This is a genomic window from Maribacter dokdonensis DSW-8 (assembly GCF_001447995.1).
GTDB lineage: Bacteria > Bacteroidota > Bacteroidia > Flavobacteriales > Flavobacteriaceae > Maribacter > Maribacter dokdonensis.
Genome location: NZ_LDPE01000001.1, coordinates 1,730,144 through 1,845,486 on the forward strand (window position 1 = coordinate 1,730,144; position 115,343 = coordinate 1,845,486).

The 115,343-nt window shown below is 36.0% G+C and carries 92 protein-coding genes and 2 tRNA genes (2 of these 94 running past the window's edge); 47 read left to right on the forward strand and 47 right to left on the reverse strand.

The annotated features are described in order from the left end of the window. Positions 1-9, forward strand: partial view of a DUF1569 domain-containing protein gene (locus I600_RS07605; RefSeq protein ID WP_058103846.1) — the 3' portion only. 435 nt of this gene lie to the left of the window's left edge; the window shows 9 of its 444 coding nt (coding positions 436-444); its start codon lies off the left edge, out of view; the stop codon is at positions 7-9. 100 nt (positions 10-109) lie between these two features. Here I600_RS07605 and I600_RS07610 read toward each other — a convergent pair whose 3' ends face one another. Continuing rightward, on the reverse strand, positions 110-1,465 hold the full coding sequence (locus tag I600_RS07610; protein WP_058103847.1) for a UDP-N-acetylmuramate--L-alanine ligase: 1,356 nt from the start codon (positions 1,463-1,465) through the stop codon (positions 110-112). Positions 1,466-1,718: 253 nt separating this feature from the next. On the opposite strand from I600_RS07610, the gene I600_RS07615 reads away from it, so the two are divergent. From I600_RS07615 to I600_RS07665, 11 genes are all read left to right on the forward strand, one after another. Beyond that, positions 1,719-4,571 (forward strand): gliding motility-associated C-terminal domain-containing protein, encoded by a 2,853-nt coding sequence (locus I600_RS07615; protein WP_058103848.1) that lies wholly within the window; start codon positions 1,719-1,721, stop codon positions 4,569-4,571. A gap of 3 nt (positions 4,572-4,574) precedes the next feature. After that, on the forward strand, positions 4,575-5,528 hold the full coding sequence (locus tag I600_RS07620; protein ID WP_082642910.1) for a PorP/SprF family type IX secretion system membrane protein: 954 nt from the start codon (positions 4,575-4,577) through the stop codon (positions 5,526-5,528). A gap of 1 nt (position 5,529) precedes the next feature. After that, positions 5,530-7,704, forward strand: a complete 2,175-nt coding sequence (locus I600_RS07625; protein WP_167342535.1) for an OmpA family protein — start codon at positions 5,530-5,532, stop codon at positions 7,702-7,704. A gap of 87 nt (positions 7,705-7,791) precedes the next feature. Further along, entirely contained in the window at positions 7,792-8,109 is a 318-nt protein-coding gene (locus I600_RS07630) for a cupin domain-containing protein (RefSeq protein WP_058103851.1), read from the forward strand. A 24-nt stretch (positions 8,110-8,133) separates the two neighbouring features. Continuing rightward, positions 8,134-8,919 (forward strand): SDR family oxidoreductase, encoded by a 786-nt coding sequence (locus I600_RS07635; RefSeq protein WP_058103852.1) that lies wholly within the window; start codon positions 8,134-8,136, stop codon positions 8,917-8,919. A 170-nt stretch (positions 8,920-9,089) separates the two neighbouring features. Beyond that, on the forward strand, positions 9,090-10,274 hold the full coding sequence (locus I600_RS07640) for a YHYH protein (RefSeq protein ID WP_058103853.1): 1,185 nt from the start codon (positions 9,090-9,092) through the stop codon (positions 10,272-10,274). 106 nt (positions 10,275-10,380) lie between these two features. Beyond that, the gene (locus I600_RS07645; RefSeq protein ID WP_058103854.1) at positions 10,381-10,857 is read left to right on the forward strand and encodes a Crp/Fnr family transcriptional regulator; all 477 of its coding nucleotides are present in this window, start codon (positions 10,381-10,383) and stop codon (positions 10,855-10,857) included. Positions 10,858-10,907: 50 nt separating this feature from the next. Then, a complete protein-coding gene (locus tag I600_RS07650) occupies positions 10,908-11,342 on the forward strand; it encodes a DoxX family protein (protein WP_201796619.1) in 435 nt (144 codons plus the stop codon). A gap of 214 nt (positions 11,343-11,556) precedes the next feature. Then, a complete protein-coding gene (locus I600_RS07655) occupies positions 11,557-12,123 on the forward strand; it encodes a Crp/Fnr family transcriptional regulator (RefSeq protein ID WP_058103856.1) in 567 nt (188 codons plus the stop codon). A gap of 63 nt (positions 12,124-12,186) precedes the next feature. Further along, positions 12,187-12,639: a DoxX family protein gene (locus tag I600_RS07660; protein WP_058103857.1), complete on the forward strand. Its 453-nt coding sequence runs from the start codon at positions 12,187-12,189 to the stop codon at positions 12,637-12,639. Between the two features lie 149 nt (positions 12,640-12,788). After that, on the forward strand, positions 12,789-13,379 hold the full coding sequence (locus I600_RS07665; protein WP_157490853.1) for a hypothetical protein: 591 nt from the start codon (positions 12,789-12,791) through the stop codon (positions 13,377-13,379). Between the two features lie 5 nt (positions 13,380-13,384). Here I600_RS07665 and I600_RS07670 read toward each other — a convergent pair whose 3' ends face one another. From I600_RS07670 to I600_RS07680, 3 genes are read right to left on the reverse strand one after another with little or no spacing between them, the layout of a single operon-like run. Next, on the reverse strand, positions 13,385-14,122 hold the full coding sequence (locus I600_RS07670) for an MIP/aquaporin family protein (RefSeq protein ID WP_058103859.1): 738 nt from the start codon (positions 14,120-14,122) through the stop codon (positions 13,385-13,387). 28 nt (positions 14,123-14,150) lie between these two features. Next, on the reverse strand, positions 14,151-15,647 hold the full coding sequence (gene glpK / locus I600_RS07675; RefSeq protein ID WP_058103860.1) for a glycerol kinase GlpK: 1,497 nt from the start codon (positions 15,645-15,647) through the stop codon (positions 14,151-14,153). Between the two features lie 57 nt (positions 15,648-15,704). After that, a complete protein-coding gene (locus tag I600_RS07680; protein ID WP_058103861.1) occupies positions 15,705-17,264 on the reverse strand; it encodes a glycerol-3-phosphate dehydrogenase/oxidase in 1,560 nt (519 codons plus the stop codon). A 308-nt stretch (positions 17,265-17,572) separates the two neighbouring features. Here I600_RS07680 and I600_RS07685 point away from each other — a divergent pair, with 308 nt between their 5' ends. Together I600_RS07685 and I600_RS07690 are read left to right on the forward strand one after the other, a co-directional pair. Next, positions 17,573-18,334 carry a DeoR/GlpR family DNA-binding transcription regulator gene (locus tag I600_RS07685; protein WP_058103862.1) on the forward strand — a complete coding sequence of 254 codons (762 nt, stop codon included), beginning with the start codon at positions 17,573-17,575 and terminating at the stop codon, positions 18,332-18,334. A gap of 11 nt (positions 18,335-18,345) precedes the next feature. Further along, positions 18,346-18,807, forward strand: coding sequence for a hypothetical protein (locus I600_RS07690; protein ID WP_058103863.1), 462 nt, complete (start codon positions 18,346-18,348; stop codon positions 18,805-18,807). 89 nt (positions 18,808-18,896) lie between these two features. Here I600_RS07690 and I600_RS07695 read toward each other — a convergent pair whose 3' ends face one another. From I600_RS07695 to I600_RS07705, 3 genes are all read right to left on the reverse strand, one after another. Beyond that, positions 18,897-20,501, reverse strand: coding sequence for a choice-of-anchor I family protein (locus I600_RS07695; protein ID WP_058103864.1), 1,605 nt, complete (start codon positions 20,499-20,501; stop codon positions 18,897-18,899). Between the two features lie 144 nt (positions 20,502-20,645). Beyond that, positions 20,646-24,209, reverse strand: coding sequence for a BamA/TamA family outer membrane protein (locus I600_RS07700; protein ID WP_058103865.1), 3,564 nt, complete (start codon positions 24,207-24,209; stop codon positions 20,646-20,648). A gap of 254 nt (positions 24,210-24,463) precedes the next feature. Next, positions 24,464-24,916 (reverse strand): Lrp/AsnC family transcriptional regulator, encoded by a 453-nt coding sequence (locus I600_RS07705; protein ID WP_058103866.1) that lies wholly within the window; start codon positions 24,914-24,916, stop codon positions 24,464-24,466. A 170-nt stretch (positions 24,917-25,086) separates the two neighbouring features. Between I600_RS07705 and I600_RS07710 the strand changes: the two genes are divergently transcribed. Both I600_RS07710 and I600_RS07715 read left to right on the forward strand, forming a co-directional pair. Then, positions 25,087-26,229 (forward strand): histidine decarboxylase, encoded by a 1,143-nt coding sequence (locus I600_RS07710; RefSeq protein ID WP_058103867.1) that lies wholly within the window; start codon positions 25,087-25,089, stop codon positions 26,227-26,229. Between the two features lie 218 nt (positions 26,230-26,447). After that, a complete protein-coding gene (locus I600_RS07715) occupies positions 26,448-32,516 on the forward strand; it encodes an alpha-2-macroglobulin family protein (RefSeq protein WP_058104317.1) in 6,069 nt (2,022 codons plus the stop codon). A 167-nt stretch (positions 32,517-32,683) separates the two neighbouring features. Here the strand turns inward: I600_RS07715 and I600_RS07720 are convergent, their stop codons facing one another. Further along, positions 32,684-34,732: a M13 family metallopeptidase gene (locus I600_RS07720; protein WP_058103868.1), complete on the reverse strand. Its 2,049-nt coding sequence runs from the start codon at positions 34,730-34,732 to the stop codon at positions 32,684-32,686. Between the two features lie 269 nt (positions 34,733-35,001). Between I600_RS07720 and I600_RS07725 the strand changes: the two genes are divergently transcribed. Together I600_RS07725 and I600_RS07730 are read left to right on the forward strand one after the other, a co-directional pair. Continuing rightward, complete coding sequence (locus I600_RS07725) at positions 35,002-35,736, forward strand: carboxypeptidase-like regulatory domain-containing protein (protein ID WP_058103869.1); 735 nt, start codon at positions 35,002-35,004, stop codon at positions 35,734-35,736. Further along, positions 35,733-36,740: a transglutaminase domain-containing protein gene (locus I600_RS07730; RefSeq protein ID WP_058103870.1), complete on the forward strand. Its 1,008-nt coding sequence runs from the start codon at positions 35,733-35,735 to the stop codon at positions 36,738-36,740. The genes I600_RS07725 and I600_RS07730 overlap by 4 nt, the downstream gene beginning before the upstream one ends. Positions 36,741-36,838: 98 nt before the next feature. Here the strand turns inward: I600_RS07730 and I600_RS07735 are convergent, their stop codons facing one another. The 4 genes from I600_RS07735 to I600_RS18955 all read right to left on the reverse strand — a co-directional run bounded on the left by I600_RS07735 (position 36,839) and on the right by I600_RS18955 (position 40,360). Then, positions 36,839-37,357 (reverse strand): DUF4136 domain-containing protein, encoded by a 519-nt coding sequence (locus tag I600_RS07735; RefSeq protein ID WP_058103871.1) that lies wholly within the window; start codon positions 37,355-37,357, stop codon positions 36,839-36,841. 118 nt (positions 37,358-37,475) lie between these two features. After that, entirely contained in the window at positions 37,476-38,186 is a 711-nt protein-coding gene (locus I600_RS07740; protein WP_058103872.1) for an ion transporter, read from the reverse strand. A 6-nt stretch (positions 38,187-38,192) separates the two neighbouring features. Beyond that, the gene (obgE, locus tag I600_RS07745) at positions 38,193-39,197 is read right to left on the reverse strand and encodes a GTPase ObgE (protein ID WP_058103873.1); all 1,005 of its coding nucleotides are present in this window, start codon (positions 39,195-39,197) and stop codon (positions 38,193-38,195) included. Between the two features lie 53 nt (positions 39,198-39,250). After that, positions 39,251-40,360 carry an adenylate kinase gene (locus I600_RS18955; protein WP_082642911.1) on the reverse strand — a complete coding sequence of 370 codons (1,110 nt, stop codon included), beginning with the start codon at positions 40,358-40,360 and terminating at the stop codon, positions 39,251-39,253. A 135-nt stretch (positions 40,361-40,495) separates the two neighbouring features. Between I600_RS18955 and I600_RS07755 the strand changes: the two genes are divergently transcribed. The 5 genes from I600_RS07755 (at position 40,496) to I600_RS07775 (ending at position 49,022) form a co-directional block, all read left to right on the forward strand. Next, positions 40,496-41,650, forward strand: coding sequence for a 5-(carboxyamino)imidazole ribonucleotide synthase (locus I600_RS07755; protein WP_058103874.1), 1,155 nt, complete (start codon positions 40,496-40,498; stop codon positions 41,648-41,650). Positions 41,651-41,655: 5 nt separating this feature from the next. After that, positions 41,656-42,147 (forward strand): 5-(carboxyamino)imidazole ribonucleotide mutase, encoded by a 492-nt coding sequence (purE, locus tag I600_RS07760; RefSeq protein ID WP_058103875.1) that lies wholly within the window; start codon positions 41,656-41,658, stop codon positions 42,145-42,147. A gap of 380 nt (positions 42,148-42,527) precedes the next feature. Beyond that, complete coding sequence (locus tag I600_RS07765; RefSeq protein ID WP_058103876.1) at positions 42,528-44,552, forward strand: M3 family metallopeptidase; 2,025 nt, start codon at positions 42,528-42,530, stop codon at positions 44,550-44,552. A gap of 275 nt (positions 44,553-44,827) precedes the next feature. After that, complete coding sequence (locus tag I600_RS07770) at positions 44,828-48,616, forward strand: PAS domain-containing protein (RefSeq protein WP_058103877.1); 3,789 nt, start codon at positions 44,828-44,830, stop codon at positions 48,614-48,616. Between the two features lie 7 nt (positions 48,617-48,623). Next, positions 48,624-49,022: a response regulator gene (locus tag I600_RS07775; protein ID WP_058103878.1), complete on the forward strand. Its 399-nt coding sequence runs from the start codon at positions 48,624-48,626 to the stop codon at positions 49,020-49,022. A gap of 33 nt (positions 49,023-49,055) precedes the next feature. Here I600_RS07775 and I600_RS07780 read toward each other — a convergent pair whose 3' ends face one another. After that, entirely contained in the window at positions 49,056-49,409 is a 354-nt protein-coding gene (locus I600_RS07780) for a rhodanese-like domain-containing protein (RefSeq protein ID WP_058103879.1), read from the reverse strand. A gap of 69 nt (positions 49,410-49,478) precedes the next feature. Between I600_RS07780 and I600_RS07785 the strand changes: the two genes are divergently transcribed. Then, positions 49,479-50,033: a sigma-70 family RNA polymerase sigma factor gene (locus I600_RS07785; protein WP_058103880.1), complete on the forward strand. Its 555-nt coding sequence runs from the start codon at positions 49,479-49,481 to the stop codon at positions 50,031-50,033. A 2-nt stretch (positions 50,034-50,035) separates the two neighbouring features. Continuing rightward, a complete protein-coding gene (locus tag I600_RS07790; protein WP_317038724.1) occupies positions 50,036-50,266 on the forward strand; it encodes a hypothetical protein in 231 nt (76 codons plus the stop codon). Here the strand turns inward: I600_RS07790 and I600_RS07795 are convergent. Then, complete coding sequence (locus I600_RS07795) at positions 50,259-51,086, reverse strand: UbiA prenyltransferase family protein (RefSeq protein ID WP_058103881.1); 828 nt, start codon at positions 51,084-51,086, stop codon at positions 50,259-50,261. The genes I600_RS07790 and I600_RS07795 overlap by 8 nt on opposite strands. Positions 51,087-51,215: 129 nt before the next feature. On the opposite strand from I600_RS07795, the gene gcvP reads away from it, so the two are divergent. The 4 genes from gcvP to I600_RS07815 all read left to right on the forward strand — a co-directional run bounded on the left by gcvP (position 51,216) and on the right by I600_RS07815 (position 56,682). Continuing rightward, the gene (gcvP, locus tag I600_RS07800; protein WP_058103882.1) at positions 51,216-54,068 is read left to right on the forward strand and encodes an aminomethyl-transferring glycine dehydrogenase; all 2,853 of its coding nucleotides are present in this window, start codon (positions 51,216-51,218) and stop codon (positions 54,066-54,068) included. 162 nt (positions 54,069-54,230) lie between these two features. Beyond that, positions 54,231-55,289, forward strand: a complete 1,059-nt coding sequence (locus tag I600_RS07805; protein WP_058103883.1) for a 3-oxoacyl-ACP synthase III family protein — start codon at positions 54,231-54,233, stop codon at positions 55,287-55,289. A 2-nt stretch (positions 55,290-55,291) separates the two neighbouring features. Beyond that, positions 55,292-55,813, forward strand: coding sequence for a class I SAM-dependent methyltransferase (locus I600_RS07810; RefSeq protein ID WP_058103884.1), 522 nt, complete (start codon positions 55,292-55,294; stop codon positions 55,811-55,813). Positions 55,814-55,827: 14 nt separating this feature from the next. Next, a complete protein-coding gene (locus I600_RS07815) occupies positions 55,828-56,682 on the forward strand; it encodes a glycosyltransferase family 2 protein (RefSeq protein WP_058103885.1) in 855 nt (284 codons plus the stop codon). Between the two features lie 49 nt (positions 56,683-56,731). On the opposite strand, the gene I600_RS07820 is transcribed toward I600_RS07815, so the two are convergent. From I600_RS07820 to I600_RS07850, 7 genes are all read right to left on the reverse strand, one after another. Next, positions 56,732-57,241, reverse strand: a complete 510-nt coding sequence (locus I600_RS07820) for an OmpH family outer membrane protein (RefSeq protein ID WP_058103886.1) — start codon at positions 57,239-57,241, stop codon at positions 56,732-56,734. A 52-nt stretch (positions 57,242-57,293) separates the two neighbouring features. Beyond that, entirely contained in the window at positions 57,294-58,145 is an 852-nt protein-coding gene (locus I600_RS07825; RefSeq protein WP_058103887.1) for an OmpH family outer membrane protein, read from the reverse strand. A 103-nt stretch (positions 58,146-58,248) separates the two neighbouring features. Further along, a complete protein-coding gene (locus I600_RS07830; RefSeq protein WP_058103888.1) occupies positions 58,249-60,846 on the reverse strand; it encodes a BamA/OMP85 family outer membrane protein in 2,598 nt (865 codons plus the stop codon). A 4-nt stretch (positions 60,847-60,850) separates the two neighbouring features. Next, positions 60,851-61,591, reverse strand: a complete 741-nt coding sequence (locus tag I600_RS07835; protein WP_058103889.1) for an isoprenyl transferase — start codon at positions 61,589-61,591, stop codon at positions 60,851-60,853. Positions 61,592-61,599: 8 nt separating this feature from the next. Continuing rightward, positions 61,600-62,286 (reverse strand): type IX secretion system protein PorG, encoded by a 687-nt coding sequence (gene porG / locus I600_RS07840; RefSeq protein WP_058103890.1) that lies wholly within the window; start codon positions 62,284-62,286, stop codon positions 61,600-61,602. Between the two features lie 112 nt (positions 62,287-62,398). Continuing rightward, positions 62,399-63,280, reverse strand: a complete 882-nt coding sequence (locus I600_RS07845; protein ID WP_058104320.1) for an NAD kinase — start codon at positions 63,278-63,280, stop codon at positions 62,399-62,401. A 1-nt stretch (position 63,281) separates the two neighbouring features. Then, the gene (locus I600_RS07850) at positions 63,282-63,938 is read right to left on the reverse strand and encodes a CBS domain-containing protein (protein ID WP_058103891.1); all 657 of its coding nucleotides are present in this window, start codon (positions 63,936-63,938) and stop codon (positions 63,282-63,284) included. A gap of 92 nt (positions 63,939-64,030) precedes the next feature. On the opposite strand from I600_RS07850, the gene I600_RS07855 reads away from it, so the two are divergent. From I600_RS07855 to clpX, 6 genes are all read left to right on the forward strand, one after another. Then, on the forward strand, positions 64,031-64,744 hold the full coding sequence (locus tag I600_RS07855) for a pyridoxine 5'-phosphate synthase (RefSeq protein WP_058103892.1): 714 nt from the start codon (positions 64,031-64,033) through the stop codon (positions 64,742-64,744). Further along, positions 64,741-65,517, forward strand: a complete 777-nt coding sequence (locus I600_RS07860; RefSeq protein WP_058103893.1) for an alpha/beta fold hydrolase — start codon at positions 64,741-64,743, stop codon at positions 65,515-65,517. Before I600_RS07855 ends, I600_RS07860 begins: the two co-directional genes overlap by 4 nt. 27 nt (positions 65,518-65,544) lie before the next feature. Next, on the forward strand, positions 65,545-65,892 hold the full coding sequence (locus I600_RS18960) for a phage holin family protein (protein WP_074672087.1): 348 nt from the start codon (positions 65,545-65,547) through the stop codon (positions 65,890-65,892). Between the two features lie 100 nt (positions 65,893-65,992). Beyond that, positions 65,993-67,315 carry a trigger factor gene (tig, locus tag I600_RS07870; RefSeq protein ID WP_058103895.1) on the forward strand — a complete coding sequence of 441 codons (1,323 nt, stop codon included), beginning with the start codon at positions 65,993-65,995 and terminating at the stop codon, positions 67,313-67,315. 87 nt (positions 67,316-67,402) lie between these two features. After that, complete coding sequence (clpP, locus tag I600_RS07875; protein ID WP_058103896.1) at positions 67,403-68,083, forward strand: ATP-dependent Clp endopeptidase proteolytic subunit ClpP; 681 nt, start codon at positions 67,403-67,405, stop codon at positions 68,081-68,083. Between the two features lie 87 nt (positions 68,084-68,170). Next, entirely contained in the window at positions 68,171-69,406 is a 1,236-nt protein-coding gene (gene clpX / locus I600_RS07880; RefSeq protein WP_058103897.1) for an ATP-dependent Clp protease ATP-binding subunit ClpX, read from the forward strand. A 78-nt stretch (positions 69,407-69,484) separates the two neighbouring features. Here clpX and I600_RS07885 read toward each other — a convergent pair whose 3' ends face one another. After that, positions 69,485-70,045, reverse strand: a complete 561-nt coding sequence (locus tag I600_RS07885; RefSeq protein WP_058103898.1) for a dienelactone hydrolase family protein — start codon at positions 70,043-70,045, stop codon at positions 69,485-69,487. Between the two features lie 252 nt (positions 70,046-70,297). Continuing rightward, the gene (locus I600_RS07890) at positions 70,298-71,812 is read right to left on the reverse strand and encodes a GH3 auxin-responsive promoter family protein (RefSeq protein WP_058103899.1); all 1,515 of its coding nucleotides are present in this window, start codon (positions 71,810-71,812) and stop codon (positions 70,298-70,300) included. Positions 71,813-71,891: 79 nt separating this feature from the next. Between I600_RS07890 and I600_RS07895 the strand changes: the two genes are divergently transcribed. Continuing rightward, positions 71,892-72,686: a DUF2797 domain-containing protein gene (locus tag I600_RS07895; protein ID WP_058103900.1), complete on the forward strand. Its 795-nt coding sequence runs from the start codon at positions 71,892-71,894 to the stop codon at positions 72,684-72,686. On the opposite strand, the gene I600_RS07900 is transcribed toward I600_RS07895, so the two are convergent. From I600_RS07900 to sppA, 3 genes are read right to left on the reverse strand one after another with little or no spacing between them, the layout of a single operon-like run. Next, on the reverse strand, positions 72,679-75,414 hold the full coding sequence (locus tag I600_RS07900) for an AsmA family protein (protein WP_058103901.1): 2,736 nt from the start codon (positions 75,412-75,414) through the stop codon (positions 72,679-72,681). The genes I600_RS07895 and I600_RS07900 overlap by 8 nt on opposite strands. Before the next feature lie 32 nt (positions 75,415-75,446). Then, positions 75,447-76,163 carry a queuosine precursor transporter gene (locus I600_RS07905; protein WP_058103902.1) on the reverse strand — a complete coding sequence of 239 codons (717 nt, stop codon included), beginning with the start codon at positions 76,161-76,163 and terminating at the stop codon, positions 75,447-75,449. Positions 76,164-76,167: 4 nt separating this feature from the next. Continuing rightward, the gene (sppA, locus tag I600_RS07910; RefSeq protein ID WP_058103903.1) at positions 76,168-77,928 is read right to left on the reverse strand and encodes a signal peptide peptidase SppA; all 1,761 of its coding nucleotides are present in this window, start codon (positions 77,926-77,928) and stop codon (positions 76,168-76,170) included. 72 nt (positions 77,929-78,000) lie between these two features. Here sppA and folK point away from each other — a divergent pair, with 72 nt between their 5' ends. Beyond that, positions 78,001-79,149 carry a 2-amino-4-hydroxy-6-hydroxymethyldihydropteridine diphosphokinase gene (folK, locus tag I600_RS07915; protein ID WP_058103904.1) on the forward strand — a complete coding sequence of 383 codons (1,149 nt, stop codon included), beginning with the start codon at positions 78,001-78,003 and terminating at the stop codon, positions 79,147-79,149. 112 nt (positions 79,150-79,261) lie between these two features. On the opposite strand, the gene I600_RS07920 is transcribed toward folK, so the two are convergent. Then, positions 79,262-79,792: an RNA methyltransferase gene (locus I600_RS07920; RefSeq protein WP_058103905.1), complete on the reverse strand. Its 531-nt coding sequence runs from the start codon at positions 79,790-79,792 to the stop codon at positions 79,262-79,264. 165 nt (positions 79,793-79,957) lie between these two features. Between I600_RS07920 and mutS the strand changes: the two genes are divergently transcribed. The 5 genes from mutS (at position 79,958) to I600_RS07945 (ending at position 84,861) form a co-directional block, all read left to right on the forward strand. After that, positions 79,958-82,540 (forward strand): DNA mismatch repair protein MutS, encoded by a 2,583-nt coding sequence (gene mutS, locus I600_RS07925; protein WP_058104321.1) that lies wholly within the window; start codon positions 79,958-79,960, stop codon positions 82,538-82,540. Positions 82,541-82,635: 95 nt separating this feature from the next. Next, a tRNA-Gly gene (locus I600_RS07930) sits at positions 82,636-82,708 on the forward strand. Positions 82,709-82,751: 43 nt separating this feature from the next. Continuing rightward, positions 82,752-82,838, forward strand: a tRNA-Leu gene (locus I600_RS07935). A 101-nt stretch (positions 82,839-82,939) separates the two neighbouring features. Then, positions 82,940-83,575, forward strand: a complete 636-nt coding sequence (locus tag I600_RS07940; protein WP_058103906.1) for a SanA/YdcF family protein — start codon at positions 82,940-82,942, stop codon at positions 83,573-83,575. A gap of 35 nt (positions 83,576-83,610) precedes the next feature. Beyond that, a complete protein-coding gene (locus I600_RS07945; protein ID WP_058103907.1) occupies positions 83,611-84,861 on the forward strand; it encodes an NRAMP family divalent metal transporter in 1,251 nt (416 codons plus the stop codon). Between the two features lie 18 nt (positions 84,862-84,879). Here the strand turns inward: I600_RS07945 and I600_RS07950 are convergent, their stop codons facing one another. From I600_RS07950 to I600_RS07980, 7 genes are all read right to left on the reverse strand, one after another. Continuing rightward, positions 84,880-86,793 (reverse strand): OmpA family protein, encoded by a 1,914-nt coding sequence (locus tag I600_RS07950; RefSeq protein ID WP_058103908.1) that lies wholly within the window; start codon positions 86,791-86,793, stop codon positions 84,880-84,882. A gap of 11 nt (positions 86,794-86,804) precedes the next feature. Then, positions 86,805-87,785, reverse strand: coding sequence for a PorP/SprF family type IX secretion system membrane protein (locus I600_RS07955; RefSeq protein ID WP_058103909.1), 981 nt, complete (start codon positions 87,783-87,785; stop codon positions 86,805-86,807). Between the two features lie 8 nt (positions 87,786-87,793). After that, entirely contained in the window at positions 87,794-92,182 is a 4,389-nt protein-coding gene (locus I600_RS07960; protein WP_058103910.1) for a Calx-beta domain-containing protein, read from the reverse strand. A gap of 156 nt (positions 92,183-92,338) precedes the next feature. Next, positions 92,339-93,226 (reverse strand): ACP S-malonyltransferase, encoded by an 888-nt coding sequence (gene fabD / locus I600_RS07965; RefSeq protein ID WP_058103911.1) that lies wholly within the window; start codon positions 93,224-93,226, stop codon positions 92,339-92,341. A gap of 76 nt (positions 93,227-93,302) precedes the next feature. Beyond that, on the reverse strand, positions 93,303-93,812 hold the full coding sequence (locus tag I600_RS07970) for a gamma carbonic anhydrase family protein (RefSeq protein ID WP_058103912.1): 510 nt from the start codon (positions 93,810-93,812) through the stop codon (positions 93,303-93,305). 7 nt (positions 93,813-93,819) lie between these two features. Further along, positions 93,820-94,551: a LytR/AlgR family response regulator transcription factor gene (locus I600_RS07975; protein ID WP_058103913.1), complete on the reverse strand. Its 732-nt coding sequence runs from the start codon at positions 94,549-94,551 to the stop codon at positions 93,820-93,822. After that, complete coding sequence (locus I600_RS07980) at positions 94,548-96,749, reverse strand: tetratricopeptide repeat-containing sensor histidine kinase (RefSeq protein WP_058103914.1); 2,202 nt, start codon at positions 96,747-96,749, stop codon at positions 94,548-94,550. The genes I600_RS07975 and I600_RS07980 overlap by 4 nt, the downstream gene beginning before the upstream one ends. Positions 96,750-96,951: 202 nt before the next feature. Here I600_RS07980 and I600_RS07985 point away from each other — a divergent pair, with 202 nt between their 5' ends. Further along, entirely contained in the window at positions 96,952-98,127 is a 1,176-nt protein-coding gene (locus I600_RS07985; protein ID WP_058103915.1) for a vWA domain-containing protein, read from the forward strand. Positions 98,128-98,175: 48 nt separating this feature from the next. Here I600_RS07985 and I600_RS07990 read toward each other — a convergent pair whose 3' ends face one another. Then, complete coding sequence (locus tag I600_RS07990; RefSeq protein ID WP_058103916.1) at positions 98,176-99,198, reverse strand: PorP/SprF family type IX secretion system membrane protein; 1,023 nt, start codon at positions 99,196-99,198, stop codon at positions 98,176-98,178. Between the two features lie 123 nt (positions 99,199-99,321). Between I600_RS07990 and I600_RS07995 the strand changes: the two genes are divergently transcribed. From I600_RS07995 to I600_RS08010, 4 genes are all read left to right on the forward strand, one after another. Next, complete coding sequence (locus tag I600_RS07995) at positions 99,322-100,233, forward strand: NifU family protein (protein WP_058103917.1); 912 nt, start codon at positions 99,322-99,324, stop codon at positions 100,231-100,233. A 71-nt stretch (positions 100,234-100,304) separates the two neighbouring features. Beyond that, positions 100,305-100,505, forward strand: coding sequence for a dodecin family protein (locus tag I600_RS08000; protein ID WP_036151958.1), 201 nt, complete (start codon positions 100,305-100,307; stop codon positions 100,503-100,505). A gap of 67 nt (positions 100,506-100,572) precedes the next feature. Beyond that, on the forward strand, positions 100,573-102,627 hold the full coding sequence (locus I600_RS08005; protein WP_058103918.1) for a thioredoxin domain-containing protein: 2,055 nt from the start codon (positions 100,573-100,575) through the stop codon (positions 102,625-102,627). 72 nt (positions 102,628-102,699) lie between these two features. After that, entirely contained in the window at positions 102,700-103,524 is an 825-nt protein-coding gene (locus tag I600_RS08010) for a mechanosensitive ion channel family protein (protein WP_058104322.1), read from the forward strand. Positions 103,525-103,575: 51 nt separating this feature from the next. Here the strand turns inward: I600_RS08010 and tsaB are convergent, their stop codons facing one another. The 12 genes from tsaB to I600_RS08070 form a co-directional block, all read right to left on the reverse strand. Next, on the reverse strand, positions 103,576-104,256 hold the full coding sequence (gene tsaB / locus I600_RS08015) for a tRNA (adenosine(37)-N6)-threonylcarbamoyltransferase complex dimerization subunit type 1 TsaB (protein WP_058103919.1): 681 nt from the start codon (positions 104,254-104,256) through the stop codon (positions 103,576-103,578). A 79-nt stretch (positions 104,257-104,335) separates the two neighbouring features. Continuing rightward, on the reverse strand, positions 104,336-105,676 hold the full coding sequence (locus I600_RS08020; protein WP_058103920.1) for a TolC family protein: 1,341 nt from the start codon (positions 105,674-105,676) through the stop codon (positions 104,336-104,338). A 66-nt stretch (positions 105,677-105,742) separates the two neighbouring features. Continuing rightward, on the reverse strand, positions 105,743-106,867 hold the full coding sequence (locus I600_RS08025; RefSeq protein ID WP_058103921.1) for an efflux RND transporter periplasmic adaptor subunit: 1,125 nt from the start codon (positions 106,865-106,867) through the stop codon (positions 105,743-105,745). 42 nt (positions 106,868-106,909) lie between these two features. Then, positions 106,910-108,166: an ABC transporter permease gene (locus I600_RS08030; RefSeq protein WP_058103922.1), complete on the reverse strand. Its 1,257-nt coding sequence runs from the start codon at positions 108,164-108,166 to the stop codon at positions 106,910-106,912. A gap of 1 nt (position 108,167) precedes the next feature. After that, the gene (locus I600_RS08035) at positions 108,168-109,397 is read right to left on the reverse strand and encodes an ABC transporter permease (protein ID WP_058103923.1); all 1,230 of its coding nucleotides are present in this window, start codon (positions 109,395-109,397) and stop codon (positions 108,168-108,170) included. Continuing rightward, positions 109,390-110,091: an ABC transporter ATP-binding protein gene (locus tag I600_RS08040; protein ID WP_058104323.1), complete on the reverse strand. Its 702-nt coding sequence runs from the start codon at positions 110,089-110,091 to the stop codon at positions 109,390-109,392. The genes I600_RS08035 and I600_RS08040 overlap by 8 nt, the downstream gene beginning before the upstream one ends. Positions 110,092-110,183: 92 nt before the next feature. Next, a complete protein-coding gene (locus I600_RS08045) occupies positions 110,184-111,302 on the reverse strand; it encodes an efflux RND transporter periplasmic adaptor subunit (protein ID WP_058103924.1) in 1,119 nt (372 codons plus the stop codon). A 29-nt stretch (positions 111,303-111,331) separates the two neighbouring features. Next, entirely contained in the window at positions 111,332-112,588 is a 1,257-nt protein-coding gene (locus I600_RS08050) for an ABC transporter permease (RefSeq protein WP_058103925.1), read from the reverse strand. A gap of 37 nt (positions 112,589-112,625) precedes the next feature. Further along, positions 112,626-113,873 (reverse strand): ABC transporter permease, encoded by a 1,248-nt coding sequence (locus I600_RS08055; protein ID WP_058103926.1) that lies wholly within the window; start codon positions 113,871-113,873, stop codon positions 112,626-112,628. A 116-nt stretch (positions 113,874-113,989) separates the two neighbouring features. Next, positions 113,990-114,208 carry a hypothetical protein gene (locus I600_RS08060; RefSeq protein WP_058103927.1) on the reverse strand — a complete coding sequence of 73 codons (219 nt, stop codon included), beginning with the start codon at positions 114,206-114,208 and terminating at the stop codon, positions 113,990-113,992. After that, a complete protein-coding gene (locus I600_RS08065; protein WP_058103928.1) occupies positions 114,198-114,731 on the reverse strand; it encodes a DUF420 domain-containing protein in 534 nt (177 codons plus the stop codon). Before I600_RS08065 ends, I600_RS08060 begins: the two co-directional genes overlap by 11 nt. A 10-nt stretch (positions 114,732-114,741) precedes the next feature. After that, a protein-coding gene (locus tag I600_RS08070; protein WP_058103929.1) for an SCO family protein crosses the window boundary here: on the reverse strand, positions 114,742-115,343 show its 3' portion. 130 nt of this gene lie beyond the right edge of the window; only the last 602 of its 732 coding nucleotides appear in the window; its start codon lies beyond the right edge, outside the window — the gene reads right to left on this strand; the stop codon is at positions 114,742-114,744.

The window sequence follows — 115,343 nt, forward strand, 5'->3', positions numbered from 1 at the left end:
GGAGTATAACTTGGTTGTTGAATAGAAACAAAATCAAGTTCAAAAAGACTTCATACTTTGTTCTCTTTACCCTTTACCCTTTACTCTATTCCAACTTTGTACTTCCACCTTAACTCAACAACCCGTGCAATTTGTTTAAATCGAATCCGCCATAATTACCTGAACTCATTAATAACAGCGTATTATCCTTGTAAGATTGTGTTTCTAAATAATCATGAAATGATTTGGCGTCCGTAAAGATTTTTAAATCGTTGCGTTGAAATGCTTCTGATATTTGATCAGCGGTCACCGCCTCTAATTTCTTTATGGCCACAGATTCTGGCAAGAAGAAAATGACCGCTTCATCTGCAGCATCTAAGGCGCCCTTATATTCCTTTAAAAATTCTGGATTAAAACTGCTGTAAGTATGTAATTCCAAACAAGCTGTCAGTTTTCTATTTGGGTATTGTTCTTTAACTGCTCTGGTAGTTGCCGCAACTTTACTTGGTGAATGTGCAAAATCTTTATACGCTATACTGGTTGCTCCTTCTGCAATTTTCTCCAATCTTTTAGATGCGCCTTTAAAAGTAGCTATGGCCTCATAAAAATCTTCCTCATCTACTCCCATATTCTGGCAAATCCATTTTGCCCCCGCTAAGTTGCTTAAATTATGTTTACCAAAAACCTCAATTGGCATTGGTCCCTCATTAGTTTCTAAAAGGGTTTCTCCGTCTTCTACAGTATATTCTGGTGTGGAATATGGTAATTTTCTAATGGCATTTTCAGAGGACTCTACTACATCTGTTACAGTATCATCTTCAACATTATAAGTAATAGAACCACCGTTTACAATACTATCTACAAATATTTTAAACTGCTCTACATAATTTTCAAAAGTTGGAAATACATTAATATGATCCCAGGCAATTCCACTTAGTAAAGCAATATTAGGTTGATACAGATGAAATTTAGGTCGCCTATCTATTGGAGATGACAGGTATTCATCGCCTTCTAAAACGATAAAATCATTATCCTCTGTTAAATGCACCATGCGATCAAAACCATCTAATTGTGCACCTACCATATAATCCACATCAATATCATGAAAATTAAGTACATGCAAGATCATTGAGGTAATAGTGGTTTTACCATGACTACCACCAATTACTACCCTAGTTTTATTTTTAGATTGTTCATATAAAAATTCAGGATAAGAATAAATGGTAATTCCTAAATCTTGGGCTTTCAACAATTCAGGATTATCTGCTTTTGCATGCATACCAAGTACAATTGCATCTAGATCCGTTTTGATTTTTTCAGGAAACCAACCAAATTCATCAGGTAATAATCCCTTGGCATCCAATCTAGATTTAGAAGGTTCAAAAATGACATCATCACTTCCTGTAATAATGTATCCTTTATGTTCCAAGGCCAACGCTAAGTTATGCATGGCACTTCCTCCTATCGCAATAAAATGTATTCGCATTCCAAAATTTTAGGTGGCAAAGATACGTATTGTCCAATTAAATCTATGGAATACCTACAAGCTAAGGTCAACGGTTACATGTGAAAAGTGTGATTGCATATCGATGAAATACACATAATTTTAACACTTTCTAACAATTTTAGTAGTATTCACCTTACATTTTAAGTGTTTTACAACAAATAATTTCCTACATATATGAACAAAAATACCTTAGCAGTTATCAAAAACATATTCAGCAACCAACCCCCTGTGAATGAATAACCTAAAATTCAAGCTCTTAACATTTCTGTTTTTCTTGACCGGCATTCTAAGCCAAGTTCAAGCTCAATGCGCCGGTGAAAATGCAACTGTTGAAGTTTGTGAGAAAGACGCTGACGTTGCTAATCGTAATTTTGATTTATTTTCTAGATTAGGTGGCACACCTACTTCTGGTGGTACATGGGCAACCAACAACCCCGAAAATTTTTATGCCCTAAACCAAAATACGGGTATCGTAGACCTTTGGCGAATTAATAATTATGGCACCCATTCTTTTGTTTACACCAATGCGGATTGTAACCAAAGTGCAACGCTAACCATTGTTCTTGGAGGATACCCCGGCGAAGATAATATAGATGGTAGCGCTAATGCGTGTGGTGATGACAGTAGTGTAAACTTACATGGTTTTCTAGGCAGTAATGTAGACGGTAAAGTACAAGATTTTAATGGCTTGTGGGAAGAAGACCCTGCAACTTTTACCGGTCAATTAAATGAAAATTTATTCAATGCAAGAGAAGCAGGACCCGGAATATACAATTTTACGTATACGGTACCTGATGTAAATGGTTGTTCAGGAAGAACCTCAACAGTAATATTAGAGGTGCATCCACCACCAAATGCAGGTACGGCTCCCGTTCTAACCTTTTGTGCAGGAGATGATCTATCGGCTTACACCGCATTTGATCTTAGCGAACATTTAATAGGCGAAGACCCTAACGGCACCTGGACAGAAAATGGAACCAACCAATTAAGTGACCTTAATGATACTATCATTAATATTGAAGAAATATATAACAATTTTGGATATGGAGATTTTACCTTCAATTACACCGTTTTCCCCAGCCATCCGGTTTGTGAAAAAAGAGTGTCTGAAGTAAGCATAAGAATATTACCAATATTAGATGGCACAATTGCTGCCGATGATATCTGTGTAGGGGAAAGCTATGTTGTTGAACTAGCTTATGACAATACGCTTTTACACAATGGCGATTTTATACTACAGTATCTCGTTAACAATGACGTAGGTGAATCGCCAACAACTTTGATTGACGGCAATGGAAGTTTTGTAATTGACCAAGGTTTGGTGCCTCTAAATGAAGAGGTTTCCTTAGAAGTTATTGGTATAAGAAGTGTAACGCCTCCCCGAGATGTTTGCCCAAGAGTTATAGTACCACCTACCACTTTTTTAGTAACAAGTTCAGATATTACTGCTGAAAATATATGCATACAGACAGAAAATACCATTCAAATTATTGAAATTCTTGATGCAGACGGCAATTTTGCAACTGGCAACTTCTCTACGACGTACGCATTGACAACTCCTGATGGAAGTACCACAAGTTCTCCAACATTTGAGCTTGAATTCACCAATGGTAATGCCTCATTTATAGTGCCTGAGAGTAATTTCACTTTGGACGGGGAATACACTATTAGACCTACTATTTCAGGCATTTACGCAACAAGTTGCCCATTGGTAGATACTTTTACAGTTACCCCTTTACCCAACGCCATTCAACTGGACCTCATTGTAGATAACAGTTGTGATGCAACACAAATAGATGTTTTGGTAGATGCACCAACGCTACCCAATGGCACATATACGATAACCTATGATGTTACCGAATTAGGTTCCAACACCGTACTAACCACGAATACGATCAACTTTACAGGTGGTACTGCCGCCTATCAAATAGACGTTGATGCCTTACCTACCGGTAATTATACCGCAAGTGTACGCAGTATTCAAAACGATACCACCCCTTGCCGATTGGACTTTGAGTTCGAAGAGACCGAAAATTTTTCCCGCGGAGGTGTTCCAGATGCCCCACAAGCCATTGCCAACCAGATATTCTGTACTAGCGAATATCCTGATGGAGCCACATTAATAGATATTGAGGTTACAGCAGATGGAGATGTATTGTTCTATGATACCGAAACGGACAATAACATTCTGCCCATTTCCACGGCACTGGTAGATGGTGAAGATTATTATGTGACCAATAGTGATCCACTCACCAATTGCGAAGGTACCGATCGGGTTCAAATTACGGTAAGCTTTAGTAATCCCGATGCCCCAACGGCAAGTACGGTTAATCCGCTATTTTGTGCGGAAACGAATGCGACCCTTTCCAACATATCTATTGATATTACCGCAGGTAGTTCTATTGCTTGGTTTGATGCCGCTACCGGTGGAAGTGAATTAGCAACATCAACTATTTTGGTTGACAATCAATCTTACTTTGCAGCCACTAACAGTAACGGTTGTAACAGTTCCGATCGTTTAGAAATAATCCCTACAGTGATTACTGTTACCCCAACATCTTTAACTTCAGATATGTTACAGGTCTGTGGACTGGATAATCCGACCGTAACAGACTTAAGATCATTAGAAAATGAAGCCGACTATGAAGTACGTTGGTTTATTACCGAAAACGGCGGTTCGCCACTACAAGATGACGACTCGTTACTAGAAAATACCACGTACTACGCAGAAAATTATGATCCACTTACCGGATGCTCTGCTGCAACAAGGGTTCCAGTTACCATAGATTTCAGTGATTGTGACCCCGAAAATTATGATTTTTTCATCCCGGACGGATTCTCACCGAATGCCGATGGCAAAAACGATACTTTCTTTATTCCTAATATAGAAACCATATTCCCCAATTTCACATTAGAAATATTGAACAGGTACGGCTCCACATTATTTAAAGGTGATATTTCCAATCCTGCCTGGGATGGTAGCAACAGATCGTCAACAGCACCTAACGGGGTATATTTCTACATTATTAACTATAACAAAGGTAATGCCGCACCTATTCAAGGGCGTCTATACTTAAACAGATAACCCATGCACAAAAAAATTACAAACACAACTTGGGGCATCTGCATAGTTATGCTTCTGTTTTTAATAAAACTGCAAGGTCAACAAGATCCGCAATATACCCAATACATGTACAACATGAACGTGGTAAACCCTGCATATACCACCAATGAACCAGGAATGCTGAATTTTGGTACGTTATACAGGACCCAATGGGAAAATGCGGTAGGCGCACCAAAAACCCTAACCTTCTTTGCCCATGCACCGCTATCTAAAAAAATTGAAATGGGCACCTCTATAATATCAGATGATATAGGAGACGGATCTTTAAAGGAAAACAATATCTATGTAGATTTTGCCTACATTTTGAAACTCGATGAAAAGAGCAATTTAAGCTTAGGATTAAAAGGAGGTATTACCACATTTGAAACCAATTTCAATGGTTTTAGGTTACCAGAAGTACAAGATGATCCAGCATTCAATGAAAACCTTAATAATACCTACCCTAATATTGGCATTGGAGCTTTTTATAATCGTGACAAGTTTTATGCCGGTCTGTCCATACCCAATTTACTAACATCTAAACATATTGAAAATAAAGATGGTATTACACGTTTGGGCGCAGAAGCGATTCATCTTTTTGGAATGGCCGGTTATGTGTTTGACGCAAATTCCAATTTAAAATTTAAACCATCTATTTTAACAAAAATGGTATCCGGCGCACCTGTAACAGCAGATTTTTCGTTCAACGCGCTGTTCAATCACCGTTTAGAAGGAGGAATTTCTTATAGAACAGATGACTCAGTAAGTGTCATGTTCAATATTTCCATAATACCCTCACTACGTATAGGTTATGCTTATGACTATACCTTATCAAATTTAGGGGCATTCAATAATGGCTCACATGAAATATTTGTATTGTTCAACTTAGACCTTTGGGGACTTAAAAAGGGCTATGATAAATCTCCTAGATTCTACTAATATGAAAAAAATACAATTATACTTCATCATTTGTATCGGCATTTTTCAAACAGCTTGGTCTCAACAAGACTTAAAACGTGCCAATGATCTGTTTACCAAAGCCCACTACGCAGATGCCATTTCCTTGTACGAAGCTGCCCTGCCCAATAATAAAAATAGTGAGGTTATTAAAAATTTGGCAGATAGCTACTACCATACCTTTGACCTTAAGGCTGCTGCACGTTGGTACCGTTACTTAATTTCAAATTATGGTGAAAAGGTTAACGAGCAGTATTATTTTAAGCTAAGCCAGTCATTAAAAGCTATTGGCGAATATGAAGAAGCAAATAATGTTCTGACCGATTTTTACACCAAGGAAAGCAAGCTAGAACATCTAGAGAAGTTAAAACAAGATATTGCATATCTAGAAAATGTAAGTGCCATTGGTGATCGCTTTACCATTGAAAACAGTAATTTAAATACTACGACATCAGAATTTGGGGCAATGCAAATTGGCAATGCTATTTGGTATACCGCAACACAGAAAAAAAACAATCAAAAAACCTATAGGTGGAATAATCAAAATTATTTGGATATCTACACCCATGCCATTGACAAGGAACATTTAGGGGATAGCATTAGTATAAGTTTATCCAATACGATAAATACCAAATTACATGAAGGATCTTTTACTGTCAATCCTGATGGAAAAACCATGTACTTTACCCGCAACAATTATAAGAATGGAAAACGAAAGACAAATGATGAAAAGGTTTCAAATTTAAAGATTTACAGTGCTCAATTATTGGACGGGGAATGGAAAAATATTACTGAATTACCTTTTAACAGTGATGACTTTTCAAATGAACACCCTGCTATTAATAAAGAAGGTTCCAAGTTATTTTTCTCTTCGGACAGACCTGGCGGTTATGGTTCTTTTGATATTTACGTTGTGAATCTGCAGGATGATAATTCATTTAGCACACCAGTTAATTTAGGCAGTATTATTAATACGGATAAGAAAGAACAGTTTCCCTTTATTGCCAGTGATGGCACCCTCTACTTTTCATCTAACGGGCACCCGGGTTTTGGGCTTTTAGATGTATTTATATCTATAAACGAAAAGGGTATTTTTCAAAAACCTGACAACTTAGGCTTACCCGTAAATAGTGGTTATGATGATTTTGCATATATTCTAAATGGTGATGGCAATTCTGGCTATTTTGCGAGCAATAGACCTACAGGTAAAGGAAGCGATGACATCTATAGTTTTAAAGAAACCAAAGAATTAAAGATAGAGGACTGCCAGCAATTTATTACGGGCATTATAACCGACCGCACTACCCTACAGCCTTTAATAGATGTTACCGTTGATTTATTGGATAGCGAAAATCAGATCATTGAATCCCGCATTACAGCAGAGGACGGTGCGTTCAAATTCAATATTGACTGTGAGGCTATGTATACCGTAAAAGCTTCAAAAGCTGAATATGAAGGTAATTCAAAAAATATTGGTAGTTCAAAGAAAAGAAATGCCGAACATGATGCATCAATGGATCTTTACTCCGTTCATGAAAAGCAAAAGGCAGCCGCTTTGGCTCTGCAAAAGAAACAAGAAGCTGAAAAATTACGTGCGGAACAATTGGCAATCAAAAAATTAGAAGATGAGAAAAAAGCCCAATTAATGGCAGAAAAACAAGCCAAGGAAAAAGCTGAACGCTTGGAGCAAGAGAGAATCATTGAAAAAGCAAAAACAGAAAAAGCCTTGGTGAAGAAAATTGAAGATGCCATAAAGACCGAAGAAGCTTTGGTCAAAGAAACCGACCGAACAATTATAAAAACAGAAGAAATTCATTTTGATTATAGTCTTTGGTATTTAAGAAGAGAATCTCGAGAACGCTTACAGACGGTGATTGAAGTAATGAAAGAAAACCCAGGCATTATAATTGAAATTGGCACGCATACAGATATTAGGGGAAATAGCATATACAATAAAGACCTATCTCAAAAACGCGCAGATTCTGCAAGGGATTATTTAGTTAAAAATGGTATTGCATCTGCCAGGATAGTATCTAAAGGTTACGGCGAATCAAAACCCATTGTGGTTTGCGCCACTGAAAGCGCGTGCTCAGAAGAAGATCATGAATGGAACCGAAGATGCGAATTTGTGGTTATAGGATGGGACTATACCCAATAGTCATAATTAAAATCTGATCCAATTTTTCAATTCCAACATTTACAATTGAAATTGATTCATGTATCTTTAAGTGCTAAAACTTAAATTATGAATCTAAACCTTGCAGATATCAAACCTGTAGAAATAATGCCAGGATTTCATGGTAAATTAATTCATACAGACCAAATAAGCATGGCATTTTGGGAGGTTAAAAAAGGAGCCGAAGTAACCAGTCATTCTCATATGAACGAGCAAATTATGCATGTTATGGAAGGTGAATTTCAGTTTACATTAGAGGGAGATACAAAAGTCTGCCAACCAGGCGATATCGTAATAATACCCCCAAATAAACTCCACAGTGGCAAGGCATTGACAGACTGTAAATTAATGGATATTTTTTGCCCCACAAGAGAAGAATATCGTTGATAATCCACTCATTTTTGAATTCCAATGAACATATCCTTAAAACATAAAAAAGCTTTAGTTGGTGGTAGCAGTGCTGGTATAGGCAAAGCTATTGCACAACAATTGGCAGCTAGCGGCGCGAGTGTTACCTTAATGTCTCACAGCGAAGAAAAATTACACCACATAGTTACACAACTACCTGCAGACCAAGGACAACAGCACCAATATCTTGCGGTAGACTTCAATAATTTTAAAGATTACAAGAAAGTAATCGGTACATATTTTGAGAACAATACGGTTGATATATTGGTAAACAATACCCAAGGACCTGCCTCCGGAAGTGCTACCGAAAAAAACATTGACGATTACCAAAATGCCTTTGACCTATTGTTCAAAACCGTCGTTTATACAACGGAATTGGCTTTGAAATCAATGAGGAGCAATAATTGGGGGCGGGTTATCAATGTGGCTTCAGTTTCTGTAAAGGAACCTTTGGCATACCTGGCATTGTCCAACTCCATAAGAGCAGCGGTTGTCACTTGGGCAAAAACCTTGGCTACAGATGTTGGCAAACATCATATTACGGTAAATAGTGTATTAACAGGATACTTCAATACCAAACGGATTGCACAGTTAAACGCTAAAAAAGCGGAGCAACTTGGTATTGATCAAATTGAAGTTCTTAAAGAAATGGAATCAAGGGTAGCCGTAAAACGAATTGGAGAACCAGAAGAATATGGTTATCTGGTAGCATTTTTAGCATCTAATGAGGCGGCATATATTACCGGTACCAATATCCCTATAGATGGCGGACTTTTAAAATCCCTGTAAATATTATATAGGTAGCATTTAGAAGATTTTTATCTAAACATCATACTTGTTAGCATAGCTATTTTCTTTAAAACACCTCACCCATATTGTAGCACATTAAAAAACCTTATCTTCCTACTAGGTAATACGTATTGTGACCTCTAAATACATACATTAAATTAAGCAAATAGATGAAGAAAATAGTACTTACAATGTTCGCCCTTACTCTCATATTTTCTTGCAAAACAAATCAAGAAAATAAAGAACGACAGCAACCGGATGGCGAAAGACCAACTTCTTCTCAGTTAATTTCAGAAATGGATGCCGATAAAGATGGAAAATTATCTATGGATGAAGTTAAAGGACCAATTGCCAATGACTTTGAAAACATAGACAGTGATAACGATAATTTCATCTCGCTTGAAGAACTTGACAAAGCAGAAAAAACCCGAGAGAACAGACCTCCTAGGCAAGAAGAAAGCATTGCTGATTTATCAAATGAAATTGAAACTTCCGCAAAGGTAGTACCTGTTAACACAAATTATTTTATAACCGAAAATATTATTGGCGAAATTCAAGAGAAAACAGTAGAACTTAATGGTATTGAAACCTTATGCTATATCATTAAAACCCACTCTCAGGCAACGGAGCATCAAATGGGTCCTTGGTGCCCAAGGCATATAAGCGATGGAATGGAGAAAGCTGGAATTTGGTTCAAAGATGATAAAGTTTACGATGTATCAGGACACTTTATTGCCAATCTAGACGAATTTTATAGTGATGACAAATGGTTGCTTTACAGAGAAGACGGCACCATAAAAGTTACTGAAACTGAAGAAGCTTGCTTAGCCGCCGCCAAACCAGAAGTAGATGAAGATTACCACAACTATTGTGTGGAGTGCTTACCGGAGTACTTTAAAGACCAAGTGACAACTTTTGTTATACCCGTAACACCAACTTATTTAAAATCGGTTCAGAATTTTGGTCGAGGAGGAATAGGAATAGCTTTTAACGGCGTAAACTATGATCCACCTGCACCTACTCACGCTATATTGGCAGCACATACCATTGCACCTTTAGATGATCATGGCGGGCATGTAAATCCGCATGGCGGTTACCACTATCATGCCGTCACGGGATCAACTAAGGAAGTTGAACAAACAGATATTCACGCACCCCTGTTGGGTTATGCAATTGACGGTTTCGGTATTTATGCGCTAGAGGATGAAAAAGGAAATAAGCCCAACGATTTGGATGAATGCGGCGGACATTTTGATGATATTAGAGGATATCATTATCATGCAGGTGAACCAGGTGGAAATCAAATTATAAAATGCCTACACGGATTACCAGGATATACAGAAATAAAAGAATAATAGTTTAGATTAGATTTCAGTTGTAGCATTTAATTTTTAGCGCAAAGAAATTTAATTACTTCAGTACTCGTGGTTTTACATATCCTCTTTGAATAAACTTTAAGAATTGAAGAAAGTACACGTAAAAAAAGGAACAGTTCTACAGCGTAAAGGGGATTTAAGCTCTAAAGTATATCTAGTTGAGAGCGGTTTACTACGCAGCTACACTATTGATGGTAAAGGAAAAGAGCATATTTACATGTTTGGACCAGAGAATTGGATAGTAGCGGACAATTGTCAACTAAATGAACCTTGCCAACTATTTATAGATGCCATTGAAAACTCAATAATCAACATAACCACCAAAGAAGAGTTGCTAAAATCAAGTCCCGATTTAAAAGCTTTGGCTAAACGATTAAGGGTAATGCAAAATAGAATTATCATGTTAATGAGTTCCAATGCAAAAGAAAGATATGAGCATTTTATTACAACCTATCCAAATGTTACACAAAGAGTTCCTTTAAAAATGATTGCCTCATACTTAGGTATTACACCTGAAGCTTTAAGTCGTGTTAGGCATCAACTTTCCCAAAAAAACGGCTAATATAATTTCTTGATGTACATCAATGCATAGGCTATTAAAACCTATGACATTTGCTGAAAACCAATACAGAAATTAAAATGACCCAACAAAAGAACAACAAGGCATTGAATATAGGATTATGGATTGCCCAAGGATTATTAGCTGTTATGTTTATAATGGCAGGTGTTATGAAAGCCACCCAGCCAATAGAAGAATTAGCTGTATCATTACCATGGGTTGCCTCATCACCCGTAAGTCTAATTCGTTTTATTGGTATAAGTGAACTCCTAGGTGGATTAGGGTTATTGATTCCCGGTATTTTTCGTTTTAAACCATTTCTAACTATTTGGGCAGCTTTAGGTTTGGCTATAATTATGGTTTTAGCTGCTATATTTCACGCATCTAAAGGTGAATATTCTGCTATAATCACAAACATCTTAATCATGGGCATTGCCTTATTCATAGCTTGGGGCAGAAGTAAAAAAGCTCCCATACTGTCAAAATAAATACATGTACCATATTTGCTTAGATCACAGAAGCAGATTTAAATGAATGGTCATATTGCTATTATAAAGAACTACAAAATACAGGTTATTACTTTTAGATAATAACCTGTATTTCCCTTTTTGTATACTTTCATTTCATCATAAAAAAGAACTACCTAAATTCCCATCTAAAATTCACTACTTTTAAAATAGGCTATACTATTAAACCTATTATATGAATGAAATCAGAGATTTTATTGATAAGATTTCTAAAATGAACAATACTGACTGGGCTTTTTTTTCTTCTAAACTAAAAAAAGTCAAGTACAGCAAAAACACAAAGATTTTAGAATTAGGAAAAATAGAAAGGCATTTATATTTTATTACTAAAGGAATTATTCGCCTCTATATACCTAAAGAAGATGCTGACATCACCTTTGGTTTTTTGTTTGAAAATGAGTTCGTTACAGGTTATGATTCACTTTTAACAGAAACGCCATCAGCATATGAAATAGAAACTTTGACGGAAACGGAAATGTGGCAAATTAATAACATGGATTTACAAGAAGTCTATGCTCATACATCAGTTGGCAACATTATAGGTAGAAAAATGGCAGAAAACATGTATTTGATAAAGTCTAAAAGAGAACTTTCCCTTTTAAGCAAAACAGCAGAAGAGCGTTATTTGGATTTATTTAATGAAAGACCAAATCTGCTGCAACACATACCTTTAAAATATATAGCTTCCTATATTGGTGTTAGTCCGCAAGCACTGAGCAGAATAAGAAAACGTATTACTTAACCTAGGTTCATTAATTCCAAATACGCTTTCATGACCTTTGTGTTTTAATAAATATAAAGAATCATGAAACCACTACTTGTCCTTCTAATAGGTTTTGCCATTTCATTAGTTGCGATTAAAATCATTACAAAAACTTATGACTATAAACTAGCAGCTAGAATTGCTATGAGCTTAATGCTCCTTTTTACGGCAATTGGTCATTTTGTATTTACAAAAGGGATGAGCATGATGATACCGGAAATTATCCACTACAAAGAATTGATCGTGTATGCCACGGGTTTTGTTGAGATTTCACTTGCCATAGGAATTTTAATACCCAAGTATTCCTCATTAGGTGCGTGGGTATTGATTATATTTTTCATTGTATTATTACCTGCCAATATTTATGCAGCTATGCACAATATTAACTATCAAAATGGAACTTTTGATGGTCACGGTCTTTCATATTTATGGTTTAGAATTCCGCTACAAATTCTGTTTATTTTCTGGACATATTGTAGTACAATTAAATTTTAAATAATGGTGTTGTATTAATGCAGTTCTAGCTAAAATCCCTTTTATAAAACTTCAAATACCATAAACAAAATCAACGATAGCGAAAGCTGTAACATATTTACTAATTTAGAATGACCATTTTATTTCAACCAACATTTCAAAGAAACTAAATGATTACGCACAACTTATACCACCACCCTATTCTTTCCCTATTTATCATGATCTTTATGGGCATGTTTGGTAATCAAACTTTAAAGAACCAAGACCTAGTAATATCGTTTATTGAGGCTAGAAATAATTATGATGTTGAAAAGGTGAACACTTTGATCCAAGATCATTATTATGAACTTTTTATGGATGGAAGTAAAGAAATAGAAAGTAAAGAACAATTGATGGACATAATTTTATGGGGCAAAGAACTTGATTCGCATATATCATTATTGGACATTAGCGTTAACAAGGACACAATTATCACCATTGAAGAGAACACCAATTTTCTTGACGTGGCACTACAGAGGAAACCTAGAAAATTCAAAATTACCTATAGCTTTTTAAATGGTAAAATAAAGAATCAAAGTATTGATACTTTGAGCGGGCATCAAAGTATCATAAAATTTAACGCTGTCAAATACCAAGAATTTATAGCTTATTGCCAACAGCATAATCTAACGTACCATGGGAAATTTTTAAACAAAGAATTTGGGGTTCAATTAAGAAAAGTACTTGAACAGTATAAAAGCGTAAATCAAAATAAACCATGAATTAGTTACAGAAGGATCAAATACAGGAAAGCAGCGAGTAAACAGCCAAGTAACGGACCTACTATTGGCACCCAAGCATAGCCCCAATCACTACTACCTTTAATGGGTAACAATGAATGAACAATACGTGGTCCAAGATCTCTAGCAGGGTTTATGGCATAACCTGTAGTACCACCTAGGGACAAACCTATAACCCAAACCAAAAAAGCAACGGGCAGCGCTCCTATAGAGCCCAATCCGATAATTGCGCGTGAGTCTACATCACCAATAATATCTAATTCAGGACCCGCAAAATAGAATATTACAAATACCAGAACAAAAGTTCCGATCGCCTCACTTATTAAATTGGAAAAAGTATTTTTAATAGCTGGTCCCGTACTAAAACAAGCCAACTTACCACCTTCATCATCTGTAATTTTAAAATGATCTTTATAAAACACCCAAACCAAAAACGCCCCCAACATGGCGCCGATCAGTTCTCCTACTAAATATTCAGGAACAAGGTCCCATGATACTTTGCCGGCTACGGCCAAAGCAATGGTTACCGCGGGGTTTAAGTGCGCCCCACTGTATGGACCTGCAACAACAACACCAACAAACACCGCCAGTGCCCAACCCGTGGTAATAACTATCCAACCAGAGCCATTGCCTTTAGTACCGTTCAAAACCACATTCGCTACCACTCCGTTACCTAAAAGAATAAGTAACATATTGCCTATAATTTCCGCTATTAAAATTGACATATCTAAAAAGTTGGTTAATGGTCAGTTTTTATTCTTCAATCCAATGTTGTGCGCATTTTACAGCTTTGTTCCAGTAATAGAGCATATTCTCTATTTTTTCTTTTGGAGCTTCTGGAAAAAACTCTTTATCAATGCTCCATTGCGATTGTATATCGTCTATACTGTCCCAATACCCAACGGCCAAACCTGCAAGGTACGCTGCACCCATTGCCGTCGTCTCTAAAGTTTTTGGTCTAATAATTTTAAAGCCGAACAAATCTGATTGTATCTGCATTAATAGGTTACTGGCACTTGCCCCACCATCTACACGAAGTTCAACACTTTCCTCACCTGAATCTGCCTCCATGGCCTTTACGATATCATAAACTTGAAATGCAATACCTTCAATGGTTGCACGTGCAATATGTGCATCTGTTGTACCCCTTGTAATTCCCATCATGGCTCCTCTGGCATATTGGTCCCAGTGCGGAGCGCCCAATCCAGTTAAGGCCGGCACAAAATACACTCCACCATTATCTTCAACCGTTTCTGCCAAATGATTGATTCCAGGTGCAGTTTTAACCATTTTAGCACCGTCTCTTAACCATTGTATTGCAGCCCCACCAACAAAAACACTCCCTTCTAGGGCATATGTAATTTCTCCGTTAATCTTCCAACCTATGGTAGTAAGTAAATTATTTTTAGAGTACACCGCTTTATCGCCAGTATTCATCAACAAAAAGCAGCCTGTACCATAGGTATTTTTGACCATACCCGGTTTAGTACACATTTGACCGAACAAAGCTGCCTGCTGATCGCCCGCAATACCTGCTATAGGAATTTTTGTTGAAAACAATGTTGTAGCCGTTGTTCCATAAACCTCACTACTTTGTTTCACTTCGGGCAGTACTGATTTGGGAATGTTCAAAAGGGTAAGAAGTTCTTGATCCCACTCTAACGTGTGAATATTGAACAACATGGTTCTACTTGCGTTAGACACATCTGTAATGAACATTTTACCTCTGGTCAACTTCCAAATCAACCAAGTATCTACAGTACCAAAACAGAGTTTTCCTGCTTCAGCTTTTTCCCTAGCACCCTCTACATTGTCAAGAATCCATTTAATTTTTGTTGCCGAAAAATAAGCATCAATGACCAGACCTGTTTTCTTTTTAATTAAATCTACATGACCATTATCCTTAAGTTCATCGCAATACTTGGCAGTTCTTCTATCTTGCCAAACAATGGCATTATAAATTGGTTCACTGGTTTCACGATCCCAAACTACAACTGTTTCTCGTTGATTGGTAATTCCTATTGCTGCTATGTTATCACCGGTGATACCTTGTTTTGCAATTACCTCCGCCGCTACAGATATTTGTGAGGACCAAATTTCATTAGGATCATGTTCAACCCATCCTGGTTTTGGAAATATCTGCTCAAATGGTTTTTGAGAAACCTTTACAATTTCACCGGCATGATTAAACAAAATGGCACGTGAAGAAGTTGTACCCTGATCTAATGCTAAAATTAATTTGGTATTCATTGAGTTGTTAATTTTAAGTTAATTCAATTGTAAGTTGACATCAATTGAATAGTTATTTTAAATAATATAGTTGGAAGTTACCTTCTTGTAATCTTCTACTTGTTTGGCTTGCCATTCGGAGTCTTTACCTAGTTCGCTTGCCATAATTTCTGCCACTCTTGGGGCCATCCTAACACTTTCCTTGGCATCCAATAACTGGCAACGGGTTCTACGGGCAAGAAAATCTTCTACATTAAGAGCCATTTCATTTTGAACGGCCCACACAACCTGTCCTTCTATTACACCTAATGAATTGCTAAGAGTAGTGTTCCACCCCTTTTCCTTGGAAAGTTTTAACAAAGGTTCTTCATCACTACCATAAAAGTATAGGGGGTTATTTAAGTCTACATCTTTTTTATAACCATGAATTTTAAGGTTTTTGGTTTTAGTAGCAATATGTGTCCATTGCTGGTTCTTTTCCGCTTTATCAACCAAATCTTCGCCCATTTTTCTAAATGTGGTCCATTTTCCGCCAACAATGGTCAACAGACCGGAATCTGATGAAAAGATTTTATGGCTGCGCGAAATCTCTTTTGTTTTATTTCCGTCCTCGCTTGGTGCCGCTAATGGTCTTAACCCCGCAAAAACACTTAAGACATCGCTTCGTTTTGGGGCTTTTGTCAAATACCTGGTTGCAGTGTTTAAAATAAATCCTATTTCATCTTCTAAAGCTATAGGTTCCAAAGATTCTTTTTTCACGGGAGTATCGGTAGTACCAACAATGACCTTATTATGCCAAGGCACTAAGAACAACACCCTACCATCATCTGTTTTAGGAATAGTAATGGCATCGTCACCAGGTAAAAAAGACTTATCCAACATGAGATGAACACCCTGGCTTGGAGCAATTGTTTTTTTAGACCCGGGAGCATCCATTTGCAACACATCATCAGCAAATACCCCAGTAGCGTTCACCACCTGTTTTCCCTTGATTTCAAAGGATTCTTTGCCTTCCTCATCAAAGACCTTAACTCCGGTAATTTTACCGTTGGCATCTTTCAACAAACCTTCAACAGCACAATAATTAGCCACAACAGCGCCTAATTCCACAGCACTTTGCAAGGTATTGACCGCCAAACGAGAGTCGTCAAACTGACCATCATAATATAGCACACCTGCCGATATTTTATCAGGATTTATTAAAGAGATTCGCTCTAAGGTCTTTGTTTTGGATAAACGTTTAGACCTGCCAAGACTTAATCTACCCGCTAACAAATCATAGAATGTTAAGCCAATAGTATATAGAATTTCATCATATAGGCCATGTGTTGGTATCACAAAAGATTGGGTTTTGGTTATGTGAGGGGCATTTTTTAACAAAAGACCTCTTTCTACAACCGCCTCCCGCACCAAGCCTATGTTTCCTTGAGCCAAATATCGCACTCCGCCATGCACCAATTTTGTTGCTTTACTGGATGTTGATTTAGTAAAATCCGATTTCTCCAACAAAGCGACCGAATACCCTCTAGCCGATGCCTCTAATGCTATTCCAATTCCCGTAGCACCGCCACCAATTATAATAAAGTCATAAGTATTAGGTGTAACCTTCAACTTACTAATCATTTCTTTTCTTTTCACAAAATTTCCTTTTATTACGTTTTATATCAAAATTGACGCTAAAAATACAATAAACAGAAACAATTCAAAATAAAATATTATTTAAATGTTACTAGAAACATCATAAAACAACTCATTTAAACAATTATGAAGTATAAAAATTACGAACTATTTAATTATTTCTTGATTCAGATAATACAAGTATAGACTCTTAATCCTCTACGCTATTTTTGAAATAAAGTTTCGTTTTGTTACTATTATGAATCTTGTTCATAGCCACCCTTTTACATAAAAGCTTATATATTTGTATAAACCGAAACCCACTTACGTTGAATATTGTAGACCGCCATAAATTAATTTTAAGCAAACTAGAAGAGCAAGGTTTTGTAAAGGTGAATGACCTTAGCAAGGAATTCAACGTATCTCTAGTGACCATTAGAAAAGATCTTAAATTATTAGAAGATCGAAAATTACTTTTTAGATCTCACGGCAAAGCCATACCTGCCAACCCATATATTGTTGAAAATTCGGTTAATATTAAAGAGAAATTTCATCAGGAGGAAAAAAATAAAATTGCGATCGCCGCAGCTTCTAACCTTGAATCTAATGATTGTATTATAATAGCCTCAGGCACATCAGTAATAGAATTTGCCAGGCATATAAAACCAATTGAAGGCCTTACCGTTTTAACCGCATCTTTAAACACGGCATTAATATTGGGGGAACACAATGAAATAGATGTTATGCAACTTGGCGGCAACATAAGGTCCAGTTCATCTTCGGTAGTGGGCCCAATAGCAGAGAAAATGCTTACGGAGTTCACCTTTACCAAATTATTTTTGGGAGTTGATGGTATTGACCTTGAATTTGGGCTTACCACTACAAGCTCTATGGAAGCGTCTTTGAACAAACAAATGATAAAAGCTGCACAAAAAATTATTGTACTGGCAGATTCATCTAAATTCAATAAAAAAGGATTTGGTAGAATTTGTGGAATAGATGAAGTTGACCACATTATTACGGATGCCGGTATTGACGAAAAGACAAAAGCAAGACTCATCAAATTAGGTGTAGAACTTACTATCGTTTAAAAACGAAGGTCATGAAACTTATTCCATCAGAAAAAATTGAGCTAACTACGGCATTTACTACAGCTGAAATAGAGAAACTTCTTTTGGAAAACATTAGGGAGCATAAAAGCTATAAAGTCAGCTATAATAAAGAAGATACCAAGAGTGGTTATTTTATTGGTCACGTTTACCCTAATGGATTTAGCTGTAAAAAATTTACGTACCAACGAAATTCATTTCTACCCCAAGGGACGAACGTAAAAATCAATCTAAAGGTAGATTCATTTATAACTATATTTCTTTACTTGTTCATTACAGTAATTTTCTGTGTGTTTCTTGTTACACTTTATATGGTAACCACCAAAGGTAGTGAGCCATATATTGCTTTGATTCCATTGGCTATTTTAGTCATATTTACGGCATTGCCCCATATTGGGTTTCAATTGGAAAAAGAACATACTATTGCTGAGCTAAAAAGAATATTAACCTCTTAACATCCATATTAAATCATAAAAAAAACGCCAAACATTTCTATTTGGCGTTTTAATTTTGGAGTATTGCTCAAGGAGCAAATTCAAAAACGTTATTTTAATTCATAAATAGCTATAGTGCTAGATACCTCATGAGTTGCTATCATTAAATAGTTACCTGTAGGGCTATCATCTTTATCAACTACGATTATACCTTCTGGCGAAATATCAGTACCATCATAAATCCAAGTAACAAAAACAGGATTGAATGGATTTGTAATGTTGTAAGCCAAAATTCCGCTGGTTCTTTCCAATCCTACGAACAACAAAGTTTCATCACCTACTTTTAAGGTTACTACCGCTTCGGGCTCCGCCCCTTTATCATCTGATCGTTCATCTACCTCGCCCTCATCTTGATTGAATATTGAAGGCGCCAATGCCAATGTCCTTCTGGCAATTTCAGAACCAGAGTCATACACTAACTGACCATTTGCATCCCAAATAGAGAAGGAACGGGCACCATAGGCATAAATTTGCTCGTACAACCCATCATTATCTTCATCTCCGTTTGCAGTAGTAGTTTTTAGACGACCCAAATTTTCATCTTCTTGCAACATATCAAAATCTGGATAAAAAGCAGGGTCTAATTCTAGGTCCTTTACACGCACCTCTTCAGAGTATCCATCATAATCCCTTGCATCTCCTTCATTCGCAGAAACCACATAACCATTTCCATTTGCCGTGAAATAATCTATAGCATCTGGCATATAAAAACCTAGAACATTCCAGTTCTGTAAATTCCCAGGAATACCATCATCATTAGAGGCATCTATTTCATTCCCTGAAACAATGTGATTTTTTGTACCTAAACCTACAAGACCGATAATGGTCTTTGAAGCTAAATCTACAATGGCCATACCATTGTTTTCTTGCAAACTAATGTAAGCTGTGGCAGAATCATCTGAAATGGCAACATACTCCGGCTCTATATCTTGTACAAATGTTGACATACCGTTATTACCAAAAACTCTGAATCCGTTTCCGGGATCTGTTTGTCCGGTAAAATAAACTTGAGTTACCGTTTCGGTAGCTACCTCAACAATTGTGATGGAGCCTTCTGGATCTACCGTATAATCATCATTTGGTTCGCCCTCATTAGCTGAAACAATATATTCACCATCAGGAGAAAAAGCAACCATATCTGGCAATGCACCCGCCGGGTAAGACACTAATAAAGATTGCGTATCTGTAGCGTAGGTTTCAATAGTTCCATCGGCTTGCTTATCCATATTCTCAACAGCAACAGCTAATACTCCATTATGAACCGCCACTGAATTTGGATTTCCAGCCAGTGCAATTGAAGTCCCTTTAACCGGATTTGAAGCATCTGTCAAATCTAACACCGAAACCTCATTTTCTTCAGGGTTAACAATGAACAATTTATTTGTAGCGGCATCAAAAGCGGAGATTTCTGCAAAAGCTTCATCATTTCCATTGGTGAAAGTTCCTATTTTAGAAAAGCTCAGTTGATCGATCGTGATTGGAAATTCGGCATCCATTCCGTCAGCTCCATCTTCCCCGTCGGCACCATCAGCACCATCTACGCCATCAACACCATCTACTCCGTCAACACCGTCCATACCATCATCGGCACATGAGGTAAATAAAATAGAAATTCCAAGAATTGCTACACAAAAAGGTCGTAATACATTTTTCATTTTAATACAGTTTGGTTTTAAGTATCAAAACAAAAAGATCAATGTAAAGTTCGAGTTAACTGAGGCGGAAATAATTATTATGAACACATTAAATTCATGTAAACAAGCACTTTTACTTTGTAAAATTCATGGTAGCAACGGTGTTTAGAAATTAAAACCTACACTGAATATGACACGGTTACCATCTTCCCCATGATAAAAACCTAAGTTACCGGTTAGTGCACTAAAGCCCGAAACCCACACAGAGCCACCGTAGTCATTATGCCATTTTGAAGAAGTATCGTTATCCGTCCACACTCGTCCATAATCAAAGCCTGCACTTACACCTAATTGAAGCGGAATAAAATTGGTCTTAAATCTAGTTAAACCCACCCTTACATCCGTACTTTGATAAAAAGCCGTTTTACCATTAAACCGCTCATTTCTATAAGCCCTTAAACTCTGGTTACCTCCTAAAACAGCACCGTGATAAAACTCATAATTCTCACCTATTACCGTTTCGCCCGCAATTTTAGTTGCTATTACAGCAATACCACTGGGATGTAGCGGATATGTTAATTTCAATGTAGGTTTCATATAACCAAAACGATTATCAAAACCATTAATACTAGATCTGTAACCAGTAATAACATCTGCCTCCATAGCCCTATTTGGAAACGCCGGATCGTTTTGGTTTTTATAATTATAACCTAACTCAGTGGTGACATATAATTGATCTTCATATACATCATTATCAGATGTAAAAGCCTGCCCTACAAAACGATCATCATCATTTGACACATCAAAAGATTCTAATGCGGTCCTCACATAAAAACTGTTACCCCTATGTTTATGCACTAAATAAGGAGAAAACTTCCACTGGCGCATGCGCACCCTATTGAAATCTCTATCAAGGTCACCATCAAATGCAGAATTATTTCCTTCTCCAAAATAGTTCATTGTAAAATTGGGACTGGCATAGCGAAGATCGAAACCTAAATTCCAATTGTAAAGTACATGACCAAATTCAACATTATAATCGATCGCAAAACCATCTGTAGCAAAAAAATACTCGGCACCTATGGTATGTTGCGCCTCAAAAGGATTATTGACCAACCCATATGTTGTAAAACGATTTTTTAATCCGAATCTGAATCCGGTATCGGCATCATAACCTATACTTGGAAACACAATATTTTCATGATACTTTCTCTTTTGGTAATCATAATTATTAACGTCATAAGAATCTGTAAGCCACTTTCTAGATTTTGAATTTACTATAGTGTTGTTCTTACTTTTATAATCATAGAGTTTTACCTTTTTGGTATTCTTAAAATCATAAGTATCATTTTTCTTCCCTCCCATTATCTTAATATCTATAGGCTTTTTACCATTACCTTCTACAGTAAACGTATCATTACCATCAAGACCATAGACCCAAATCTCATTGGTTTGCTTATTGTTATATGAATTTTGAAAAACCACCGAATCTTTTGCTATACCTATTTCGGTAATGCCGCCTGGCTTACGGGTAATCAAGAATTCATCATCATCTTCGGTACCAAGAACTACCTCAAAATTGCTTAAATAATCGTAATATGATTTGGCAATAGATTCTAGTCCGTCTCGGCGTAACCTTAAATTCTTTTTAATCGTTTCTATACTTTCATCTTGAGCTTCTACGGGCAAAGTTTCAAATGCCGATTCTATGTCCGCATCAGACAGGTTCTCTTGAATAAAATCTACCTGAGATTTCCAATCTTCCCAATTTGCTTTTTTTATAAAAGTTTTATCCAAAGGATATCCTGAAAAATTGAACCACTTCGCATTTTTGATATCAGCATCGTAGCTTTCCATTTTTCGCAGTAGTGGAAAACTAAACTTTAACAAAGAAATTATTGGTCCGTCATACTTTGGGAAAGCTTGATCCCAATCGCGGGGTATTGCCTCATATCTTTTTTTGCCATCGGCCGTTTTAAATTCTGCCCAACGCCATTGATCTTGATGGCGATCCCAGTTACCTACCAGCATGTCAAATAATCGCGCACGTATAAAACTAGATTCATCAACAAAAGCGTTTTTTGACTCCCTTAGTTCCATACGTAAATCCGTAGTACTTAAAATATCATTGGGCTTCCCAAAGGTTTCAAAGGTTTTATTCTCATCGCCTACATGCTCCTCTAACATAAAAAGTGCATCGCCATAATCTTCATTATAAATACCCAAGCCTTTTTGTTTGGGTACATAATAGATTTTTGGATTTGCATGTAGCACGCCCAAAGACTCAGAAAGTTCATTCATGGAAAACTGTGCATAAGGGTGGGCAGTGGTATAAAAATCTAGTAAATAACGCTCAGCAATAGTGTTTTTAAGGTAGTCTTCAACATAATGGTTATCTATGGCGGTTGTCTGCAGAAAACGAACAGCACTTTTACGTAAAGCCCTTAGCGTGTACTCATGTTCATTATCATCGATCAATCGTAATGACCTAGATTGTGTACCGCCTCCTTCTGAAATAGGTTTTACATTACCTGGTAGTTCTTCAATATCCAATACCGGAGCTGAAATTTCTTTGCTGTAAAGATTTCTAAAATGATCTCCCCACAGAAATTTATAGAACCCTGTTTTATCGGTTTCCTCTTTTGTATAAATCGATGCTTTTGTAGTTGCACCATATGCTTTCTTCGGATAGGATATCTCATCTACGGAAAGTCGCTCCCTTTTAATGGTTTTTGTAAAGATTGATTGAGAAGTATTATGCGTTACTTTAAAAAATTCTACTTGAGAACTACCATCTTTAAAGACCGTCAATTTTGCATATCCTTGCTTTTCACTCTCAAAATGCTCTTCTTTTGGGGCTCTAGCCCTATCTGTTTTACCTATTGCACCACTAATGATCTGTGGAATACCATCATCTTCCAAGTACTGTAGATTACGGTCTTTACCAGAAACGAAAATAACATCTTCGAATTGACTAGCAATGGTTTCCATTCTACCACGCAGTTGTCTGTTTTGACTATTTTGATATGACTCTGGAGTAAAACCACCCATTTTATCAATAACCGAAACCTTTGTATTGCTCATCACAGGTTGGTAGACCGCTACAATTACCGTTTTACCCTGACTATCTTTTAAATCATCTTTAAATTCTGCCAAGAATTGATCTCTTGTCTTATGCTCACATTTTTCATTAATATATGGGTGATCGTCCCAATCTTCCAAAAACCATTGAGAATCTACCATTTCTAGCACCACCTCATTATTAATTGTTTCCTTTTCCAATGGGCAACCATCATTGGGCCAAAATTTAGCCTTACTATTATCTTGTAAAAAAGATTCTAGGTCATCTATACTCTGCGGCGCATCTTTCAACCATTCATTTTCCCCAGGGGTCAGGATTACGTTTCCATTAAAATTATCCCATAAGTTCATCAATGGTTGCAGATTATTTTTAACTTCATTTTGTTCATCATCATGAGAAGAAAACCCTTCCTTATCCAATACATTACCAATTAACAACAAGGTAGCTTCGTTATCATTTACCGAGGCGTTATTGATTTGTTCCAGAATTTTTTGAGCTTCGTTAAAAGGTACATTTCCAACATTCGAGGTGATATAAAAAGAATGCGAAACCTCTTTTTTTGAATTAGAATTCTCAGGTTCTGTCCATTGCGAGAACGAATAGGAAAAGCAACATATAATGGAGGAAAATAACAATAGTGAACGCATGTATACCAAGGTTTGTTAGCATTCTACAAAGTTTCGGTTTTGATGATGTTCATCTCAGACCAAATAGAAAATATCCAAAAAAAGGAAAAGATGATTTAAAATACCATCGAATACCATCTAAACTGTAGAATTTTTGATTTAGTTTACCAGAATTCAAAGTTAGATATTGACTGATATCATGCTAACCCAAAACATCTTTTAAATGACTTTAAAAATCTGCTACGCCTGTACGTTATAATAGTCTTATATAATTCTTACAGATTAAAGGCAGAAGTATCTTTAACAGAATCAAGAACAAAAGAACTATGTATGGTAGAAATACCATCTATAATGGAGAGCTTTTCATTAATAAAGCTATGAAATGAAGAAATATCATTTACTGCTATCTTTAATAAATAATCAAAATTACCAGATACTTGGTGGCACTCCATAATATCTGGCAGCAACAATATTTCCCTTTTAAAGTTATCTGCAAGTTTCTTTTGCTGCTTGGAAAGGGTTACTTGGCAATACGCTATAAGTTCTTTTCCTATTTTGTTTCTATCCACTAAGGCTACATATGATTTTATAATCTCTTGCTGTTCCAGCTTTTTGATCCTTTCATAAGTTGGCGTAACACTCAAACCTATTTTAGAGGCTATTTCTTTGGTGTTTTGCTTAGCATTTTGCTGCAGTTGCATTAAAATTTTTCTATCTGTAACATCCATAGTAGTTTATTATTCTATCTAACAAGATAATCCAAGGTTAAGCAGTATTAAAAATCTAAAAATATCAAATAAAAAGATATATATGCTAATATTTGATAATATAAAGAATCACAATACCATTAATTGTAATTTTACAGTGATAAAAATCCATATTTAAAAAATATAAATAAATGAATAACGAACAAAAGATAGATGAGCTGTTGACCAAGTTAATTCAAGAAAAAGATAGAGTTATTGGTTACCCGGTTGCAAAGGACTTTGATTATTCTAGGCTATATGAATTTTTAAAACACCCCATAAACAATGTTGGCGATCCCTATGAGGACAATACATACAAAGTACAAACCCATGAAATGGAACGAGAAGTAGTAGACTTTTTTGCCCAACTTTTTAGGGCAGACCCAACCGATTTTTGGGGCTATGTTACCAATGGAGGATCCGAGAGTAATTTATATGGTTTATACTTAGCAAGGGAATCTCACCCAAAAGCCATGGTTTATTTTTCTGAATCTACCCACTACAGTGTAAAGAAAAACATACACTTGCTTAACTTACCAAGTATTACCATTAGAGCTCAAGAAAACGGTGAATTAGATTACGAAGATCTTGAGAATACGTTACAGCTGAACAGAGATAAACCTGCCATTATCCTTACCACCTTTGGCACCACAATGACAGAAGCCAAAGATGATGTATCTGAAGTAAAGAGAATACTGAAAAAACTGGCTATTCAAAATCATTATATACATTGCGATGCCGCCTTGGCCGGTTCTTACGGTCCATTTATTGAACCCCGCATTCCGTTTGATTTTCAAGACGGTGCAGACAGCATTTCAATTAGTGGTCACAAGTTTATTGGCTCCCCGTTCCCTTCTGGAGTAATCATTGCAAAGCGTTCATTAAGAGATCGTATTGCAAGGGGCATTTCATACATTGGTTCTTTAGACACTACCATAACCGGTTCTAGAAATGGCCATAGTCCATTATTCTTATGGTACGCCATTAAAAAAATGGGCGTAAAAGGGTTAGAAGCACGGTACCGACATAGTTTAGAGACCGCCGAATATTGCAAGGAAGAATTACAAAAAATAGGAATTAACGCCTGGACCAATAAAGGTGCCATTACCGTTGTACTGCCTAAGGTGTCCGAGACCATCAAAAAGAAATGGCAATTGGCTACAGATGATATTACACATGTAATTTGCATGCCCAATGTAACCAAGTCTCAAATTGATGAATTTATAAAAGATTTGGTGGCTGAAAATATGCAACCAAAAGCTGAGACAACTCATCAAAAGTTTCAATTACATTAAAAATTCACAAAGTTTAAACTTTCACCTTATATAAATAACACCCTGTCTCATTTTTTTTGAGCAGGGTGTTTGCAGTAATACCATAATACAACAAGCTAATCTTCAGAAATACTTCCTCATAACATTTTCGAACATAACTAATCGAAAGCGACAGTTCACTCATTTTTCATTGCATTTAAAATTACCTTGGCACAGTTTTGTATTGTAATTTTACTATGATGAAAAAACTATATTTAATCTTAACTGTATTCATGTTTTCACAATTTGGTAATGCCCAGGCAAATAACTCGTACAATCAACTTTGGCAACAGGTAGACAAACATGAGTTGGAGAACAGGACCAAATCTGCACTACAAGTTGTAGAAACGATTTTTTCAAAGGCAAAAGAAGAAAACAATTATACGCAAACCATTAAGGCATTATTGCATAAGTCTGCTTATGTAATGACACTTGAGGAAGATGCTGAACTGAACATTGTAAATGAGTTTAAATCTGAAATTGAACTAGCAGATGCCCCTACCAAACAAATACTGCATAGTCATTTGGCTAACTTATACTGGCAGTATTTTCAATACAACCGATACAAATTTTACAATAGAACAACCACCGAAAGCAAGGTTGACCCTATAGATTTTAGAACATGGGACCTAAACACCCTTTTTAAGGAAATAGACGAACATTTTTCGGCCTCGTTAATGAGTGCAGAAAAAACCCAAAGTTTACCTATTTCAGATTTCGACGAAATACTACATATTCAAGAAAAAACCAGAATATATAGACCTACACTTTTTGATGTATTGGCACATACCGCCTTAAATTTTTATACATCAAATGAAAATAGCATTAACAGGCCACTTAATACATTTGAAATAGATGACCCTAAAATTTTGTGTGAGGCATATACTTCTAGTTTTTTGAAGTTCAGCGACCTCAAAAATACATCGTTACAAGCCAAAGCTTTAGGCATTTATCAGGAACTAGTAGCGTTTCACTTTGGTAACCCCGATATTAATCCCTTGGTAATGGTAGATATTGCGCGCCTGTTGTTCATTCATAAAAATGCCGTTTTCACCAACAAGGACAATTTGTTTCTAGAGGTACTTCAAAACTCTGCAGAGAATATTAAACATAGTCCGCTTTCAGGGTTATACTCCTATGAAATAGCAAAACATTACCAAGAAATAGGGCAAACATACAATCCATCTACCAGTACTGATCACCAATGGAAACTAAAGCAAGCTGTAGATTTGTTAGATGGTGTAATTGCCAAGTTCCCAAACACCTTTGCCGAACAAAAATGCATTGCCTTAAAATCTGAAATCCAAAAACCCAACATTCAATTAACTACCGAAAAATATTTATCCAAGAATACTGTAGGTCGTATTCTAGTCAACTATAAAAATGTAGAAGAATTAGACCTTACAGCTCGGAAAATCACCCAAAAGCAATTAAACAAATTAGATGAGCTTTATGACACTGCCAACAAACAAAAATTCATCAATGCTTTACCTATAGACAAATCATGGACTGCTCCCATAAAAACGGAACATGATTTTCAAATGCACGCCATTGAAATTTCTTTACCATCATTAACGAATGGCAATTACGTAATTACTGCAACATCTAAAGATGAACTGGGTAATTTCTTTAGTTTCACAACCGTACAAGTTACCGACTTAGCTATAGTTGAAACACAGACAGGTACCCATAACCATTATCAAGTTATTGATCGCAGCAACGGAAAACCGATCTATAACGCAGTGGTTGTGCTCGCGTATAAAAAGAATTATAGAGACAATATAAACTCCAAAACCTACCATACAGATAAATACGGTAAAATTATAGTAGCAAAAGGTAAAGACAGTTGGAGCCAGATTGATCTTACTGTCAAAAAAAATAATGAAACTGCCTATTTTAAGAATTACTATTTAAATAGGTATTATAGCCAAAACAAGTCTAGCACTAGGCATTCTTGTTTTTTATTTACCGATAGAAGCATTTATAGACCAGGACAGCCTGTGTACTTCAAAGGTATTGCCATACAACAAGAAAACGGAGTTTCTCAGGTTTTACCCAACAAAGAGATTGAAGTAGAACTTCATGATGTAAACGGACAAAATTTAGAGACATTAAAGCTAACAACCAATGAATATGGTTCTGTCTCAGGAGAATTCATTTTACCAAACTCCGGTCTTACTGGCGGCTACTCCCTACACACCTATTCAGATGAATTTGATCTATCGGGCTACGCTAGTATTTCTGTAGAGGAATACAAACGCCCTAAGTTTGAAACCAATTTTAAACCTGTTACAGAAACCTATAAAGTAAATGACAGCGTAGTAGTAAAAGGTGAAGCAAAAGCGTATGCAGGCAGCGTTATTTCTGGCGCAAAAGTAGTGTATCGGGTAAAGCGAGTAGTGAACTTACCTAGATGGTATTACTGGTCAAGACCTTATTTTAATATCGCACCTCAAGAAATAACCCATGGTGAAACCATTACAGATTTAAATGGCAACTATGAAATACCATTTATTGCTGCTCCAGACAATAGTATTGACAGTTCTAATCTACCAACATTTAATTTTGAAGTTACTGCAGATGTCACTGATATTAATGGTGAAACAAGAAGTACGACTACCCATGTTGCCGTTGGATACCATTCCCTAAACGTTACTATACAAGTACCGGAATTCTTTGACAAAACAAAAAAAGATAACAAGATCAACATCGCCAGCACTAATTTAAATGGTGAATTTGCAGCTACAACGGGCGAAGTAACATTATACAAACTACAAGCACCTGATCATGTTTTAAGACCAAGACCCTGGGCTGCACCTGATTATAGCGGTTTTACCAAAAAGGAATTTAAAGAACTTTACCCACATGACGCCTTTGAAAATGAAAACGACCCCAGTCAATGGGATAAAGAAAAGGTAATCTGGTCATCCAATTTCAACACGGCAGAATCAAAAGAAATAGCTTTTGGCAAAACAAAAAATTGGAAATCAGGCAAATACAGACTAGAGCTAAGTGCAAAAGATAAATTTGGACAACTAGTAAAAGATGTTGCCATTATTACATTTTCTGGTGAGGAAAATGTATTGGCAGACAACCAATTGTTTCAGGTCAAAACCGATAAACATCAATATGATATAGGAGATACCGCAAAGGTCACTTTTCTTTCAAGTGCAAAGAATTTGAACGTAACCGTTGTTATAGAAAAGGACCAGAAAATTACAGATGTAAAAATCCTTGCGCTGAACAACGATTCCAAAACCATTTCCATACCCGTAACAAAGGATAATTTAGGCGGATTCAACGTAAATTACAGCTACGCTTTTGCCAATGACTTTACCACGAACAAGCAGACCATCTCAGTACCCTACCCAACTACAGATCTTCAAATAGAAACCATTACTTTTAGAGATAAGTTAGCCCCTGGTACAGAAGAAACATGGTCATTTAAAATCAAAGGACCAAAGGGCGAAAAGGTAAGTGCTGAACTTTTAGCCAACATGTTCGATGTTTCTTTAAATCAATTCAGACCACATTATTGGAATTTTAATCCGTTAAGCAAACCAAACTATTATTCAGAAAGCAGAACCAATGCACAACATAGTTTTGCCACAAGTAGTTTCTATACCCAATTAAATTATGAAGGTGTAAGCTATCCTAACTTGTCATATGATTCCTTTGACTGGTTTGGGCTAAATTTTGTCACTGGCGGCATGTTCTATGAAACACGGTCTACCGCATTGGCATACTCAAAATCTCCAATGAGAAAGGCTCAAATGGCTAGTGACGCAGGTTTAGATGAAATGGTGGTTACGGGCTCAGCTGTAGCATCGGAATTATCTGGAGAAGTTGCCGGCGTAGAAACAGAGATATTGGAACCAACAAAAGAAACGGATTTAGATGCAATATCCGTTAGAAAAAACCTTCAAGAAACGGCATTTTTCTTCCCAAAATTATTAACGGATAAAGATGGTAATATTTCGTTCACGTTTACCACTCCCGAAGCGCTAACACGTTGGAATATTCAATTATTGGCACACACTAAAGCTTTAGAGAGCAGCATTATCAATTTAACCACCGTTACTCAAAAGGAACTAATGGTAACACCAAATGCACCACGCTTTTTACGTGAAGGGGATACCATTACCATAAGCAGTAAAATATCTAACTTAACCAATAAGAACCTTAAAGGAATAGTACAATTAGATTTAACCGATGCGTTGACAGGTACAGATATCACAGCGCAGTTGTTAACCAACGCTCAGCAACAAAATTCATTTTCTATAGATTCTCTTGGTAACACTCAAGTATCATGGAACCTAAAAATTCCTGAAGGGCTACAAACGGTTCAATATAGAATCATTGCAAAAGCAGGTGATTATTCAGATGGTGAACAAAACATGTTACCGGTACTATCCAACAGAACCCTAGTTACCGAAACTTTACCTATGTGGGTTCGTAGCAACCAAACGAAAACCTTTACCTTTGACAAATTGAAAAACACGTCTTCAGCAACTTTAGAACATCATAAGTTAACTTTAGAAATGACGTCAAATCCTGCTTGGTACGCAGTACAAGCGCTACCGTATTTAATGGAGTATCCGTATGATTGCAACGAGCAGACCTTCTCTAGATATTATGCAAATACATTGGCAAGCCACATTGCCAACAGCAACCCTAGAATTCGTGAAGTATTCGATCAATGGGCAAATTCAGATGCATTATTGAGCAACCTAGAGAAAAATCAAGAATTGAAATCGCTTTTAATTCAAGAAACCCCATGGCTCAGAGATGCACAATCTGAAACCGAACAAAAGAAAAGAATAGGGTTGTTGTTCAATTTGAACAAAATGAAAAATGAGCAACAATCAGCATTGAACAAACTTGTACAGAATCAGAATTCTAACGGAGCTTGGTCATGGTTTCAAGGCGGTCCGGACAACAGGTATATTACTCTGCATATCATCACAGGCATGGGGCATTTGAACAAATTGACAGACTCAGAAGCCAACGACACCAATGATTTATCAATTTTATTCAATTCCAAATCAGAAATGATTGAAAAAGCTATTGAATATCTTGATGACGAATTCGTAGCTGAATACGAACAAATGAAGAAATATACCTCCAATATTGATGACGACCATTTAAGTACCCACCAAGTACATTATTTATATATGCGTAGTTTTTTCCCTGAAATAGAAACTTCTAAAAAGGTGCAGGAAATTACAGCTTACTATACAAAACAAGCACAGCAATATTGGACTTCTAGAGGGTTATACGCTCAAGGCATGTTAGCATTGACCTTACATCGTATGAACGATACCTATACAGCTAATAAAATAATACGTGCTTTAGAGGAAAACAGTATAACCAATGATGAGTTGGGTATGTATTGGAAAAGTAACACCAGTTCATGGTTTTGGTACCAAGCACCTATTGAGACCCAATCATTACTCATAGAAGCATTTTCAGAAATTAAACCAACAGATGTTGAAACCATTGACAATCTAAAAATTTGGCTATTAAAAAATAAGCAAACCAATCAATGGAGTACCACCAAAGCTACTACCGAAGCTGTTTATGCTTTATTATTACAAGGCAGCGATTGGTTATCCGTCACCGATGCCGTAGATGTAATTATTGGCGGAGAAAAACTAAAGCCTACCACTTTGGAAGATGTCAAAGTAGAAGCTGGCACAGGGTATTTTAAAACCGCTTGGAACGGTAATGAAGTTGCACCAAAAATGGGCGAAGTCCAAATAACTAAAAAAGGAAATGGTATTGCTTGGGGCTCATTGTACTGGCAGTACTTTGAAGATTTAGATCAAATAACAAGCGCAAAAACGCCGTTGCATTTGAAGAAAAAAATCTTTTTGAAAAAGAATACCAATTCTGGAGAAGTACTCTCTGAAATTACCGATAAAACCTCATTACAGGTGGGCGATTTGGTACGTATACGTATTGAACTAAAATCTGACCGAGACATGGAATTTATTCACATGAAAGATATGAGGGCAGCAGGTTTTGAACCGGTGAACGTAATATCTAGATACAAGTGGCAAGATGGGTTGGGTTATTATGAAAGCACCAAAGATGCCAGCACCAACTTCTTTTTTGACTATTTACCTAAAGGGGTTTATGTATTTGAGTATGATATAAGGGTCAACAATGCAGGTAACTTCAGTAATGGCATAACCACCATAGAGAGTATGTATGCACCAGAGTTTAGCAGTCATAGTGAAGGTGTTCGGGTTTCTGTTGAAGATTAACCTCATTACGATCGTAGTGAAGTAATCTGCTTGCCGGCTGACTAAAACTTATTCGTGACCATTAACAGACAGATTGCTTCGTCGCGAAAAACTCCTCGCAATGATGTATCGAAACAAAAAAGGGCGCTATTATGTAGCGCCCTTTTATCTTATAAATTATTGAAAAATTACCAAATACTTACTCTTTTCTCTGGAGCTAGGTACATGTCATCACCCTCTTTGATATCAAAAGCATCGTAAAATGCCTGAATGTTCAACAATGGTTGAGTAGCTCTAACCAGACCAGGAGAGTGTGGATCCGTTTTGATCTGCGTTCTTAACGCTTCATCTCTACTCTTAGTTCTCCAAACCGTAGCCCATGACATAAAGAAACGCTGCTCTGCCGTAAAACCATCAATATCTTCAGGACGCCCATTTTCAGCGTAGTATTTCTGTAAACCATCATAAGCACCTAACAAACCACCTAAATCTCCAATGTTCTCACCTAAGGTAAACTTACCGTTTACATATACATCTGGTAAAACCATAACACTGTCATACTGCACCGCCAAAGCATCGGCTCTTTCTGTAAAAGCTGCCAAATCAGCTTCTGTCCACCAATTCTTAAGATTTCCATCGGCATCAAAACGAGAGCCGCTATCATCAAATGCATGAGAAATCTCATGTCCTATAACAGCACCAATACCACCATAGTTTACGGCTTCATCTGCAGTATAGTTATAGAAAGGAGGCTGTAAAATTGCTGCAGGAAAAACAATCTCGTTATTCAGCGGATTAAAATATGCATTTACCGTCTGTGGAGACATTCCCCATTCCGTTTTATCCACTGGCTCACCAATTTCTGAGTAGTTCTTTAATTCTCCCCATTTATTAACAGCGGTCATATTCTCAAAATAAGACTTATCGGCAGAAACTTCCATTGTAGAATAATCTTCCCATTTATCTGGGTAAGCAATCTTAACGGTGAATTTATCCAACTTTTCTATAGCCTTTGTTTTTGTAGAATCGCTCATCCAATCCAAAACAGCAATACGCTCTTTGAAAGCATCGATCACGTTGGCTATCATTAACTCTGCCTTCGCTTTTGCTTCTGGCGGAAATTTAGCATCCACGTACAACTGACCCAAAGCTTCACCAACAGTACCATTTACGGTTGCCAATGCACGCTCATCTGCTGGGCGTTGTTCCTTAGCCCCTCTTAGGTATTTGCTATAAAATTCCCAATTGGCGGTTTCAATTTCGGTCGTCAATTTACCGGCTGCGCTGTTGAACGTATCCCATCTAATCAATGTCTTAATATCTTCAATAGGTGTTGTTTTCAAAAACTTGTCCAAAGCTTCGGTATACCTCAACTGGGTTACCAAAAGGGTATCGAATTTTTTGGTGATTCCTAAATCGGAAATCATCTTTTTCATATCAATTGTCGACATCATCTCGTCAACTTCAGCAACAGTTCTTAGATTATTGTAGTTTCTAGCATCTCTACGCTCTACTTTATTTAAGCGAGGTTCTGCCAATTGTGTCTCCAATGCTAAGATCTTATCCGCTGCTTTATTAGCATCTGCTTCAGAGTCACCCAATTTCTGCAACATTTTAGAAACGTGTTTTTTGTACTCTTCACGAATTTCAATAGATTTTTCATCTTCCTCCAAATAGAAATCACGATCCGGCAACCCTAATCCATTAGCTCCTAAATAAACGGCATTCATGCTACTATTATTTAAATCTGCACCAGCGCCAATATTAAGGAAAGGAGAAGACACCGCGGCATTGGTAGCCAAAACGGTCTGTAGATCTTTTAGATTTTTTATCGATTCAATTTCCTTAAAAGCAGGTTCCAAAGGAGAAATACCTGCCTTGTTTCTGGCTGCGGTATCCAACTTTGTATCAAAAATGGCCAAAGCCTTAGCTTGATCGGTATCTGCAGCGTAGTTACCACTCTCTTTAGCTATAGCCAATATTTTCAACACATCGTCATCTGTAGATTTACGAAGTACACTGAAGCCTCCCCAACTTGTTCTATCATCAGGAATTTCAGTAAACTTCATCCAATTTCCGTTGACGTAATTATAGAAATCTGATTTAGGGTTTTGGGTAGTATCCATATTGGCAAGAACAATACCAGGAATTTTTTCTGCCTCTGCAGTTGGTTTAGCCTCTTCTTTACAAGAAGCCAATGCTACCAGACCGGCAGCAAATAAATAAACTTTTTTCATTTTGTGAGTTAGTTTTTAAACGTGTCGATGTATAAGACGTACGTTTTGAGTTTTGTTACAAAAATAACACGATTTTATTTTTACATAGAAATAATAACTACCAATTCACAACATTAACATTTGACTTCTAGCAATTTATCTTGAAGAAAAAAGCATTAAAAATTACGAGCAAATCTTCTTAACTAACTGAAAACACCACTTTACTCATTAGGTGTTTTATAAGAACACCCTTAAACATACTTTAGAAGTATAATTAAAACAACCGCATTATGAAAAGCACATTAACAATTACCGTAAAAGAACCCTGCAAAGAAAAATTTAGTAATTTTAGTACAACTGAAAAAGGAGGCTTTTGCCAAAGCTGTGAAAAAGAAGTTATAGACTTCACCAAGTTTTCAGATAAAGAACTTGTACGTTACCTAAGTACTGGAAAAAAGAAAACTTGTGGAATGTTCAAAGCCTCTCAACTGAAAACCTATGAAACCAATTCTTTACACGTTATGAACAGTTCAATGATACATAAAGGCATAGCTATGATGGGTTTTTCATTATTAGCTCTTTGCGCAACAGAAGTTAAAGGTCAAGAATCTGCGAGTATTCAGTCCCCAACAGAAGTGGTTTCCACAGATATAATGGGCGATATTTCATACGTTGAGACAATACAAGAAAAACATACAGTGACCGGTACCATAGTAGATGAAGCCAATGAGCCGTTACCGGGTGTAAATGTTGTTCTAAAGGGTACAGCAATTGGTACACAAACAGATTTTGATGGTAATTTTGAATTTCCGCAACAGCTGGTGGAGAATGATGTATTGGTCTTTAGTTTTATTGGTTACGAAACCAAAACTTACAAAGTAAAGGCTAATGAAAACGCTAATATTAATCTGAACATATCTTTTGACACTTATGATGTTGAACTAATGGGCGAAGTGGTTATAGGCGGTGCATATTCCAGCAAAAGAAATATTTTTCAGAAAATTGGAGATATCTTCAGAAAATGAGAATTAGCCAATTGCTATTCATGTTGCTATGCACTATAACGAGCATTGCCCAACGATCGGATTTTCAGGAAATCGATTTTACTAAAGCCGATAGTATTGCGTTGAAATACAAAGGTGCAAGCCTAAAAAACATTCCTGTACTTACCCACAATCTAACCTCTTCTTTACAAACCGATGTAGAAAAGATCAGGGCAATCTATACGTGGATAGGAACCAATATTGAAAATGATTATTCGTCATACCTAAAAATAAGCCACAAAAGAAAAAGGCTTGCTAAAGACAGGCAAGCCTTTCTAAATTGGAACACTGGTATTACACCAAAAATATTCAAAGCCTTATTGGAACATAAAAAAACTGCCTGTACAGGTTACGCTTATTTGGTTAAGGAAATGACGAACCTGGCAGGATTTGAATGTGATATTATTGATGGCTACGGACGAACCCCTACCTTACTTTTAGAAGAAGATAGCGCCCCTAATCATTCATGGAATAGGATAAAAGTGAATAATAAATGGTATTGGTGCGATGCAACTTGGTCAGCAGGGGAAACTATTATTCTTAACGGTGAACCTATGTTTAACCCAGATTACTTTGATGGATATTTTTTTGCGGAACCAGAATTATTCTCTAAAAACCATTTCCCTATAAATACAGCTAAGAAAGACACTATAAATACTGAAACGTTCAAATCATTTATAAAAGCACCAGTTGTGTATAAAGAAACTTTTATAGAGCCCATAATTTCAATTGCACCAAAGAACATGCATAACCAAATTACCAAGGGAACCAGTGTATCGTTCAAATTGAAAGTCCCCGATGATTTCAATGAAAATATACATCTTCTGTTAAATAAAGGAGGTGGTCAAAAAGTTATAGAACCCACCATTACCAAAGAGGAACGCGAAATCATTTTACAACATACGTTTGATAAAAAAGGAAGCTATGATGTACATATATCTACCAAAGACTATCTTGTAGCAACCTATGTAATCAAAGTAAAATAAAGCACCTTAGGGCAAGCCCATGAGGCAATCAAAGAAAACAAGCTTTTAAATTTGAGCCAAGCCTAGGGGTATTATACCCTTTGGCGACGCCAATAAAATTACTCCGGTGGATACTTACTAAATATCTTATCTACTACCGCTTGTAATTTTTCTGATTTTTCTTGAGGCGAATCCCCCTCACGAAACGGACTTTCACTTATTGCCTGCCAAATAAGAATATCCTTGTTCGCATCAACAAAATCAATTTGCAGTTCGCGGGTAAGTTTAGGTCCACCTACGGGTATGCCAATGGAAACACCACCACCTACTCTACCGCCTCCGCCACCAAGGCCTACACCAACGTTGTTCCCAGATTGAGATCTAAAAACACTACTTTTAATATTGATAAAAACATCTGGCTCTTCCGCAAACATGTAACCTTTTTCACCGAGAGTGGCATCTAGGGCATCCATGAGTCTTTTTTCGTCCAATTCGCTTAAGCCGGTTTCCATATCACCAAAGTAGTTATAAGTAGAATAGGAAGAAAAATCGGTTTGGCTATCATAATCATAATTAACCCTTGCCACACCGCAAGAAGTCAAAACAACCAATAAAGCACCAATTAAAATTGTTCTCATAACAAGGTATTTTCTTAAAATTAAAGAAATTAAAAGATTATTATGTGATTTCACACATGTATTCGATTAAATGTGCTTTCTAAAAATATAACCGTTCTAGTACTCTATTCCAAAACCGCTATTCGTCTTCCTTTTTATCTACAGATTTAGTTAAGGCTGAAGAAATAATTCCCGTTGGAATAGCTACGATACCTAGACCGATCATAAGAATAAAAAATGTAAATACCTTACCTCCAACTGTAACAGGGTAAACATCTCCATATCCCACGGTTGTAAGAGTTATAATTGCCCACCAAAGACTGTCAAAAATTGAGGAAAAATTTTCTGGTTGCACTTCATTTTCAAAATAGTAAATACCAACAGCAGAAAAATAAATCAAAATCAACGTAACTATTAGGAAAAGCAATATTTCTTCTTTTGCCAATGCTATAGCTTTTGTAAAGTGTTTGATAGCTCTATTGTATCGCATCAACTTTAAAATACGGAATAATCTTAAAAACCTAAGTGCTCTTAACGATCTTAAATCAATACCCAACGCTAAATAAAACGGGAGTATGGCCAAAAAATCAATAACGCCATAAAAACTGAATACAAAGTTTAATTTATGATCGGCCACATAAATTCTCAGTAAATATTCTATTGAAAAGATTATTACACAAAAAACTTCTATTGCTCTTAACACTTTCCGGGTAGTTACATCTAAATCCGGAATGGTTTCATAAGAAAAAGAGATAATGGAAATAAAAATCAAAGCCTGAATAAAATAGGCAAACACCCTACTTTTTCTATTATCATTAATTTCAACAATATTTTTTAGATACTGTTTCATCAATAATTATTCTGCGTTAAGCATAGCCCAAAGTTTATCTTTTAATTCCACTATACCCATTTGGGCAACTGAAGATATGAACATAAAAGGTGTATCGCCAAACTCGGTATTGAGCTCTGCCTTCATTTCGCTCATTAATTCATCGTCCAACATATCACTTTTAGAAATACAGATAAGTCGCTCCTTATCTAACAATTCTGGATTATAGCGGCGCAATTCATCCAACAAAATTTCATATTCCTTACTGATATCTTTACTGTCTGCAGGAATTAAAAACAATAAATTAGCATTACGTTCTATATGTCTTAAAAAATAATGGCCCAAACCTTTACCTTCTGCGGCACCTTCAATAATACCAGGAATATCTGCCATTACAAAACTTTTAAAATCACGGTACTCCACTATACCCAAGTTTGGTTTTAAGGTTGTAAACTCATAGTCTGCAATTTTTGGTTTTGCAGAGGTAATTACAGATAATAAAGTTGATTTCCCCGCATTTGGAAAACCTACCAAACCAACATCTGCCAATACCTTAAGCTCAAGTAAAAATTCGCCTTCTAAACCATCTACACCTGGCTGTGCATATCTTGGTGTTTGGTTGGTGGCCGTTCTAAAGTGCCAGTTACCTCTACCGCCCATACCACCTTCCAAAAGTATTTTTTCTTCGCCATGTTCCGTAATCTCAAAAAGGATTTCTTTGGTTTCAAAATCCTTTATTACAGTACCTAACGGCACATCTAAATAAACATCTTCCCCATCTGCACCGGTACTTCTGCTCTTACTACCATGTGCCCCATGACCTGCCTTAAAATGCTTTTTGTATTTAAAATTCACCAATGTCCAAAGGTTTTCATTACCGCGAACAATAATGTGACCTCCACGACCACCATCACCACCATCTGGACCACCTTTGGTAATAAATTTTTCACGGTGCAAATGCACAGATCCCTTGCCTCCTTTACCAGAAGCCAAACTTACCTTAACATAGTCTACAAAATTACCTTCGGTCATTAGTATCTTTTCAGTTCAAAATCCTTGCCGATTACATTAAGACAAGATTCTTATTATTTTATATCCTCTATCACTTTGGTTAAACGTTCGGTAATTTCTGCAATTGAACCTATTCCGTTTACACTATGAAATTTACCCTGCGCTTCATAAAACTCTTTTACAGGCGTGGTTTTTTCGTTGTATTCATCAAAACGATTTCTAATCTTGGTAACATCTTGATCATCACTACGACCGCTTACTTTACCCCTTTCCAAAAGGCGCTCTATTAAAATTTCATCATTTGCCTCTAAAGCAATAGTAGCGTTAATGCCCATATCTTTAGACTCTAAGAAATTATCAAGTGCTTCGGCCTGTGCAGCAGTTCTTGGGAAACCGTCAAAAATAAAACCATCGGCATCTGGGTTTTTCTCCACTTCGTCCTGTAGCATTTTAATAGTAACCTCATCTGGCACCAACTCACCTTTATCAATATATGATTTGGCCAAAGTACCTAACTCCGTTCCATTTTTGATATTGAATCTAAATACATCTCCAGTAGAGATGTGCTTTAAATTGTATTTTTCCTTTAAGAATTGTGCTTGTGTGCCCTTGCCGGCTCCTGGCTTACCAAAGAGTACAAGATTGATCATATGTTTTTGGTTTAATTGGTATACTTCTTTTAAGTTTCTTCCTTGCTCGTTGTAATCTAGCCCATATCCTACAATAAAACTATCTGGTATGGCCAGTCCGAAATAATCTATGGCGTACTCCCCTTTGTAAACATCTGGTTTATAAAAAAGACTGGCGATTTTAAACTCTTTTACCTTCGTCTTCGAGAACAAATGCACAAGTTGCTGCAAGGTACGCCCGGTATCAATAATATCCTCTAAAATGATAACACTTCGTCCTTCAATATTATCGGGCACATCTAATAAAGTTTCCACTATACCCGTTGAAGTTAAGCCTTGGTAGGAGCTCAATCTTACAAAAGATACTTCACATGGATGCTCATAAGCCTTTAAAAGGTCAGAAACGAACATAAAAGACCCGTTTAGAACACCAACAAAAATAGGCACCTCATCTTTATAGTCTGCCGCTATTTGATCTGCCACAGATTTAACGGCCTGCAAAATTTCAGACTCGCTTAGAAAAGGTTTGAAAAACTTATCGTGAATTTGTATCAATTTTCATAGATTATCAAGGTTTGCAAAGATAAGGTATTGCCTTGTGTTTTTAATTAGAAAGGAATTGGTTTCTAAGATTTAACCGTATTTTTGTAACACTTAAGGCATTTTATTACTTGCCAAAAGCACAATTATATGAATTATTTTTCTTCAGATTTCAAATTAGGCATTTTAGGAGGTGGTCAACTTGGTAAAATGATGCTTTACGAAACCCGAAAATGGGATGTGTTCACAAAAGTTTTAGATGCATCGGCAGATGCCCCAAGCAGAATGTCATGCAATGAATTTGTACAGGGCAGTCTTTTAGATTTTGATACGGTCTATAATTTTGGAAAAGATGTAGACATACTAACGATAGAAATTGAAAATGTAAATTTAGATGCCTTAGAAAAATTAGAAGATGAAGGTGTAAAGGTATACCCACAGCCTAAGGCTTTGCGTATTATTCAAAATAAAGCAAAACAAAAATTGTTTTATGTGGATAACAATATACCTACCGCAGATTTTCAGCGGTTTGCCTATTTGAGCGAAATTGAGGATAGTGTTGGGAACGGAGGATTAAAATTTCCTTTTGTTTGGAAAGTAGCTCAATTTGGATATGACGGACAAGGTGTTAAAGTAGTTAGAAGTTTAGCCGATATAGAAGGCTTACCTACCGGCGAATGTATTGCAGAAACCATGGTGCCGTTTAAAAACGAATTAGCCGTAATTGTTTCTAGAAATGCGGAAGGAGAAATAAAAACCTACCCTGTGGTAGAAATGGAGTTTCACCCAGAAGCCAACCAAGTGGAATATGTAATTTGCCCTGCACGTATTGATGATAAAGTTGCAGATAAGGCAAGGGCTTTAGCACTTAAAGTAGCCGACAAAATAGGCTTGACAGGATTACTTGCCGTTGAAATGTTCCAAACCGAAGATGATGAAATTTTGGTGAACGAAGTAGCCCCAAGACCTCACAATAGTGGACATTACAGTATTGAAGCAAGTTATACCAATCAATTTGAGCAGCACATAAGAAGCATTCTTGGTCTTCCATTAGGGAATACAGATAGTAAAGTAGCCGGGGTTATGGTAAACTTAGTAGGTGCCGAGGGCCACACGGGTAATGTCGTCTACAAAAATATAAACGAAATTTTAGCTATGGAAGGTGTTATCCCGCATATTTACGGAAAAGCACAAACAAGACCATTTCGTAAAATGGGTCATGTAACCATAGTAAATAGTGATCTCAATAAGGCAAGAGCTATTGCCGAAAAAGTAAAGGAAACAATTCAAGTGATTTCAAAATAGATAACATGAGTAAAGTAGCCGTAGTAATGGGCAGCACAAGTGATATGCCCGTAATGCAAGATGCCATAGATATTTTAAAAGGTTTTGATATAGAGGTAGACGTAGACATTGTATCTGCCCACAGAACACCCGAAAAATTGTTCGATTTTAGTAAAAACGCACATACCAATGGCTATTCGGTAATTATTGCAGGTGCCGGTGGTGCTGCACATTTACCCGGGATGGTAGCATCAATGTCCCCGTTACCCGTTATAGGCGTACCTGTTAAAAGCAGCAATTCTATTGATGGTTGGGACTCTGTACTTTCTATACTTCAAATGCCAAGCGGTGTACCAGTTGCTACCGTAGCATTGAACGGAGCAAAGAATGCAGGAATTTTAGCTGCCCAGATCATTGGCAGCTCAGACAAATGTGTATTGGATAAAATAATTCTTTACAAGGAAGGTTTAAAGCAGAAAGTAATAGATGGCGCTAAAGCTGTAAATGGCAATACTTAAAATATTAGGAATGCACTAGCATCGTTATTAATTAGCCAACATTTCACAAAACAAAACATATGAACAAACCAACCATTGTTTGTATTTCTATAGCTATTTTATTAACGCTCATTCTTTTTATTTATAAACGTAGATTTCACACTAAATACTTAAAACTGTTATTTCGCTTTTTTAGTACATTTCTACTCTTATACTTACTTATTCAATTTTTAGTTTTTATTCGTTGGGAATATTTTGTTCCATCAAACACAAGTAATGATACTGCTAGAAATTTTGCTTTTCTTACAGGAGCTGTTTTTTCATTTACGATATCATTCGTAATTTTATTAATCGATTTTCTCATCAAACTTCTGAGAAACAAAAAAACTTAACATACGGCAATGAATCCATTATTATCCCAATTTGACACCGCTCCATTTTCAAAAATAAAAAACGAGCATTTTAAGCCCGCATTTTTACAATCTATAGAAGAAGCAAGAGCGGAAATAGATGCCATTACAGAAAATACAGATGCACCAACATTTGAAAACACCATTGAAGCCCTAGAATTTTCGGGTCAGCAATTAGATCGCATTTCAAGTGTATTTTTCAATTTGAATTCCGCAGAAACTAATGAAGAGATTCAAAAAATAGCTCAAGAAATTTCTCCGCTTTTATCTGAGTTTGGCAATGACATTACTTTGAACGAAGCACTTTTTAAAAGAGTTAAAGCCGTGTACGATCAAAAGGATAATCTGGAACTTACTGTTGAGCAAAACACACTTTTAGATAAGAAATATAAAAGTTTCAGTAGAAACGGCGCCAACTTATCTGAAGATAAAAAGAAACGTTTACGTGAAATAGATGCCAAACTAGCGAAATTGAAATTGACATTTGGCGAAAATGTACTTGCCGAAACCAATAAGTATCAGTTACACCTGACAGATGAGTCTGATTTAGATGGTTTACCGGAAGGGGCAAAAGAAGCTGCTGCACAATTGGCAACTTCAAAAGGCAAAGAAGATGGTTGGTTGATCACCTTAGATTACCCTAGCTATATTCCGTTTATGAAGTACGCCAAAAACCGCGCATTACGAAAAGAACTTTCATTGGCTTTTGGTAGTAAAGGTTTTCATAAAGATGAATTGGATAATCAAGAAAACGTGCTGGAAATAGCCAAACTACGCTTTGAAAGAGCCAATCTCTTAGGCTATAAGACCCATGCCGATTTTGTACTGGAAGAACGTATGGCAGAGACGCCAGAAAAAGTACATTCTTTTTTAAATGAATTGTTAGTAAAAGCGAATCCAGCCGCAGAACGGGAGTTTAAACAATTAGAGGATTTCGCCAAAAAATTAGACGGAATTGACCGACTTGAAAAATGGGACAGTAGTTATTATTCCGAAAAATTGAAACAAGAGCTTTTTAATTTAGACGACGAGAAACTAAAGCCATATTTTAAATTGGAGAATGTCATCAATGGCGTTTTCAAAGTAGCTGAAAACCTATTTGACCTTCAGTTTGAAGAAGTAAACGACATTGAGAAGTATCATGACGAGGTTAAAACCTTTAAAGTTTATGATGCCAACAAGAACTTCATTTCATTATTCTATGCCGACTTCCACCCCAGAGCAGGAAAACGTGGTGGTGCTTGGATGACTTCATTTAAAAGCCAATGGAAGCGTAACGGAGAAAATGTGCGTCCGCATATATCCAACGTGTGCAATTTTACACCCTCAACAAAAAGCAAGCCTTCGTTACTGACTTTTAACGAGGTTACTACCTTATTCCATGAATTTGGACATGGCTTACACGGCATGTTGGCGAACACTACCTACCCTAGCCTATCAGGAACATCTGTATTTTGGGATTTCGTAGAATTACCTAGTCAGGTTTTAGAAAACTGGTGCTATGAAAAAGAAGCTTTAGAACTATTTGCCAAGCATTACGAAACTGGTGAGACTATACCGATGGAACTGGTTGAAAAAATAAAAGAATCCGCAACTTTCCAAGAAGGTATGCAGACGCTACGTCAGTTGAGTTTTGGGTTATTGGATATGTCTTGGCACGGAATAAACCCAACAAGCATTACCAATGTAAAGGCTCATGAAGATGAAGCATTTAAAGATACCAGTCTATACCCAGACACCCCTGAGACTTGCATGAGCACAGCTTTCTCCCACATTTTTCAAGGCGGATATTCATCTGGCTACTATAGTTACAAATGGGCAGAAGTGTTAGATGCAGATGCATTTGCCTATTTTAAGGAAGAGGGAATTTTCAATAAAGAGGTTGCCACCAAGTTTAAAGACCATGTGCTTTCACAAGGAGGCACAGAAAATCCAATGGTGCTTTACAAAAGATTTAGAGGTGCTGAACCTAAAGTTGAGGCATTATTAGAACGTGCCGGCCTACTTACCAATTAACATACTGAAACACTTTATAACAGCTATTAAAATATATAATCAACATATATTTTAATAGCTGTTCTTTTACCAACATGTGCATGTAGTAGGCTTGAAAACATGTACTGTAAAATATATGTGCATTAAGGCCTACAGCCTTCTAAAAAGACCTAATAATTATAAAAACATACTCTTTTTCAAATATTTAAGCATTATATTGTAAGTATCAATACCAGATTTTACAACTACCGTTTATACCATAAGTCTTAGTCGGCCATTATTAAACACTTTTTGAAATGGAGAAAGAGAACACTCTTTTAGAAAAGAACCAACTATTTTCAGCAACCAAAAAAGTTGCTCAAATTGGTATATTTCAGCTAGACTTAACATCCAATTCCGTTTATTGGAACGATGATTTAAAAGAAATTCACCAAGTCCCTCTTAGCTTTTCTCCATCATTAGAGGAATCATATGGAAATTGTACCAACGTATTTCAAAAAGAACTCTTTTTCAATTTGCATAAAGAAGCTATTAATGAAGGCATACCATTTGAAATATCTTATGAAATTCTAACAAAACAAGGCCAAAAGCGCAATTTGCGCACTACTGTTCAACCTATTTTCAAAGCTGGGCGTTGCACTAATCTTCACGGAACAACGGTAGAGGTTTCTCAATTTGAAAATTCAAATATTGAAACGGTTCAATATACAGAGCAATTAAATACCGCGGAAATTCTAGCAAATTCAGGATCGTGGAAATGGAACATTATCACAGATGAATTAATTTGGTCCGATAATTTCTATACTATTTTTGACCACAAAAGAGATACTCCAATATCATATGATGTCTACTTGAATTATGTTCACAAAGAAGACAGAAAAAAAATTTCCGCCAAGTTTAAACGTGCATTAAAGAATAAAATATTTCCAGAATCTATATACCGTATTCAATTAGCAGATGGCACCATAAAGACCCTTAACTCTTCAGGGAAGGTCATAATTAATGAAAAAGGCGATGTTGTTTCCTTAATGGGCACCTGTCAAGATATTACAGAACAGGTAGCTAAAGAACAAGAATTATCTGAAAAAAAACAACAATTAGAGCTTTCTGAAAGCATTAATAAAGCAGGTTCATGGCAATTTACAATAGCAAATGGAGAATTTAAATGGTCAGACAATCTGTATACTATTTTCAACCTGGGTATAGGTGAAAAAATGAATTTTGAAAAATTAAAAAAATTCATCCATCCAGAAGACATAGGACTTATTAAAGAAAAACTTGAAGAAACAATCAAGGAAAAGAAATCTCACACTTTTACACATCGTATTATTTTAAAAAATAATACAATTAAAACAGTTAGGGTAGTCTCAGATGCCTTAACTAATGATAAAGGCGAGGTTGTAGAGTTAATAGGAACCACACAAGATATAACCAAGAGATTGGATGTTGAAAAAGAATTAAAGGAAAAAAATCAGCTGTTAGATTTTGCCGAGAATTTGACAACCATGGGTTATTGGAAATACAAACCGGAAACAGATGATGTGTTTTGGTCAGACAACTTATACACCATATTTGATATTCCAAAAGAGAAAAAGATAACTTTTGATACTTATTTTGATAAAATTCATCCAGCGGACAAAGACATTATAAAAACAAAAATAGACCAATCTATTAGCGAACATAAGTTCCACGATTATACCCATAGAATTATTACGGACAATAACATCATTAAGACCGTTCAAATCTTAGGTAAAGCCACTTATAATGCACAAGATGGTTTACAAGAGCTTTTAGGCGCCTGCTTAGACATTACAGAAAACCAAACCAAAGAATTGGAACTTGCTCAAAAAAACCATCAGCTGAACAGTGCCGAAAAAATGGCCAAAATTGGTTATTGGCATTGGAATACCGCCTCTAATGAAGTGTATTGGTCAGATAATTTACACGCTATATATGGTCACGACAAAAACAAACCTCTAAATTTTGAAACCTATATAAGTTATATACATAAAGATGACCGGGCAGCTATATCCACAAAACTTTCTAATGCCATAATTGCCGGTGATTTTCCAAATTCCACTTATAGAATTCAATTAAATGATGGTTCAATAAAAACTATAAAATCCATTGGTAAAATAGTTAGAAACCAAAATGGGGAAGTTCTTGAGATGTCAGGAACATGCCAAGATATAACTAGCCTAATAAGAACCGAAAAAGAATTAAAGGAAAAAAACCGTTTACTTTCTGTATCTGAAGAAATGGCAATGATGGGATCCTGGAAATGGAATCCAGGCACTGGGGTTTCAACTTGGTCAGATAATCTTTACCATATTTATGGTATAGATTTACACACTCCAATTACAATTGAATTATTTTTATCTAGAGTACACCCTAATGATGTGAATAAAGTTAATAATCACATTGCTAATATTCTAAACACCCACAAAAGCGAGGAGACACTTACGTTTAGAATTACAAAGGGCACTAACTCAATTCGATTTTTAGAATTAATCGCTGAAGTCATAGAAGATGAATACGGAAATATTTTAGAATTAATTGGATCTACACAAGATGTAACCGACAAAATTAAAGCCCGTAAAGAGATTAAAGAAAAGAATCAACTTCTATCCTATGCTGAAGAAATTTCCAACATGGGATCTTGGCATTGGGATTTAGATCGGGATATTTTAAAATGGTCAGACAATCTGTATAAAATTTATCGTTTAGAATTAGACGCTACCATTAACATGGAAAAGTTTTACTCGCAGATACACCCAGACGATATAGCCCAGGTTAAAGCGTTAATTACAGAATCCATCAATGGTAACGAGAAAATTAAATTATTATCATTTCGTATCATTTTAGATGATGGTACAATACGCTCCATTGAATCACGAGCCGAAACTAAAAAAAATCATTTAGGAAAGGTCGTTGAAATGGTAGGCACTGCCCAAGACATCACCGAAAAGCTAAAAATTGAAAAAGACATATTGGAAAAAAACCATATGTTAAATTTTGCAGAAGAGCTGGCTATGATCGGGTATTGGCAATTAAACGTCGCCAATGACTCTTTTATATGGTCCAATAATATGTATAGAATTTTTGGTTTTGAAATTGGTATTACCATGAATTTTGATTTGCTCTTATCCCATACTCATCCAGCAGATCGAGAGTTAGTAATGCACAAAAAACAAAACGCCATTGCTACTAAAAAATTTGAAAAATTTACACAACGTATTTTACATGAGGACGGTGAAATAAGGTTCAGCGAAATTGTCGGCAAAGTCATTACCGACAAGGAAGGCAACGCCACAAAAATTATTGGATCAAGTAGAGATATTACCGAAGAAATTTTAGCCCAGCAAAAGATTCTGGAAACCAATAAAAATCTGGAAGAATCTACTGTAAAACTTACTGCCCAAAACAAACAGTTAGCAGAATTCAACCAAATAACATCACACAACCTGCGTGCTCCGGTAAGCAATCTAAATGCTTTACTGAAGCTTTATAACAAAACGCAAAGTGAAGGTAAAAAAATCGAAATATTTGAAAAATTTGAAATTGTAATAGAACGCCTTACCGAAACGTTGAACGCTCTAGTAGAAACCATTACCATAAAAAAGAATGGTGTTGAAATCATACCTAAATTAGATTTTGAGCAAGTTTTGCTCAAAACAAAACAAACACTGGCAGCAACTTTATTAGAAACTAAGGCTAAAATAACTTATGATTTCTCTAAAGCTAAAAACGTAGATTACAACCCTATTTATTTAGAAAGTATATTCTTAAATTTAATAAGCAATGCCATAAAGTACAGATCACCTGATAGAGTTCCGCAGATTTTTATCACCTCAAAAAAAGATAATAATAGAACTGTATTAGAGTTTAAAGATAATGGCTTAGGTATAGATTTAAAAAATCATGGTAATAAGTTATTTGGACTTAACCAGGTTTTTCATAAGCACCCAGAATCAAAAGGAATAGGACTATTTATAACTAAAGCACAAGTATTGGCCATGGGAGGATCAATAACCGCAGAAAGTGACGTTAATATAGGTTCAACTTTTATTATAACACTAAATTAAAAACAAAATGAAAAATAATATAAATGTATGTATTATAGATGACGATGATGTTTTTCAATACACCATTTTACACACCTTGCAAGTACATAAATCTGTTAACCATATTATTCCTTTCACAGATGGTGCAGAGGCAATGACATTTTTAAAAGCCAACATCAATAATGACCAAGAGTTACCAGACGTCATATTTTTAGATATAAATATGCCCGTAATGGATGGCTACGGGTTCATGCAGCAATACGAAAGTCTAATTCCCAACCTAGCCAAAAAAATAACGGTATATATATTATCATCATCCGTAGACCTTGTTGACTTTGACAAGACCAAGAAGATCAACCAGGTAACAGACTATATAGTTAAACCAATTAGAGATAACCAATTGACCAGAATTCTTGCTGAACTTTAAATCTCAATAATTATGCTGACACTATAAAAAGACTCAGTCCTTACTGGAATAAGCATCATATCCACCCTGTAGGTCTACAACATTATTAAATCCCAATTCTACCAATCTTGCTTGAGATTTTAAACTTCTACCTCCCTTTTTACAGAAGACATAAACTTTTTTAGTCTTATCAAGTTTTGTCACTTTTTCGTCAAAATCATTAGAAAGCCAGTTGATATTGATTGCACCATGTATACTACCATCTTTATATTCTTGTGGCGTTCTAACATCTAACAGTATTTCCTTAGCGCTATCAAATCCATTAAACTTCGATATTGGTTGCGACTCTATTTGTGCTAAAACACACTGACTACTGATAATTAGAACAAATAATAGTATATTTCTCATGATTAAAGTGTTTGTTACCAAAAGTAAACATTATACCTAAAATTATTTTACTTTTGAAATGCAGAAAAAATGGAAATACAAAACCTCAATCCAGACAAGTGGGTAGATCTCTATGCAGATTACCTTTTTAATTACGCCGTAACTAGGGTAAGCGATGCTGAAATTGCAAAAGATCTTGTTCAAGATACTTTTATTGCCGGATTAAAATCTGCTAAAAACTTTAAAGGCGATGCTGCTGAACGCACATGGTTGATCGCCATATTAAAGCGTAAAGTAATTGACCACTACCGAAAAGCAAATTCAAAAAAAGGAAAGGCCGAGGTTCGTATGAGCTACAGCTCACAAACCGATGCCGAAGGAGATTGGATCGAAGAGCGCATAGCCGATCCCAATAGTAATTTTGAAAATGACCTACTTGAAAATGAAGAACTAGGTCTTGCTATTCAAAATTGCATTTCCAAATTACCTAAAAAACAAGCCGAGGTTTTTACCATGAAAACTATTCAAGGTATGGAAACTGAAGATATTTGTAATGCTTTAGGAATTAATGCGTCTAACCTTTGGGTAATGATACATAGAGCTAGAACTAGCTTAATGGGTTGTTTAAATCAAAATTGGTTTTAATTATGATGATTTCGTGTGAAAAGGCTGCAAATATTTGCAATAAAGCCCAATATAAAGAAGCGACTTTTTGGGAAAAAATAAAGTTGAAGTTTCATTTACTTATGTGTAAAACCTGTGCAAAACACAGTAAAAACAATACAAAATTAACATCGCTTTGTAATCAAGCAAGGATAGCTGTTTTGTCTGATGAAGACAAGAAAAAAATGAAAGAAACCTTCAACAAAGCTAAATAACCAACCTTTCTACAAAAACAAATAACAGCCACCAGAATAAAGGTATTGCCTCTACCCAAAAAGAAGAGAAATATTTACTTTGCTCCTTTTTTGTCTTATAAATTACAAGAATTAGTATTGAACATACTATAGTCATTGCCAACATTCGGTTTATGTCCAAGTCCTTTTTTAAAAATGAAGCGCCGTAAAAGAGTGCAATCCAAACATAACCTATAATTTTTGCTCCTTTAACGCCTACCCTCTGTGGTAAGGTCTTTAATAGCAAGCTATCATATTTTAAATCTCTAATTTCAAAAGGAATCAGAAGTATTAGCACAAACAGAAATCGCTGAACCGTTTCTACCTTTATATTCCACGAAATAGTATCAATCACTGAAATAGCCGGCAGTATTACGGTTGTACCCGCCCAAACGGCAGCGACAATTAAAATCTTCAGTCCGCTTAAGCTTCTAAAGTTTTTATGCCTTGGCAAGACCGGAAGCGCATAAAGACCCGTAATTGCAGCTAACACCAGTAATCCTACAAAAACCCTTTCAGAAAGAAATAATAATTGATAGCCAGCAACAAGCAAGCACCCAAGGCTAAAAAATTGAATGTTTTTTTGATAGGTATTGGTAACTAGAAAATACTTTTCTGCCTCTACCCCAAATTTTACAAAATTATAGCACGCTATTGACCCAAAAAAGATAAAAAAATAAAGCTCCGGCGGTACGTTTATGTTTAAGGTCAATGCAGTAACATGAACTAAACTAAACACCCCTAAAGACACGTGAATACTAGCATCCAAGTAAAAATCAAAAATCTTTTTGATTATGGTCATTGAACAAAAATAGTTAAAGTGTTTATAACCCTTGGTTTTGGTTAAAAACTTTCACCTTTAGGCGCCCAACCAAGCACAAATTAAACACATAAAAGTGGTAATTTTGCACTTTATATAACAATCGTATCTATGAAGACTGACGTGTTTGCTCTACGCCATATCGGCATAAGGGAAGAAGACTTAAACAGTATGTTCAATACTGTAGGTGTTGAAAATTTGGAACAGCTTATTTTTGAGACCATACCTGATCATATTCGTTTAAAGGAGCCTTTAAAGCTTGACCCTCCAATGAGCGAACATAAGTTTCTTGCGCATAGTGAGGCTTTGTCCAAGAAAAACAAGGTGTTTAGAACATACATTGGTTTAGGTTACCATGAAAGTTTAATACCGTCTGTCATCAAAAGAAACATTCTTGAAAACCCAGGTTGGTATACAGCCTATACTCCGTACCAAGCAGAAATTGCACAAGGCAGACTAGAAGCGCTTTTAAATTTCCAGACCATTGTTTCCGATTTAACGGGTATGGAACTGGCAAATGCCTCTTTACTGGATGAAAGCACCGCTGCTGCAGAAGCTATGACTATGCTTTTTGATGTTAGAAGTAGAGAGCAGAAAAAAAACGCAGTAGTAAAATTCTTTGTTTCGGAAGAAATATTACCACAAACGTTGTCCCTGCTAAAAACGCGTTCAATTCCACTAGGTATCGAATTAGTAATTGGCAAGCATGATGAGTTTGATTTTAGTTCGGATTTTTACGGTGCATTGTTACAATACCCAGGGAAATATGGTCAAGTCTATGATTACTCCTCATTTGTATCCAAAGCAAAGGAGAATGACATTAAGGTAGCTGTGGCTGCCGATATTATGAGCTTAGTTCTTTTAACACCTCCAGGTGAATTTGGGGTAGATGTTGTAGTAGGTACCACCCAACGCTTTGGTATTCCTTTAGGTTATGGCGGACCTCACGCAGCATTCTTTGCCACGAAAGAAGAATTTAAAAGAAATATTCCCGGTAGAATAATCGGTGTCACCAAAGATACCGATGGCAAACCTGCGCTAAGAATGGCTTTGCAAACTAGGGAACAACACATAAAAAGAGATAAAGCCACATCAAATATATGCACCGCTCAAGTACTACTGGCGGTTATGGCAGGTATGTACGGTGTGTACCATGGTCCAAAAGGATTAAAATATATTGCATCTAAAATTCATGCTACCGCAGTTACTTTAACAGATGCTCTTGAAAATTTAGGCTTGTATCAAGTAAATACCGCTTATTTTGATACTATCACGGTTAAGGCAGATTCACAAAAAGTTCGCCCCATCGCAGAAGCCAATGAAGTTAATTTCTACTATGTGGATAACGACACTATTTCAATTGCGGTAAATGAAGCTACTTCAATAAAAGATCTTAACCAAATTATTTCAATTTTTGCCGAAGCTGTAGGTAAAAAGTCATCTGAGATCACAGCACTAATAAGTTCCACATCAATACCTGAAAATATTGAACGTAGCAGTTCATTCATGGAGAACAAGGTTTTTAATTCCTATCACTCAGAAACAGAATTAATGCGCTACATTAAAAAATTGGAGCGCAAAGACTTGGCCTTAAATCATAGTATGATTTCTTTAGGAAGTTGTACCATGAAGTTAAATGCGGCTAGTGAAATGCTACCGTTAAGTTCATCTAACTGGGGAAATATCCATCCATTTGTACCAGTAGACCAGGCAGAAGGCTATCAAACCATACTACGTGAACTTGCCAAAGACCTATCTATAATAACAGGATTTGCAGATACTTCTTTACAACCAAATTCTGGCGCACAAGGTGAATATGCAGGATTAATGGTCATTAGAGCATACCACGAATCTAGAGGAGAAGCTGAAAGAAATATTTGCCTTATACCTTCATCCGCCCATGGTACCAATCCGGCATCGGCAGTTATGGCAGGCATGAAGGTCGTGGTTACAAAGACCGATGAAAAAGGTAATATAGATGTTGCCGATTTAGAAGAAAAAGCAAAATTACATTCAGATAAATTAGCCGCATTAATGGTTACTTATCCTTCTACTCATGGGGTTTTTGAGTCGTCCATAAAGCAGATTACAAAAATAATACATGACCATGGTGGTCAAGTCTATATGGATGGTGCAAATATGAACGCCCAAGTTGGGTTGACCAATCCTGCAACTATAGGTGCAGATGTTTGCCACTTAAACCTGCACAAAACGTTTGCCATACCTCACGGTGGTGGCGGTCCTGGTGTAGGTCCTATTTGTGTTGCACCCCAGTTGGTTCCGTTTTTACCTAGCAACCCTGTTATAGAGACCGGAGGAAAAGATGCTATAACAGCTATTTCTGCTGCGCCATGGGGTAGTTCTTTGGTATGTCTAATATCTTATGGATATATTAAGATGCTAGGGGAACAAGGCTTAACCCAATCCACAAAAATCGCCATTTTGAATGCCAATTATATCAAACATAAACTTGAAGGTAAGTTTGATGTGCTATACACAGGCGAAAAAGGACGCGCAGCCCACGAAATGATTTTGGACTGTAGACCTTTCAAGAAAAACGGAATAGAAGTTACGGATATTGCCAAGCGACTTATGGATTATGGTTTTCATGCTCCAACGGTTTCTTTTCCCGTAGCTGGTACGGTTATGATAGAGCCTACCGAAAGTGAAAACCTAGCGGAGTTAGATAGATTTTGCGATGCTATGGCATCCATTCGTTCAGAAATAGATGAATCTAGTGCTGATGAGCCCAATAACGTGCTTAAGAATGCACCGCATACATTAGAAATGACAACAACAGATGAATGGAAATTTCCATATTCAAGACAAAAGGCATCTTTTCCATTACCTTATGTAGCTGAGAATAAATTTTGGCCATCCGTTAGAAGAGTTGATGATGCATATGGAGACCGTAATTTAATATGTACATGCGCTCCTATTGAAGCATATATGGAAACGGAATAACTCTCTAACCACCATATTTTAAAGCCTTTTCTAGATTTTGAAAAGGCTTTTTTAGTTGCATCATTTTGAAAAATAATGAACTGACCATCGTAAAATTTATTATGCATGCATATAATTTTTACGCCATTTCATTATATTTCAATTACAATTCAATAATTACAGATGAGCATATCAATTACGGGTACGGGTAGCTATATTCCTGAACTCAAAGTTTCCAATAAAGATTTTAATGACCACCATTTTTTAAACCTAGACGGCACAGCGTTTAAGCAAGATAACGAGGTCATTATTAAGAAATTTAAAGCCATTACCGGTATTGAAGAAAGAAGATATGCCCCAAAAGAGTATAACGCATCGGACCTTGCATATTTTGCAGCAGAAAAAGCCATAATCGATGCACAGTTAGACAAAGAAACCCTAGACTATATTATTGTTGCACATAATTTCGGGGACTTAAAGGAAGGCTATATACAAGGTGACACTTTACCTAGTTTGGCCACAAGGGTGAAACATAAATTAAAGATCAACAATCCCAAATGTGTGGCCTATGATCTGATCTTTGGTTGCCCAGGTTGGTTAGAAGGTATGATTCAAGCTAACGCTTTTATCAAAAGTGGTATAGCCAATAAATGTATGGTAATAGGTGCTGAAACGTTATCAAGAATAGTTGACGACTATGATCGGGACTCCATGATCTATGCAGATGGTGCAGGAGCCACCATAGTTGAAAGATCAGATGACGGAGGTGAAATTATCGCCCACGAATCTGCCACCTATGCCAATGATGAAGCCAATTTCCTTTTCTTTGGCGACACCTATAATAAAGAAGATGAAAAAAAGGCATACTATATTAAAATGTTCGGTAGAAAAATCTATGAGTTTGCCGTTACCAACGTACCATCAGCAATGGCTTCATGCTTAGATAGTAGCGGTATAAAAATTGACGAAGTAAAAAAGATTTTTATTCACCAAGCCAACGAAAAAATGGATGAAGCCATAGTAAAACGCTTCTACAAAATATATGATAAAGAAATGCCGGAAGGCATTATGCCAATGAGTATATCCAAGCTTGGCAATAGCTCAGTGGCAACCATACCAACACTATTTGATATAGTTAAAGCAGGTAAATTAGAAAATCAGGAAATTAAAAAGGGAGATGTTGTTATCTTTGCTAGTGTTGGCGCCGGAATGAACGTCAATGCAATGGTATACAGAATTTAAACATGTACGAAAACAGCTTTCCGAACAAACGCTATAAACATACACTTCAGTTTTTACGAAAACATATTGACCCCTCTGAATCTATTCTGGATTTAGGGGTAGAAAATCCGTTTACTGAGATAATGCGCCAAGATGGCTACCACGTTACTAATACCAAAGGCGAAGATCTAGATTTCAATTTTGATGCCGTAACCAAAACCAATGCAGATGTTCTAACAGCTTTTGAAATTTTTGAGCATCTTTTGGCCCCGTTACATTTATTGAACAATACAACTTCCAAAAAATTAGTGACTAGTATACCATTGAAATTATGGTTTTCACCAGCATACAGAAGCAAAACCGATAAATGGGACAGACATTACCACGAATTTGAAGATTGGCAATTTGATTGGCTTCTAGAAAAAGCAGGTTGGGAAATTCAAGATTCTATGAAGTGGACCAATCCTGTAAAGAAACTTGGTTTTAGACCATTTTTAAGGCTATTTACGCCAAGGTATTATATTGTGTACGCTACACGAAAATAAGGCACCTATAAACTATGGATTACTACGTGGTGATACCCATACATAATGAAGAGGATTTTCTACCGAAAACCTTAGACTCCGTTCTGGAGCAAACATTAGCACCCAAGAAAGTAATTCTTGTCAATGACAATTCTACTGATAATACTGAAAATATCATAAATGAATACATCCTTAAAAGTAGTGTTTTCAAAAAAATAAATTCAATATCATCAGCTCAGCATATGCCAGGAAGTAAGGTGGTAAATGCTTTCAACAAAGGTTTGGAACAACTTGATGAAAATTACAACTTTATAGTAAAACTAGATGCCGATCTAATTTTGCCCTCCAATTATTTTGAAACCATCAGTAATCATTTCAAACAAAAGAAAAATTTAGGGATTTGTGGCGGATTCATTTATGAGCAAAAAAATAACGGAGAATGGGTTTTAAACCATCCTATGGACAAAGACCACATTAGAGGTGCCATAAAAGCATATTCCAAAGATTGTTTTAAGGCAATAGGAGGCTTAAAAAATGCCATGGGCTGGGATACCGTAGATGAACTATTAGCGCGATATAACGGCTTTACATTGCACACCGATGATGAACTCAAGGTAAAGCATTTAAGACCCACAGGAAAAGCCTATAACGCCAAAGCTAAAAGGTTACAAGGAAAAGCAATGTACAGTATGCGTTATGGATTTATAATCACAACTATTGCCTCTTTGAAAATGGCCTTGAAGAATAAATCTATAAAGTCATTTTGGAACAATATGCTTGGATACATACAAGCTACAAGAAATAATACTGCTTATTTAGTAACTGAAGAAGAAGGTAAATTCATCAAAGACCTGCGGTGGAAGAATATAAAGAGAAAAATTAAAGCATAAAAAAAGCCATCTAAATAGATGGCTTTTTTTATATTCTATGAGTTTCTAATTAGAAACCTAATTGTTTTTTAACATCAGCTAAAAGGTCTTTACCCTTTGCAACGATCAAACCACCACCTGCTTGTGCATCAATTACGTAGTCAAACCCTTGCGCAGCCGCTACTTGTTCAATGGCCGCTTTAGCTTTCTCAGATATAGGAGCGAACAACTCGGCCTGTTTCTTTTGAAATTCTTGTTGAGCTCTTTGCTGAGCCTCACCAATATTCTTTTCGTAACCTTGTAGTTCTATAGCTCTTTTTTCATTCTCTTCTTTAGACTTAGAAGCTGCTTCATTTTGGTATTGCGTGTATTTGTTACGCAATTCTGTCATTGAACCTTCAATATCTGCATTATAAGTCTCTTGTAATTTTTTAAGTTCTGCTTCTGCAGCTTTCATCTCTGGCATTGCTGATAATAATTTAGTAACATCAATGTGAGCTACTTTACTTTGGGCATTTACAAAACTTGTCGTTGCTACGAACAACAATAAGGCTACCACAATTTGTTTTACTTGTTTCATGAGTGTAATTTTAATTCAATTTTGAGTGTTAATGTGCGGTCGTTAAACCTATTTAAATAGTACCGTTATCATCTTTTTCGGTATCGCTATTTTCTTCTTCTTTATTATCGTTTCTTTCCTTTAACTTTTCTTGTCTTTTAGCCTCGCGCTCCTCCAATAACTTCTTTCTTCTTTCCTCGTAGGCTTTTTTACGCTCTTCACGTAATTTCAATTGTTCCGCTTTGGCATCTGCTGCACTTTTCTCCCTAGTTTCAGCAGCTTGTGCCGCTTTATCTAAACGCTCTTGCAACGCTTCACTAACTTCCTCCTCTTCTTCGCCCTCAAAATCATCTAATCTACTACGATCATTTGACTTTTTAGCAGGTTTGCTAATTTTTCTTGTTCTAGCAATACCCCTAAGCACTAAATCACTAATATCATGCCTTTTTTCGGAATACAACATTACAACATCCGCAGATTTATCAAAAATAAAATCATACTTTTTATTAGCCCCAATTTTCTGAACTTCATTGAACACTTGATCTTGTATGGGCTGAATCAACCTTCTTTTTTGCAACACCAAGTCCCCTTGAGGTCCAAAACGATCTTGTTGATACTCGATCATTTCACGTTCCAAAATCTGTATTTCTTCTTCCCGTTCTTCTATAAGCTCAGGTGTTAATAGCACTTTCTCCGCCATTAAATCCTTTTTCATCTGCTCAACAATACTCTGCTTCTGCTCTACTTCAACTTTCCAACGTTGCACTTTAGTCTCTAACTGTTCTGTAGCCTCTCTGTACTCCTCTACATTTTGCAAGATATACTCCATATCCACATAAGCCATTCTTACACCACGTTGGGCAAAACCCTGTATTGTCATACATATGACCGATACAACTAATAGAACTTTTCTTTTTGTACTCATTGTTAATCTCGTTTAATCCTATAGAAAATATCGTGCCAAAATTACTAAATCTTTTAAAATTAAAGGATTAGCAAAAAGCACAATGATAATAATTCAATGAAAATTAAAACTGTTGACCAATGATGAAGTGCGTTTGCCATCCGCTTGGTCCTACAGAACCTGGCACGTAGTCTTCGTCGAATCCGTAACCAAAGTCAATACCAAGTAAACCAAATGCTGGCATAAAGATGCGCAGCCCTACACCGGCCGATCGTTTTAATTCAAACGGATTAAACTCTTGAAAATTGTTGAAGGCATTACCACCTTCTAAAAATGCTAGTCCGTAAATGGATGCAGACGGCTTCAGAGTCAAAGGATATCTTAGTTCTAAAGAGAATTTATTATAGATCAAAGCACCATCGGGTGAAGTTGCCCCTTCAGAATAAGGAGTTATAGATTGATTGTCATAACCTCTTAATTGTACCACATCTCTACCATCTAATGTAAAGTTACCTAAACCATCACCACCAACATAAAAACGTTCAAAAGGTACATCTCCTACAGCACTATTATAATTACCAAGGAAACCAAATTCAGCATTACTACGCAACACCAACTTATCTACTAGAGTAGTATACCAATCTCCCTTGAATTTGACTTTATAATATTCTAACCATCTAAATCTTTCCTGATCCAAATCTTCCAATTCAGATTGTTCAGCTGTGGTTAAACCAACCGAATTCTTTTGATCTTCCAATTCATCAGATCTATCTTTTAACTCCCTATAATCTTTATCACTGAACAAAGACCAAGGAGGAGTAAACTTGGCACTAATTTCAAAATTAGACCCTCCTCTTGGGAAAATTCTACCACCTTGCGTGGCGTTTCTTGAGATACCAAAGGTATACGCTAATGAATTTGCCTTACCGTCACCAAAGTTGAATAGACCAATATTATAGTTTCTAAAATCATACAACTGGTAACTTAAGGAATGTGAAATGGTAAAGAAATCATCTGGCCATTGTACACGTTTTGCCAAACCAGCAGTAATACCCGTAATAGAAAATTGTTGATCCTTATCTATATCAATATCACCACTACTATCATAAGAGGCAGCAAATTGCTGTGTTCTAGACATACTAAGGTTAAAACGTACCGGCTTTTTACCACCCAACCATGGCTCAGCAAAGTTTAAGCTATAGACTCTATACGTTTGACTGGCCTGTAAACGTAGCGCAAATGTTTGACCATCACCCATAGGTACCGGCTTATATTTTTCACCTTTAAACAAATTCTGAATAGAGAAATTACTAAAAGACAATCCTAAAGTACCAATGAAGCCACCGCCACCATAACCACCTTGTAGTTCTATTTGACTTGACCCAGATTCTACCAGACTCCAAGCTAAATCTACAGTACCCTCATTAGGATTAGCGTTCAATACATCTGGAGTAATTTGTTCAGCATCGAAAAAGCCCAACTGACCTAACTCACGAATACTTCTGATAATATCTGCCTTATTATACTTTTGACCTGGTCTTGTACGCAGTTCACGATAGATGACATGGTCATTTGTCTTATCATTACCAGAAACGGTTACATGGTTTAAAAACGTTTCTTTACCTTCTATAATCCTAATTTCAAAATCAATAGTGTCATTGGCAGCAGAAATTTCTACCGGATTAATGGTCGAGAACAAATAACCATTATTTTGATACAAACTAGTAACATCATTAGGGTCCGGTTTAGAATTATCCGCAATTCTTTCACGCAATAAAACACCATTATAGGTATCTCCCTTTTTTATACCCAATACTTGATTCAATTGACGATCGGTATAAACTGTATTACCCACAAAATCAATATTACCAAAGTAGTACTTATCGCCTTCTTCCACTTTAATCTTTAAATCGATATTGTTTTCATCGACTTTAATAATAGAATCAGAGATTACCCTAGCATCACGATATCCATTTTCAGCAAACTTATCAATCAAAAGACCAAGGTCCTCCTCATAATCTTCTTCAATATATTTCGATTTTTTCCAAAAACGACCTAATTTTTTCTGCTTTGTATTTTTTAAGGCTTTACGTAATTTTTTATCGGATAATTGCTCATTACCCTCAAAACTAATACTACGAATCTTTACTTTATCACCTTTATTAACGTTTACCACCATATTCTGGGTATTGGTATCCGTTGTATCTTTAGAAGTGGCTATAGTAACTTCAGCATTTAAATAACCTTGCTTCTTATACTTATTAGCAATATAGTTTTTTGAATTGGAAATTAAACTTTCAGTAATTTTCTTTCCTTTTTTTAGATCTGTATCTTTAATAAGACTTTCTACCTTACCTTTTTTAACACCATAAAACTTAACATTGGTCAAAGTAGGTCTTTCAATAATATTTAATTCTAAGAAAACAGTATTCTCCTCTATATTGGTAATGAAAATGTCAATTTCACTAAAAAGTTCTAGACCCCAAAGTTTTTTAATGACTTCACTAATTTGTTCTCCTGGCAACGTTATAGGCTGCCCTACTCTTAAACCTGTATAGGTTTTAACCGTTTGCTCGTTATAACTTTGAAGACCAGTTACATCTAACCCTCCTAAAATATAACTTTTGCCATCTTCATAGGATTGATCCTGTGCAGCGGCAATAAAGGTGGTTAAAAATAAAAGGGTGGTTAAAAATTGGTTCAAGGATATGAACCTAGTCATATCTTTAAGTGAGTTGTTCGCTAGTTTTTCCAAATCTTCGTTCTCTGTTCTGGTAGTTTTTGATGGCCTCCACTAAGTGATGCTCTCTAAAATCAGGCCAATATACATCAATAAAATATAACTCCGCATAAGCTATTTGCCATAATAAAAAATTACTGATCCGATGTTCTCCACTAGTACGGATAAGTAAGTCTACGTCAGGCAAATCATGCGTGTAAAGATGGCTATTTATAATGTCTTGGTCAATGTTTTCAACTGAAATTATATTATTTTTAACTTTGGTACTGATCTCTTTGACCATAGACTGTAGCTCTTCGCGAGCCCCGTAACTTAAGGCAAGGGTCAATGTCATCCCTGTATTTTGCTTAGTTTGCTCCATTACATCTACCAACTCCTTATAAGCTTTTGCAGGCAATGCATCTATGTTGCCAATAGTATTTAAACGTATGTTATTTTTGTTAAAAGTTTTAAGTTCTTTCTTTAAAGATGAGACCAAAAGGCGCATAAGTGTTTGCACTTCTATCTTTGGTCTGTTCCAATTTTCTGTTGAAAATGTATAAAGTGTAAGAAAATCTATTTTTAATTGAGCGCATTGTTCTACAACTATCCTAACGGTCTTTACCCCATGTTCATGACCAAACACCCTTAGTTTACCACGTTCTTTTGCCCATCTACCATTACCGTCCATAATAATAGCAAGGTGCTTTGGAACATTCAGCTTGTCAATTTCGTTACTATCGCTCATCTTTATATTTACTCAAAACAATCCATACAAGGCTTTCTGCCAAAAGTATAGGTCAAGGTTAATCCAGAAAAAACATACCAGTCATCACTAAAAATGTTTCCGAATTGGAATTCTTCAAAGTTAGAACCTTCTGGATTACTACCATCTAAATTATCGGTAAAGGTATACCTAGCCCCTATTTCGCCTCCAAAAATAAGAAACTGATTGATACGATACTTAAAACCAACGGTCATTGGCACCGCAAAACTACCTTCTTTCTGATTTATTTCTTGAAGAACCCCACCATTAAAATACTGGTAATCATATCTAAAGTAAGTAAGACCGGTATATAAATAAGGTGTAAATGCCGGACCCAGTTTGTGCAAATTATATTCAACAAAATTAAACTCTAGCCCAACCGACCCTTCTAAAATAGAATTATCTATGACATAACCTCTTTGCTGCCTGGCCGTAGAACTAGATTTATTGTCATCTGCAGTGAATTTACCGTACGTTAAGCTTCCTCTCCAAGCATATCTTTTACTGATATTCCATTTGAACAATCCGCCAAAAGCAATATCGGAAGGTAAAATATAATTTGTTCTACCTACATCACTTATAGTATTGGCTCCACCAGCAAAAATACCTACTTCATATGTCTGCGATCGCAAACCCGAAAATGAAAGTAAAAGGATCAATAACGTTATATAACGCATAAAATGGGTTTTTAATTATTGGCACTATAGGGCTCTAAAAAACGGGTACCATAATTTTTATGTTCTCAAAGGATAAACAGCAATTGAAAGTATTTATTGTTCTAAAGGAGGTTCAATTTCGTCTATCTTCACCCCAAAGCAGCTTATTTCTTAAGGTCTTTAAAAAACTTTCTGAAGTATATTCTATCATTTTAATTGTAAAAGGTGCTTTGCTAATGGTTATCTCTTCACCATTCTCCAAAGAAGCTATTCTAGAGTCTAAGGAAACCAAGTGGTTATCTTCCCTACCCGAAACCTTTAACCGAATTACCGTGTCATCTGATATTACCAACGGTCTTGCATTTAAATTATGGGGAGCAATTGGCGTTAACACCAATGATTTAGCAGTAGGCACAATAACAGGACCACCGCAACTTAATGAATAACCTGTTGAACCTGTTGGTGTAGAAATTATTAAACCGTCTGCCCAATAAGAGGTAAGGTATTCATTATTTAAATAAGTCTCCACCGTAATCATAGAGGTAGTGTCTTTTCTGCTGACCGTAATTTCGTTCAAAGCAAAATTCAAATCCCCGAACTCAACATCCAACTCCTTGGTATTCAGCTGAACCAAACTACGTTCTACCACAGTATACGCCCCTTGCTTAAATTCTTGCACTACTTTACGAACATCTTCTTTCTTAAACGTTGACAAAAATCCCAATCTACCTGTATTTACACCTACTATAGGTATACCTAGGTCTTTAACAAATGTTGTAGCTCTTAATATGGTACCGTCACCACCAAAACTCACGAACATATCAAAAGTGGCATCCAAACCCTTTTCCATAGTAAATATTGGAAATGTTTCAGATTCATCATGCAACTTATATAGTTCGTAAAAATCTTTCTCTATGGAAACTTCTGCAGATACTTTGTTCAACTCATCTAACAATTCAATGAGATATTCAATAGCATTATCTTGATAGGTTTGACCGTATACCGCTACTTTCATATTATACATTAAGATATTTATCCAAGTAATCTGATCGTTTTTTCAAATCTTCCAGAAACTCATCATCACTATTACCAAATAAAATATGGTAATTATAACGCCTAAATGTCTGTACTACCTTATTATAGTTATTGGCAGTAATCTTTAAGGTTACCTGTACGATATCATTTTGGGTATCGGTAATAAATCCACCAATGAGTTTGGCATTATTACTCTCTACAATTTGTGCAATTTCACTAAAGGAATAATCCTTAATACCTGTAGCCACTACCAAAATACTACCTGGATCCGTAAAGAAAGGGGTATCAATAAACTCGGCAACAATATCGGTAAGGCAATAATAACCTACCACCTCTTCTTTTTCATTCAAAATAGGCAGTAAATTAGCCTCGTTACGGGCAAAAACCTCAAGAACATCAAGCCAATTGGTTTCCCTACGGGCAAAAAAACTTTGAAGCTCATACCTAAAGTCTTCTATTTTTGAGTCCGGCAATAAACCGTCCGCATCAATCTCGGAAAATAAACCTAAAAACCTTCCATCTTCCAATATAGCAATATGGGAATAGGTAGTGTCTTGAAAAAACTCCAATATTTTTTCAGAAGTATCCTTGATATCGAATACCGGTAAGTTCGTAATGATATGTTCTTGAATATGCATAAGCCTATTTATAACGCAAAATAACAATTAATAATATCAAAAGGCGTGCCTTATTTGTATTTTTGATGCTCTTAAAAGGTAAATAAGACACAATGACAAAACTTAGCGTTAACGTTAACAAAATTGCAACTCTTAGAAATGCCCGTGGCGGTAATGTTCCAAATTTACTGAAGGTAGCTACAGACATAGAAAGTTTTGGAGCCCAAGGTATAACCATACACCCAAGACCAGATGAAAGGCATATTAGATATCAAGATGCCAGAGATCTAAAAAAAACAGTACAAACAGAATTCAACATAGAAGGCAACCCAATATCAAAATTTATTGATTTGGTACTAGAAGTAAAGCCAGAACAAGTGACGTTAGTACCGGACTCCGTTGATGCGATCACCTCTAATGCAGGTTGGGATACCATAAAGCATAAAGAATTTTTAACCGATGTTATAAAAACGTTCAAATCTGCCGGAATCAGAACATCTATTTTCGTAGATCCGGACCCAAAGATGATAGAAGGAGCACAAGTTGTTGGTACCGACCGAATAGAACTTTACACGGAAAGCTATGCCGTTGATTATGAAAAAAGCAAGGAGAAGGCCATACTACCTTTTGTAGAAGCTGCAAAAAAAGCAAATGAACTAGGATTGGGCATCAATGCAGGTCATGACCTAAGCTTGGACAATATTGAATATTTTGCAAAAAATATTCCTAACTTACTAGAGGTATCCATTGGTCATGCGCTAATTAGTGAAGCACTTTATTTAGGGCTGGACAATGTAGTAAACATGTATTTACAAAGATTAAAATGAAACAGATATTACATTCGGTAATTTTAGGCGAAGGCAAACCCCTATGTATTTTACACGGTTTCCTGGGCATGCTAGATAATTGGAAAACATTAGGAGCACAATATGCAGAAAATGGGTTCTGCGTACACCTAATAGACCAAAGAAATCACGGCAAAAGCTTTCATTCACCAGATTTCAACTATGACATTTTAGCCAACGATTTTTTAAATTATTTAGATGCGCATACAATTGAAACCACTGCTTTAATTGGACATTCAATGGGTGGTAAGACCGCCATGCAATTTGCCTGCACCTATCCTGAGCGTATTAGCCAATTATTAATTGCCGATATAGCACCAAAATACTATCCGCCACATCATCAAGATATCATTAACGGTCTAAATGCCATTGACACTACCCATTTAAAATCCAGAAATGATGCCGACGAGCAATTAAAAAAGCATTTAGCAAACCCTGGTATTCGTCAGTTTTTATTAAAAAATCTTGAAAGGGATGAAAATAAAAAACTACGTTTTAAATTTAATCTAGAGGTTTTAAGTGAAAAAATGGAAGATATTGGGGACAATATCAACAGTACGGATAGCTTTGACGGACCCACTTTATTTCTAAGAGGAGACAAGTCTGAATATGTCACTAAAAATGATTTTGAAACTATACAAAGACACTTTCCAAAAGCTACTGTTGAAAGTATCGATAATGCTGGGCATTGGCTACATGCGGAAAACCCAGAACAGTTCTTTGAAAAATCAATGAACTTCTTTGACCAAGGCTAAACTTTTAACCCTATAAAATATACTCCTATGAAACTAATTTTGAGAATCCTTTTAAGTGCAATTGCTGTCATCATCTTAGCAAATGTATTACCTAATGTATCCGTAGATAGTTTTATGACCGCGGTCATAGTTGCCGTTGTACTCAGTATACTGAATTTACTGGTAAAACCTATATTGGTAATCCTAACATTACCGGTAACGGTAATAACTTTTGGTCTTTTTTTACTGATCATAAACGCTTTGATCATTCTTTTGGCAGATAACCTCATTGACGGTTTTGCTGTCGGAAACATTTGGTGGGCATTGATTTTTAGCCTCTTGCTATCATTTTTACAATCAATCTTTTTTTCGTTGTTAAAAGAAGACAAGTCATAGTTGCTTGTGATTTGAAATTCAATACTTTAAAAAATTGGTTGACTTTGCAAAATGTAGTATTTTTGCATCCCATTTTACACATGCAAATAGATATTAAGGAATGAATATTACGAAAGAGCAGATAGACGATTTAAATGCAGTAGTTAAAGTTGCTATCACAAAAGAAGATTACCAAGATAAGGTAGACACCATTTTAAAGGATTATAAGAAGCAAGCTAATATTCCTGGTTTTAGAAAAGGCCAAGTTCCTATGGGGCTTATAAAGAAGCAATATGGTAAAGCTGTATTGGTAGATGAGGTCAACAAATTATTACAAGACAATCTTAACAAATATCTTACAGAAGAAAAATTAGATGTTCTTGGTAACCCATTACCAAAACAACAAGACAATTTTGACTGGGACCAAGATGAATTGGCGTTTGAGTTTGAATTAGGGCTTGCACCTGATTTTGAGGTTTCCTTGAAGACCAAAAAAGCAATAACCCAATACAAAATTGTAGCTGACGATAAAATGGTCAATGAACAAGTTGAGCGTATTCAAAAACAATACGGTAAACTAGTCAGTAAAGATGAGGTTAGCAAAAACGATGAAGTAAGTGGTACTTTTTTCAATGAAGCCGAAGAGATCGATAGCAAAACAATGATCGAAACGGACAAATTGAAAAGCAAAAAAGCTTTAGATGCTTTAAAAGGTAAAAAAGTAGGCGATGTTGTTACACTAAAAACCAAAGGTCTATTTAAAGAAGATCATATGCTATCTAGCGCTTTAGGTATTGACAAGCAAAAAGCCGAAGCATTGGATACCGAAGTTACCTTTACTATATCGGAAATTAACGAAAGAGAAGCTGCAGAATTGAACCAAGAGCTTTTCGATAAGCTTTTTGGTCCTGATAGCGTAAAATCTGAAAAGGAATTAAAAGAGCGTATTAAGGAAGATTCAGAAAAGCAATTTGAGCAACAGGCAGATCAAAAGTTATTGAACGATGTTACTGAATACTTTATAGAAAACACCAAATTTGAACTACCTACAGGCTTCTTGACCAAGTGGATTCAAATGACCGGTGAAGAACCATTATCTGAAGAGCAAGCAGCTGAAGAGTATGCAAAATCAGAAAAAGGATTGCGTTACCAACTAATTGAAGGTAAAATAATTCGCGATAATGAGTTACAAGTTCAGTTTGAAGAATTGAAAGAATTCTCTAAAAGATTTATTCGTTCTCAAATGGCACAATTTGGTCAATTAGATCCAAAAGAAGAGGAGTTAGATTCTATAGCTGCTCGTGTTTTAGGTAACCAAGATGAAGTAAAAAGACTATCTGAACAATTGATGAGTCAAAAATTATTGAATCTTTACAAAGAAAAGGCAAACCTTAAGACTAAGGAGGTTACCTATGAAAATTTCGTGAAAGAAGTTTACGGATAATTCCAAACAATAAATTAAGTATCTTTACGGTGCCGGAAATATAATTTTCGGCACCTTTTTTTACTCAAAAATATAGACATACAATTTATGGATTACGGAAAAGAATTCAAGAATTTCGCTATAAACGACCAAGGAATCAGTAGCACATATTACGATTCTATAATGAGCAGCATGTACCCAACGAACATGACGCCGAACATTATTGAAGAACGTTCTATGAATATTGTAGCAATGGACGTTTATTCGCGTTTAATGATGGACCGCATCATTTTTATGGGAACCGGTATTAATGATCAGGTTGCCAACATTATACAAGCACAATTATTGTTTTTGGCCAGTGTAGATGCCAAGAAGGATATTCAAATTTACATTAACTCACCTGGAGGCAGTGTGTATGCAGGTTTAGGTATTTATGACACCATGCAGTTTATCTCTCCAGATGTAGCAACAATATGTACAGGTATGGCAGCATCAATGGGTGCCGTATTATTATGTGCAGGAGAAAAAGGAAAACGTAGTGGTTTACAGCATTCACGTGTTATGATCCACCAACCTTTAGGTGGTGCACAAGGTCAAGCCAGTGATATTGAAATTACGGCTAGAGAAATCTTAAAATTAAAAGATGAGCTTTACCAGATCATAGCTGAACACTCTGGTACAGATATCGAAAAAGTACGTGAAGATAGTGATCGTGATTACTGGATGAAGGCAGATGAAGCTCTTAAATACGGTATGATAGATGAAATATTGGTAAGGGAGAAGAAATAATTTCGACTAACTTATTCAAATAAATAGATGATTTTTAAACCAAAAACGATTTTAAATCGTTTAGGTATAGAATTGAGAAGATAGATAATGGCAAAGGAAAATTTAGAGTGTTCATTTTGCGGCAGAAAAAAACCAGAAACAAACTTGTTGATTGCTGGTCTTGACGCACATATTTGCGACCGTTGTATTGAGCAAGCACATGGTATTGTAGCAGAAGAATCAAAACAAACGAAGACCAACGATCTTTCTTCTGAACTTGTTTTAAAAAAACCACAAGAGATCAAAGAGTTTCTTGATACTTTTATAATTGGTCAAGAACGTACCAAAAAGGTAATGTCTGTTGCAGTTTACAATCATTACAAAAGATTATTACAACCTTCTTCAAAAGAAGATGATGTAGAGATACAAAAAAGTAATATTGTTATGGTTGGTCAGACCGGTACAGGTAAGACCTTAATGGCAAAGACTATTGCCAAGTTACTTAATGTACCGTTAGCTATAGTTGATGCTACCGTATTAACCGAAGCTGGTTATGTTGGTGAAGATGTAGAAAGCATTTTGACCCGTCTTTTACAGGCAGCGGATTACAACCTAGAGAAAGCGGAAAGAGGTATTGTTTTTATAGATGAGATTGATAAAATTGCACGTAAAAGCGACAACCCTTCCATAACAAGAGATGTATCTGGTGAAGGTGTTCAACAAGGGTTATTAAAACTTTTAGAAGGCACAACGGTTAATGTTCCGCCTAAGGGAGGAAGAAAACATCCTGATCAAAAGTTCATTGAAGTCAATACCGAGAATATTCTATTCATTGCCGGTGGAGCTTTTGATGGTATAGAACGCGCCATTACCAAAAGGTTAAACATGCAAGCCGTTGGGTATAGCGCATCAAAATCTGACAGTACTTTAGACGATGACAATTTATTACAATATATCATCCCTAAAGATTTAAAGGATTTTGGACTTATTCCTGAAATAATTGGTAGACTACCGGTTCTTACACATATGAATCCGTTAGACAAGAAAACGTTAAGAGCAATTTTAACCGAGCCAAAAAATGCAATCATTAAACAGTATGAAAAACTGTTTGCTATGGATGATATTACTTTTAGTATTACCGACCAAGCATTGGATTATATTGTAGAAAAAGCTATTGAATATAAGCTTGGAGCTAGAGGCTTGCGTTCTTTATGCGAGGCTATTTTCACCGATGCGATGTTTGAAATGCCTAGTTCAGGTGAAACCAACTTTAAGGTAACAAAACCATATGCCGAAGAAATGTTATCTCATGATACCATTAAAAAATTAAAGGCCGTTTCATAAATACCAATGTATACAAAACAAAAAAGCGAAGATTTTCATCTTCGCTTTTTTTATGCATTATATTCTTTTATAAGATAATTACACCACCTTTTTTTTAACCTGTGGCGCAATCTGTGTTACCTCTTGCAATAAGTCCATACAGACTTTTTTAATGATTTTCTCATCGGTATAAAGTGTATGCCCATAACCTGGCAATACTTCCATTTCAACACCTAGTTTATCACCCCATTCTTCGCTAGGTCTAAACTCGTCATTGGCACCGTATACCAACTGAAAAGGAATATTAGGCCTATCGTTCATTTTTCTGATTCTAGTTGGAGAAACACCATATAAAGATTTAACAGGCAAACCTTTTTTCGCTGCTTCCCAAACTATGGTAGCACCTGTACTAAAAGCTAAATAGTAGCAAGCCTCCGTTTCTTTCTTTAACAAATGAGACACAGCAGTGTCCGTACCACCTTCAATAAAGGCATTATGTACATTTTCTTCCGTTTGGATCAAAATATCCAAATTTGCCAATTGTTGGCTATCATAAAAAGTAATATCAAAATACTGTTGTAGATACCCTAAATAAGACGTAATCCACAATCCTTTTTTAGCGCCCCACATATCTGAAACGATCACTAATTTTTCTGCCATAATAATAGTATTTATAGTATTGGTTAAGTTTTGCTTCAGCAAGTTGTATTAATTATCCTACCAATCCCTATTTAATTGTCTACAGGTTAATATTATCGATGTAGTTCCTAATTTTAGGATTTATAAAAAAATGAAACATCAACGTTTAACTGAAAACAAAGTTTACATTAACATCAGCTAATTTAGAGCAAGTGTTGCCAAAAAATAAAATTTTGTTGTGATTGGACTAATATTTAGTGTGTATAGAGCAAATTACTTGTTCATGAGCAAAAGCTCATCTAAATAATCCCTTTTATTAGACAATCTGGGTATCTTATGCTGCCCGCCCAGTTTGTCATTTTTCTTCAACCAATCATAAAAAAGATTTTTTCTGGCTTCATGAATTATGGGAGCATTCAAAGTAATATTATGAAGTCTCTTTGCTTCATAATCAGAATTAAGAGATTTTAATGCATTATCAAAAATCTCAACAAACGCTTTAAAATTTTCAGGTAGTTTTCTAAATTCCATGATCCACTCATGTGCACCTTTTTCTTTATTGACCATAAAAACCGGTCCGGCGGTGTAGTCCATTATTTCTGCGCCGGTTTTTGCACATGCTATTTTTAAAGCTTCTTCGGCATTTTCAATTATAAGCTCTTCGCCAAATACATTAATATGATGTTTTGTTCTACCGGTAACTTTAATACGATACGGGCTTTTTGAAGTAAAACGTACCGTATCCCCTATTTTATATCGCCACAGACCAGAATTGGTCGTTATAACAATGGCATAGTTTTTACCAAGTTCAATATCCCATAACGGTATAGCTTCTTCATTTAATTCGCCATATATGTTCATAGGTATAAACTCATAAAAAATACCGTAGTCTAACATCAGCAGTAAATCGTCTGCACCATTTCTATCTTGAATGGCAAAAAAACCTTCAGAGGCATTATAAATTTCGTAATATCTAAAATTGCTTTTAGGAAGTATCTTTTTGTATTGCTCTTTGTATGGGTTAAAATTTACACCACCGTGAAAATAAACTTCAAGATTTTCCCACACCTGAAATAAATTATCCTTACCTGTTTCCTCTAGCACTTTATTCATAAGCACTAACATCCATGATGGCACACCGGCCAAACTAGTTACGTTTTCATGAACACTTTCATGAATAATGGCCAAAAGCTTACTTTCCCAATCGCTCATTAACGACACCTTGTTACTAGGCGTACTGCTATACTCGGCCCATAAGGGCATGTTATCTATTAGTATGGCAGATAAATCCCCAAACAAAGAACCATTATCCTCGTATAACTCTTTACTACCACCTAAACGAAGGCTTTTACCAGTGAAAAGTTGTGAATTTTCATTGTTATTTAAATAAAGACATAAAAGATCTTTACTGGATTTATAGTGACAATCTTCCAAAGCCTCTGCGCTCACCGGTATAAACTTACTTTTAGCATTGGTTGTTCCACTACTCTTGGCAAACAATTTTACTTTGGTTGGCCAAAATAAATTCTGTTCCCCTCTCCGGGTACGTTCAATTATAGGCTGAACTTCCTCGTAAGAAACAATAGGCAATCTTTCTTTAAATTGATTATAAGATTCAATAGATTCAAAATCATAGGTTCTACCCACCTCGGTATCTTCTGCAAATTCTAACAATTGCAACAAAACTTCTTCTTGGACTTCTTCGGGGTATTTTAAAAAGAGTTCAATCTGGTGAAATCGCTTTTTAAGCAACCAAGAGGCAATAGAATTAAATAGGGTAATTGGCATTTATAGGTATCTTTGTCTTGCTAAAAGTAGCGTATCTAATTATCATTTTCAAATTGACAAATCAATAAGCTAAATTAACATGCAATACGAAGGAGTACTAAGAAAAATGCAGACCGAAATAGGAAGTCCAATTCAATATTATATGCTTTTTGAGTCCGATTTCCTAAACGTGAACCAAGTACTTGACAAATCGCTGAAAATAGAATTTATAAAACACCAATGCCTTAACTGCGGTAACGACAGACCTATATATAGACAAGGCTTTTGTAGAACATGTTTTTTTGAAATACCATCTGCAGGCGACTGGATCATGCGACCAGAGCTGAGCAAAGCCCATTTAGATCAAGAAGATAGAGATCTAGCTTATGAGAAAAAGGTACAACTACAGCCTCACATTGTTTATTTAGCCAATTCTAGTAATGTTAAGGTTGGTGTCACCAGAAAAGCACAAGTACCTACCAGATGGATCGATCAAGGTGCGCACGAAGCTATTGAAATCGTAGAGGTACCTAACCGTTATTTGGCAGGAATTACCGAAGTTGCCCTAAAAGACCATATTGGAGACAAAACAAACTGGCGAACCATGCTTACCAATAATGTCGTGGACGAAAATCTACAAGAATGGCGAGAAAAACTTCAACAATACATACCAGAGGAGGCATTGCCGTATTACCTAGAAACCAACAAAGAGACGGAATTAGAATTTCCTGTGTTGCAATACCCAACAAAAGTTAAAAGCCTTAACCTTACTAAAACCCCTTCTTTTGAAGGCAAATTAAAAGGTATAAAAGGTCAGTATTTAATTTTTGAAGATAATACTGTATTCAACGTTAGGGGTAGCGAGGGTTATTTTGTTGGCTTAACCATTAGTTAGTACTATCTTTTTTCTTATTTCCGAATAGGCCTCCTAAAATATCCTTAGCTTTTTCCTTCACCGCTTCTTTCTCAATTTTAGCAGGGGTAGAATCTTTCTTAACGGTTGTTGCTGTATCTTTTTTTGTAGCTAAAATTCCGCCTAGAATATCTTTTGCGCTTGTTTTGGTCGAAGACGTTTCACCGCTTACAGAATCTTGTGTAGCCTTATTTCCGGAAATTAGACCACCAATAAGATCTTTAGCCTTATCAGTACCTTTATTTATTAACTTTTGCTTTTCAATCTCTATTAATTTACTAGTAAGCGCCTTTACACCTGATGTTAGATCGGTTGTAACAGTTGGGCTGTTATACGCCCCGCCAATACTAGCAACAACGGGAATAGTTAGATCAGTTAAAGTAGCATCATCAATTTTAGCTATAAGTTTGGTAACATCAGACCCAAGATACTTTGCCGGTACCTGTAAAGATGCTTTATAATTCAATTTTTGATCAAAAGAATGGTTACCATCTACATTAATAGAAACATCCTTATAATTAAATGTAAACGGCTTCACCGCAACTACACCATCTTTAAAAGACAATGATGTTTTAATATCTTTTAAATTCAACTGATTTACATCTATAAAATTCAATTTAGAAACAAGAGTGTTTAATACCGGCGCAGATTCAGTATTTACTTCTTCTGTCATGATATCGGCAAATAAATCGCCACTCAGGGACAGTAGGTTCGGCAAAAGATCATCTGTCAAATTACCTGATAAAGAAATATCCGAGGTTAATTTTCCATTCAACATTTGAGCTATCGGAGCTATTGCTTTAAAAAGATCTACGGAAGCAAAAGTTTCTTGAATACCCAATTGATTTAGATCTAGCTTCATGTTAAAAGTAGGAGTTTCCGTTTTAGTAGACACTTGGCCATTAAACCCTATTTTCCCACCAAACATTCCGGCAGACATATTACTTAGTGTTGCCGTTTCATCTTTAATTTTTAAAACACCGGTTACATCGCTTAAGACGATATCATCATATATCACTTTTTTAGCATCTGCATTGATTGTAGCGTCCAAGAATGAAGGGATTTTAATTTTTTCTTCTTCAACCGTATTTCCACCTGTTGATTCTTTTTCACCTGTAGAAGATGTTGTCTCTGTCTCGGCAACCATAAAATCGCTTAAAGCAAAAGTATTAGACTTCAAGTTGAAATTACCTTCTACCTTTTCATCATTGAACATGAAACCTAAAAGGTTGTTTATAGTTCCTGTTGCATCAAAATCCGTTGTGCCTGTAGTACCATTCAGGTTGTTTAAGGTAACTGTCCTAGGGTTAAAGGTTAAACGTGCCGCCTTAAACTTTACCGGATTTGCAAGTTCGTCTGAGTTATATTCAAAATCTGTTAAGCTCAAATCTCCTGTAGTACTCGTTTTCTCATATTGCTCGTTTTCTACTGAAGCCATATCAAAAGCAGTTGTAATATCAGCCTTCAACATTCCTTTTAGATTATATTCAGCTGGTACCGGATATGCTTTTGAGATATTGGCCAAGTTCATATTTCCATCCATATGTGCCTTAACCTTTGTATTACCCATAAGCTCGGTAATATTAGAAGTAAGGTTAAACTTATCTTCATCTATCATGAACGATGCTTTGTTGATATTAACGTAAGTGTCTTCAACAATTCCTGTTTTATTATCTATCTGAACATCAAAAAACACATTTTTAACCGCTTTAGGTAAATCTGGATATTTAAAAGATGCATTATCAGATTTAAGTTCTATGTGAAATTTAGGAATATGGGTTTCATCCACCACTCCGTTAAAATTACCATTTACAGCAAAATCACCTGTTGTGGTTACATTTTCAATATTCTTAGAATAAATTTCCGGTATTACACCTAAGAAATTTTTAAAATCGGATGAAGGAGTTTTAAAAGTTAAATCAACTTCTTGGCTGGTATCGTTCAACTTAACAAAACCATCAAACACCAATGGTAATTGATTGATCAAGGCCTCATTCTTTAAAAATGAATACTTGTTCTCATTTAAATCTATACCAATAAGTGCATCTAACTTGATCTTATTCTTGTTTAAGTAATTAACACTATCCATTTCCAAAGAAATAAGAGCGTTGGTATGCGTATCCAATTCAGAAGTTGCCAATGACAGGTCTCCTGTACCATTATGTTGAAAATCATCCAATTTAAAAGCTATACCCGTAGAATTATCGGTATAATAAATTCTTGAATTGGTGATTTCATAAGACTGTAGATCAAAAGAAAAACCATCTGTAGAAGTAGGTTCTTCTGCGGCTGTTGTAGTTTCAGAAGCAATGGCAATATCATAATTTGCATTCTCTTCTTTATCGACTACAATATTGACCAGAGCCCCCTCTAAATTGATATCATTAATAGCAATAGCATCGCTAGTACTTTTAAACAACTGCATTATTCCCATGGTCAAATCCAAATTGTTTGCCTTGAACAAGGTGTCACCTTCAAATGGCGCCTTATTAATTAACACCACATCTTTGAAATTCACTTCTGCATTTGGAAAGCTTTTGACCAAACTTAAGTTTGCCTCAGAAAAATCCAAAGTTGCATTTACATTATTATTCACATTATTTTTAATAATGTCTCCAATTTTAGCCTCTAAGAAAAAAGGTGCCGCTATCAATACAATTAAAATTAGCAATAGAAATACACCTACAATCTTCAATATTTTCTTACCCATAGTATAATTTTATACTGTTTAGTTTACTGTTCTTATTCTAATACGTCTAAATCCAATTCTTCATTTGGCTTTAGATTAAAACGTTTTCTCATTATATATACGAAGAAATAGAGAAAAGGGGTGTCTATAAATGCTATAAAAATCTTAAAAATAAATCCGCTCACTACAAGTCCGAAAAAAAGATTCCAAGGCAATACTTTAAACACACATAATAATGCCACAACGGTAAACGTATCTAGAAATTGTGACAGGAAAGTTGAAAAATTATTACGCAGCCATAAATACTTTCCTTTTGTCAATTTTTTCCAAAAATGATAAATGGCAACATCTACATATTGCGCCAACAAATACGCAAACATAGAAGCCAAGACCGCTATTGGCGATAAAGCAAAAACCTGTGTAAATGTAGTATCATCTATAGGCGACGATGGTATAGCGGGGGCAACCTCAGCTACCAATATTATACCCATGGAAAAGAATGAAGCAAAGATACCTGCCGTAACAATTTGGTTAGCCATTTTTCTACCGTAAATTTCAGATATGAGGTCTGTAATCAAAAATGTAATCGGGTAAGGCAAAATACCCACGGATATTTCAAAAAGTGACACACCAAAAACAGTGAAATCCCCGAAGGGATTCCAATAAAAAAATTTTTGAAAAATCAGGTTGGAGACTACTAGGGAAGTAATAAACAAAGCCCCTAAATACAGATAAATACGGTGTGCTAATTTTCTATCCTTTAAGGTCATATACTTATTTAATATCTAAAGCAAACGGCATTCTTGCCTGAACCCCACTTTGCTTTTTAAAAGATTGTAATTCCTTAAGTACTTGATAAGCCTCTTCCCCTATTTCATCTTTTAAAAGGTTCTCTTTTATTTTTACGCTTGCACCTTCCAAATCTTCCATAAAACGCTCAAAGCCACTTTTATATTTAGGAAATTTTTTAACTCCGTAAGTATCTATTTCTGCCATTTCTGCCGCTGCAGATATAGCATCGTCCAAATTACCCAATTCATCTACTAATCCAATCTCCAGAGCCTCGGTACCGCTCCACACCCTGCCTTGTGCCACACTATCCACCTGTGCCATTGTCATACCTCTACCTTGCGACACTCTTTGCAAAAATGTTTCATAGGTTTCCTCAATACTTTCTTGAACCTGATTTTTAAAACTTTCTTGCATTGGTTCAAAAAGCGAATATTCTACTGCATTCTTGTTGGTGCCAACCTGCTCTGCGTTTATACCAACATTGTCTGCCAACTCAGTTAAATTGGGCACTGTACCAAATACACCAATAGACCCTGTTATTGTAGTAGGTTCGGCGAAAATTTTATTAGCTCCCGCAGCAATATAATATCCTCCAGATGCCGCCACATTACCCATGGAAACTATTACCGGTTTCACTTTTTTAGCCAATTCCACCTCTCGCCAAATAATATCGGAAGTCAAAGCGCTACCCCCAGGTGAATTCACCCGCAACACTATAGCCTTTACCTTGTCATCTTCACGCGCTTTAATCAAAGCCTCATTAATTATACCTTGGCCAATGATATTTGGGCCACCTTCACCATAAAATATTTCTCCCTGCGCAAAAACTACGGCTATTTTATCATCACCAGATTTCAAAGTCTTTTTATTGGAATACTTTACATAATCATCTAAAGAACTATAGTTAATCTTATCATCCTTCTTTAGTTCCAGCGCATTCGCCAATTTATTTTCATATTGATCATAAAATACTACATCATCTACCAACCCAGATAACTTTGCAAAGTTAGGCGTTCTACCACCTAAAGTATCTGCTATAACGTTCAGGTCAGATTCAGAAATAGAACGTGTTTCTGAAATATCGGTCACCATTGAATTCCAAAGTGACTGCAACAAAGCGGTCAATTGACTCCTATTTGCCTCACTCATATTATTCTCCAAATAGGGCTCAACGGCACTTTTGTATTTCCCATGGCGTATAACTTCCATCTTAACGCCAGATTTTTCTTGAAGTTCTTTGTAATAAAGCACTTCAGTAGAAAGTCCTTTGAAATCTAAAACTCCTACCGGGTTTATAAAAACAGAATCTGCGACACTGGCCAAATAATAATCTCTTTGCATAAAGAAATCTGCGTATGCGTATATAAACTTACCCTCCGCTTTGAAATCCTCTAAAGAACGTCTAATTGCCTGAGTCTGTGCCAAACCAGCAATAATAAAGTTATTATTGATACTGATTCCTTTTATGCGGTCGTCATTTTTAGCCACCTCAATAGCATGGATAATTTCATCTAAACCCTGTGATTCTTCAAAAATACCCGCAAACGGATCAAGCTCATTGCTACCGGTATAATCAGATATTGGTCTTTGTAACTGTAACTCAAGAATAGAATTATCTTTTACCGCAACAGCATCTTCACTACTGCTTACAAGACTCACAAATATTAAAAACATTACGAACAAAATACCAAAAGCAAATAGAGAACCTAAAATAGATGCTAGAAAATTTCTTAAAAACTTCATTTAAATCTTTCTTTTAAATAGTTAACAAAGATAACTAATGTGAATATGTTTTAGTTATTTTGTTCTAACATTATGGGAGTATACAAAACAGCACTTTTATCAATAGGAAGTAATTTGGGTAACCGCCAATTATTATTACAAAAGGCCATTTTTGAAATTGGCAAGGTTGCGGGCGAGGTAAGACAAGTATCTGCCACCTATGAAACCCCTTCTTGGGGTTTTGAAGGCGAAAATTTTCTCAATGCCTGTTTAGAACTACAGACCTTACTTACACCAGAAGAACTACTTGTTAAGTTATTATCCATTGAAACAGCTTTTGGAAGAGAAAGAAAAAACAGCGACGCGTACGAGAGTAGAACTTTGGATATTGACATCATATATTATGAAAAAGAGGTTATAAATACCGAAACGCTTACGATACCGCACCCAAAAATGCAAGAGAGAAAATTTATTTTAAAACCTCTTGCCGATATTTCACCACAATTTTACCATCCTATCTTTAATAAAGACACCCGCAATTTATTACAAGAATGTAAAGACAAAAGCACCATTACCAAACAAGTGCCCAGGCTTTTTAAAAATAGACATACGTTTTTTGCCAGTTTACAATATGTAGCTATAGAAGGTAATATTGGTGCTGGAAAAACAACCTTGGCCACAAAAGTTGCTGAAGATTTCAATGCAAAATTAATTCTAGAACGATTTGCCGAAAACCCTTTTTTACCTAATTTTTATATTGACCAATCCAGATATGCCTTTCCATTAGAAATGTCATTTTTAGCAGACCGCTATCAACAATTCACAGAAGACACCAATCAATTGGATCTTTTTAAAAGTTTTATGGTAAGTGATTATGACATTTATAAATCCCTAATATTTGCCAAGGTCACCCTACAACAAAACGAGTTTGACCTATATAGAAAAGTGTTCAACTTCATGTACAAAGAAGTTAAAAAACCTAAAATTTACGTTTATCTGTATCAAACTACAGAACGACTATTACAGCAAATTAAGCAAAGAGGAAGAGATTACGAACAGAATATTGAACTTACCTATTTAGAAAAAATCAATAGGGGCTATTTTGACTTTTTACGCACCTACCCTAAAGAAAACCAACTAATTATAGACGTTAGCGCCTTAGATTTCGTAAGTAGCAACAATGATTATGAAACGGTTTTAACCAAGATTGAAGACTTCGCCCTGACCAATTTATATCAATAATAAATTACCGGATTTCTTGCGTAAATGAAAAGAAAATCTTTTATTGTGGAGGCATACGTGCAACTAACTAACTCAAACTATACTAAAAAACCTGGTCTACGACCAGGTTTTTTTATGCGTTAATTTTACTCCAGCAATCCCAAACTACGACACCCACACTAACCGAAATATTTAAGGAATGTTTAGTCCCAAATTGAGGTATTTCCAATACTTCGTTACTTGCCGTAACCACATTTTGAGCAACACCTTTAACCTCGTTTCCAAAAACTAGGACCTGCTTCTTTTCTTTTGCAGGAGCATAATCATTCAATTGAGTTGCATTCTCTGCTTGTTCTACAGAAATTACATGACATCCTTCATTTTTAAGCCTTTCAACCAATTCTATTGTATCTGGAACGTATTCCCAATCTACACTATCGGTTGCGCCCAAGGCGGTTTTATGAATATCTTTATGAGGAGGAGTAGCCGTTATACCGCATAAATATATTTTTTCAACAAGAAAAGCATCGGCCGTTCTAAAAACCGAACCAATATTATTTAAACTTCTTATATTATCAAGTACAATTATAATAGGTGATTTTCCTGCACTTTTATATGCTTCAACATCTATTCTCCCCAGTTCATCATTTCGTAATTTCCTCATAGTCCCAATTCAATTTCATTAGCACAATATGATCGTAAACTTATCCTCAAATATCAACAATAATTAAAATTTCAGGGATAAAACCATATTTTCGTGAAGGTGCAAAATTAATGAGATAAAGATAAAGTGGCGGAAAAAAGCAAAACAAAAAAGGTAACCCCTTTAATGAAGCAATATAACACCATCAAGACCAAATATCCTGATGCCCTATTGCTTTTTAGAGTAGGTGATTTTTATGAAACTTTTGGTGAAGATGCAGTGAAGGCTTCACGTATTCTTGGTATTATACTGACCAATAGAAATAATGGTGGAGAACGAACAGAATTGGCCGGATTTCCCCACCATTCATTAAACACATATTTACCCAAATTGGTTAAAGCGGGGCAACGCGTTGCTATCTGCGACCAATTAGAAGACCCCAAACAGACCAAAACCATTGTAAAGAGAGGAGTTACGGAATTGGTTACACCTGGGGTAGCCATGAACGATGACATCTTAAACTCAAAGACCAATAATTTTCTTTGTGCAATTCATTTTGGAAGGAAAAAAATAGGGATTTCATTCGTTGATATTTCTACAGGTGAATTTTTAACTTCTGAAGGCAGCGAAGAACAAATTGATAAATTATTACAAAATTTTTCACCTAATGAGGTATTGATATCTAAAGCCCATAAGAAGGAGTTTTTAGATGTTTTCGGTAAAAACCACCATCTCTTTTATTTAGAAGATTGGGTTTTCCAAGAAGATTATGCCTTGGAAAATCTTACCTCACACTTTAACACCAACACCTTAAAAGGTTTTGGCGTTGACCATCTAACCTGTGGGATTATAGCATCTGGAGTTGTTTTACACTATTTAGGAGAAACACAGCACAGACAATTACAGCACATATCAAAATTACAACGTATTGCTGAAGATGATTATATATGGATGGATAGGTTTACCATTAAAAACCTTGAACTCTATCATTCCACCAATGTAAACGCGGTGACGCTTTTAGATGTTATCGACAAAACGATATCACCCATGGGTGGGCGAATGATAAAACGATGGCTTGCACTACCTCTTAAGAACCTGCAAAAAATTACCCGGCGACAGGAAATTGTTTCTTACTTACACCAAAATGAGGTGACATTAGAAAAATTTCAGCACCATATTAAGCAGATGGGCGATATAGAGCGATTGATCTCTAAGGTAGCTACAGGAAAAGTAAACCCTAAAGAAGTGGTTCAATTAAAGAATTCGCTCGAAGCTTTAATACCTATCAAACAATTGGCTACTTCATCTGAAAACGAGTCTTTGGCACTTACAGGAGATCAAATACAATCCTGCGATTTGTTAAGGGCTAAAATCAAAGAAATGCTTAGCGAAGAGGCACCTGTAAACATTTTAAAAGGTAGCACTATAGCCCAAGGATTTTCAGAAGAGCTAGACGAACTAAGAGGTTTAGCCACATCTGGAAAGAACTATTTAAATAATATGTTGGAAAGGGAAACAGCTGCAACCGGCATTACATCCCTAAAAATAGCGTCCAACAATGTTTTTGGATATTACATTGAAGTAAGAAATACCCATAAAGACAAGGTTCCGGAAAATTGGACGCGTAAGCAAACTTTGGTCAATGCAGAACGCTACATTACCGAAGAACTAAAAGAATATGAAGCAAAAATTTTAGGAGCTGAAGACCGTATTCTAACCTTGGAACAGCAGCTTTTCTCTCAATTGGTTGTGTGGATGCAAGAATACATTACCCCCGTACAGAACAATGCACACCTGGTTGCGCAGTTAGACTGTCTTTGCGGATTTGCCCAATTGGCAAAAGAGAATGCCTATAACTGCCCTACATTGAACGACTCTACTGATTTAGAGATTACCGAAGGAAGACACCCTGTCATTGAAAAACAATTACCATTAGGAGAACAGTACATTGCAAACGATTTACAGTTAGACAGATCCAATCAACAGTTCATAATGATCACCGGTCCCAATATGAGTGGTAAATCCGCATTACTAAGGCAAACGGCATTAATAGTGCTATTGGCACAAATGGGAAGTTTTGTTCCTGCGGAAACGGCTAAAATTGGCGTCGTTGATAAAATATTTACCCGCGTAGGAGCCAGCGATAACATTTCAATGGGCGAATCTACTTTTATGGTCGAAATGAACGAAACCGCCTCTATTCTTAACAACCTGTCTGAGCGTAGCTTGGTACTGTTAGATGAAATAGGTCGTGGTACCAGTACCTATGATGGTATTTCTATTGCCTGGGCCATATCCGAATATTTACATGAGCACCCAGCAAGGGCAAAAACCATGTTCGCCACCCATTATCACGAGCTAAATGAAATGACCAATACCTTTGGCCGTATTAAAAATTTCAATGTAGCCATCAAAGAACTAAAAGACAACGTTCTCTTCTTAAGAAAATTAATCCCCGGAGGTAGTGAACATAGTTTTGGTATTCATGTAGCTAAAATGGCCGGTATGCCACAACAAGTAATTCAAAAAGCCAACAAGATTCTAAAAAAATTAGAAAACAAACATGTAAGTGGTGAGGTAACGGATAAGCTTATAAACGATTCTGACGAAATGCAACTTAGTTTTTTCAATTTGGACGATCCGTTATTGGAAGAAATAAAGGATGAAATAACCCATTTGGACATAGATACGCTCACACCTGTAGAAGCATTAATGAAATTAAATGAGATTAAACGTCTGTTAACCAAGGACAAAAAGGCGACATCATAAAATATTTAATTCTTTTACACTTTTTTACTTTGGAATTTACAGAATTGTATTAAATTTGCACCCGCATCTTTTAAGAGATGCACGTTCATAAACTTGCGAAAATAGCTCAGCTGGTAGAGCGCCACCTTGCCAAGGTGGAGGTCGCGGGTTCGAATCCCGTTTTTCGCTCTGCAAAATGTTGTTCAGCAACATTTTTAAAAAAACCAAGTATGCTCGAGTGGTGGAATTGGTAGACACGCCGGACTTAAAATCCTGTGCTCTTTGGGGCGTGCGGGTTCAAGTCCCGCCTCGAGTACCACAAACCCCTGAAATCAATTGATTTCAGGGGTTTTTTATTTAATCTACTTAACAGATTGAAGTCAAAAGTTATTTACTAACTTTAGTATTGAAATAGTTTACATGCTAAAAAAAATTCTCAAAATACTCGGATTACTTTTCATACTGTTAGTATTCGTCATTTTTACATGTAATATCATAATTTCAAACACCGCTGACGGAAAAACCTTTACCGACATCTCATCAACACCCAAGAACAGAGTAGGTTTAGTTTTAGGAACCTCAAACAAACTAACCAATGGCTCTCCCAATCCGTATTACACTTATCGTATAAATGCCACCAAAGCATTGTACAATGCCGGTAAAATAGAATTTATACTTGTTAGTGGTGATAATGGCAGTATTTACTATAATGAGCCAGATACCTTTAAAAAAGATTTAATAAAGGCTGGTATTCCTGAGCGGGCAATTTTCTTGGACTATGCAGGTTTTAGGACTTTAGACTCAATGTTTAGAGCAAAGTTTATTTTTGGGTTGAACAATGTTACCGTAATCTCGCAAAAATTCCATAACGAGAGAGCTATTTATATAGCCAAACAAAAAGGGCTCAACGCTATTGGATTTAACGCTCAAGACGTTTCTACCAGTCAAGGCATAAAAGTGCAGCTAAGGGAATATTTGGCACGGGTAAAGGTATTTATCGATATGCTTTTAAATACCCAACCAAAATTCTATGGCACCACTATAGAAATAAAATAGCTTACTTTTAATCTTACCAACTAATCTTATAAGTAATGCCAAGTTTTAAAACAGTACTGAAAAATTTAGGTCCAGGAATCTTATTTGCCAGTATGGCCATTGGCACCTCTCACTTGGTACTATCTACTAAAGCCGGTGCCCAATATGGTTGGCTTATGATAATACCTATTATACTGGCCAACGTATTAAAGTATCCATTTTTCGAATTTGGAGTAAGGTACACTAACGTCACCAATAAAACATTGATAGAAGGATACCTAAACCGTGGTAAAGCTTATTTATGGTTCTATGCCATCATAACATTTGTTACCACTTTTACCATCTTAGCGGCATTGTACACCGTTACTGCAGGGCTATTCATAAACTTGTTTAATATTGGACATAGTTCTATTGCTATTGTAGCTTTATCTCTTTTCTTGATCATTAGTGCCCTTTTGATTTTTGGAAAATATAAATTCTTGGAGATTAGTTTAAAGTTTGTAATAAGCATATTGTTCATTGCACTATTGGTTACAACCGTACTAGTGATTGTCAAAGGACCGGTTGACCATGCATTGGACTTTGAACCACTACCTATTTTCAATGAAGTAGGAATTCTTTTTTTAATAGGGTTAATTGGGTGGATGCCTACGACCGTTGAAGCTTCTAGCTGGATTAGCTTGTGGAGCATAGAAAAATGGAAAAATCAAGAAAAGCCAAGTTTAAAAGAATCTTTACAAGAATTTAATATAGGCTATATTATAACGGCAATTCTTGCGGTATTTTTTATGGTCATAGGATGGTATACATTATATGGAACCAACACCCAGCTCAGTAATAATGCCATAAGCTTTGCGGATCAAGTTGTTCGCCTGTTTACTGAGCATATTGGCACTTGGGCCTATCTATTTATAGCAATTTCAGCATTTGCCACTATGTTTAGCACATGCATGACGGCACATGATGCATTGGCAAGGGTAAGTTTGGATATTATTTCCTTATTAAAACCAAAAGAGAAATGGTATAGCACAAAAAACGCTTACACCACAGGAATACTCATCTTGACCTTCATCAACTTTATTGTAATTGCCGCGTTTAGTGCAAACATGGGAAATTTAGTTGCTTTGGCCACTTTTGTATCTTTCGTTGTAGCGCCATTAGTAGGATACATGAATTTAAAAAATGTTACCAGTAGTGATCTAGACCCAAAATTTTGGCCCAATAAGCAGCTAAGATTTTTAACCTATGTAGGTATCTTGTTTCTCACCCTCTTTGCGCTTTACTATTTCTATATTATCATTTTATAGTAGGCAAGGTTTTTTTCCCTATTCTACTACAAAAAGTGTTCGTTCATTTTGTTTATGAAGAAAATCTAAACAATAAGCGCCATTGGTACAATTGTTTACAATATTCTCTTCTCCATACCCAGTAGCCTCAAGTATATTATGTGAACCCAAACCATTGTTCAACAAATACTGCTTAATGGTATTGGCCCTGTCTTGTGACAATCTTTTATTATAAGAACTACTACCCCTACTGTCCGTATACGAAAGAATTCTTAATCTTATTTGCGGAAAGCGTTCTACTGCGTCTATAACTTTTTTCAATTGCCCCTCTACTTGAGCATTCAAAGTTGACTTTCCCTTATCAAAATAAAACTTATCCAATTTAATAACTGTTTTCTCTTCCCGTTCCGTTACCAAATCTTCCATTTTGGCAAGCCCCATATTGTAAGAGGAATTTTGAATTTCCTCCATCCCTTCTTCAGAGTAGGTAGTGGAGAAAATAGAATAACCGTCACTCATTGCCTGTATGGTGATCTGAGACATCCATGGCACCTCGATTCTAAAACTTCCGTCCGAATTAGACACAACTTCCTTTAAAATATCTCCATTTTGACTCAACAGTCTTACCTGTGCTCCTTCCAAACCTGCTTTATTTCTTAGATTAACCACCTTGCCACCAAGTGCAAATGTTTTTAATCCTGGTGATTTATCGAGCATAAAACCATAAAGATCATCCCCACCTTTTCCTCCTTTTCTATTTGAAGCGAAAAAACCGGACAATCCATTACCCTCCTTAGCCTTCTGGATTATAAAGCCGAAATCATCGGATACCGAATTGATACCTTCACCTAAATTTACAGGAATGGTATATGTTTCATTAGCTAGGATATTAGATTTATAAACATCCATACCACCTAGACCATAAAAAACGTCGGAAGAAAAATATAAGCTTCCTTCATAGATATATGGAGCTATTTCATTTCCGGGTGAATTTATTCTAGGTCCCAAATTAATTGGAGCAGACATTATTTGACCGTTATTGGTGTACACATAATATAGGTCTGTACCACCGTAACTATCATCAAAATTTGCCGCAAAATATAATCGTTCAGTAGTATCATCAAAAAATGGATAATAAAAAGAAGTACTTAAATCCTTTAAGATAAATCTAAATCTACCATTTTCTGAAAGTGTACCAATGGCCAAAGCATTCTTCCCATTTTCATCATATCTTAATTCACCATCTTCGGTGTTGGAAAGAATGTAAAAGAACGTGGACAATTTTGTTGAGTAATAAGGTGTTGATTTATGAAACTCGGTAGCCGGTATTTCTTTAAAAGTTTCTACATCTACAAGCGTATTTGTTGAACTTATTCTAGCAAAATAAATATCCAAATACGATTCACCCGTAGGCCCATATACATTTTTTGAATTTCTAGATCTACTACTACTGAATAATATTCCATTTTTATAAAACGCAGGGGAGAAATCTCCCTGAGGACTATTAACCCCTAAATCGCGAATTGTTTTATCTTCATTGCCTGCCGGAATTTCCAATAAGCTATAATTGAACTCTGCATTTTCTAAAAGTTCTGGAGATAATTTATCCGCTTTTGACCTAAGAAAAGTTTTCACTCTATCTCGTTCTGAATTTTTAGAAAGGCTTTGCAACATTTTATTGAACCTGTTCACAGACATAATAGTGTCATTCTTATTGACCTCTAAATATAGCTCTGAAGCATTATCATATTTACCCGTGCTAAAGTATGAGTCCGCTAAATTCAGTAATTGATGGTTAGTCAATGGTTTCTTTTCCATTTCCTTTTTATACTCTGCAATTGCCTGTTGGTAGCGATATCCATAAAAAAGATTATCTGCCTTGGACTTCTTGTCTTGGGCAAAACCCAAAAGCGGTATAATAATCAGAATTGTTATGAGAAATTTAAATTTCATTATAGTTCTATTTAAAAGAAACGTGGTGAATCTACTTGTTTAGGTTTTCCTTTCGCATTCTTGTCACCACTTCCTTTTGATTTCGCTGCTCCTTGTCTACCTAAATAGAATTTTAGTATTATTTCATGAGAACCATTATTGAACTCACCTAACAAGTTTGTATTGTAATCATAAGAATACCCTGCAAACAATTGGTTTGATATTTGAAAGCCTGCTAAACCACTGAATGCATTGTCTAGACGATAGGATGCACCAGCTGTAAATACATCTGAAATTAAAAAATTACCCGATAAGTTTACATTCACGGGTGAACCTGCAATAGTATTGACCAAAAATGCCGGTTTAAACTTTAAATTATCTGAAAGTTCAAATACATAGCCACCTATAAAATTAAATTGAAGTTTGTCTTCAACTATAGATGATACTTCATCATTATACACACCTTCTGTCAAAAAATTAGGAACAGAGGCACCTAAGTACCAATCATCAGCATACAGGAAAGCACCTGCACCAACGGTTGGATAAAATTTGCTCAACATTTCATCATTAAGGTCCTCACCCGGATTTTCAAAAGTTCCTTTAGAAAAATCAACATTTAAAAAAGAACCTCCTGCATCTATACCAAAAGAAAGTCTAGTCTCAGCTGTAACCATAATTTGATATGAATAAGAAACATCTGCATAGGTTTGCGTTGTTGGTCCTAATTGATCACTAACAATATTTAAACCCAATCCAACTTTTTCATTTTGAAAAGGAAGGTTAGCTCCAAAACGAAATGTACGGGGTGCCCCGGGAATATCTATCCATTGAGCTCTATACAGACCAGAAAACTCAGGGTTTTCTACCGTACCCACATAAGCAGGATTAAAGCTACCTATATTGTACATGTACTGGGTATACTGCGGTTCTTTCTGTGAAAATGCATTAAAGCCTATCAGAGAAAATAGCACTAAGGCAATAGTATAACTAGTTTTATTAAAGTTATAATCCATAATTTATTTTATCTAATAAGCTGTATCCAACCCTTATCCAATGTTTCGGGTCCGTTATTGATACTATAATTCATAATATAAAAATAAGTTCCTTTTGGCACTTCTTTTCCTTTATAGGTACCGTCCCATACATCACCGTCATTTACTTTTTCCGTTTCAAATACCAAGTTCCCGTATCGATCATAAATCTTAATCTTATAATGTAAGGCAACATCAATACCGGTTTCAGGATCTGTACGGTTTATACGCAGTACCTCATTCTGATTATTTCCATTGGGAGAAAATTGGTTGAACAAGAAGCCTGGGTCTGCCGGACTTTTTTCAATCACTTCAACCTCAACGGTAGCCTCATTGTTTAACGTATTACTATCTCTTGGGGTAGACCTTACGATATTTGCCGTATTTGTATACGTACCTGTAGCCGGAACCACAGCCCTGATCCTTAAAGTTGCTGTTTCTTCTCTTTCCAAAGCCGGAATATTCCAATTACCGGTATTCTCATCATAAACACCATTGAAATCAGATTCTGCCGAAACAAACATAAACCCGTTTTCAAGTAATATTTGATCATTCACAATAATATCTGTCACTACATCAGATACAGAAATATTGGTTACCCTGATCACAAACTCAACTTCATCTCCCACTAACACCTTATCCGGTCTAGCCTCTTTTGAAATTCTTAGGTCTACACCTTCTGGAGCCTCAGTACTTAAATCTACCGTAGCTTCATCATTATCCGGATTATTATCCGTTGGTATAGATTCTAATAGTACAGCAGTATTTGTGTACGGACCTTGTTCTGCGACAAGAACAGTAATATTCAATTCAACAGAAATACCTGCTTCAAGTTCTGGAATGTTCCAATTACCCGATATTTCATCATAATCGGCAGAATCAGCGGACACAAATTCGAACCCAAGCTCCAATAAATCACCAATTACTATTGACCTTGCCGTTCTATCTGATAAGTTAGTGACCAAAATGGTAAATACGATAGTATCTCCAACCAATGCGTCAATATTATCCACTGATTTTAACACTTCTAAATCTATAGGCGCATCGCAATTTGGTGTGGCTACCGGATCACAAGGATCATCTGGGTCAGAACCATTTGTTTGTTCATCTAAATCTGAAATACCGTCACCATCGCTATCACAACTACCATTAAATCTATTAGGTATACATGGATTATTATTTGCAGGATCTTGCTGATCATTAACCCCGTCATTATCGGCATCTTCCGTATTAGAGTCCAATGCATCAATAATACCATCGCCATCCTCATCTAAAGGGTTATTGATATTATCACCTACTTCTTCACCATCCTCAATACCATCGCCGTCAGTATCAGGATCATTGGAGTCAGTCCCCAGAACCACTTCCTGACCACCTAATAAGCCATCATTATCGTCATCAGTTTCACAATCGCTCACATTAATCGTAACTTCTACGGTAGGGTTTTCACAAGGAGCCGTAGAATCTGTTGTAGTATAACTAAACACATAAGCACCAGAAGTAGCCCCTTCAAACTCAACAACATTAGTAGAGCTAATAGTCATATTATCAGGACCCGATACAAAAATCCACACACCAGGATCCGCACCATTTAACCTAGAATCTAGATCTATTGCCGTAAGTCCGTTTGCTGCCACATTACATATAGAACCATTTGTTGCTGTCCCGACTGAAGCCTGAGACCCAATTCTCGCTACTACAGGTTGTCTTTCAGTAGTACATTCATTCTCGGTAGCCTCAACATAATAGGTAGCAGTAGCATTCAATGAAGGCGTCGTAAACGTTTCACCGGTGGCGATCGGAGTAACAGCATCTAAAGAATCATACCAATTTACAGAGGCGCCATCACTAGGTTCAACACTCAATAATAATGTGCCCGGACCACATCGTTCATTATCGTTAATAACCGTCAATTGTGGCAATACATTACGAACAATTTGTACTTCTATAGTACCACTTGCACAATTATTATCTTCATCATAGAAAAAACCATAATAAGACGCTGGCAAATCAACATCTTGAGCCTCTGCAACGGTTAAATGCGAATTCGTATTTAACGGATTGGAAACCCTACTCCAAGTTAAAACCGTTCCCGCAGGTGCTGTACTAGAAGTATAATCAAATAAATTAGCCGAAAAGGGATCACCAGCATTTTCAACGCAATAAATATTTGAAACAGACTCGTCTAAAATTGGCGCTGCCACACAGTTATCATCATCTTGTATAGTACCTGTAGCCGTACCTCCATTTGCGCGTTGCACATTATTTGTTGGCAACCCCAATTGTACGGTAAAAGTCTCTGTGTTTTCTAAAACAGCATCATCATTAATAGCTACTGTTATAGTTTGAGTTTCACCGACATCGCCAGTAAATATCAGAGAACCATTGTTACCAGTAAAATCTACACCACCACCTTCTGCAGTATCATCAAAAAACGAATATGAAACCGTTGTACCACCAATAACCTCTAAATCCAATTCCACTTCAAAAACCATTTCACCGGCAGCATCGTCTTCATTTAATGATTCGTTAGAAATTGTTAATGTCGCTTGGTCATTATCCTCAATTTCAACCGTAGCCGATTGCGTAGCAACCGAACCTAAAGAATAACCAGTACCATTTTGTAATGTAATTATAACAGTTTCCGTACCTTCTTGAATTTGATCATCAATAGGCGTAATTAACACTTCGGCTTCTTGCTCCCCATTTGGAATACTTACAGCGTTTGTACTACTTGCAGAGAAATCAGTTCCGACATCTGCTGTTCCGTCAATTAAGAATTCAACTATAATAGGACTACCAGTATTATTCTCCTCACTTAATCTTATGGTAAATTCACCTGTAGAAACAGAACTAGCACTTTCCGCAGCAGTTCCGTCTGAAGCTGTAATTTGAGCGAAATACTCAATATCATCACTAACTATTGTAACAGTATCACTATCTGAGGAACCTACTTCATATCCTGTACCTACGACGAGATTTAAAATAACCGTTTCATTGCTTTCAACATCAGAATCATTAATTGGAATTATATTGATTTCTACTTCACTTTCCCCATTCTCAATTATTGCTGAACCACTTAAGTTTTCAAAATCTGCTCCCGAAGTAGCTGTGCCACTAAGCGTATAATCAATTTCGATATCTGAACCAGAATTATTAACACTATTTAAACTTATGGTAAATTTCCCATTAACCAAAGGGTTCTCTCTTGCTGTTGCAACTGTAGATGCAATAGATGCAACATAGGCATCATCATCTTCGATAAAACCGGTTGCAGTATCCGAGTCATCTACAAGCGGGTCACTTGATGATAATGTAACTGTAAATGTTTCAACTCCCTCAATAAAATTATCATCTTCGGTATCGACATCAACATTCCTACCCTGTCCAGCAGCACCACTAAAACTTAAAACCTGTTGATCACTTTCATAATCAACATCACCACCAGTTGCACTTGCATCTACAAAATTAACCAATACTGTAAATGCATTAGGAACTTCAACATTATTAACTACCCTAAAACGCAACCTATCCCCTTCCATTTCAGTAACATCTTCAATCGTAATATTACCAACGTCATTATTTAGAATTGTACCGACAGCAGTATCCGTATCAACAACTGCATCATTAGTTGCATTTAATTCCACGGTAAAAGTTTCATTATTCTCAACTAAAGTATCATCATTAGTTTGAACATTGAAGTTTTGCGTTAATGAGCCCGAAATAAAAGTGACCGTTTGGGTTTCATTATTATAATCTTCTGACCCATTGAATGGTAATTCACCACCTTCAGCATCTATATCAACGAAATCAATTTCTACATCATAATCGTATTGTACAACTTTATCTGAATTAATGATAAAATTTAAACTACTACCTTCTTCACTTGATACACTAACTATTTCAAGAGTTGCTTCATCATCATCAGAAATATTAATAGTTACTTCATCATTTGACCCAATAACATAACCAACATCACTAACTAATTGAACTTCAACAGTTTCCTCACCTTCAACCAAAGAATCTTGAAATACGTCTACATCAACATCGGTATTTCCACTTCCTACAACATTATAGTTAACGGTTGCTATTTCTTCCAGTTCCATATAATCGACATCAGAGGTAGCTGTGCTAGAAACTAAAACAGTGTACTTTACAGATATAGAACCTGAACCAAAACCAGCATTTGAAACACTTATCCTAAACCTACCACTAGAACCACCTTCAACCGCATCACTAATTTTAGTAATATTAACTGTTTGCGCAGAAACACATTGGGAGAAAACCCCAAAAACCAACAATGTAAAAACAAAGAAAATTTGCTTAAATCGTTTAGTATTCTGAAAATTCAAAAGACTATAGTATATACTTATTTTCATAGCATTCTTTATCAAACCCTAAATTATGATTGGGAAAGTTCTACATTCACAACCAAAAATTAGGGTCTCAATATTACAAAAAAATCAAGGTAAACCTCTCAGAAACAGTTGAAAAAAGGATTTATGGGTTAAATGGTAATATTAAGGAAACAAAGGCTAGTCTGTTAGTTGCGGTGATTGCGTTGTAACCGAAGGCTCAATCTTTCTTACCAACCCTTGTAATACCTTACCAGGACCTATTTCAGTAAAAATAGTAGCACCATCATTCACCATTTGCTGCACACTTTGTGTCCATTTTACCGGTGCCGTCAATTGCAACATTAAATTCTTTTTTATTTCATCTGCACTGTGCACCGCAGTTGTAGGAACATTTTGATAGATAGGACAACTTGGCATTGAAAAAGTTGTATCATCTATGGCCGCAGCCAATTCTTCTCTAGCAGGCTCCATTAATGGAGAGTGAAAAGCACCACCTACGGGTAACATTAATGCACGTCTTGCTCCAGCTTCTTTTAACTTTTCACAAGCTTGTTCTACAGCAGACACCTCACCTGAAATAACCAATTGACCAGGGCAATTGTAATTTGCAGCCACAACAATTCCGTCAATTTCTGCACAAACTTTTTCTACAACAGCATCTTCTAACCCTAATACCGCAGCCATAGTCGATGGCTTAAGTTCACACGCCTTTTGCATTGCCAAAGCACGTTGCGATACCAATTTAAGTCCGTCTTCAAAACTAAGGGTATTGTTTGCCACAAGTGCAGAAAATTCCCCTAAAGAATGACCTGCAACCATATCTGGCTTAAACGTATCTCCCATTACCTTACTTAAAATCACGGAGTGCAAGAAAATAGCAGGCTGGGTTACTTTGGTCTCTTTTAAACCTTCAGCAGTACCATTGAACATAACCTCAGTAATTTCAAAGCTTAAAATATCATTGGCTTTAAGAAACAATTCTTTTGCAATAGGGTATTTCTCGTATAAATCTAACCCCATTCCAACAAATTGAGCACCTTGCCCAGGAAAAACATATGCGTTCATAACTTTTAGTTTTGGTGGATCAAAAGTACGTATTTTAGCTAGATTGCCATACCCTCAATTCTTTTTGAGTCAACGATTATTCTTTAAACCAGCCTGAATACATTGTATATGCCTCTGCAATTCTATTAATTTCACCTGAACTAAGCTCAGGACTAATATCCTTTATCTTCTTTGCGGGCATACCGGCAAAAATACTTCCAGACGGCACATGGGTTCCTTTTGTAAGAACTGCTCCTGCTGCAATTATACTATTACTTTCTACAATGCAATCATCCATAATTATACTTCCCATACCCACCAATACGTTATCATGAATGGTACAACCATGAACAATTGCATTATGACCAATAGAAACATTATTACCAATAGTTGTTGGAGACTTCAAATACGTACAATGAACCACAGCACCATCTTGAACATTTACTTTATTGCCCATTTTTATAAAATGAACATCTCCCCTTAAAACTGCATTGAACCAAACACTACATTGCTTACCCATACTTACCTCACCAACTATTGTTGCATTTTCAGCTATAAAACAATCTTCCCCTATAATTGGTTCTTTACCCCTAACCGCTTTTATCATTTGTACATTAATTAAAATATGATAGAAAATCTTTCTTTTTTGAAGCGGACACCATAACTTCTTTTCCGTTAGACATCACCACGCTGCCCCCTTTACCTTTTTTATACTTCACCACCTCGTTCACATTGACCAAAAAAGATTTATGAACACGCGCAAAAGGATAATTTTTTAATGCATCCTCAAAATACTTTAAGGTTTTACTCACTAATATTTTCTTGTTCAACAGGTAAATTTCAGTATAATTATCATCTGCCTTACAATACAAAATATCGGCAATATTCAGGACTTGAAAACCATCTTGTTGAGGCAAAGTCAATTTCCCCTCTACCCCATTAGATTTTGTACTTAGCACTTCTCCTTCCAAACTTGCCTCTTTTTCACGAACAGTTTCTACATAAGCTACTGCATTTACCAGTTCATCTATATTAATTGGCTTGGTTAGGTAGTATGCAGCATGATTGTTTAAAGCATCTTTTGCATAATGATCATACGCGGTAACAAAAACGGTTTCAAAAGTTCTATCGGGCAGTTGATCCAGTAAATCAAAAGCATTACCGAACGGCATTTCTACATCTAAAAAAACGAGATCTAAACTATTACTCCCAATTAGAGTCAAAGCATCCTTAATTGATGAAGCCTCTCCCAACAATTGTACACTAGGGCAATATTTAGAGATATAATTTCGTAATATCTCCCTACTATTGGCCTCATCTTCCACTATAATTGCATTTAAGCTCATTTCTCCCTTTTTAAAATAAATAAAACTTTAGTTCCGGTTCCGTTCTCTTGTAAATCTGAAATTTTAATATCCACCTTATCGGTATACATATCATTCAATATTGCCACGCGTTTTTGAATAATACCCATTCCTTTAGATTTTTGTTTCTTTTGATTTTGGGTTTTTATTTCTGCAGATTTCTTTCTGCCAATACCATTATCTATAATTGAAATTACTATAGAGTCTTCACTATTCTCCTTAACGTCAACTAAAAGCTCTCCTTTTTCTTCCCTATATCTTAATCCATGCCAAATGGCATTTTCAATGTAGGGTTGTAATAACATTGGAGGTATTTGAAACTTGGATACCTGTACAGTCTCATCTACGGTAATTTGATAGTCAAATTTGTCTTCAAATCTAGAATGCTCTAGCTTTATGTATAATTCCAATTGCTGTAATTCTTTTTCTAAGGGAATAAAATCTTCTTCAGAGTTTTCTAGTACAGAGCGCATTAATTTGGAAAAGTCACTAAGATATCTATTAGCACTGCGCTCATCACTTTTAGAAATAAAATTATTAACGGAATTTAATGCGTTGAAAATAAAATGCGGATTCATTTGAGAGCGCAATGATTTCAAGGCTAATAAGTTATTTGCCAATTTCTGTTGTTGATTACTTCGATAAAAGAAGAAGGCTGCCAAAAGGGTCAATAATAACCCAAATATTAAAGAGTAGATAACCAGCTGTTGTCTCTTATTACTTTCCTTTACCAGCTCTTGCTCCGTTAAAGCTAAATCATATTTACTTTTAGACAGTTCTCGCTCCTGTTCCAAGCCCGTAAGTCGGTTTTGAGCATTTGCTATCTCTCTATTAAAGCGACTAGCCCTAGAGATTTCTTGTTCTTTTCGTACATATAATGAATCTACCAATGCCACGTAAGTCTGGTAAGTTTCCAAGGCCTTGGTAAAATCCCCTTTCACCTTATACACTTCAGACAGTTTTCTTGTGGCATCTTTTTGCACCACCAAATCATCATCTGAGTCAGCCTCAACAATACTCTTTTCTAAAAAGGGAATTGCCTCATTGTACTTATCTTGAGAGATGTAGGCATTTGCAATCTTATAATTTATTCGTTGTGATGTTATCGTATCTCCAAGTTCAAGCTTTTTAAGTCCAACATTAGGCGCGTTCAATCTTTTTAATTCCTGTAAACTACTTTTACGCATATTGATTTCTTCATTGAACCTACTTTTAGTATTGTAAAAATCCGCTACCTTTTCTTTTTCTTGCAATGCCCTTTTTGGTGCTGATTGTACCGCAAGTTCCAATGAATTTCTATAATAAGCCTCTGCCTCCATAGCTTGGTTATCAATAGAATATGAATCGGCCAATTTGGAATTCAAGTCGATCATTTTTGAGGTATTCTGATTTTTTTCGGCAATCAACAGACCTCTGTTATACAACTCTATTGCTTCTTTGGTTTTGCCCTCACCCTTTTTAGCATCACCTAATAGTTCATAAAGTACTGCACTTTGATAAGGCGGCATTGTTTTTACCTTCGACAACGGATCCAATAAACCTATAGTCTCATTGAATCTTGACGTTAAATTGTACGCCCTGCCCAACAATAAAGATGTGGCAATGGTCTTATTGTTCTCTAACGCATCTTCATAGTTATCAATAGCTAAATCCAATTGCTTGTAATATTGATAGACCTCCCCAAGTTTGGAAAGCGATCGTGCCAATTCCTTCCTTCTCCCTCTTTTTCCTAATAAAGCTATAGATTGGGCCACAAAGTCAATACTCTTTTCAATATCCTTGGCTTTGTAGTGTTCTGCGGAATCTAACAGTTGTTGATGTCTTATAGAAATATCAGGCGGTGAATTTGACCTGTCACCAGCCGAAGACTCAAAGCCTTCTACCAAGATCAGTACATCATCATTTTTTTCAACATTATACCATAATGTCTCAATATCCTGATGCTCAATTATGAGTTGATCACCAATTCTTGTTTTAATTTCAAATTCTCCCAAGGCATTAGTAACCACGAACACCCCCATATCATTTGAAATAGAAACACCGGAAATTGGTTGTCCTGTGCTCCTAACCTCAACCCTACCTTTTAAATTGAATTTTAGTGCATTGTTTTGAGATTGTGAATAGATAACGTTCCACCCCAAAAACAAACAAACCATTATGTAAATACAATAATCTTTCATACTCAATTACTATGGTAAACTTAGCTGATAATTATGGTACTAAAAAATGAAGTAATTGCAAAACATACACTTAATCTAGCATTATTCATAAGTTAACAAACCCATTAAACCACTTTACTAAGCCATAAGGCACCTTCGCTCATTTCAATTATTCTAAGAAAAACTTAGCGGTTAGTTTCGTCTTGAATTAAAAACGAAAACTATGAAAATCTTAAAACAACTTGGATCTATAGGTATTGGACTATTGACCATATCTAGCGTATATGCCTGTAATACTAACGAAAGAAGAAAACCAATTGAACTAATTGCACATGCTACTAACCCAGTAGAACCAAAAAAAGACAATACTGTTCAAATAGCGTTGTTATTGGATACAAGTAATAGCATGGACGGTTTAATCAACCAAGCCAAGTCTCAACTTTGGGATATTGTAAACGAGTTCAGTTTGGCTAAATGCGGAAATGACACTAGACCCAACCTACAAATTGCAATATATCAATATGGGAATGACAATCTTACAGCAAGTGAAGGATACATTCAACAAGTTCTTGGATTTAGTAGTGATCTTGATGAAATTTCTGAAAAACTCTTCTCATTAACCACCAACGGTGGTGAAGAATATTGTGGTAAAGTTTTACAAACATCGCTACAACAATTACCATGGAACCAAAATCCAGATTTACTACGAATGATTTTCATTGCCGGTAACGAGCCTTTTGACCAAGGAAGGTATAATTATAGAAATGCGACCACCAATGCTAATGAAAAAGGGGTTACGGTCAACACTATTTTTTGTGGAAATTACGAATTGGGCATAAACACAGACTGGAAAAAAGGGGCATCATTAACAGGCGGAGAGTATATGGCTATTGATCACAATAAAAAAGTGGTTCATATAAATACTCCTTATGATGACATCATAATCAAGCTCAATTCAAAATTAAACACCACATATATTTCGTACGGTACTTTAGGAAGAGAAAAGTACCAGGCACAGAAAGTTCAAGATGAAAATGCTTTAGAGATGGAAGAAGCCATTGCCGTTAAAAGAGCTGTTAGCAAAAGTTCAAGACTTTACAATAATAAAAAATGGGACTTAGTTGATGCCTATGCCGATGAGGAATTTGAAATTAGTACTGTTGAAAAAGATCAATTACCCAATGAGCTGAAGAACAAAAACGAAAAAGAAATCAAAGATTATATTGAATCTAAAAAAGCAGAAAGAATACAGATACAAAAAGAGATTCAAGGATATAACTCTAAACGTTTAGCATATATAGCCGAACATCAAAACGCTGATAAATCAGGTGAATTAGAAAATGCCATGATCAAGGCGATCAAAAAGCAAGCCGAATCAAAAAATTATAGCTGGGAGTAAATCAATTTTAATAAAAAGGTCCGTTACAAACTAGCTGACCTTTTTATTTTAATTAGCGGCGGGACAGTAGCAATCATACTTACGCTCTGTCTGTCCAAAATCATACCCTAAGGTAATTTGGTGAAACCCGCCATTATCAAAACGATAATCATTCATTTGATACGAATAATTATACGACACCATAAAGTTTTTAAAATTAGCACCAACTATAGGGGTTATCAACTGTAAGCGTTGCTCTCCAAATGAACCTGCATCTTGATATTGAGCTCCATCAAAACTTCTTCTATATGAGAGTCCGCCCCAAATACGACCAAAATCTACATCTTTATAAACCTTGGCGTTAATATCTAAACTCTTCTCCTTGGTAAATTCAGTTAACTGAAAAAGTACTGATGGCTCAAACTGCCATTCACTTCTTCCAAAGATATACCCTGCAGATACTAAAAACCTTCTAATATTATCAATTACCAATTCATCTGGGTTATCATTTCTATCCCTATAGTACAAATTTCTTTTGCTTCCGGTCAATGCATTTGTAACCGCAAAATGCGTGTAAAACTCTCCATAATTGTATGAAACACCAATATCGACATTTGCGTAAGAAGAACTTAATTTTATTCCTGAAACGGCAGGATCGGGAGTTACCGATCTAAATTCGGTTTCATCCAAGCTACTCTGTAATATAGTACCGCTAAGACCAAAAGATAGTTGATTTAACTGTCTTACATCATTACCGCCCATTCTTAAATGATGAGCGTAAGTAAGTTTAAGTCCGGTTTGAGAATGATAGCCATTAGCATCGTTAAAAACTATTGCACCTATACCACTTGGAGAATCACCTAACCTAAAATGGGCATTAATGGTTTGCAAACTAGGTGCATCATCAACATCAAACCATTGCTTTCTTGCAGTAGCCCTAATTTTTCCACCTTCACCAATACCGGCCATAGAAGGAAAAACCAAATAATAGTTATCTGACAAATAATCGAAATAAACAGGAATACCTTCTTGTGCATTAGATTTAAGACCAATCACAAGCACGGTAAACAATAATAGAATATGGTATTTCATCTTGGGACTTTAAAACTAGGGTTTAGTTTCGCTAATATAAAGTGTATAACGAGTTAACCTCAACATTATTATGTAGCTACAAACTAAGATTTCCTTTGTATTTTTGCTTAAAATTTTTGAGATATGAAAGAGTATTCAATCACGGTAGTAAAAACCAACAACCCACATATATTAAAATTCGAAACTAACCACTTGTTAGTACAGCGAAAAAATTACGAATTTAAAAATATTGACGAAGCCAAGAACAGTCCATTAGCCCAACAATTATTCTATCTTCCGTTTATTAAAACAGTTTATATTTCTGGAGATTTTATTGGATTGGAACGTTACGATATTGTTCAATGGGAAGATGTAAAAGATGAGGTGGCACAACAACTAGTTGAGTACTTAAATGCAGGTGAGCCAATAGTCATAGAGGAAGATATGGACAAACCCATACCGGTTACCGTATATGCGGAAGTAACTCCCAACCCATCTACAATAAAATTTGTAGCCAGTAAAAAAATAGTAGGGTCTGCATTCGAATTTAAGAATATAGACGAAGCAAGAGATTCTAAACTAGCTACCGAACTATTTCAATTTCCGTTTGTGAAACAGGTATTTATAGATGAAAATTACGTTTCTGTTTCTAAATATGAAGTTGCGGAATGGGATGATATAACCGTAGAACTACGAGAAGTAATAAGAAATTTTATTACCGAAGGAAAACAAATAGTAGCGGATAATGCCAAAGCTATAGGAGCTGAAGCCCAAGTATCCGAAACTATTACTGCCGAAAGTACAGTTGAGCTTGATGAAACTTCACAAGAGATTGTTGATATTTTGGAAGAATATGTAAAACCGGCTGTAGCTAGTGATGGAGGAAATATTATGTTTCAATCTTATGACACGGACAGCAAAACTGTAAACGTAATTCTACAAGGCGCCTGTAGCGGTTGCCCGTCTTCTACATTTACCCTAAAAAACGGTATAGAAACAATGTTGAAAAATATGATGGGCGACAAGGTAAATGAGGTAGTTGCGCTAAACGGCTAATTATCGATTTAAATGAATTAAAGTGTGCCTTCAATTTTTGTAACTTGTAGGAAATCTAAAAATCATTAATTATGGCAGTTTTAAAAGTAATCGAAATTTTAGCAAATTCTGACAACGGATGGGAAGATGCAGCAAAAAAAGCAGTTGCGGAAGCATCTAAATCAGTAAAAAATATAAAATCGGTTTATATCAACGAGCAAAGCGCTACCGTTGAAGATGGAAAAATCAAAAATTACAGAGTAAATGTTAAAATCACTTTTGAAGTGAAGTAACCATTTTGCTACAATATTAAAAGCGCCTTTTGGCGCTTTTTTTTGCCTTAAATCAAATATTTACACAATGCCCCATTCACAAAAGCATACTAACAACCTAATTAAAGAAAGTAGTCCTTATTTACTTCAACACGCCCACAATCCTGTTCATTGGGAAGCCTGGAACGAAGACACTTTACAAAAGGCAAAAGACGAGAATAAATTAATATTGATAAGTATTGGTTACGCAGCATGTCATTGGTGCCATGTTATGGAGCATGAATGCTTTGAAGATGAAGAGGTTGCTGAAACCATGAATGCCCATTTTATCAATATCAAGGTAGACAGGGAAGAAAGACCAGATATTGACCACATTTACATGGATGCACTTCAAATGATGACCGGTAGCGGCGGCTGGCCTTTAAATATTTTGGCCCTACCAGATGGTAGGCCTTTTTGGGGAGCTACTTTTGTTAAAAAAACCGATTGGATTCAAGTACTGAACCAACTTCAAAAACTGTACATAGAAGACCCTAATAAAATTACAGGGTATGCTGAAAATATGGCTCAGGGTCTAAAAGAAATCAATTCAATTACAAAGACCAGTAATGACGAGCTCATTAATTCAAACGAAATTGAAAAAATAATACAGGACTGGTCTAACTATTTTGATACGTTTTTAGGCGGATACAAACGCGCCCCAAAGTTTATGATGCCTACAAACATGAATTGTTTACTACATTATGCCCACTCCCATAATGATGACACTATTTATGAGTACGTAAACACCACCTTGACCAGAATGGCTTGGGGTGGCATATTTGACCATGTTGGCGGTGGTTTTTCAAGATACGCGGTAGACACCAAGTGGCACGTACCACATTTTGAAAAGATGCTATATGACAATGGTCTATTAATTAGTCTTTATTCTAATGCATATGCCGCTACCAACAAGCAACTTTATAAAAGTACCGTTGAGAAAACCATTTCATTTTTAGAAGAAGAGCTACTAGACAAGAGCAATGGATTTTACTCTTCTTTAGATGCCGATAGTTTAACCAAAAATGGCAAGTTGGTAGAAGGAGCGTATTATGTTTGGCAAAAAGAAGAATTAATAAGAATACTAAAGGATGATTTTGAAATTTTCGAGGAGTATTTCAATATAAACTCCTACGGTCTTTGGGAAGAAGACAACTATGTGCTAATTAGAGACGGCAAAGCTTTGAACATAGCAATGAAGCACTCCATAACCAAAAAGGAGTTGAAACAAATTATAACCCAATGCCTTGTTTTATTAAAAAAGGAAAGAAAAAAACGCAACAAACCTAGGTTAGACGATAAGATTTTAACTGCTTGGAACGGACTTGCCTTAAAAGGTCTTACCGATGCTTACAGGTACTTGGAGAATCCTCACTATTTAGATCTCGCATTAAGAAATGCACAATTCATTATTGAAAAAATGTCTGCTGAGGACGGTGGACTGTATCGTAATTTTAAGAACGGAGAAAGCACCATTAAAGGATTTTTAGAAGATTATGCATCGGTCATTGAGGCTTTTATTGGTCTTTATGAAGTTTCGTATGATGACAAATGGCTTAACCACAGTTTAAGACTTACAAAATACGTAATAGACCATTTTACCGACAGTGAAACCGGACTCTTTTACTTCACATCTTCCAAAGAAGATGGGCTTATTAGAAGAACCTTGGAAATTGCAGATAACGTAATACCATCTTCTAACTCTATTATGGCACATAATCTACATAAACTCTCCAAGTATTTTCCAGAGGATAATTTAGATATTCGCTTAAACAAGATAATGACTTCAATGAAGTCTACGATAACAGAAAACCCTCAAAATAATTCTAATTGGCTTCATTTGGCTCAACTAATGGATCAGAAATTCTTTGAAATGGTCGCTATCGGTGAAAATTTTGAACCCATTTGCAAAACACTCATGAAGAACTATCTTCCAAACGTTATATTTGCGGCTTCAAACGCAAAAAATAGCAACTTACCTTTATTGATGAATAGGTATGTAATGAACAAAACGCTTATTTATGTTTGTAATCACGGAAGCTGTCAAATGCCTGTTGAAGAACCAAAAAAGGCTTTAGATTTATTGACTACAAACATCTCATAGTTTATTGACCACATCTTATTTCTAAAATCATCGATATCTGAAAGTTCGTTACAAATAATTTAAAATTCAATGATGGATAAAATCACAAACCTACAAGAACATGCAGATAAGGCCATAGAATGGATATGGGCCGCTTTACCAAGTTTACTTTGGGCAATTTTCCTTTTAATTGCGGGCACATACCTTATACGTTTCATTAATAAAATGATCCGAAAATTCTTCGCCAGAAAAGATTATGATCTTGCCCTAGAATCATTTTTACAAAGCTTTATCAGCATTGCTTTAAAAATTATTCTGTTCGTATTGGTCATTACCCAGTTGGGAGTACAGACAACATCTTTGGTAGCAATACTTGCATCGGCAGGTTTAGCTATTGGTTTAGCATTACAAGGTTCTTTAGCCAATTTTGCGGGCGGAGTGCTCATACTATTGTTCAAACCATTTAAGATAGGAGACTTTATTTCTGCCCAAGGAGTAGACGGAACAGTAAAGGAGATATCAATCTTCACCACCAAAGTAAGTACATTTGGAAATCAGATTGCCATTATACCCAATGGACAACTATCCAATAATACCATTACCAATTATAATGCTCTGGATACCAGAAGAGATAAAATTGATGTAGGTATTGGCTATAGTTCCAACATTAAAGAAGCAAAGGAAATTCTTTTAGCGATTTGTAATGATCGCGATACCATACACAAAACCCCAGCCCCTGAAGTATATGTTGGTGAATTAGGTGATAGTTCGGTAAATCTTACCTTACGTTTTTGGGCGAACAATGCAGATTTTTGGGCCGCACACTTCTACGTTATGGAAGAAATAAAATATCGATTTGATGCTGCCGGAATTGAAATTCCGTTCCCTCAACGTGTTATTACACAAATGAAAGGTTAACAACATAATGAATACCATTAAAGAAGCCCTTGAAACATCAAGGGCTTTTTTTTATGCCTTTGTCTTTTTGGTCTGAAGCACAAAATCTTTTAAATAATATGGTTCAAAATAAGCTACGTCTTCAAAATTAGACGCATTGAATTTAGCAAAAGATAGGCTAGCCATTTCTTTAGCGGATGGCACAACATCACAATGATAAATTATCTTCTCGTCGGTAAAAAGTTCTTTAATCTTCTCTGCACCACTTCCTAGGAAATGAACAGTATTAGCTTTTATGAACTCGTTAAATGAGTTTTCATCAACAATTTCCGCTTTCGTTTCCCTAATTTCATTACCTAGTGAATCAAACACTGCAGAATACACTTCCATACGCCTTGCATCTAAAACAGGTATCAACACCTCATCTTCTTTAATTTTAATTTGCGTGGCCATACTCTTTAAAGTAGAAACCGATATCAAGGGTATACCTAAAGCGTAGCACAAGCCTTTTGCGGCAGAAACCCCAATTCGCAGTCCTGTATAAGACCCCGGACCTTTACTAACCGCTACAGCTTCTAAATCTGCCATTTTTAGAGAAGCTTTTTGCAATACCTCTTCAATAAATAAATGTAACTTTTCTGCATGCGAATAGTTTGCAGAATTCAATTCCTTTATTGCTAGTATTTCTCCGTTTTCAGCAACACAGACAGAGCAATTTGTAGATGATGTCTCTAGGTTTAATAGTATTCCCATAATGCAAAGGTATTACATATAATGAAAAAGCCCGTAACACTAGAATGCTACAGGCTTATTAATCATAAATTACTTTTACCTATTTTAAAGAAATTGGAATACCAAAATAGAATTCTAATATTTTTAATCTGAAAATATAATCATATTTTGTTCTAATCACCTCTGCTTCAGCATTATCTACTCGTGCCTGAGCTTGACTAAAATCAAAGGAATTCATTAAACCTACATCAAATCGCTCTTTTGAATACTGATACGCAAGACTTCTGGCCTCCAAGGTTTTTTGGGCCGCTTCATAAGCTTTATAAAAACTGGTTACATCTACATATGCCTGATTTACATCAGTCTCTAATTGCAGTTTGGTTCTTTCATACTCAATCTGGGCCAAGTCAACACTTATTTGAGATCGCTTGATATTATTTCTAACGCTCCACCCATTGAAAATAGGAATATTCATTTGCGCCCCATATGAAATACCATCATTAATATAGAGCTGGTCTTTAAATGGAATTGCCTCACCTGTAAAAGGATCATTGTTTTGATCCGAATATCTAGTGTTATAGTTAATGAACGCACCCACCGTAGGATATTTTTCTCCTTTTGCTATTTCTAAATCTTTTTGAGCCAGCTCTACACCGGACATTGCCAACTTTATATCATTTCTAAAAGTCAATGCGGTATTGAAAATAACCTTCGCTGAATTATTTAAAATATCAGATGGCGGAATATCAAACTCCTCTTCGGCAATTTCAAAACTCTCATAGTCGGTTATACTAAGTAACTGTGCTAAATTTAACTTGGAAATCAATATCAAATTCTGGGCATTGATTATCTGTTGTTCTTGACCTGCAGCAGTTGCTTCAATTTCCAACAAATCGCCACGAGCCACTACACCGGATTCCACCAATTCCTTGGTACGCTTTAAATCTTGTTCAGTAACCGCCAACTGTGCTTTAAAAACCTTTAAGGATTCCTTATTGGATAGCACCTGTAAATAAGCGTTGGCAACATTAAGTTTGATATCATCTTTTATATCGTCTAAACGATATTGATTGGCAATACTGTTCAGCTTTGCTCTTTCTATTCTATTAAAATTTCTAAGTCCATCAAACAAAGTAACGGACGAGGTCATATTACCTGAAGCAGAAAAAATTGTTGCCGAAACTAAGTTGTTTGTAGTAGGATCTAAAGCAAGACCTGTATTTGCCGAAGCACTTATAGAGCCATTTAAATTTGGCAGAAGTGCTCCAATTGCATCAGACTTATCAATTTTAGCATTCTCAAGATCTAATTGATATTGCTCTACCGTTAGGTTATTTTCTATAGCATAGGCAACACATTCTTGCAAGGTCCATTTCTTTTGTTGTGCCGTACCTATTACAACAGAAAATAATAGTAGTAATCCCGTGATTTTTACTTTCATGTTCTTCTTTTTTAAACCAACCAATAATAGGTTGTTCGATTCGTTTTTTGATTTGATTGATTATTCTTAGTCCTCATTTGGCGCATCGCCATTACTCTTGGCTTCAAGCTTGTTCCAAATTTTTATTTTAGAATTTTCATCTATACCAGAGATTATTTCCACGTCTATACCATCACTAACCCCAAGTTCAAGTTCTCTTTTTTCAAACTCATTCTCCCCTATTTCAATCTCTACATAAGGTTTGTTGGTTTCTTTATCAAATTGCAACAAAGCTTCTTTAATAGAAAGCACGTCTTTTTTCTCTTCTAAAACTATTGCAGCATTTGCACTATAGCCAGCCCTAATATTTGTACTATCCGATACAGCTAAATCTCCCTCTATCCTAAATTGAACAGCACCTTCTTCCTCAACTCCCTTGGGAGCTATGAATTTTAATTTGGCATTGAATTTTTCATCTTGTAATGCTCCCATGCTAATCTCTAAAGGCATACCAACTTTAAGTTTACCTACTTCAGCCTCATCTACCTCACCTTCAAATATCATTTTAGACATATCGGCAATAAAGGCAATGGTAGTACCATCGTTAAAATTGTTACTTTCAATAACCTGATCGCCTTCTTCTACAGGAATTTCCAATAATGTACCGGTTACAGTTGCTCTAATATTCGTATTGGCACTTGAGGACCCACCGGCTGAACCAACTCTAATAATTTGGTAATCTGCCTGCGCATTTTGCAACTCTTGCGTAGCTTGATCAAACTGCAGTTGCAATGCATTGAAATCCTGACTGGAAATCACACCTTTATCAAATAAGGATTTGTTACGGTCATACTCTATCTTGGTATTGTTCAACGCTATTTTTGCATTATTGACCCTACCGCGAGCCTGGTTCAAAGATTGCTCATTTGGAACTACCTTAATAGTCGCAATCAAATCTCCCGCTTTTACTTGAACACCTTCTTCCAAGTACACCTTTTGAATAATTCCCGAAATTTGAGGCTTGATCTCAATTTCATCTTGCGGGATTACCTTTCCGGTAACAACAACCTTATTGGTAATATCTCTTTTTTCAACGGTTTCCGTTTCATATGTTTTTAAAGGAGTGCTATTCTTCTTTAGAAAATAGACTACCGCAGCCAGTATACCTATAACTGCTATTCCTATTAATGCGTACTTTACATACTTGTTCATGCTCAACTATTTGATTGTTATTTACTTTTATTATTTGGTCTGTTACTCTTCTCTTAGTGCGTCTATTGGTTTAATTCTAATGGCTCTGTTCGCAGGTATTAAACCTATTAAAACACTTAACCCTACCATTAAAATAAAAGAACCTATAAACTGGGGAATATTGATCATTAGGTTATAAAATGGCATATCGCTATTCTCGCCTATCATATTATTTGCCAATGCTAAAAAGCCTATTGCAATGGCAAAACCAACAAACCCTGCGAATACCGTAATTACTATTGACTCTAAAACAATTTGTCTCTTTACCACACTTGGTGTTGCACCTAATGCACGTCTAATTCCTATTTCTTTGGTACGTTCCTTAACCGTGATCAAAAGAATATTACTAATGGCAATAACCCCGGCAAGCAATGTCAAGATCCCTACAAAAAATGACACCCCTTGTAATACACCCGTAAAGGCAGATACATTGTTAAACACTTCAGACATATCAAAACTGCCAATAGCACGTTCATCTGTAGGATTGATATCATATTTGTTCTTCAACAATCTCTTTATCTGACTTTCAACTACAGGCACCTTAGTGTCCGCCTGAACAGAAATTGCCATCCACCCCATTCTATCACCGGAACCAAAAGCTTTTTGAAATGTAGAGAACGGAATATAGACCGAATTCTCACCGTCAATATTGATATTCTGATTTGGTTTATAAATACCTACGATATTAAAGAACACCCCGTTAATACGTACATCTTCACCAATTGCATTTTCTCCTTTTTCAAATAGCAATTTATAGGTCTCTTCACCAATAACACAGACCTTTTTTGACTCGGTCATATCATTTTCGTTCAAGAACCTGCCTTCTACCAGTTTCTTTTTCATGATATCGTCAATGTTAGGGTAATCACCATAAACTGATGAACCACTTGTAAGTCCGTTTCTATATACGGTAACAACACCCCTATGACTACCCAATTCAATTCTTGGCGCTAGCACTTCTATCTCTGGAATTTGTTCTTTTAAGATTGTGGCATCTTCTAACTTGAACTGAATTCTTCGTCCTCTCTCAAAGCCTTTATAAGGTTCAGAGGTACTTTGGCTCCACACGAACAAACTGTTAGATGCGGTACCTGCAAAAATCTTTTGAAAACCGTTACTCATTCCGTTTGCTCCACCCAACAACAACACCAAAATAATCATGGCTATAATTACACCAAGCATTGTCAAAAAAGTACGAAACAAGTTCTTACCCAATGTGGCAAAAATCTCTGACCATAAATCTCTATCAAATATCCACATACTACTTATCTGTTAATGCTACAATTGGTTTCACTTTCGCCGCTTTCATTGCCGGAATCAATCCTGCAAGTACGCCCGCTACAACCAATATTACTGTGGCGGTAACTACCATAGACATACTAACCGACGGATTTGCAAAAGCCCCGGTCTTAATACTTGGACCAATTGCCGCCAATAATCCTGTTGCAATTCCTAAACCTATGAATCCGGATAAAGCGGTAATAAATACAGATTCGAACAACACCAATTTTATAATGGACCAAGGTTCTGCTCCCAAAGCTTTACGTACTCCGATCTCTTTGGTACGTTCCTTAATAATAAACACCATGATATTACCGATACCTACAATACCTGACAATAGGATCAAAAGCCCAACGATGATTACCGCAATGTCCAAACCTCCTGTAAAGTTGCTGATGTCTTCAAAAACCTCTGCGTAATTAAAAATTCTAATGCCTGCTTGGTCTTGTGGTGCAATTTTGAACCTTCTTCTAAAAACATTTTCCAATCTATCTGAAAAAGCCAAAGCCTCGGTCAAATCATAATTTGGGTTATAGGTCAATGCAATTTGATCAATATGGTCTGTTTGACCGTACATTTTCTGGTAGGTACTGGTTGGCGCATAGATATTGCGTTCTGCATTGTCATCACCATCATCTGTAAATGTACCGATGACCCTAAAAGGCAAACCGTTGAACTCAACAAATTTTCCTATAGCATCTTCGTTCTTAAACAAATCTTCTTCTACCTTTCTTCCTATTACAGCTACTTTAGAGGCATTGATCAAGTCATTGGTATTAATGAACCTACCTTTATTGACTATGGTCTTTTCTATAGCTTGATGATCCGGGTAAACCGCTTGAATATTGTAACTACCCGTTTCACTTTTATATCGTGCCGATGTATTTTGATAAACCCTAGGACTTATATATTCAATGTCATTTGGAAAGCTTCTTTTGATATATTCAATATCATCATTGGTCATTTGAATTCTTCTACCCGCCTCAAATCCGCCATAAGCCAAAGATGTAGTACCGGTCCTCACAAAAATGGAATTTGTAGCATCATCACTGAACTGTAATGTAAAACCATTCTGCATGCCTTTTACCGAAGCCAATAGCAATACAAGAATAAATATTCCCCAACCAACCGAAAATCCCGTCAAGAAAGTTCTAAGCTTGTTGTTGCTAATACTATGATATATTTCTTGCCAAATGTCTCTATCAAACATATTGCTCGGCTCTAACTTGTTCTATTTTCTTATCCTCAATGATCACCCCATCCTTTAAGTGAACAATACGCTTGCACATATCTGCAATATCGGGTTCATGCGTTACTATCAAAATAGTATTGCCGGCATCATTGATTTTCTGGATCAGATCCATAACCTCATAAGAAGTTTTACTATCCAACGCACCGGTTGGCTCATCTGCTAACAACACCTTAGGTTCTGCCGCCAACGCCCTAGCAATGGCAACACGTTGCTTTTGACCACCTGACAGCTCACTTGGTAAATGACCTGCCCACTCTTTTAAGCCAACCTGCTCCAAATATTTAAGTGACTTTTCTTGACGCTCTTTTCTTGGAACTTTTTGATAATATAATGGCAATGCAACATTCTCTGCAGCACTTTTATAATTGATCAGATTGAAAGATTGAAAAACAAAGCCTAAAAACTTGTTTCTATATCTAGCCGCCTTGGTTTCATTTAGATTTTTGATTGGAACATTATCCAGTATATACTCTCCGGAATCAGAACTATCTAACATACCTAGTATGTTTAGCAAGGTAGATTTACCAGAACCGGAAGAACCCATGATAGCTACCAACTCCCCTTCTTCAACATTAAAATTAATGCCTTTTAGAACGTGAAGTGAATTCTTGCCCATTTTATAGGACTTGTGAAGATCTTTTATTTGAATCATGTTGGTTGTTGTTTTGAACAATTTTTACATTGTCTAATCATTAGACTATGCAGTCGTAAATTTGTTACATCAATTAAAATATATTTTCAATTTTATTCATTATCGGCAAGCTCATCGGGCTTTATCTCGTTCCACACCTTAATTTTTTCCCCTTCATTTATACCGGAGTTTATTTGAACATGAATACCATCACTTATACCAAGTTCTATATCTCGTCTTTCAAATTGTTGATCACCGGTAGCTATTTCAACAAAGGGTTTCTTAGTCTCGTCATCAAACTGCACCAAAGCTTCCTTTACGGCTAAAACACTATCTGCACGTGCCAAAATAATGGATGCGTTGGCACTTAGCCCAGCTCTTATAAATACAGAATCTTGCTTCTTCAATGTTCCTTTTATTTCAAATTGTATGGCACCATTTTCTTCGTTTCCCTTTGGAGCTATGTAATCTAAAACAGCATCAAAGGTTTTATCCTCAATGGCTCCTACAGTTATTTCAAGAGGCAGATTCTCCTTTATCTTACCTACTTCGGACTCATCTACTTTGCCCTCAAAAATCATTTTATCAACATCAGCGATAGCAGCTATGGTAGTCCCTTCATTAAAATTATTGCTTTCAATAACTTGATTACCCACCTCTACCGGCACTTCTAAAACCATACCACTGACCGTTGCCCTAATTTGTGTATTTGCAGCATTACCAAAACCAGAGGTTGTACCGGTCTTTACTATATCATAGCGTTTGTTTGCGGCGGCATATGATTGTTTAGATTGATCGTAACTAACCTGGGCGCGTTCCAGATCTACTTTTGAAATCACTCCTTTAGAAAACAATCCTTTTTGGCGTTCTAGATTTCGCAATTGATCATCTAAATTAATTTTGGCTTCATCTATATTATTCCTGGCATCATTTAACGCACTAAGGTTAGGCACTACCTTTATTGTACATAATAGATCTCCAGATTTCACATAATCTCCACCTTCCACAAAAATCTTTTCGATAACCCCAGAAATGTTTGGCTTGATCAACACTTCTTCCAAAGGTAAAATACTGCCCGTAGCCATGGTCTTTTTGATAATGGTCTGTTTAGAGGGCTCCTCCGTTAAATAAACAACAGGGTCTTCTGCATTTTTGGAATAGAGATAGAACATTGATCCGCCAAAGGCGAAAACAATTAATAGGAGTACAATAATAGTTGTTGACTTTTTCATTTTATGATCGATTAAATTTTGTTGATGATTTACTCTGTTCTTAATGCTTCTATAGGTCTAATCTTTATGGCACTTTGGGCAGGAATAAAACCTGCCAACAAGCCTGAAAATACCAAGATGATCAGTGCGCTTACCACAACCGCTAAACTTACACTTGGGTTGATGAACATATCTACAGGACCTACGGAATCTAACACTGCATTTACGCCATAAATAAATGCCGCCCCGAAAACAATACCTATCATACCCGATATTATTGTCAAGAAAATAGATTCCATTAAAATTTGTTTTTTTATGGACCAAGGTGCTTCGCCCAATGCCCTTCGAATTCCAATTTCCTTTGTGCGTTCTTTGATAACGATCAGCATGATATTACTTACCCCAATAATACCGGATAGCAAAACCAATACTCCAACAAAGTAGGCCACCCATCGCAATGCACCGAACAAACTTTCTACACGATTAAACTGCTCATAAAGATCAAAATATCCTACAGCACGTTTGTCATCTGGGTGAATTTTTCTTTTTTCCTTAACAACGCCAACTATTTTCTCTTTTAAATCGGAAATAGAACTACCATCATTGGCGGTAATGGCCATCCACCCTACATCATTACTTGTATTAAATGCTTGTGAAAAAGCCGTAAACGGCACATATATTTCTTTTTGACCTTCTTCACCACCACCGTCATCTTTCTTTTGATAGGTACCCACCACCATAAAGTTGACACCTTGTATTTTTATATACGTCCCAATTACGGTTTCACCCTGATCGTATAATTCGTTTCTAACACCGTCGCCTATTACCGCAATCTTTCTTTTATCCTGTATGTCATTATGATTCACAAACCTACCCGAGGTTATCGTCATAGGTTCTTGTTTTATGATTTCAGGATAATCCCCATAAACATTAAATGCACCCGTTCTTAATCCGCGGACCACATTATTTGCCCCCCTAAAACCTCCTAATTGATTACGAGGAGAAATAAAGCGAAGATCAGGTACATTGTCCTTAATGGCCTGAACATCTTCTAACTTAAAACTAAAACGCCTACCCTTTGGCAATCCTTTATAGGGCATTGTTGTATTTCTAGACCACATGAACATGGTATTTGTAGCAATGTCCCCAAAATCTGCCCTAATACCGTTCTCCAAGCCTTTACCTGCCGCCAAAAGAATGATTAGTATGAATATACCCCAACCTACGCCAAAGGAAGTTGCCAATGTCCTAAAAACATTGCTAGACAAAACTTCCAAAATTTCTTTCCACCGGTCTCTATTGAACATGGGTCATAGCTTAATTATTATACTTACTCCTTTACAACTATTCATCTCTAAGAGCTTCTATCACATGAATTTTAGCAGCTCTCCATGCCGGGAAAAATCCAGCTATGGCTCCGGCAATTATTAATACAAATACGGTTGTTAAGGCCACATTGAAATTTACCGACGGATTCAAAACATAATCTACCTCTACATGCGGACCTACGATTTCCAACAATCCCATACTTAAAATAAGACCGGTAAAACCCGCTATTGCCGTAATAAAAATGGCTTCGTGCAATATCATACCTACAATAGACCACGGCTTTGCTCCTAATGCCTTACGAATACCTATTTCTCGAGTACGTTCTTTAACTACAATTAGCATAATATTACTTACACCCACTATACCCGCAATAATGGTACATACCCCAACAAACCAAAAGAAAAACTTTATTCCCCCCATTAAAGCATAAAAGCGCTTGGCTTCTTCCATAGGGTTATACACCTGTATGGCGCTAGTATCTTCTGGCGCTACCGTATGTGCTTTTTGCAAATATGATTTAAGCTCATTTTTAAATTTAATGGATTGTTGTACAGCTGCTTCAAAATCTTCTTTTGGAGGAAGCGTATACGCAAGGTTATTCAAATAGTCCGCACCATTAAAAACCTGTTGTGCCGTACTTATAGGTATATAAATACGATCTTCTTCCCGTTCTCCACCTATATCCCCATATACCCCAACGATTTTAAATGGAATTCCGGACAAATCTAAATACTCACCAATAGGGCTTTCCAATTCATGAAATACTTCCCTATTGATCTTATTACTGATAATGGCAACCTTGGCCTTAGAGTCACCGTCTTGTTGATTCAGAAATCTCCCAAGGGTCATAAACTCATTCTCTATAAATTGAAATTGATGCGAAACCCCTTGAACATTATATGCCAATGATTCACTACCAAAATTGACAAATACATCTCTAACAAATAACCTTGGAGATTCATTCTCTATTTGTTCCTGAAACAAAACACCGGCCATTTCATAATTTTCGTTTCTGAATTGAATAGGCCTACCTGGGTTCATACCTTTATAACCAACAGTGGTTACCCCTGGCCAAACCCAAACACTTGTAGCCGCATCTTGTTCAAATTCTTTGGCAATTCCATTTTGCATGCCTTGACCAAAACCCAATAAAATGACCAGTATAAAAATGCCTGAAGCAACGGAAAGTCCGGTAAGAAATGTTCGTAATTTATTTTTACGAATAGTATCGAAAATTTCTTGCCAACGTTCTAGATCGAACATAAGTTTGATTGATTAGTATGATTGATTGATGAATGCAACACAAGTGCCACACAATCATAAGACTAACCAATTGAAAGAATGTTACAGTTTTTTTGAAAAAAAATTAAAAATGAGCATTATGCCCTCATCTTCCTGTAAATAAAATAGAAAAGTGCTGCCACCAAAACATATGGTACTGCCATTAAATAAACTATGCCATTATTTATACCTTCCGCTGCTTTGCCAGTGGATTCACTCTCTAGCACGGCTCTACACATAGCACATTGAGCCTCCACATCCATTGGTGTTAAAAGCACTAAAAAAGTCAATATTAAATATAAATATTTAGTACGCATAATATGGAGATATCATTAAATAAACCACAACACCGGTAACCGCTACATAAAACCAAATAGGAAAAGTATATTTTGCCAATGCTCTATGGTCTTCAAATTTTCCTAAATAAGCTAAAGCATAGGTTCGTAATACTAAAGGAATTAGTGCAATGGATAAAATAATATGGGTAATCAAAATAAAATAGTATACATATTTGATTGCGCCTTCACCCCCATAACTGGTAGAATCCGAGGTCATGTGATAGGCAATATACATTACCAAGAACAATAAGGACAGTACAATATTTGTAGTCATCAAATTCTGATGTAATTTTACATTACCATTCTTAATAGCCCAAACTGCTGCCACAAGTAGAACCGCAGTTAAACCATTTATTGCAGCGTAAATTGGTGGTAAAAATGACAGAGGTTCAACATTGGGTAATTTAACCCCAAACAAAGCTGCAACAACTATAGGTATAACTATAGAAACTATAGCAATTAGCCTATTGAATTTTTTTTCGTCTTGAACCTTACCTTGCATATCTGTACTCTTATTCTTCCAACAACTTTTTAATATCGGCTTTAAGTATGCCTATTTCTTCCGTTTCACCATGATCATTGACGCCCTTTTCTTCTAAAATTGCTCCGCGATAATATACGATAGGATTACCGAAGTCGTCAATTCTAGATCTTAAGAAGCCTTCCTTATCTACTAAAGCAAATAACCCGGAATGTTCAAACCCGCCAGGCGCATCTGGCATTTCTGCCGCAAAAATATTGAATCCGGCATTGGCCAGGTCATAAATGGCTGTTTGATCCCCGGTCATTAAATTCCAATTATGGTCTTGTATATGGTACTTTTCTTGGTATTCCCTTAATACCTTGGGCGTATCAAATTCAGGCGTTATACTAAATGAAGCTATCCCAAAGTTATCCTCACCTTTAAAATGTTTCTGAATATTTACCAAGTTGGTCGTCATTACAGGGCAAATACTAGGACACCTTGTAAAAAAGAAATCTACAACATAGACCTTACCTAAATAATCCTTATCAGAAACCAGAATACTGTCTTGGTTCAAAAACTGAAACGAAGGTACTTTTCTTCGTTTTCCATTCAATAAAATATAGCCAAGTTTTTCGTTATCGATTTTAC

What these genes read in the sequence shown, in the direction of transcription:
- I600_RS07610 (WP_058103847.1), bottom strand. Translation starts at nt 1,465, where the DNA reads ATGCGAATACATTTTATTGCGATAGGAGGAAGTGCCATGCATAACTTA.
- I600_RS07615 (WP_058103848.1), top strand. Translation starts at nt 1,719, where the DNA reads ATGAATAACCTAAAATTCAAGCTCTTAACATTTCTGTTTTTCTTGACC.
- I600_RS07620 (WP_082642910.1), top strand. Translation starts at nt 4,575, where the DNA reads ATGCACAAAAAAATTACAAACACAACTTGGGGCATCTGCATAGTTATG.
- I600_RS07625 (WP_167342535.1), top strand. Translation starts at nt 5,530, where the DNA reads ATGAAAAAAATACAATTATACTTCATCATTTGTATCGGCATTTTTCAA.
- I600_RS07630 (WP_058103851.1), top strand. Translation starts at nt 7,792, where the DNA reads ATGAATCTAAACCTTGCAGATATCAAACCTGTAGAAATAATGCCAGGA.
- I600_RS07635 (WP_058103852.1), top strand. Translation starts at nt 8,134, where the DNA reads ATGAACATATCCTTAAAACATAAAAAAGCTTTAGTTGGTGGTAGCAGT.
- I600_RS07640 (WP_058103853.1), top strand. Translation starts at nt 9,090, where the DNA reads ATGAAGAAAATAGTACTTACAATGTTCGCCCTTACTCTCATATTTTCT.
- I600_RS07655 (WP_058103856.1), top strand. Translation starts at nt 11,557, where the DNA reads ATGAATGAAATCAGAGATTTTATTGATAAGATTTCTAAAATGAACAAT.
- I600_RS07660 (WP_058103857.1), top strand. Translation starts at nt 12,187, where the DNA reads ATGAAACCACTACTTGTCCTTCTAATAGGTTTTGCCATTTCATTAGTT.
- I600_RS07665 (WP_157490853.1), top strand. Translation starts at nt 12,789, where the DNA reads ATGATTACGCACAACTTATACCACCACCCTATTCTTTCCCTATTTATC.
- I600_RS07670 (WP_058103859.1), bottom strand. Translation starts at nt 14,122, where the DNA reads ATGTCAATTTTAATAGCGGAAATTATAGGCAATATGTTACTTATTCTT.
- glpK (WP_058103860.1), bottom strand. Translation starts at nt 15,647, where the DNA reads ATGAATACCAAATTAATTTTAGCATTAGATCAGGGTACAACTTCTTCA.
- I600_RS07690 (WP_058103863.1), top strand. Translation starts at nt 18,346, where the DNA reads ATGAAACTTATTCCATCAGAAAAAATTGAGCTAACTACGGCATTTACT.
- I600_RS07695 (WP_058103864.1), bottom strand. Translation starts at nt 20,501, where the DNA reads ATGAAAAATGTATTACGACCTTTTTGTGTAGCAATTCTTGGAATTTCT.
- I600_RS07700 (WP_058103865.1), bottom strand. Translation starts at nt 24,209, where the DNA reads ATGCGTTCACTATTGTTATTTTCCTCCATTATATGTTGCTTTTCCTAT.
- I600_RS07705 (WP_058103866.1), bottom strand. Translation starts at nt 24,916, where the DNA reads ATGGATGTTACAGATAGAAAAATTTTAATGCAACTGCAGCAAAATGCT.
- I600_RS07710 (WP_058103867.1), top strand. Translation starts at nt 25,087, where the DNA reads ATGAATAACGAACAAAAGATAGATGAGCTGTTGACCAAGTTAATTCAA.
- I600_RS07715 (WP_058104317.1), top strand. Translation starts at nt 26,448, where the DNA reads ATGAAAAAACTATATTTAATCTTAACTGTATTCATGTTTTCACAATTT.
- I600_RS07720 (WP_058103868.1), bottom strand. Translation starts at nt 34,732, where the DNA reads ATGAAAAAAGTTTATTTATTTGCTGCCGGTCTGGTAGCATTGGCTTCT.
- I600_RS07725 (WP_058103869.1), top strand. Translation starts at nt 35,002, where the DNA reads ATGAAAAGCACATTAACAATTACCGTAAAAGAACCCTGCAAAGAAAAA.
- I600_RS07730 (WP_058103870.1), top strand. Translation starts at nt 35,733, where the DNA reads ATGAGAATTAGCCAATTGCTATTCATGTTGCTATGCACTATAACGAGC.
- I600_RS07735 (WP_058103871.1), bottom strand. Translation starts at nt 37,357, where the DNA reads ATGAGAACAATTTTAATTGGTGCTTTATTGGTTGTTTTGACTTCTTGC.
- I600_RS07740 (WP_058103872.1), bottom strand. Translation starts at nt 38,186, where the DNA reads ATGAAACAGTATCTAAAAAATATTGTTGAAATTAATGATAATAGAAAA.
- obgE (WP_058103873.1), bottom strand. Translation starts at nt 39,197, where the DNA reads ATGACCGAAGGTAATTTTGTAGACTATGTTAAGGTAAGTTTGGCTTCT.
- I600_RS07755 (WP_058103874.1), top strand. Translation starts at nt 40,496, where the DNA reads ATGAATTATTTTTCTTCAGATTTCAAATTAGGCATTTTAGGAGGTGGT.
- purE (WP_058103875.1), top strand. Translation starts at nt 41,656, where the DNA reads ATGAGTAAAGTAGCCGTAGTAATGGGCAGCACAAGTGATATGCCCGTA.
- I600_RS07765 (WP_058103876.1), top strand. Translation starts at nt 42,528, where the DNA reads ATGAATCCATTATTATCCCAATTTGACACCGCTCCATTTTCAAAAATA.
- I600_RS07770 (WP_058103877.1), top strand. Translation starts at nt 44,828, where the DNA reads ATGGAGAAAGAGAACACTCTTTTAGAAAAGAACCAACTATTTTCAGCA.
- I600_RS07775 (WP_058103878.1), top strand. Translation starts at nt 48,624, where the DNA reads ATGAAAAATAATATAAATGTATGTATTATAGATGACGATGATGTTTTT.
- I600_RS07780 (WP_058103879.1), bottom strand. Translation starts at nt 49,409, where the DNA reads ATGAGAAATATACTATTATTTGTTCTAATTATCAGTAGTCAGTGTGTT.
- I600_RS07785 (WP_058103880.1), top strand. Translation starts at nt 49,479, where the DNA reads ATGGAAATACAAAACCTCAATCCAGACAAGTGGGTAGATCTCTATGCA.
- I600_RS07790 (WP_317038724.1), top strand. Translation starts at nt 50,036, where the DNA reads ATGATGATTTCGTGTGAAAAGGCTGCAAATATTTGCAATAAAGCCCAA.
- I600_RS07795 (WP_058103881.1), bottom strand. Translation starts at nt 51,086, where the DNA reads ATGACCATAATCAAAAAGATTTTTGATTTTTACTTGGATGCTAGTATT.
- gcvP (WP_058103882.1), top strand. Translation starts at nt 51,216, where the DNA reads ATGAAGACTGACGTGTTTGCTCTACGCCATATCGGCATAAGGGAAGAA.
- I600_RS07805 (WP_058103883.1), top strand. Translation starts at nt 54,231, where the DNA reads ATGAGCATATCAATTACGGGTACGGGTAGCTATATTCCTGAACTCAAA.
- I600_RS07810 (WP_058103884.1), top strand. Translation starts at nt 55,292, where the DNA reads ATGTACGAAAACAGCTTTCCGAACAAACGCTATAAACATACACTTCAG.
- I600_RS07815 (WP_058103885.1), top strand. Translation starts at nt 55,828, where the DNA reads ATGGATTACTACGTGGTGATACCCATACATAATGAAGAGGATTTTCTA.
- I600_RS07820 (WP_058103886.1), bottom strand. Translation starts at nt 57,241, where the DNA reads ATGAAACAAGTAAAACAAATTGTGGTAGCCTTATTGTTGTTCGTAGCA.
- I600_RS07825 (WP_058103887.1), bottom strand. Translation starts at nt 58,145, where the DNA reads ATGAGTACAAAAAGAAAAGTTCTATTAGTTGTATCGGTCATATGTATG.
- I600_RS07830 (WP_058103888.1), bottom strand. Translation starts at nt 60,846, where the DNA reads ATGACTAGGTTCATATCCTTGAACCAATTTTTAACCACCCTTTTATTT.
- I600_RS07835 (WP_058103889.1), bottom strand. Translation starts at nt 61,591, where the DNA reads ATGAGCGATAGTAACGAAATTGACAAGCTGAATGTTCCAAAGCACCTT.
- porG (WP_058103890.1), bottom strand. Translation starts at nt 62,286, where the DNA reads ATGCGTTATATAACGTTATTGATCCTTTTACTTTCATTTTCGGGTTTG.
- I600_RS07845 (WP_058104320.1), bottom strand. Translation starts at nt 63,280, where the DNA reads ATGAAAGTAGCGGTATACGGTCAAACCTATCAAGATAATGCTATTGAA.
- I600_RS07850 (WP_058103891.1), bottom strand. Translation starts at nt 63,938, where the DNA reads ATGCATATTCAAGAACATATCATTACGAACTTACCGGTATTCGATATC.
- I600_RS07855 (WP_058103892.1), top strand. Translation starts at nt 64,031, where the DNA reads ATGACAAAACTTAGCGTTAACGTTAACAAAATTGCAACTCTTAGAAAT.
- I600_RS07860 (WP_058103893.1), top strand. Translation starts at nt 64,741, where the DNA reads ATGAAACAGATATTACATTCGGTAATTTTAGGCGAAGGCAAACCCCTA.
- I600_RS18960 (WP_074672087.1), top strand. Translation starts at nt 65,545, where the DNA reads ATGAAACTAATTTTGAGAATCCTTTTAAGTGCAATTGCTGTCATCATC.
- tig (WP_058103895.1), top strand. Translation starts at nt 65,993, where the DNA reads ATGAATATTACGAAAGAGCAGATAGACGATTTAAATGCAGTAGTTAAA.
- clpP (WP_058103896.1), top strand. Translation starts at nt 67,403, where the DNA reads ATGGATTACGGAAAAGAATTCAAGAATTTCGCTATAAACGACCAAGGA.
- clpX (WP_058103897.1), top strand. Translation starts at nt 68,171, where the DNA reads ATGGCAAAGGAAAATTTAGAGTGTTCATTTTGCGGCAGAAAAAAACCA.
- I600_RS07885 (WP_058103898.1), bottom strand. Translation starts at nt 70,045, where the DNA reads ATGGCAGAAAAATTAGTGATCGTTTCAGATATGTGGGGCGCTAAAAAA.
- I600_RS07890 (WP_058103899.1), bottom strand. Translation starts at nt 71,812, where the DNA reads ATGCCAATTACCCTATTTAATTCTATTGCCTCTTGGTTGCTTAAAAAG.
- I600_RS07895 (WP_058103900.1), top strand. Translation starts at nt 71,892, where the DNA reads ATGCAATACGAAGGAGTACTAAGAAAAATGCAGACCGAAATAGGAAGT.
- I600_RS07900 (WP_058103901.1), bottom strand. Translation starts at nt 75,414, where the DNA reads ATGGGTAAGAAAATATTGAAGATTGTAGGTGTATTTCTATTGCTAATT.
- I600_RS07905 (WP_058103902.1), bottom strand. Translation starts at nt 76,163, where the DNA reads ATGACCTTAAAGGATAGAAAATTAGCACACCGTATTTATCTGTATTTA.
- sppA (WP_058103903.1), bottom strand. Translation starts at nt 77,928, where the DNA reads ATGAAGTTTTTAAGAAATTTTCTAGCATCTATTTTAGGTTCTCTATTT.
- folK (WP_058103904.1), top strand. Translation starts at nt 78,001, where the DNA reads ATGGGAGTATACAAAACAGCACTTTTATCAATAGGAAGTAATTTGGGT.
- I600_RS07920 (WP_058103905.1), bottom strand. Translation starts at nt 79,792, where the DNA reads ATGAGGAAATTACGAAATGATGAACTGGGGAGAATAGATGTTGAAGCA.
- mutS (WP_058104321.1), top strand. Translation starts at nt 79,958, where the DNA reads ATGAAGCAATATAACACCATCAAGACCAAATATCCTGATGCCCTATTG.
- I600_RS07940 (WP_058103906.1), top strand. Translation starts at nt 82,940, where the DNA reads ATGCTAAAAAAAATTCTCAAAATACTCGGATTACTTTTCATACTGTTA.
- I600_RS07945 (WP_058103907.1), top strand. Translation starts at nt 83,611, where the DNA reads ATGCCAAGTTTTAAAACAGTACTGAAAAATTTAGGTCCAGGAATCTTA.
- I600_RS07950 (WP_058103908.1), bottom strand. Translation starts at nt 86,793, where the DNA reads ATGAAATTTAAATTTCTCATAACAATTCTGATTATTATACCGCTTTTG.
- I600_RS07955 (WP_058103909.1), bottom strand. Translation starts at nt 87,785, where the DNA reads ATGGATTATAACTTTAATAAAACTAGTTATACTATTGCCTTAGTGCTA.
- I600_RS07960 (WP_058103910.1), bottom strand. Translation starts at nt 92,182, where the DNA reads ATGAAAATAAGTATATACTATAGTCTTTTGAATTTTCAGAATACTAAA.
- fabD (WP_058103911.1), bottom strand. Translation starts at nt 93,226, where the DNA reads ATGAACGCATATGTTTTTCCTGGGCAAGGTGCTCAATTTGTTGGAATG.
- I600_RS07970 (WP_058103912.1), bottom strand. Translation starts at nt 93,812, where the DNA reads ATGATAAAAGCGGTTAGGGGTAAAGAACCAATTATAGGGGAAGATTGT.
- I600_RS07975 (WP_058103913.1), bottom strand. Translation starts at nt 94,551, where the DNA reads ATGAGCTTAAATGCAATTATAGTGGAAGATGAGGCCAATAGTAGGGAG.
- I600_RS07980 (WP_058103914.1), bottom strand. Translation starts at nt 96,749, where the DNA reads ATGAAAGATTATTGTATTTACATAATGGTTTGTTTGTTTTTGGGGTGG.
- I600_RS07985 (WP_058103915.1), top strand. Translation starts at nt 96,952, where the DNA reads ATGAAAATCTTAAAACAACTTGGATCTATAGGTATTGGACTATTGACC.
- I600_RS07990 (WP_058103916.1), bottom strand. Translation starts at nt 99,198, where the DNA reads ATGAAATACCATATTCTATTATTGTTTACCGTGCTTGTGATTGGTCTT.
- I600_RS07995 (WP_058103917.1), top strand. Translation starts at nt 99,322, where the DNA reads ATGAAAGAGTATTCAATCACGGTAGTAAAAACCAACAACCCACATATA.
- I600_RS08000 (WP_036151958.1), top strand. Translation starts at nt 100,305, where the DNA reads ATGGCAGTTTTAAAAGTAATCGAAATTTTAGCAAATTCTGACAACGGA.
- I600_RS08005 (WP_058103918.1), top strand. Translation starts at nt 100,573, where the DNA reads ATGCCCCATTCACAAAAGCATACTAACAACCTAATTAAAGAAAGTAGT.
- I600_RS08010 (WP_058104322.1), top strand. Translation starts at nt 102,700, where the DNA reads ATGGATAAAATCACAAACCTACAAGAACATGCAGATAAGGCCATAGAA.
- tsaB (WP_058103919.1), bottom strand. Translation starts at nt 104,256, where the DNA reads ATGGGAATACTATTAAACCTAGAGACATCATCTACAAATTGCTCTGTC.
- I600_RS08020 (WP_058103920.1), bottom strand. Translation starts at nt 105,676, where the DNA reads ATGAAAGTAAAAATCACGGGATTACTACTATTATTTTCTGTTGTAATA.
- I600_RS08025 (WP_058103921.1), bottom strand. Translation starts at nt 106,867, where the DNA reads ATGAACAAGTATGTAAAGTACGCATTAATAGGAATAGCAGTTATAGGT.
- I600_RS08030 (WP_058103922.1), bottom strand. Translation starts at nt 108,166, where the DNA reads ATGTGGATATTTGATAGAGATTTATGGTCAGAGATTTTTGCCACATTG.
- I600_RS08035 (WP_058103923.1), bottom strand. Translation starts at nt 109,397, where the DNA reads ATGTTTGATAGAGACATTTGGCAAGAAATATATCATAGTATTAGCAAC.
- I600_RS08040 (WP_058104323.1), bottom strand. Translation starts at nt 110,091, where the DNA reads ATGATTCAAATAAAAGATCTTCACAAGTCCTATAAAATGGGCAAGAAT.
- I600_RS08045 (WP_058103924.1), bottom strand. Translation starts at nt 111,302, where the DNA reads ATGAAAAAGTCAACAACTATTATTGTACTCCTATTAATTGTTTTCGCC.
- I600_RS08050 (WP_058103925.1), bottom strand. Translation starts at nt 112,588, where the DNA reads ATGTTCAATAGAGACCGGTGGAAAGAAATTTTGGAAGTTTTGTCTAGC.
- I600_RS08055 (WP_058103926.1), bottom strand. Translation starts at nt 113,873, where the DNA reads ATGTTCGATCTAGAACGTTGGCAAGAAATTTTCGATACTATTCGTAAA.
- I600_RS08060 (WP_058103927.1), bottom strand. Translation starts at nt 114,208, where the DNA reads ATGCGTACTAAATATTTATATTTAATATTGACTTTTTTAGTGCTTTTA.
- I600_RS08065 (WP_058103928.1), bottom strand. Translation starts at nt 114,731, where the DNA reads ATGCAAGGTAAGGTTCAAGACGAAAAAAAATTCAATAGGCTAATTGCT.